Genomic DNA, 110,237 nt, shown 5'->3' on the forward strand with positions numbered 1-110,237 from the left:
TGTGCCGCAGTGGCTGGTTTTCTGTGCTGGAATTTTCCTCCTGCCCGCATTTTTATGGGCGATGGGGGGAGCGGCTTCCTGGGCCTGACACTGGCTACCCTGATGCTACTAGATGCGGGCCAGCAACCGCATTATCTGTGGGCATGGTTGGTGATGTTGGGGATATTTGTGGTGGATGCGACCTGGACCCTGTTCAATCGCTTTCGTCATCACTGTCGTTTAAGTGAGGCACACCGTACCCATGGCTATCAATATGCGGCGAGGCGTATGGGCAGTCACCGAATTGTGACGCTAATCGTGCTTCTTATAAATAGTTTCTGGTTGGCCCCGATAGCAGCCATGATTATTGGTGGCTATCTCGACGGACTCATTGGCTTGGTCATTGCTTACTTGCCTCTGGGCGCCTTGGCTTACCACCTGAATGCAGGAGTACCAGAATGAAGCAGGGCGCATTTCCTGGCAGCAATCAATTAGTCACATGTCTGAGTTCGCTTTCGCGTACCAGCAAGAGGATGGTATCGGTTCTTGTCGATATGCTGCTTATTTCAATCAGCTTCTGGGGGGCATTCTGGATTCGTCTCGAACAGGAGTGGCCAATCACGAGCCCCCATCACTGGACGCTGCTAGCGGCCATCATAGTGGTGAGCATCGCAGTCTTTATTCGTCTAGGACTTTATCGGGCAGTATTACGTTATGTGAGTTTTCGCGTACTCTGGACTATATCGCTTGGTGCTGCCCTTTCGACCTGTTTCTTTGTGGTTTCTGCATTCTATTTCGATCTCTTTCTACCCAGAACCGTCTCTGTTATCTATCTCTCTTTCCTCGTGTTGCAGGTGGGTGGGGTGCGACTGTTTTTCCGCGCACTGCTTAATACGACCCGCCTTGCTCGCACTCAGGTGCTGATCTATGGCGCAGGCGCTTCCGGGCGCCAGTTGCAGGTTGCGCTACATCAAGGCAGTGAGTTTTATCCTGTTGCCTTTGTCGATGATGATCCGGCCAAGCAGGGATGTGTTATCCAGGGGTGTGCCGTATACAGCAGCCGGTTGTTGCCCACCCTAATCCATGAGCATGGGGTACAAAAGATTCTGCTCGCCATGCCGAGCTGTGGCCGTGCTCGTAGACAGGAAGTCATCCAGGGTCTCGAAGAATTGGAATGTGAGGTCCTTTCTATACCCGGGATGGCCGATCTGGTGAATGGATCTGCCACCATCGATCAGCTCAAAGAGGTCTCTATCGAGGATCTGCTGGGCCGAGAGCCAGTCGATCCCGTAAGGCATCTGCTCGAGGCAAATATCAAAGGCAAGATGGTCATGGTGACGGGGGCTGGCGGTTCGATTGGTTCTGAGCTGTGCCGTCAGATCTTGCGCTGTCACCCCACCAGACTGGTGTTGTTTGAGCTGTCGGAGTTTGCGCTGTATCAGCTGCATAAAAACTTGCGCGAGCAGTGCAAAAGAGAGGGGCTCGACACCGAGCTGGTTCCCTTGCTCGGCTCCGTGCAGCGACAGCATCGCCTTAAAACTGTGATGCAGAGTTTTAACATTGATACGGTCTACCACGCTGCGGCCTACAAGCATGTACCACTCGTCGAGTTCAATATCATCGAAGGGGTCCGTAATAACGTATTTGGTACTCTCTATGCGGCTCAGGCGGCCATCGATGCCGGGGTTGAAACCTTTGTATTGATCTCGACTGACAAAGCGGTCCGGCCGACCAATACCATGGGGGCGAGCAAGCGGTTGGCCGAGCTGATTTTACAGGCGCTGACCCGTGAGAAACACAACACCCGTTTCTGCATGGTTCGCTTTGGCAATGTGTTGGGCTCTTCAGGCTCGGTGGTGCCGCTCTTCAGGCAGCAGATCAGGAAGGGGGGGCCAATCACCCTGACTCATCCAGAGATCATCCGTTACTTCATGACCATACCGGAAGCGGCGCAATTGGTGCTGCAAGCGGGCTCCATGGGCTCTGGTGGAGAAGTGTTTGTGCTGGATATGGGGCAGCCGGTCAAAATTATTGAGCTCGCCAAACGGATGATTCGACTCAGTGGCTTGGCCCTGCGTGATGAGCAGCATCCGGATGGGGATATTGCTATTGAAGTGACGGGGTTACGGCCAGGGGAGAAGCTCTACGAAGAGTTACTGATTGGTGATGATGCTCAAGGCACCGAGCACCCCAGGATCATGATGGCGCAAGAGCGCTGGCTCCCCTGGACACTGTTGCGGCCCGTATTGGCAGCATTGGATGATGCCTGCCATGCCTTTGACCATCAACAGGTTCGAGAGCTGCTGATGAATGCTCCTACGGCGTTTGAGCCGACGGATGGTATCTGCGACTTGGTTTGGTTGGCCAAGCAGCAACATCAACACCAGTCGAATAATGTCGTGCAGCTGCCGACACACAACATTCAGTTTCTCCAATCCCGTAATTAGGCGCTGGGTTGATTGAAAACGCGGCAATCACGCCGGCTTCGACGGGGATGGGTCGCAAATTTGTGGGTCCAGTATGGTGTCTGCACATCGGTGCCACTAGGATAAGAGCAGGTTTTTAAAAGGAAAACATGCATGGAACCTTTGCTCAGCCCGCTCGAAGCCCGCATCATTGGCTGCCTGATCGAAAAGGAGGTCTCGACCCCGGATCAATATCCTCTCTCACTCAATGCGCTGGTCAATGCCTGCAATCAGAAGAGCAACCGCGATCCCGTGCTTTCCCTCAGCGAACGAGAGGTACAGTCGGCGCTCGATCTCCTGATTGCTCGCCGTCTGGTGAGCAATGTCGCCAACTTTAGTGCCAGAGTGGCTCGTTATCAGCATCGTTTCTGTAATACCGAGTTTGGTGATCTGAAGTTTTCTCCCCGTGAGCTGGGGGTGGTGTGCGAGCTGCTGCTGCGTGGTGCCCAGACCCCGGGTGAGCTGCGCTCTCGTACGGCGCGTCTGTGCGAGTTTGATGAGGTGACCCAGGTAGAGGCGGTGCTACAGGCGCTGATTGAGCGTGGCCCCTATGTGCAGAAACTGCCGCGTGAACCCGGCAAGCGTGAGTCCCGCTATCAGCATCTCTTCAGCGGGGCGCCGGATGTGGCCGCTGAGCCCGCGACAGATCGCCTGGCCGAGCTGGAGGCAGAGAACGCCACCCTGCGCGAGGAGATCACAAGGTTGCAGCAGGTCATCGCAAATTTTCAATCTCATCAATAAGTTAATAAGCCCCTATTGAGGGGCTTATTTTTTGCCGTCACTGTCATTAATTTGGCGTTGCGCTCTTGTTCAGGCGATCCCGAGCGATTAGACTTCCGGCAGATGTTGTCGTAGCGCTCACCGGAAGGATGAATCAATCATGCTGGACCTTTCTATCTTAATCGTCGACGAGAGCGCCGAGCGCTGTCGTCAGTTGTCCGGTCTGCTCACGTTTATGGGGGTTGCCTGGCAGCAGGTCGACGAGGAGGATCTGGAGGTCGCCATCGAGGCGGCGCCGGTACAGGGGATCATCCTTGGAGAGCTCAAGACCCATACCCTGAGCGCCTTGTTGGAGCGTTACCCCAGGCTGCCGTTTCTTTCGCTCCTGCCGGGGCAGGGGGAGCAGCGCAATTTTATCGGTACCCTGGAGACGCCCTTCGATTACGAGTCGCTGACCCGCGTGCTCCATTTCTTCCAGGCTTTTGCCTCATTTCATCCCAGGGTGCAGCAGCACGATAAGGGGCAGACGCTGCTCCGCTTGCTGGTGGGCAAGGGGAAGGGGATCCAGGAGGTGCGTCGTCTCATCGGCCAGGTGGCCGAGACCGAAGCCAACGTGTTGATCCTCGGTGAGTCGGGCACTGGCAAGGAGGTGGTTGCCCGTGCCATCCACGAGTTGTCTGCGCGCGCCAAGGGACCCTTTGTTCCTATCAACTGTGGCGCCATTCCTGCCGAGCTGCTCGAGAGTGAACTCTTCGGCCACGAGAAGGGGGCCTTTACCGGCGCTATTGCCGCACGTCGCGGCCGCTTCGAGTTGGCTCAGGGGGGGACCCTCTTTCTCGACGAGATAGGGGACATGCCCATGCCGATGCAGGTGAAGCTGCTGCGGGTGTTGCAAGAGCGTCAATACGAGCGCGTGGGTGGAGGTAAGGTGATCGACGCCGACGTGCGGGTAATCGCGGCGACTCACAGGGATCTGGAGGCGATGATCCGCCAACAGGCGTTTCGCGAGGATCTCTATTACCGTCTCAACGTCTTCCCCATCGAAACGCCGCCGCTGCGCGAGCGGGTCGATGACATTCCGTTGCTGTTGCAAGAGCTGCTGGCCCGTCATATCGAGCAGCATAAGGCTTGGATCCGCCTCACTCAGCGCGCCACGGAATCTTTGATGCAATACCATTGGCCCGGCAACGTGCGTGAGCTCTCCAACCTCATCGAGCGGCTGCTGATCCTCTATCCCAATCGCATCGTCGATGTGGCCGATCTACCCTCCCGCTATCGCCTGCTTCCCTGTGACGTGGCGAGCCCTGAGCCGAGCGATTGGGAAGAGAGAGAGGCGTTGGCCTCGGTCTTTCAAGATACTCCCGTGCTCGAGCCGACAGCGGCACCCAATCCGATGCAGCTGCCGCAGGAGGGGATCAATCTCAAGGAGATGCTCGCCGAGCTGGAGATCGAGTTGATCCGCCAGGCGCTGGAGTCACAGGACGGGGTCGTGGCACGGGCTGCCGATATGCTGGGCATGCGTCGTACCACCCTGGTCGAGAAGATGAAGAAATATGGGATGACGAAGGAAGGATAGGGTCAAACTCTTGACAGAACCTTATCAACCTATTGATTTCATTCGAATTGTCTGTTTGGCATGGTAATTGAATAAACCTGCTCATGTTGAATCTTGAGTCAGGTTTATGACCATGCAGACCCACACTGATGTGACCCCGGCCTATCGCCAGCTCGATGCCATCTTTGCCGCCCTGCCGACCGGTGTCTTGGTGCTGGACGCCGGTGGGGTCATTCGTCGTGCCAACCCGGCCGCCGTGGGGCTGTTGGGAGAGCCTCTGGAGGGCGAGCTGTGGCGCCAGGTGATCCTGCGCTGTTTCCAGCCCCAGGAGGACGATGGCCATGAGATCTCCTTGCGCGATGGTCGCCGGGTCCAGCTCTCTACCCAGCCTCTTCAGGATCAACCCGGTCAGCTCATCTTTATTAACGATCTGACCGAAACCCGTCGCCTGCAAGACAGGCTCAACCATATGAAGCGCCTCTCTGCCCTCGGCAATATGGCGGCTTCTCTGGCCCATCAAATCAGAACACCGCTGTCGGCGGCCATGCTCTATGCCGCCAACCTCGGCAATCGCACCCTTAAACCCGAATCACGCAGCCAGTTTCAGCAGAAGTTGATGGATCGACTGCAGGATCTCGAAAAGCAGATCAACGATATCTTGTTGTTTGCGCGCAGTGGTGAGAGCCAGGTCGTGTGCGCATTGTCGCTCGATGAGCTGCTGACCCAGGTGGCGTCGGCGGCCGAGGCGTATTGCGAGCAACACGGCTGTGAGCTGCAGATCCAGGCCCCTCAGGGGGCGCTGATGCTGATGGCAAACAGCAATGCGCTGGTCGGGGCTATTAATAACCTCATCGCCAACGGCCAACAGGCGGGGGCAACCCGGATCCTGGTGACGACGGCGCCGCGTGGCAATCGGTTGGAGCTGCGCATCATCGATAACGGTCGGGGCATTACTGCCGAGCAGCAGGCCCGGATCTTCGAACCCTTTTATACCACCCGCAGCCAGGGAACTGGCCTGGGGCTGGCGGTCGTGCAATCCGTGGTGCGTTCCCATCAGGGCGAGGTGAGCGTCGCGTCGGTTCCCGGTGAGGGGAGTTGTTTTACCCTGTCTTTGCCACTGCATGAGAGTGCAGTCGGTCGTCTTGGAGGTGTGGCATGAGCCAGGCACGCATTTTAGTTGTGGAAGATGATGGAGGCCTGCGCGAGGCGCTGGTGGATACCTTGCTCCTGGGTGGGTATGAATGCCGTGAGGCCGACAGCGGCGAGCAGGCGCTGGTGATGCTCTCGCGTCAATCCTTCGACATGGTGATCTCCGACATTCAGATGGGCGGCATGGATGGGCTCACCCTGTTGCAGACCATCCGTCAGCAATATCCCCAGACGCCGGTGTTACTCATGACGGCTTACGCCAATATCGATGGCGCGGTGCGCGCCATGCGGGAAGGGGCGATCGACTACCTGGCCAAACCATTCTCGCCCGAGGTGCTGCTCAATCAGGTGAGCCGTTACGTTCCGGCCCAGCGCGTCGAGAAACGCACCGTCGTTTGTGGGGATGTGCGCAGTGTCGAGCTCTTTCAGCTTGCCGCTCGAGTGGCGCGCAGCGATGCGACCGTGATGATCTCGGGGCCGAGCGGCGCCGGCAAGGAGGTGCTGGCCCGCTATATCCACGACCAATCCAGCCGCGCCGATCAGCCCTTTATCGCCATCAACTGTGCGGCCATCCCCGAAAATATGCTGGAGGCGACCCTCTTTGGTTATGAGAAGGGGGCCTTTACCGGCGCGGTGCAGGGGTGCCCGGGCAAGTTCGAGCAGGCTCAGGGGGGAACCTTGCTGCTCGACGAAATTACCGAGATGGATCTGGGGCTGCAGGCCAAGTTGCTGCGTGTCTTGCAGGAGAAAGAGGTCGAGCGTCTGGGCAGTCGCAAGGTGATCCCCCTCGACGTGCGGGTGCTCGCCACCAGTAACCGGGATCTTAAACGCGCGGTTCAGGAGGGAACGTTTCGCGAGGATCTCTACTATCGCCTCAATGTCTTCCCGCTGCGCTGGAGCGCCCTGTGCGAGCGTCCCGGCGATATCCTGCCGTTGGCCGAGCACCTGCTCACCCTCTATTCTGCCGAGCAGGGGTTGGCGCTGCCTGCCATCGAGCCTGCCGCCGCCGAGTTACTGCTCGAATATGGTTGGCCCGGCAACGTACGCGAGCTGGCCAATGTGATCCAGCGGGCGTTGATCCTCTGTGATGGCGAGTGGGTCCGCGAAGGGGACCTTATCCTCGAAGAGGAGGAGATGGGCGGTCAGGACGAGTCGTTCAGAGAGCGGCAACCGGGTCTGGAGAAGCTCGGCAATGAGCTCAAGCAGCAGGAGCACCAGATCATTCTCGATACCCTCAACCAGTGTCAAGGGAGCCGTAAAGCGGTGGCCGAGAAACTGGGGATCAGTCCTCGAACCTTGCGCTACAAGTTGGCCAAGATGCGTGATGCCGGGATCGAGTTGCCAGCCTAGCTCCCCCCGTCTCCCTGATTTATCATGGCTCTCTCAATCAAGGGGCTCGGCTGCGGCCGGGCCCGGGGAGTCATGATGATCAGTAACAACAAACTCGAAAACCTCCTTAACCAGCTCCTTGAGGCCCATGCCATCAAGGATTACTGCCCCAATGGGCTGCAAGTTGAGGGGCGTGCACGTATTCGGCGTGTGGTCACCGGGGTGACTGCCTGCCAGGCCCTTATCGATCGCGCCGTCGAGCTGGAGGCCGATGCCATCCTGGTCCACCACGGTTACTTCTGGAGCGGTGAGCCGGCGGTACTCAAGGGGATGAAACAGCGCCGCATCAAGACGCTGCTCACCCACGATATCAATCTCTATGCCTACCACCTTCCCCTCGATATTCATCCCGAACTCGGTAATAACGCCCAGCTGGCCAAGTTGCTCGGGATCACCCTGCGCCGCGGCCTGGAGCCTTGGAACAGCAAGAGTGTGGCCATGGTCGGCAAACTGGAAGAGCCGGTGAGTGGTGAGCGCTTCGCCCGTCGGGTCGAGGCAGCTCTGGGGCGCGGCGTTTTGCATGTGGGCGACAGTGGGCCCGAGCTCATTCGCTCCATCGCAATCTGCACCGGCGGCGGTCAGAGCTATATCGCGCAGGCCGCCGAACAAGGGGTTGATGCGTTTATCACGGGAGAGGCGTCAGAGCAGACGGTGCATACGGCGCGTGAGATGGGAATACACTTCTTCGCGGCGGGGCATCATGCCACCGAGCGTTATGGGATCCAGGCATTGGGCGAGTGGCTTAAGCAGGCCCACGGACTCGATGTTATCTTTGTTGATGTCGATAATCCGGTATAAAAAAATACCAGGGTAGAAATACTACCCTGGTTCTTCGCAGCAGCCATAGAGGCAAAGGGATTACATCAGTTGTTGCGGTGTATGTTATTGAATTGTTTCTTTTGTGTATATGTGTGTTGTGGTTTTCTGGCGAGCCGATGGCATTAGTTTGACCTGGCTCACACTCATGGCAGGGGGGGCGTGAATGGAACTGCTTAATCGCGGGACGCTGCAACAATTAGAGCGGGATATCGGCAGCGATATGCTGCCCGTCGTGATCCGGGTCTTTCTCGACGAGGTTGGCCAGCAGCGTAATCAGCTGGGGCCGCTATTGGCTGCAGAAGAGGTGGTGGCATTGGGGCGTCTGGCGCACAGCATCAAGTCGTCGTGTGGCAGTTATGGCGCCGAGCTCAGCCAGCAGCAGGCAGCGCAGATTGAGCTGCGGTGCCGAAACGGTGAGCCTGCTGCGGCCCTCAAGGGCGATGTCACGGCACTCGAACACTCCCTGGCCGAGGTGTTGGCTCAGTTGTCAGAGATGGCGGCCTGACGGTAACGCCTGTAGCCACTGCTCGAGGGCGACTCTGAGCTTTTCCCTGTCATGGCGATGGGGGAGGGCGCTCTCGCCGAGCTCGGTCTCGATCACAGTGCCGGGCCAGGCGCCACGTCGGCTTCCCGGTGGCGCCAGTACGGCATCGAGACGTCCCCGGCCGAGCTGCGACTCCAGCCAGTGGCACTGGGCTTCCAGATCCAGCTGACCCGCTGGGCCGGCTTCATCGACCAGATTGGTGATAAAAAGCAGCGGTGCACGGCTCCGCTCTATGGCGCCGGCCAGCTCGGGCATCAGCAGGGGTGGCATGATGGAGGTGAAAAAACTCCCGGGGCCAAGCAGGATCAGCTCTGCCCGCTGGATCGCCTCGAGGGCCTCGGCAATGGCGGGCACCGGGGGATGCAGAAATAGGGAGTGAGGAGGGGTGTCGAGTTGATCCACCGATACCTCGCCGATGATGTGGTTGCCACAGGGGGTACGGGCACAGAGATCGGTCGGGTGCTCCGACATGGGGAGTAACTTGGGCTCGATGTGCAGCATGTCGCTGATGAGCTCGATGGCGTCGAGAGGACGCACGCAAAGGTTATCCAGTGCCAGTAGCATCAGGTTGCCCAGGTTGTGTCCGGCCAGCTCCCCGTTACCCGCGAAGCGGTACTCGAAGAGCAGGCTGCCCGTGCTGGGGTTGGTAACCAGTTGGTTGAGACAGTTACGCAGATCTCCCCAGGCGATGCAGGACTGGCTCTTGCGAAGGCGCCCGGTCGAGCCGCCATTGTCAGTGGTGGTGACAATTCCGGTGAGGCGGGGCCCGAGGAAGGAGAGGGCCGAGAGCACACGGCCCATGCCGTGACCCCCACCGAGGGCAACCACCTGTTTAACCTGTGTCAGCGCGTCAATTGGCATCGGACTCCTCTCTGCTCAGGGAGATAAGCGAATAATTGGGTGTACATGGAATAATTCTTGCTAGTTCAAGCGTTTGTGCTTGAGGGGTTTATTGTGGATTATTTTACCGCGCAATCAAATCGAGACTGCTCTATCGCGGCTGCACAGCACCTCATCGAGCAACTTTTGGCCCATAGTGCGGCGATGCCTTCCTTACTGATCCTCTACTTTGCCGAGCGTTATGATGCCGAGGTGCTGCGAAGGACCCTGAACGAGGTCTTTCCCGAGAGCCCGTTGATAGGATGTAGCTCTTGCCAAGCGGTGCGCACCGTCTCACTGGATGAGGTGCCGGTCGCGCTGGCGGCCATCTATGACGAGCAAGGGGCCTACGGGGTTGCCGGAGGCAGTCACACCGAAGGGGATGTGCGGATGTGGCTGCGCCAAGCCATGGCGGCCTGCGATCGCCCCGGCGAGTTGCCCCAGATGGTGCTGCTTCACACGACTCCGGGGGGCGAGGAGGCGCTGCTGGCCGAGCTGGATGAGGAGCTTGGCGGAGCGGTTCCCGTGATCGGTGGCTCTGCGGCGGATGATCACCTGCAGGGTCACTGGCGTCTTTTCTGGCAGCGGCAGACCCTGACCGAAGGGAGTGTGCTGGCGGTGTTTTATCCCAACTGTGAGCTGGTCTTCCAGTTTCATGCCGGCTATCGCCCCACAGAGCACTCCGCCATCGCCACTCGCGTCGAAGGACGCGAGATCATCGCGCTGGACCAGCGTCCAGCCGCCGAGGTGTACGGCGAGTGGGTCGGCAATACCCTACCCGAGGGGCCTGTACTGCATGAGACCACCTTTTTCCCACTGGCTCGGCTCACCGGTAACGTCTACGGCATGCCCTGTTTCAAGCTCTCGCACCCCGAGTCGGTGACGGCGCGGCGCGGCTTGCGCCTCTTTACCGACGTCAGTGAAGGGGAGCGCCTGGTTTTGATGCAGGGGAGCGAATCCGGAGTCCTCGAGCGCAGTCTGTTGGCCGCCCGTATCGAGCCTGAATATGGCATGCCCGAGAAGCTGCATCCTATCGGTGCTCTTATCATCTTCTGTGCCGGTTACCGCTATGCCCTGGCTAGCCGTATAGACGAGATCATCGGTCATTACAATCAGCGCCTCGAAGGAGTACCTTATCTTATCCCCTTTACCTTCGGTGAGCAGGGGCGTATGCCTCAAGGGGAGTTGGTACACGGGAATCTCATGATCTCGAGTGTGATTTTTTGCCGCGGCGCGTGAAACCGAGGAGCGGATGACCCATCACGATTCATTGGAAATGCTGGGGGAGCGATTACAGGCGACCCTGGCTGAGTTGGCACGCACTCAAGAGCGGGAATCCCACTATCGTAGTGAGTCCGATACCCTGCTCAAGGGGGTTGCCGCGCTGGCGGATGCACAAGATCTGGATGCCGTGCTGGCCGGTCTTATCGGAGCCTTGCAGCCTTTCATCGGGTTTGAGGCGGCCACAGTGCTTACTGTGGGGCCGAGCGTCTGCACTCCTATCTTCAGCTCACAGGGTGACCATACGCCAACCTGTTGGCCCTTGGGGCGCGCCTTTGAGCGCGCCTTGGCAGGGGAGACCCTGGTGCTCTATGAACCTGCCCTGCTACCGGATTTCCTTCCCGTTGCGCATGACGCCAGATGGCGCAGTGTCCTGGTGACCGGTCTCACTGTGCCGGGCTTTGAGGGGCTGCTGCTCTGTCGCCACAGCCGCCAGGGGGCGCTCGATCTCAAGAGTAAGGCTGCCTTGCAGCGGTGCCGGCCGCTCATCTCCCAGGCGCTGGTCAATATCGCGTATCGCAGCCGCTTGCAGGATCAGGTCAGGCTAAAAACCCAGGCGTTGCAACTGAGCAAGGCGCGTTTTCGCAGCTTTGCGGGCATGGCGTCGGACTGGTTCTGGGAGTGTGATGCCGAGCATCGGCTGCGCTATATCTCGACCCCGGATCAGAAAGAGGCGGCCTTGAGCCAAAACCTGGTGGGAATGAGTCTGCTGGAGTTGCCCCTGATCCCCCATGAAGGGGAGCCGGATTATCATCAGCTGCTGGGACGTCTCGAGCCGGTGCGTGGCCTGCGGGCCGCCCTGCGGCGCAAAGAGGGGCTGGTCTGGCTGGAGATCAACGCCGCACCGGGTTTCGATGAGGCCGGTCGATTCGTTGGTTATCGAGGAACGGCCAGGGATATCAGTCCCCAGATCCGCCGCGAGCTGGAGCTGGCGGCGGCGCGTGATTCGGCGCAGGCGGCGAGCCTTGCCAAGTCGCGTTTTCTGGCCATGATGACCCACGAGATACGCTCTCCCATGAATGCCGTGCTGGGGATGCTGGACTTGTTGCAAAGCGCCCCTCTGGGGGGGGATCAGCGCGCCTTGTTGGGCCATGCGACCCACTCGGCCAAGTTGCTGCAGACCATCATCGATGATGTCCTCGATCTCTCCAAGATCGAGTCGGGTACCTTACAGATCCACTGTGAGGAGATGGACATTCGAGCCCTTTGCCAGCTCAACCTGGCCTCCTTCTATCGCCAGGGGGAGGAGAAGGGGGTCGCCATTACCCTCACCGTCGCCCCTGCGGTACCAGAGCATCTGTTCGGCGATCCGGTGCGGATCTCCCAACTCATCGGTAACCTGGTGGGTAATGCCCTGAAGTTTACCGAGCGAGGAGAGATTGCTATCACGCTGGATTGGCGCCGTGAGCGCCTCTGTGTGGCGGTGGAAGACAGCGGGATCGGTATCGAGGAGTCGCAAGTCGAGCGACTGTTTGAGCCGTTCGTGCAAGGGGACAACTCGGCCTCACGCAGTTATGCAGGGGCGGGATTGGGGTTGGCCATTTGCAAACGTCTGGTACACCAGATGGGGGGGGAGATCGGTGTGCTGAGTACCCTTGGCCAGGGAAGCCGTTTTTGGTTCGAACTGCCCGGCCTGGCGCTGCCGTGCGAGCATCACGCCAGTGAGCCTGAACCCGACGGGCCGATACGCCCGCTCGATATCCTGGTGGTTGAGGATAATAGGGTTAACCAACTGGTGGTCTCTCTGATGTTGCAGAGACTGGTTGCCGGGGTGCGCCTGTGCGATAGCGGGGTGGCGGCCCTGGAGCAGGTCGCCTTGGTGAGGCCCGATCTCATCTTCATGGATATGCGGATGCCACAGATGGACGGGCTTGAGGCCACACGTCGGCTGCGTCGCTTGGGGTATGACGGCGTCATCGTCGCCCTGACGGCCAATGCCATGTCTGACGACAGGTCCGCCTGCCTTGCCGCCGGTATGGATCATTTCCTGGCCAAACCCATCAGCCTCTCTCAGCTGCGGCACTGTATCGATGCCTACTTTCCCGGCTCAGGCGGATAAAAAAAAGGTCAACCTGAATCAGGTTGACCAATTCTTCAGCATAACTGAAGAGAGCACGGGATAAATCGGGTTGTTCCTACTATATGAAAAAGTCGTGCCAACTTTTTCTCTTGTATTTTCCCGTTGTTTTGTCGTTTTTATGAGCGAATCGTTGCATATTGCGAAATTCTTACGTCGCAAAATGCGATAATTGCATTTTGCATTGCTCGTCAGGGCGTGATGAGCTTGTGCAAGAACTGTCTGGCGGCATCGCTGTTTTGCTTGGCGATGAGTCCCTGTTTCTCTTGCACCGGCATCGGCAGCAGCTCCAACCAGCGCTGGCAAATCCAGGCAGCATCCTCGTAGCGTTTCTCGGGATAGAGTTCATCGAGCTCGGGATACTGGGCAAAGATGTCTTGCAGCCGGGTGACCAAGACCTCGTCGCTGTTATCTGAGGTGAGTCTCGGCCAGTTGGGCAGCGGCTCGACCTGAGCGCGCTTGATCCCACGCTCGTCGGTGTGCAGCTGATGGATGCTAAAGCGCTCCAGTCCAAGCACAGTCACACCGAGCAGGCCATCGTTGAGGGTGTAGAAGTCGATCACCTTCACCCTGGTGCCCACCGGTAAGATGCGACCGGAGAGGCCGGTAGCCGTGTTCTCTTCCATCACTATGCCAAAGCCGCGATCGTCTATCAGAGACTCCTTGAGCATCTCGATATGATTCGGCTCGAACAGCCGCAGCGGAAGTTTCCCCCCCGGCAGTATGTGCGAGGGCAGGGGGAAGAGGGCGATAGATTGTTGTGCCATGATGCGGTCTCCCTGTCTGAAGCTGTGTCAAACAGGACTTTGCAGCTGGCGTGCCAAGAAATAAAAAACGGGCACAAGGCCCGTCTTATCGCTCTGTGAGGGTGCTTATTGGCGCTGCTCGAGATACATTACAGCCGCCTCAACACGGCTCTGGGCCTCGAGTTTCTTCAGGAGACTCTTCACGTGCACCTTGACCGTACCTTCCGAAATGTGGAGGACAGAGGCGACCTGTTTGTTGGAGAGTCCCTTTGCAATTTCGCGAAGGATTTGCATTTCGCGACGCGTCAGGCTCTCCAGTTTCTCCTGCAGGTGGTCAGTCTCATAGAGGTTCTCCAGGTAGGGGCGCAGGGGCTCGCTCAGGATCTGCTTGCCACTCATCACCTCCTCGAGCTGCGCCAGCAGGAGCTCGGGCTCTGTGTCCTTGAGCAGATAGCCGTCGGCACCGGCCTTGAGCAGGGCCACCACATCCTGGCGTGAGTCGGAGACGGTGAGGATCACCACCCGGGAGGTGATCTCTTCGGCACGAAGGGCACGAAGGGTATCGAGACCGGAGAGCCCTTTCATATTGAGATCGAGCAGGATCAGGTCCGGCTCAGATTCACGAGCCATGGCGATGGCGTCGGCGCCGTTGGCCGCCTCGCCGGTCACCTCGAAGTTCTCTTCCAGTGAGAGCAGCTGCACAATCCCTTTGCGCATCAGGGGATGGTCATCTACGACCAGAATGGAATAGTTGAAATCGTCCATCAGGGTTCTCTTGTCTGCAAAACGGGAAAAATAAGGTGCACACAGGTTCCTTGGGGAGTGCGATCACTGATGCTCAGCTGTCCATGCAGCTTGCTAGCCCGCTCGTTCATGATGCTCAGACCGTAGTGATTTACAGCGGATCTGGATGAGCCTATGCCCACTCCGTCATCGGTCACTTGAACCTGGATAGTACCATCGGAGAGGGTTTCGCACCTAACATCAATCACCTGGGCATTGGCGTGTTTGATCGCATTGAGAACTGCCTCACGAATGAGCTGCAATATGTGAATGTGCTGGCCGGCCTCGAGATCGTTGCTCGACAGGCGGTAGTCGAGTTCGATGCGAGCCTGGGTCTGGGGCTTGAGCTGCTCGAGCATCACGGCAATGGCCTCGCCCAGATCCAAATCCCCTATGGTGAGGCGGAAGGTGCCCAGCAGCTCCCGCAGCTGGGTATAGGCGTTGCCGAGCCCCTCATCGATCTGCTGCATCGCCTGCTCGGCCTTCTGGGTCTGCCCCTTGGCAAAAGAGCGCTTGAGCAGAGTGGCCTGGATCTTGAGGTAGGAGAGGGCCTGTGCCAGGGAGTCGTGCAGTTCGCGGGCGATGACGGCGCGCTCCTCCATCAGCAGCAGTCGCTGGTGTTGCAGCAGAGACTGATCCTTGTGCACCACCTGGGCCAATAGCATGGCGAAGTTCTTCATCAGCCGCTGATCGATAGGGAAGTCGCTGATGAGATCGAGCCGACCATACTCCTGCTCGTCCATCTGCAAGAGGAAGTGCTCGACCCCGTCGATATCCCCCGGCCAGCCGGTGCGACCCGTGATGTAGACCGGCATGGCATTGCGCTCGAAACGGGTGAGACGAATATGGGCGATACGCTGGTGGGCGGCGGCCCGGTCCAGTAGCTTGGCCAGGGTGTGGCTGCTCAGGGGCGCCTCGTGCAACTTCTGGGCTGTGCTGTAGAGAAACGAGAGGGTATCGTTGGCCTGTTGCAACTTGGCGGTCTTCTCTTCCACCTTGCCCTCGAGATCCCGATAGAGCTTGTCGAGCTCGCTCGCCATGGTGGCAAAGGCGCCCGACAGCTCGCCCAGCTCGTTGGGCCAGCGTGGTGGCAAGTAGAGGTGGAAGTTGCGCTGCTCTATCTGGCGGGCGCAGGCCACCAACTGGTTGAGGGGCGCCACCACCTGCCTGCGGGTGAAGCGCACCGTGAACCAGGCGATCACTATGATGGCGAGCAGTCCCAGCCCCTCGGCCAGCGCCAGCATCCGCACCTTGAACTCCACGTGATACTGCATCTCGTTGACGAAGTCGTCGATGGCCGAGACAAACCGCTCGGTATTGGCCGAGTAACGCTCAGGGGTGTCATTTTCGATGTGCAGGCGCATCATCTGCCATTCGTCCAGGACGCGGCTGTAGGTGCGGCGCAGCGAGGCCGGCGTTATCCAGCGCTGGGTTTCCTGCAACTCGCCGGCATGCAGGGTCTGTTCAAATTGGGCGAGGCGCGAGTAGACCGGCTGGTCCTTGGAGATCTCATAGGCCATTCGGTAGGCCTGCATGCGCAGGGAGCCCGAGAGGTTGATGGCCTTGGCGTCGGGGACTGAATAGAAGAGGGTGACCATGGCCACGACCGCGATGAGGCTCGCCATGAAGAGGATCAGCAGCATGGAGCGGCCGATGGCGCTGCTCACCGAGCGCACTTCGAACCAGGTTTTCATCGGAAATAGCAACCACATTCAAGAAATACCCCTTTGGTAACGTGGGCATAGTAACCCATCTTGTGCTAGCATCGGCACACTATTGAACTCCGAAGCCGTCTTGCCTAAGTCCTTGTCTGGATAGGGGAGGCCGGCCGAACACCCGGGTTGCCGGCGTGTTAAGGGTCAGGAAAGAAATGCCCTGGTCTCCCGTATTTGGAAAGGTGTTTATGTCGCTGCTTGTGGACGGCCATGCCCGTCGCTTTCACTATTTGCGCCTGTCGGTCACCGAGGTGTGCAACTTCCGTTGCACCTATTGCCTGCCCGACGGTTATCAACCCCAGGGACGCAACCACTTTCTGACCCTCGATGAGATCGGCAGGGTGACCCGTGCCTTCGCGGCCATGGGAACGCGCAAGGTGCGCCTGACCGGGGGAGAGCCCTCTTTGCGTCGTGACTTTACCGATATCATTCGGACGGTGGCGCAGACGCCGGGGATCACCCAGGTCGCCATGACCACCAACGGCTATCGTCTCAAGGAGCGGGTTGCCGAGTGGCGTGAGGCGGGCCTGACCAGCCTCAACGTGAGCGTTGACAGCCTCGATGCCCGTCAGTTTCACCGTATCACGGGGGAAGACAAGCTCGCCGAAGTAATGGCCGGCATCGATGCGGCGTTGGCCGCAGGCTTTGAGCGGGTCAAGGTCAATGCGGTGCTCCTCAAGGGGCTTAACGACAGCGAGCTCACCACCTTCCTCACCTGGATCAAGGATCTACCCATCGAGCTGCGTTTTATCGAGCTGATGCAGACCGGCGAGATGGATGATCTCTTCACCCGTCACCACGCCAGTGGCGAGGTGCTCAAGGGGCAGTTGCTCGACGGAGGCTGGGTGCAGCAGCTGCGGGCTCTCGATGCCGGGCCCGCACAGGTCTTCACTCACCCAGACTACCGGGGCGGTATCGGCCTCATCATGCCCTACAGCAAGGACTTCTGCGCCGGATGCAATCGCCTGCGGGTCTCTTCCCATGGCAAGCTGCATCTGTGCCTGTTCGGCGATGAGGGGGTCGTGCTTCGGGATCTGCTGGCGGCGGATGATCAGCGTGAAGCCCTGATGGCTCGGGTGCAACAGGCACTGGGTCATAAGCTGGCGACACACCGGCTGCATCAAGGTGACAGCGGCACCACACCCCATCTGGCTTCGCTGGGCGGATAAGCCACGCCAAATAGTCATTTATTGGTATTGTCATCGCGGCCCCTCTCTGGGCCGCACAGGTAACTTTTTGATCTAACGCAATAACCACCCGGATTTATCCCCCTGGTGGTATATGTGCTCTTTTCTCGCGCCTGCACTATAGCCACAACAACAAAATGTGCATCTTAAAGCACATTTAGCCATCCTTAGAATGGCGTTCTGGAGCGAGAGAGGAACACGCATGTCACAGGGAGTCGATCCGGCTCGCCGCGCACTGCTGCGCGGTCGATTACGCAAACCGGCGAAGGCGCTACCCCTGCCATGGTCAAGACCATGGAGCGATTTCGTGGCCGGCTGCAGTCGCTGTGGTGACTGCCTCTCTGCCTGTCCCGAGGGGATCATAGTGCAGGGGGACGGCGGCTTTCCCACACTCAACTTCTCCCATGGCGAGTGCACCTTTTGCGGCGCTTGTGCCGATGCCTGCTCTGAGCCCCTGTTTCTTCCCCGTGAGCAAACGCCCTGGCAGCTGGTGGCCCGGATCGGTGAGGGGTGTCTGGCCTTCGGCCAGGTCTTCTGCCAAGCCTGCCAGGACTCTTGCGAACCACGCGCCATCCGTTTCAGCCCCGCCCCGCGAGGCATACCCGTTCCCATCCTGACAACGGCCGACTGCACCGGTTGTGGCGCCTGTGTGAGCGCCTGCCCGGTACAGGCCATCAGGGTGACTGACAGTGAGGACGCATCCCATGAAGCATGAAGAGAGTGGGGAGTACCACGTCTCCAGTCTGCTGGTGTTGACCCAGCCCGCCAAACGCCACGAGGTGGCAGCGGCGGTGGCCTTGATCGAGGGGGCCGAGGTACACGCCGTGAGCGACGAAGGCAAGCTGGTGGTGACCCTGGAGGGGGGCCGGCAGCGCCAGATCATCGAAGCCATTGACCGGATCAATGCCGTACCGTCCGTCATCTCGGCGGCGCTGATCTACCATCAATTCGACGAACAAAAACAATGTGAGGACCTGTCATGAAGCTGAGCCGACGTGACTTTATGAAGGCTAATGCGGTGGCAGCTGCCGCCGCTGCGGCCGGGATCAGTGCCCCCTCTCTGGCGGCCAACCTGATCACCAGTACGCAGAAGACTGCCATTCACTGGGACAAGGCCCCCTGCCGCTTCTGCGGTACCGGCTGCTCTGTACTGGTGGGTACCCAGGAGGGACGCGTGGTGGCGACCCAGGGCGATCCGGATGCCCCGGTTAACCGCGGTCTCAACTGCATCAAGGGTTACTTCCTCTCCAAGATCATGTACGGGGAAGATCGCCTCACTCAACCGCTGCTGCGGATGAAGAACGGCCAGTTCGACAAAGAGGGTGAGTTTGCCCCCATCAGCTGGGATCAGGCCTTCGATATCATGGCCGAGAAGTTCAAGGCGACCCTGAAAGAGAAGGGGCCCACCGCCGTCGGCATGTTTGGCTCCGGCCAGTGGACCGTGTGGGAAGGGTACGCGGCGGCCAAGCTGTTCAAGGCCGGTTTTCGCTCCAACAACATCGATCCGAACGCCCGTCACTGCATGGCCTCGGCCGTGGTCGGCTTCATGCGTACCTTCGGCATGGACGAGCCCATGGGCTGCTACGACGACATCGAGCAGGCCGACGCCTTCGTGCTGTGGGGCTCCAACATGGCCGAGATGCACCCCATCCTCTGGTCGCGTATCTCGGATCGCCGTCTCTCCAAGCCCGATGTTCAGGTCCACGTGCTCTCGACCTTCGAGCACCGCAGCTTCGAGCTGGCCGACAACCCGATGATCTTCACCCCGCAGGCCGATCTGGCGATCCTCAACTACATCGCCAACTACATCATCCAGAACGACAAGGTGAACAAGGCGTTCGTCAGTCAGCACGCCGTATTCAAGAAGGGGGTCACCGACATCGGCTATGGCCTGCGCCCGACCCACCCCTTACAGCAGAAGGCCAAGAACCCCGACAGCGGCGACGCGACCCCCATGACGTTCGAGGAGTTCGCCAAGTTTGTGGCCGACTACGACGCCGAGAAGGTCTCCAAGATCTCCGGCGTGCCGGTGGACAAGCTCGAGAAGCTGGCCCAAGTCTATGCCGATCCTACCAAGAAGGTGGTCTCCTACTGGACCATGGGTTTTAACCAGCACACCCGCGGTGTCTGGGCCAACAACCTCTGCTACAACATCCACCTGCTCACCGGCAAGATCTCCGAGCCGGGCAACGGTCCCTTCTCCCTGACCGGCCAGCCCTCCGCGTGCGGCACCGCCCGTGAAGTCGGTACCTTTGCCCACCGCCTGCCGGCGGACATGGTGGTGACCGATCCCAAGCACCGTGCCGTGACCGAGAAGATCTGGCAGATCCCCGATGGCACCATCCCCGACAAGCCCGGTTTCCATGCCGTGCTGCAAGATCGCATGCTCAAAGACGGCAAGCTCAACGCCTACTGGGTGATGTGCAACAACAACATGCAGGCCGGCCCCAACATCAACGAGGAGCGTCTGCCTGGCTACCGGGATCCGCGCAACTTCGTGGTGGTCTCCGACCCCTATCCGACCGTGACGGCCCAGGCGGCCGACCTCATCCTGCCCACCGCCATGTGGGTCGAGAAAGAGGGGGCCTATGGTAACGCCGAGCGCCGCACCCAGTTCTGGTACCAGCAGGTGAAATCTCCGGAAGGAGCCAAGTCTGACCTGTGGCAGTTGATGGAGTTTTCCAAGCGTTTCACCGTGGAAGAGGTGTGGCCCGCCGATCTCATCGCCAAGATGCCCGAGCTCAAGGGCAAGACCCTGTTCGATGTGCTCTATGCCAACGGTGCCATCAACAAGTTCAAGAAAGAGGAGTGCAAGGGCCCCCTCAACGATGAAGCCGAGCACTTCGGTTTCTACGTCCAGAAGGGGCTGTTTGAAGAGTATGCCAGCTTCGGTCGCGGCCATGGTCACGATCTGGCCCCCTTCGACACCTATCATGAAGCCCGCGGTCTGCGCTGGCCCGTGGTGGATGGCAAAGAGACCCTGTGGCGCTATCGCGAAGGGTTCGACCCCTACGTCAAGGCCGGGGAGGGGGTGCGTTTCTACGGTAAGCCCGACGGCAAGGCGGTGATCTTCGCGCTCCCCTTCGAGCCGGCCGCCGAGGAGCCGGATGCCGAGTTTGATCTGTGGCTCTCCACCGGTCGCGTGCTCGAGCACTGGCACACCGGCACCATGACCCGTCGCGTGCCCGAGCTCTATCGCGCCTTCCCCGATGCGGTGCTCTTCATGCACCCGGACGACGCCAAGGCGCGTAATCTGCGCCGGGGTGACGAGGTGAAGGTAGTCTCTCGTCGCGGTGAGGTGAAGACCCGCGTCGAGACTCGGGGGCGCAACAAGCCGCCCAAGGGACTGGTCTTCATGCCCTTCTTCGATGCCAGCCAACTGGTCAACAAGCTGACCCTGGATGCCACCGATCCCCTCTCGAAAGAGACGGATTTCAAGAAGTGCGCCGTCAAGGTGATGAAGGCCTAAGCCATGAGCAGAGCGGTAACCCGGCGACAGTTTATCGGTGAGATGGCCAAAGGGGCCTGCGGGGTGGGGCTGCTTGGCCTTGGCCTCGGGGCCCTGGCACGCCAGCAGGCCGATGGGTTGCCGGCCCAGGCCCTGCGTCCCCCCGGTGCCCTGGTGGAGGGGGAGTTCCTCGGTGCCTGCGTGCGCTGCGGTCTCTGTGTCGAGGCTTGTCCGTACGACACCCTGAAGCTGGCCCGTTGGTTCGAGCCGGTGACCACGGGCACCCCCTGGTTCTCGGCGCGCCAGGTGCCGTGCGAGATGTGTGACGACATCCCCTGCGTGGTCGCCTGTCCGACCGGGGCGCTCGATCCTGCCCTGACGGAGATTGACGACGCTCGCATGGGGGTGGCCGTGCTCATCGATCACGAGACCTGCCTCAATGCCCTCGGGCTGCGCTGCGACGTCTGTTACCGGGTCTGCCCGCTGATCGACAAGGCGATCACCCTGGATCTGCAGCACAACGCGCGCACTGGCAAGCACGCCATCTTCCTGCCCACTGTGCACAGCAACGCCTGTACCGGCTGCGGCAAGTGTGAACACGCCTGCGTGCTGGAAGAGGCGGCCATCAAGGTGCTGCCGCGCCAGCTTGCCAAGGGAGAGCTGGGGCATCACTACCGGCTCGGCTGGGAAGAGAAGGAGAAGGCCGGCAAGTCCCTCATCGGGGACAAGTTGACCCTTCCCGTGCGCAAACCGGAGGGGCTATGAGCAAGGTGCGTATCCCCGGGCACGAGGCGCGCGAGAAGCTGGGGTGGTGGCATGCCCACCGCTTCCTGCTGCTGCGCCGCCTGACCCAGCTGGGGGTGATCGCCCTGTTTCTGCTGGGGCCACTCGTTGGGCTCTGGGTGCTTAAGGGGAACCTTTCGAGCTCCTTGCTGCTGGATCGGGTGCCGCTCGCCGATCCCCTGGTGTTGCTGCAAAGCCTGACTGCCGGCCACTGGCCGCTGACGGCCTTGTGGCTTGGCAGCGCCATCGTGCTGCTGGGCTACTGGCTGGTCGGGGGGCGGGTGTTCTGCTCCTGGGTCTGCCCGGTCAACCTCATCACAGATGCGGCGGCCTGGCTCAGGATGCGCCTCGGGATTCGCGCCGGCGGTACCCTCTTTCGCTCGGCCCGTTACTGGCTGCTCGCCATGGTGTTGCTGTTGCCGTTGGCGACCGGGCTTTTGGTGTGGGAGTGGGTCAATCCGGTGCCGCTGTCCCTGCGCGCCCTGCTGTTTGGCATGGGCGCGGGGTGGAGTCTCTTGCTGGCCCTCTTCCTGTTTGATCTCTTTGTGGTGGAGCGGGGCTGGTGTGGTCATCTTTGCCCGGTCGGGGCCTTCTGGGCGCTGGTGAACCGGGTCGGGTTTATCAAGATCTCTGCCAGTGGTCGTGACCGCTGCAGCAATTGTATGGACTGTTATGCCGTCTGCCCGGAGCGGCCGATCCTCAAGGGACCGGTGCACGGCGCCAGACGCGGGCACGGGCCGCTCATCTCGGCACAAGAGTGCCTCAACTGTGGCCGCTGCATCGATGTGTGCGCGGAGCAGGTGTTTACCATTTCGGTAGGATTTGCCGTGAAGGCAGACAACATGTCGGAGAAACAACAATGAAAAAGCTGATTGGAGCAATGCTGGCCTGCCTGCTGGCGGGGGGCCTGATGGCCGCCGAAACCCCCGAGTTCAACACGGACACCGGCGGTGTTCGTTCCGAGCGCGGGACCACGGATCTGGGGAGCGAGGCGACCCCGGCTCCCTTCAAGAACTATCGCAAGGACGGCGAGCCGTACGATCGTCAGTACATGCATCAGCCGCCGCTGATCCCGCACGATGTCCGCAACTACGAGGTGGATACCAAGGTCAACAAGTGCCTCTCCTGCCACAGCTTCAAGAATGCGAGCAAGATGAAGGCGCCCAAGATAAGCCCGACCCACTTCGAGACCCGTGACGGCATGACGCTCGGCGAAGTCTCCCCGCGTCGTTACTTCTGTCAGCAGTGCCACGTGCCCCAGGCCGATGCCAAGCCGCTGGTGGAGAACACCTTCAAGCCGGTCGAATCCCTGGAGTAAGGAGCGAGAGATGAAATTACCCGGTTTTATCCAGCGACTCTGGGTCACCTTCAAGTCCCCCTCCAAGGCGGCGCTCTGGGTGATCCTGATGCTCGGCTTCTTCGGTGGCGTCATCTTCTGGGGTGGCTTCAACACCGCCATGGAGGCCTCCAACACCGAAGCCTTCTGTACCGGCTGCCACGAGATGCGTGACAACGTGTTCCAGGAGTACCGCGACACCATCCACTATGCCAACCGCTCCGGTGTGCGTGCCAGCTGCCCTGATTGCCACGTGCCCCACGAGTGGACCTACAAGATCATCCGTAAGGTGCAGGCTTCCAAGGAGCTGTGGGGCAAGATGACGGGCAAGGTGGATACCCGTGAGAAGTTCGAGTCGCACCGGCGTGAGATGGCCGAGCGGGAGTGGAAGCGGATGAAAGACACCGACTCGCGCGAGTGCCGCAACTGCCACAACTTCGAGTACATGGACTTCTCCTTGCAAGGTCAGCGGGCGGCCAAGATGCACTCCACCAACCTGGCGAGCGGCGAGAGCACCTGTATCGATTGTCACAAGGGGATCGCTCACCAGCTCCCCGAGATGTCCGGCGTACCGGGCTTCTGATTACCCAGGCCGGCGCAAGCCGGCCTTCTTCTGTGCGTTGGCCCGTGCCATCGCCTTGTCTCATTAGACCCAGTCAGAACAAGCAGTTGTGTTCCCTATCTGATAGAATACCCCTTTGCTTTGGCCGACCCCTTCCTCGTCAGAAGCGGTGGCCGGTTCTGCCTGATGTCGCCTGCTGTGAGGAACTTCCATGGCCAAGTGTGTCACCCCCTTTCGCCCCCTCGCCATCGCCGTGTTGACGGTGACCGACTCGCGCACCCCCGACGAGGACAGCTCGGGGAGCTATCTGGTGGAGGCCCTGATCCGAGCGGGCCATCGTCTCGCCGCGCGGGCCCTGCTGCCCAATGATCGCTACCGGCTGCGCGCCCAGGTCTCTGCCTGGATCGCCGATCCCGCCATCGAGGTGGTGCTGGTCAACGGGGGCACCGGTTTTTATGGTCACAACTGCACCCCGGAGGCGCTGGCGGTGCTGTTCGATCGTCCCGTCGAGGGGTTTGGCGAGCTGTTTCGCCAGCTCTCCCATGCCGAGCTCGGCTCGGCCAGCCTGCAGAGCCGCGCCCTGGCCGGCCTTGCCAATCGCACCGCCATCTTCTGCCTGCCCGGCTCGACGGGTGCCTGCCGTCTCGGCTGGGAGCAGCTGATCGCCCCCCAGCTCGATGCGACCACCCGACCCTGTAACTTTGTCAGCCATCTTGGCGAGGAGTCCCGATGAGCACCGAACTGACCCACCTCAACGCCCGGGGCGAGGCCCACATGGTGGATGTGACCACCAAGGCCGTCACCGAGCGCGAGGCGCGTGCCGAGGCGTTCATCGCCATGGCCCCCGAGACCCTGGGCTTAATCCTCTCCGGCGCTCACCACAAGGGCGACGTGTTTGCCACCGCCCGCATCGCCGGCATCATGGCGGCCAAGAAGACCGCCGATCTCATCCCCCTGTGTCATCCGCTGGCCCTGACCCGGGTCGAGGTGGAGATCACTCCCGAGACGGCCCTGAGCCGGGTGCGCATCGAGACGGTGTGCAAGCTGTCGGGCAAGACAGGGGTGGAGATGGAAGCCCTGACCGCCGCCTCGGTGGCGGCGCTCACCATCTATGACATGTGCAAGGCGGTGCAAAAGGACATGGTCATCGGTCCGGTGCGCCTCCTTGAGAAGCGTGGTGGCAAGTCGGGCCATTTCCAGGTCGATATGAAGAACGATCAACCCATTGAAGGAGAGCAGCCATGATCCAGGTGCTGTTTTTTGCCCAGGTGCGCGAGCTGGTCGGCTGCGATGCCCTGGCCATGAACGACGAGTTCGCCACCGCCGAGGCGCTGCGTGCGGCGCTCGCCCAGCGCGGCGACAAGTGGGCCCTGGCGCTCGAGCCCGGCAAGCTGCTGGTGGCGGTCAATCAGACCCTGGTGTCCCTCGATACCCCCATCAAGGGCGGCGACGAGGTGGCCTTCTTCCCTCCGGTCACCGGGGGCTGAGATGGAGCCGATGATTCGGGTGCAGCGGGAGGATTTCAGCCTCGCCGCCGAGTATGAACGGCTCTCTGGGGATCCCGCCTGCGGGGCCATCGTGACCTTCGTTGGCAAGGTGCGCGACATGAACCAGGGGGAGCAGGTGGCCGGTCTGTCGCTGGAGCACTATCCGGGCATGACCGAGAAGGCGCTCGCCGCCATCGTGGACGAGGCCAAGACTCGCTGGGCGTTGCAAGGGTGCACCCTGATCCACCGGGTAGGCGATCTGCTGCTCGGGGATCAGATCGTGCTGGTGGCGGTGAGCTCGGCTCATCGGGAGGCGGCCTTCGCCGCCTGCCACTTCATCATGGATTACTTAAAGACCCGGGCCCCCTTTTGGAAGCGCGAGCTCAGCACAGACGGGCGCCGCTACTGGGTCGAGGCCAAAGAGAGTGATAACGAGGCGGCCGCTCGCTGGCACGAGTAGACCGCGTCCCTGGACCCTAGGGTCTGTTTTCAGGCAAGGAGTGTATGGATGAATCGTCAATGGGGATGGGCGTTTGCCCTGATGCTGACCGTGCCGGCCGCGCAGGCCGACGAGGTGCGTGTGGCGGTGGCGGCCAACTTCAAGGGGACCCTCGGCAAGATTGCCGAGGCGTTCAAGGCACAGACGGGGCACTCGGTCACCATCAGCGCGGCGGCGACCGGGGTGCTCTACACCCAGATAAGTCACGGTGCCCCCTTCGATCTCTTCCTGTCAGCCGATGCGGCCACCCCCGAGAAGCTCGAGCGCGAGGGCAAGGGGGAGGGGCGCTTTACCTATGCCATCGGCAAGCTGGGGCTGTGGCATCGGGGTGGTCCTGCCCCCGATGAGGCGTTTTTGCGCAGCTGGCGTGGGCATCTGGCCATCGCCAACCCCCGCACCGCCCCCTATGGTGCCGCCGCCATGGCGACCCTGACCCACCTCAAGCTCGATCCTGCCCAGTATCGCCTCCTGACTGGCACCAACATAGGCCAGACTTGGCAGTTTGTGCACAGCGGCAACGCCGAGCTCGGCTTCGTCGCCTGGGCCAACCTGGTGGAGGCGGGCAAGACGGCCGAGGCCTGGGCCGTGCCGGCCGAGCTCTATCCGCCCATCGAGCAGCAGGGAATCGTGCTCAAATCCGGGGTGGCCACCGAGGCACTGGTCAGTTGGCTGGGCAGTGAGAAGGGGCACGCCATGATTGCCGCCGCCGGTTACGGCCTGCCCAGCGCCGGTTAAACCATGCCGAGCCCTGCCGATCTGTTGGCCATTGGCCTGACCCTCAAGCTCGCCGCCTGCACCACTGGGATCCTGCTGCTGCTCTCGCCGCCGCTTGCCTGGTGGTTGGCCCGCAGCCGTCACTGGCTGCGCCCCGTGGTGGAGGCGCTGGTGGCCTTGCCCCTGGTGCTGCCGCCGACCGTGCTGGGTTTCTACCTGCTCATCGCCTTCTCCCCCGAGACGGCCCTGGGGCAGGGGTGGCGGGCCCTGTTCGATCGCCAGTTGGCGTTCAGCTTCAGCGGCCTGCTGCTTGCCTCGCTCATCTACTCGCTCCCCTTCGTGGTGCAGCCGCTCACCTCGGCCTTCGTCAATCTGGGTAACCGGGAGCTGGAGGCGGCGGCCACCCTGGGGCTGGGGCCGGTCGAGCGCTTCTTTCGCATCGTGCTGCCCATGACGCTGCCAAGCTTCGTGATGGCGGCGGCCCTGGGCTTTGCCCACACTCTGGGCGAGTTCGGTGTGGTGCTGATGATAGGGGGCAACATACCCGGTGAGACCCAGGTGCTCTCGATTGCCCTGTTTGATCACGTGGAGGCCCAGGATTATGCCAACGCCCACCTGCTCGCCGGCGGCCTGCTCGCCTTCGCCATGGTGGTGCTGGTGCTGGTCTACGGGGTGTTGCAGCGCCGTCAGCGGAGGATGTTCGCATGATGACGCTGTCGCTGCGGCGCCTCTATGGCGCCTGGGACCTCGACTGTGATCTGAGCTGGCGGGGGGAGGGGATCTGTGGCCTGTTCGGCCCCTCGGGCAGTGGCAAGAGCACCTTGCTGCGGGCCATCGCCGGGCTCGATCGGGCGCCCGGCGATCGCCTCTGCTGGCAGGGGCGCGAGCTCGCCGCGCTGCCGCCCGAGGGGCGGCGCATCGGCCTGGTGTTTCAGGATGCGCGCCTCTTTGGCCACCTGAGCGTGCAGGGCAACCTGGCGCTTGCGGCCGGCAAGGGGCGGGGGCGCTGGCACCCTCGGGAGCTCGCCGAGCGGCTTGGTTTTGTGGAGCTGCTCGGCCAGCGCGCCTCGGCTCTCTCGGGCGGCCAGCGCCAGCGGGTCGCCCTGGCCCGAGCCCTGCTCGCCGAGCCGAGCCTGCTCCTGCTCGATGAGCCCTTCTCGGCCCTGGATCGGCGCAGCCGCCTGCACCTCATCCACGAGCTGCAAGCCCTGCAGCGGGAGAGCGGCCTGCCCATGCTCTACGTGACCCACGCCATGGAGGAGGTGGGGATGCTCTGTGACGAGTTGATCCTGCTCGAGGGGGGACGGGCCCTGGCCCAGGGGCAACCGGATGCCCTGTTCGCCCGCCTCGATCTGCCGCTCGCCAGCCGGGACGACGCCGGGGTGATCCTCTGCGCCGAGCTGGTGCGTTGGCATGAGGAGGAGCAGATGGCCGAGCTGTATCTGGCCGGCCAGCCCCTGTTTGTCACTATGCCGCTTCCCCCCGACATGCCGGGGCCGGTACGGATCAAGGTGGCGGCCAGGGATGTGGTGGTGGCGACGCGCCCCATCGAGGGCTCCAGCCTCTCCAACTGTCTGGTGACGCGGCTTGAGCAGCAGCAGTCGCCGATGCCGGGCCAGAGTCTGTTGCAGCTGGCGCTCGGTGAGCAGCGCCTGCTCGCCCGCATTACCCGTCGCTCCAGCGCACGGTTGGGATTGACGCAGGGACAGGAACTATTTGCTTATATCAAGGCAGTCAGTCTGCTGGGGGAGGCGTGATGCGCCGAAAACGCAAAGAGAGTCGAGTCAAGGGACTCTATCAACGCAGTGCGGGTGAGGGGCCCTTGCTGCTGTTTCTGCACGGGCTGGGTTCATCGGGTCTCGATTGGCAGTCCCAGCTCGAGTACTTCTCGCCCCACTACCGCTGTGTGGCGCTGGATCTGCGTGGCCACGGGCTGAGCACCCTGGAGGGGCCGCTCAACCTGGGGCAACTGTGCGCCGACGTGGTGGGCTGGCTCGACGAGCAGCCCGGACAGGTCGTGCTGGTGGGCTGGTCGCTCGGGGCCATGGTGGCCCTCGAGGTGGCGCTGGCGCGGCCCGGACGAGTGGAAGGCATGATGCTGATCAACGGCTTTGCCGAGTTTTCTCTCGATAATGAGGCCGATCGCGCCCGCTTCGAGCAGCGGCTCAAGTGGTTGCGCTGGATTGGGATGTGGCCGCTCGCCTGGTGGCTGGGTCGCAGCCTGTTTCCCACACCCGATCAGGGGGCGCTGCGCCACACCTTTCGCCAGCGCTTCGTGCGCAACAGCAAGCGGGCCTACCGCGCCCTGCTCGAGGCCTTGCCCGGCTGGAGTGTGCGCTCTCGCCTGAGCGTCTTGCATCAGCCGGTGGCGCTGGTCTCGAGCGATCAGGATTACCTGCCGCTGGCGCAGCGGGTGGCTCAGTTTGCCTCGTTGCCCGATGGGCGTATCTTCACCCCGAGCGGCCACCATGCCTGGCCGGCCGAGGATCCGGCGGCCTGTAACCGGCTGCTGGAGCTGTTTTTGACCGACATACATTTCTATTAAATTGCGATGGGAGTCGATGATGAACGAACGTCTGCTGCTCGGCGCTCTGGTGCTGACCCTGGGCGCCTGTGCCCAGCAGAGCATTGCCCTGCACCAGCAGGGAGGCTCGAGCCAACTGACCATGAATACGCAGGCGCCGCTGGATCTGAGCGGTCGTTGCGGTGAGGGAGAGACGCTGCATATAGCGAGCCACCAGGGGCCGGTGGAAGGCTTGCTGACCCTGGCCAGCCTGGGCAGCTATCGGCCCGACGCCAGGGTCGACTGCAAACCCTGAGATCCTGCTTGTAACGATGAGCCCGGCAGTGCCGGGCTCATCGTTTCTAGTCTTTGGCGCAGCCGGGGCAGTCGGGGCGCCTCGGCAGGCGCAGGGGCCTAAACTGGCCGGTCAGGCCATCGATAAGCAGCATGCGATGGGTGAGGGGCTCGCCACAGCCGCTCAAGATCTTGATCGCCTCGAGCGCCTGCAGGCTGCCGACGATCCCGACCACGGGCGCCATGATGCCGGCCTCAACACAGGTGAGGGCCTGCTCGCCGAACAGCTGGCTCAGGCACTCGTAGCAGGGCTCCTCCGGATGCCACTGGAAGCTGCACACCTGTCCCTCGAAGCGGATGGCGGCGCCGCTCACCAGCGGCACCCGGTGGGCGCGGGCGCGGCGGTTGAGCAGGTTACGGGTCGGCAGGTTGTCGCTGCAATCGAGCACCAGATCGTGCCGGGGCAGCTCGGCGTCGAGCAGGGCCTCATCCGCCTGGGCCTGGAGGGGGCGTACCTTGAGGTAGGGGTTGAGCTGGCACAGGGCCGTGGCTGCCGAGGCCACCTTGCTCTGGCCGAGGCGGGCATCGCAGTGGAGCACCTGACGCTGCAGGTTGGAGCGCTCGACGCTGTCGAAGTCGACCAGGGTGAGCTGGCCCACCCCGGCCACTGCCAGGTACTGGGCGGCGGCGCAGCCGAGGCCACCGGCCCCGATGATCAGCACCCTGGCCTGCTTGAGCGCCTCCTGCCCCTCGAAGTCGAAGGACTTGAGGATGATCTGGCGGTTATAGCGCAGCAGCTCCTCGTCGCTCAGGATGTCGCTCATTGCAACAGGCTCCCGAAGGGCTCGACGGTGACCGACTCCCCGGCGGCCACCCGGCCCCGCTCGCACTCGAGCACTATGTAGCAGTTGGCCCGGGAGAGGGAGCTAAAGACGCCCGAATCCTGAGAGCCGGTGCTGCGCACCACCAGCCCATCCGGGGTGCTCTCCAGAATGCCGCGCTGAAAGTCGAGACGACCGGGTGCCTTCTTGAGCGCATCTGCGGTGATGGCAGTCAGGCGCAGGGGCGCGCGGTAACGCTCGCCAGCGAGCCTGGCCAGGGCCGGACGCACCAGCTGATCGAAGGTGACCATGGCCGAGACCGGATTGCCGGGCAGGCCGAAGAACCAGGTGTGCGCCAGGCGACCGAAGGCGAAGGGCTTGCCGGGCTTGATGGCCAGCTTCCAGAAGCCGATCTCGCCGAGCTCTTCGAGCAGCTGCTTGGTGTAGTCGGCTTCGCCCACCGAGACGCCGCCCGAGGTGATGAGGGCATCGGCCTCCCGTTGGGCGTGCTCGAAGGCGGCGCGAAGCTGCTCGGGGTCGTCGGGTATGATGCCGAGATCCAGGATCTCCACGTTCAATCGCTCGAGCATGGCGCGCACGCCATAACGGTTGGAGTCGTAGATCTCCCCGTGGGCGAGCGGCGTGCCGACCGCCTTGAGCTCATCACCTGTGCTCAGCAGGGCCACCTTGGGGCGGCGCAGCACCCTGACGCTGGCGATGCCGAGGGAGGCGAGCAGCGGCAGCTCGCGCGCGGTTAGTCGGGTGCCAGCGGCCAGCACCTCGGATCCCCGGGGGATGTCTTCCCCGCGGCGGCGCACGTGCTGACCCGGTTGCGGCGTGGTGGTGAAGGTCACCCGGTTGCCGTCGGCCTGCGCCTCCTCCTGCATGATGACGCAGTCGGCGCCCTCGGGCAGGGCTGCCCCCGTCATGATGCGCACGCAGTGGCCCGCCTCGCAGGTCGAGCCGTAGGCCCCTTCGCACCCCAGGGGATGACCCGCCAGGGCGCGCCCCTGTAACAGCAGGGTCGTACCGGCGGCGAGGTCGGCGCTGCGCAGGGCATAGCCATCCATCGCCGAGTTATCGAAGGGTGGGACATCCATCGGAGAGATGACCGGCTCGGCCAGCACCCGGCCCAGGGCCTGCTCGATGGGCAGGGCGAGGCTCTCGGTCAGCGGGGAAAGGGTGGTGAGCATCTCGTGCAGGGCGTCGTCCAGAGGACGCAGTGCGGGTTGACCCATGGGGCCTCCTTTACATGGCAGGCTGGCAAAATAAGGCACATTATTTCAAAAAAGCGGTCGTATGGGCAGTTTCCCCATATGGGGTAGCGAGGTTTGACTTGCAATGAACTGTACTTACGCATCTACTAGTCAGCTGCGCCTGACCCCGATTGAAGAGAGTGAAGCATGAGTGAGCTGAGCACACACGCCAAACTGGTCCGCGATGCCCTGGTAGCCCAGGGGTTGGAGACCCCCATGGTGCCGAGCACCCTGGACCGCGCCGAGAAGCAGGCCCGCATCGAAGAGCACATGCGTGCCATCATGGGACTGCTCTCCCTGGATCTTGAAGACGACAGCCTGGCCGAGACCCCCCACCGCATCGCCAAGATGTACGTCAATGAGATCTTCGCCGGACTCGACTACAGCACCTTCCCCAAGGTGACGGTGATCGAGAACAAGATGCAGGTCGACGAGATGATAGTGGTGAGGGATATCTCCCTGACCAGCACCTGCGAGCACCACTTCGTCACCATCGATGGCCTGGCCCACGTGGCCTATATCCCTCGTGGCAAGGTGATTGGACTGTCCAAGATCAACCGCATCGTGCAGTTTTTCGCCCGCCGTCCCCAGGTGCAGGAGCGACTCACCCAGCAGGTGCTGCTGGCGCTGCAGACCCTGCTCGGTACCCGGGATGTGGCCATCAGCATCACGGCGACCCACTACTGCGTCAAGGCGCGCGGGGTGATGGATGCCACCTCTGCCACCACCACCACCTCCCTCGGTGGTGTCTTCAAGACCCAGCCCGATACCCGTGCCGAGTTCCTCGGCATGCTGCGAGCCACCCGCTGATGGTTTGCCTCGCCCCGAACCCGCAGCTGGGTTCGGGGCGGCGAAACGATCCTTATCGACCATTACTGTTGTTTTCGTTAACAAACATTTTATTTTCGTGATTGTCATCTCAGCCTGAATAACTGCGCGATTTGTCATTGCGCATGGCGTTTTTCGCTCGGTTATGATAGCGGCTCGAATTCAAACCTTTACGGGTGACATCATGTTTCGTTCCATCAGGCATCAAGTGATGCTCTCGGGTGGCTGCCTCTTGCTGGCCACAGTACTCAGCGTGGTCGGGTACGGCTATCTCTCCCTCTCATCGACACAGGATCAGATCCAGCAGACCATCCGGGCTCAGGCTCGCGAGGAGACGGGACGTTGGCTCGAGGCTCTGGCCAGCCAGCAGGCGGGAGAGGTGGGACGGCGTTTTGAGCAGGCACTCGATACGGCCGCCACCCTAGCGGCCACGCTGGGTGGCAATACCCATCAGGCGCAGCCCATCACCCGGGCACAGGCGACCGCCCTGCTCAAGGATGTGGTCGAGCGCAATCCCGATTTTCTCAGCATCTACAGCGGTTGGGAGGCCGATGCGTTCGATGGTCAGGACGCGGCCTTCACCACAGAGGGGCATCATAGTCAGGCCAGCGGCAATTTTGCCCCTTACTGGAGCAAGACCCAACATGGCTACAACCTGGCGCCGCTCGGGGATTACTACAGCCAGACCCTGAGCCCGACCGGGATCCGCGCCTCCGAGTGGTATCTCTGCCCGATGGAGAGCAAGGCCGCCTGCGCCGTCGATCCTTCCGTCTACACGGTCGATGGTAAGCCGACACTGCTGACCTCCTTCGTGGTGCCTGTGCTGGAGCAGGGGCGTTACCTCGGTCTGGTGGGGGCCGATTATTCCCTCAACTATTTGCAGCAGCTGGCCGAGCGGCTGAGTCAGGCCCTCTATCAGGGGCAGGCCAGGGTCCGCATTCTGAGTCCCAAGGGGATAGTCGCGGCCGACTCTGCCAAGCCGGATCAGATCGGCAAGCGTCTCGACGAGGCGGGACTGATGGCGACCCTGAGCCAGGCCAAGGCGCAGCAATACGAGCACGACGGCCTGCTCGGGGTCTTTGCCCCCATCGAGATCAACCGGGTCACCCAGGCCTGGGGGATCGCCATCGAGATCCCCCTGCAGGCGCTGTTGGCCAACCACGTGAGCGCCGAAGAGGCGAGGGCCCAGCAGTTTGCCGATGGTCTGTGGATGCAGCTTCTGGTGGGGATCCTGATGGCTGTGCTGGGACTCCTGGGGCTGGCCTGGGCTGCCGGCTTCATCTCGCGTCCGGTCGATCAGACGGCCCGCATGGTAGCGCGCTTGTCGGCGGCGGGCGGGGATCTGACCCAGCGGCTCGATGTAAAACGGCGCGATGAGACCGGTAAGCTCGCCGAGGGGATCAACCGTTTCGTTCACTCGGTGCACGAGATCGTCAGCGACACCGCCGCGACCGTGCAGACCCTGCAGGAGCGCGCCTCGGGTGCCGCCGACCAGGCGCAGCAGAGTCTGGAAAATAGTCGGCGTCAGCTGCAAGAGATCGAAATGGTGGCCACCGCGGTGAACCAGATGGCGTCGACGGCGGACTCGGTATCGAGCCATGCCCAGCAGACGGCCGGTGCCGTGGAAGATACCCGTAAGGCCGTGCATCGGGGTCAAGAGGTGGTGGGCGCGGCGGCGGGCGGGATCCGCCACCTGACCGAGCAGTTTGCCGAGGTGGCGAGCCAGATCGCCTCCTTGCAGCAGCAAGGGGTGCAGATCGGCAGCATCCTGGATGTGATCCGTACCATCTCGGAGCAGACCAACCTGCTGGCGCTCAACGCCGCCATCGAGGCGGCCCGGGCCGGTGAGCACGGGCGTGGCTTCGCCGTGGTGGCCGATGAGGTGCGCGGGCTGGCCTCCAAGACCCAGGCGTCGACCAAGGAGATCCAGGCGATGATCGACCGGCTCAGAGAGACCACGGTCGAGGCCGTCGACACCATGGATGAAGGGCGCAGCCTGAGCGAGAAGGTGCTGAGGGATGCCGAGCAGGCCGAGCATGAGCTGGCACAGATAGTGGTCGCCGCCGATCGCATCGGCGATATGGCGACCCAGATCGCCAGCGCGTCGGAAGAGCAATCCCAGGTGACCGCGGAGATCAGCCGTAACGTGAGCAACATTCACGATGGGGCGGCGCGCTCGACGGCACTGGCTCGGGAGCAGGATGAGCAGGGGCGCACCATGGATACTCTGGCCGGAGACGTGATGAACAAGATGGCGCGTTTTCGCTATTAACTAACAAGGCAGGGTTTTCCCAACCAGAAGCGGCGCAAGCCGCTTCTCTTTTTGGTCAAAGTTTATAAAATACACGTCCCTTATGGAGCCGGCTTCGAGCGTGGCCATTCGGGTGACCAGGAGGGTTATGACAGGGCCAGGATGGCGATCCTCGTTTCATCATTCAGGTGCTTGCATGACCACCCACACCATGACCATTGGCAAGAAGCTCACGGCCGCCTTTGCCGTGCTCGGCCTCATAGTAGCCCTCATCGGGAGCTTCTCCCTCTATCAGTTTTCCTACATGAACGGGGCGGCGCTGCGCTTTACCGACAGCATTCTGCCCGCCGTTAACCGCTCCAACGCCATCGGCGAGAGTATCCGCGATCTGCGCCGCTATCAGCTCGGCCTCTTCCTGGTGCTCGATGATGCCGTACGGACCCGGGAATACAGCGCCGAAGCGGAGAAGTATCGTCAGCAGATCGAGCGCCAGCTGGCCGAGCACGACCAGACCATCTGGGCCACGGATCTGGAAGAGCGGCGCGTCTTCGATACGGTCAAGGCCGACTGGCAGCGCTACTCGGCCCTCTATGGCCGGGCGCAGCAGATGGTGGCGCAGCAGCCCCTGGCCGCCAAGGATCTCTTCCTCGATGAGGGGATCCCCCTGTTCCAGGCCTTGGGCGACTCGGTTGCCAAGTTGGTGCAGATCAACCATGGCTATGCCAAGGGGGCCCGTGCTGAGGTGATTGACGCCTATGACTCGGCGCACTGGAGCGTCACCGTGGCCCTCCTGGTGGCCCTGGCGCTGGTGGTGGTGCTCTCTGTCATCCTGACCCGTCAGATCCGCGATCCTCTGATCATGCTGGCCCGCCATACCCAACGCATCGCAACCGGTGAGCTGGGGCGTGGTGAGTTGCAGCTGTGGCTCAAGGAGGGGCGCTTCCAGCGCGACGAGCTGGGCCAGCTGGGCAATGCGGTGGATCGCATGCAGCACTCCCTGGCCGAGCTGGTGAGCGAGATTGCGGGCTCGGTGGCGCAGCTTAGCAGCGCCGTGGAGGAGGTGAGTGCCATCTCCACTCAGTCGGCCAAGGGCATGCAGCTGCAACAGGGAGAGATCTCCCAGGTGGCCACCGCCATGAACGAGATGCAGTCCACCGTCAATGAGGTGGCGCGCAACACGGCCGATGCCATGGCCTCGGCCAAGGGGGCCTCGCAGACCTCTCACAACGGCAACCGGGTCGTGCGCAGCGCCATCGAGAGTATCGAGGCGGTGTCGGATCGGATCGAGCAGGCGGGTGCCGTGGTGCTGCAGCTGGAGCAGGAGAGCGGCAACATCACCATGGTGCTGGACGTGATCCGCGATATCGCGGGGCAGACCAACCTGCTGGCACTCAATGCCGCCATTGAGGCGGCCAGAGCCGGCGAGCAGGGACGCGGCTTTGCCGTGGTGGCCGACGAGGTGCGCTCCCTGGCCCAGCGGACTCAGGACTCCACCGCCGAGATCGGCAAGATGATCGAGCTGCTGCAGAGCCGCGCCGCCGAAGCGGGCAGTGCCATGCAGAGCAGCCGGGAGCAGATGCAGGAGAGCGTGCAGTTGGCCCGGGATGCGGGTCAGAGTATCGACACCATTAACGGCTCAGTGGTGCAGATCACCGACATGAGTACCCTGATCGCGACCGCCACCGAAGAGCAAAACGCGGTTACCGAAGAGCTCAACCGCAGCATCGTCAGCATTCACAACGCCGCTGACGAGAATGCCCTGGGGGCGCAGCAAATTGCGCTGGCTTGTGGCGAGTTGAGCCGGCTGGCGACGTCACTGCATCACCTGGCCCAGCGCTTCACCCTCTGATGGCCACGAGGCCCCGTCCATGACGGGGCCTCGCTCGTTGTGGGGCTAGCTCAGGCCGGTTATCTCGCCTTGCTCGTCGATATCGATGTGGCGATAGGCCGGCAGGCTACCCAGACCCGGCATGGTCATCACAGGACCGCACAGGGCATAGACGAACCCGGCACCGGTACAGGCGGTGAGGGACTCCACCGGCAGGGTGAAGCCGCGCGGTGCCCCCTTGAGGGTGGGATCATGACTGATGGAGAGCGGGGTCTTGGCCATGCACAGGGGCAGGTGGTCGAGCCCCTCTGCCGAGAGGCGCTCGAGCTGGGCGCGGGCGGTGTCGCTCAGAGCCACGCCGGCCGCGCCATAGCCACACTCGGCCAGGGTGGCGAGCTTATCACGAAGTGACATCTCGCTCGGGTAGAGCAGGGTGGGGCTGGCCGGCCGTGCGGCGGCGTGCACCACGGCATCGGCCAGGGCCACGGCGCCTTGGCCACCCAAAGAGAAGGCGTCACTCAGGGCCACGCCGTCGGCACCGCTCTCGGTGACCCGTGCCATGAGCCAGTCGAGCTCGCTCTGCTCATCCTGCGGGAAGCGGTTGATGGCGACCACCACAGGTACCCCGTAGCGGCGGGCGTTCTGGATGTGCCATGCGAGATTGTCAAAGCCTTGTCGGAGCAGGGGCAGTGAGGGCTCGGTCAGCGCCGATGGCAGGGGCTGGCCCGGCGCGAGTCTGATGGCGCCACTGTTGGCCTTGATCCCGCGCAGGGTGGCAACCAGCACGATGCAAGAGGGGAAGAGGCCGCTCTGTCGCCCCTTGATGTTGAAAAACTTCTCCAGTCCCATGTCGGAGCCAAAACCGGCCTCGGTCACCGCATAGTCGCCGTGGCGCAGGGCAATCCGATCGGCGATGACCGAGGAGTTGCCATGGGCGATATTGGCAAAGGGGCCGGCGTGGACCAGTACCGGCGTCTGCTCCGTGGTCTGCATCAGGGTCGGGGCGAGGGCCTCCTTGAGCAGCACCGTCATGGCGCCGGCGACCTCGAGGTCCTCCGCCGTGATGGGATGCCCCTCCTCACTCAGGGCCAGGCGAATGCGCCCGATGCGGGATCGCAGATCGCCCAGACTCGAGGCCAGCGCCAGGACAGCCATCAGCTCGGAGGCGGCGGTGATGACAAAGCCCCCCTCCCGCTCCACCCCGTCGGCGGCCCCGCCCTGGCCGAGGGTGATGTGGCGCAGGGCTCTATCGTTGATGTCCATGGCCCTGGGCCAGAGGATCTGTCCTATGTTCAGGCGTGGCAGGCCGGTGCGCTCGGTGAAGGTCTCCCCGAGGCGCTGCTCGTGATAGAGGCGGGCATCGATGGCGGCGGCCGCAAGATTGTGGGCGGCCGTGACCGCATGAAAGTCGCCGGTCAGGTGCAGGTTCATCTCCTCCATCGGGACGACCTGGGCATGCCCGCCGCCGGCGGCCCCCCCCTTGACCCCGAAGACAGGCCCGAGACTCGGTTGCCTGATGCAGGCGATCGCCCTGTGACCCAGCCGATTGAGCCCCATGGAGAGGCCCAGGGTGGTGACCGTCTTCCCCTCGCCAAAGGGGGTCGGGGTGATGGCGCTGACCAGCACCAGCTTGCCCCTTTGCTCCCCTGCCGTCTGTAGCAGGGCGGGATCGAGCTTGGCCTTGTGGCGACCATAGGGGATGACGAAGTCGGGATGAATGCCGAGATGGCGAGCCAATTCGTCAGCGCACAGCCGGGAAGAGTGGCGAGAGATGAGGATATCGCTTAGCATCGAGCTCCTTAAAGGATCCATGATCCGGTGTGAAACGATTGCGAAGTTCGCGAAGAGTAGAGCGTAACGACTGAGAGTGCCATGACAAAAAACATATTATCCCGTGATGAAGGGGCGTTGACCACGGTCGTCGAGCTCGATCTCAATGCGCTCTACCATCCTGCCAAGGCCAGGCTGACGGCCTCGGGCATCTTCTCGGCCATGGCCCCTCTGTTTGGATTCGGGTGGGCGGCCCTGACCCAGGACCCCGAGAGCCGGTTGCGCGAAGAGCTCAGACGGCGGATCCGCAAGGAGCGCACCGACCTGGCCAACCTCACCCTGATCCTGCAACTGGCCGCCCTGTGCGACTGTCATCATCTGCGTATCAGCCTGCCGATGGAGCCCGATGCCGCGCTCTGTGAGGGGTTGTCGACCCGGTTACCGCACTGGCGGCTGACGGTGGACGACAAGGGGTTGACGGCCTGCCACACCCCCCCCGAGACCGCCTGAGCGAAGGCGCTCTTCATGACGCGCAAGTGTATGATCCGCCACCAAATAGGGGCATTGTTGTCGCCTTGGTCATAATCCCGCTCAATAGCGATTGAGTCAGATAATTCTTTCAGTTAAAAAAGGGATATTATCTGGAACCAGCCCGGCGATGCCGGGTTTGTTGTTCCTGCCATAGTGCGCAAAAGGAGGCTGACATTGCGCAATCAAGGTGTGGAGCGTTACTTCTTCGATCACTTTACTGCCGATGGGCCGCTCCAGGGACTCTGTTTTCTGCTGGTGACGCACCTGCTCCCGGATCGCCCCCGTTTCATCGAGGCGCTCTCTCGTATTGGCCGTGTCGGTGCCATCTTCCCCAAGCCCAAATCCATACATGCGCCTACCCTGGCCTGGGCCGAGGCGCACTATCCCGTCATGGGGCTGGATCGTCACTGGACTCAGGACGCCTGCGAGGTCGTGGCTCGTATCGATGCGCTGCTGGCCTCTGATGAGCGCCTCCTCATTCTCGATATCGGGGGCTATTTCGCCGGCGTGCTCTTGCCCCTGAAGGCCCATTTCGGTGAACGTTTCCTCGGCGTGGTGGAGATGACCGAGAATGGTCATCAGCGCTATGAAGAGGAGACGCTTGCCGTACCCGTTCTGTCGGTGGCGCGCAGCCCCCTCAAGCAGGCGGAAGACGTGCAGATTGGCCTGAGCGTCGTCTACTCTGCCGAGTCGCTGGCGCGCAGCCTCAACCGCACCTTCAACGCCTGCCAGGCCGCCCTGTTTGGCTATGGCAAGGTCGGCCACAGCATCGCGTTCGAGCTGCGTAGCCGCAATCTCTGGCTCGATCTGGTGGAGACCTGTCCACTGCGGCAGATGGAGGCGCTCTCCCACGGTTTTCATCTCACCGATAAGGGCACCGCCCTCGGTCGCGCCGAGCTCATCATCTGCTCGACGGGGAACGGCGTGCTGAGTCGCCAGGATCTGCTGACCTTGCGTGCGGGCGCCATGCTGGCCTCGGTCACCTCGGCCGATGACGAGTTTGCCTTTACCCTGGCCGAGCTGGGCTGGCCCAGTGAGGAGATTTGCCATCGGGTGTTGCAGCTGACGCGACCCGATGGCTCTGTCATCTATCTGCTCAACCGGGGCGAGGCGGTGAACTTTGTCCATGGTGCCGTGATAGGGGAGTATGTCTATCTGGTGCTGGCCGAGATCATCGAAGGGGCGCGGCAGCTGGCGCTGGGCCGGCTGGGGGCCGGGTTGCACGAGCTCTCTCCGACGGTGATGCGCGATATTGCCAGGTTGTGGCTGGCTGATTTTCATGGAGTCGGGGTATGAAACCGAGAATCGAGATACGCTATTGCACCCTCTGCCGCTGGATGCTGCGTGCTGCCTGGTTGGCGCAGGAGCTGCTCTCCACCTTCGATGCCGAGCTGGGCGAGGTGGCGCTGGTACCCGCCAACAAGGGAGAATTCCGGATCCTGGTGGACGGGGTGCAGGTGTGGGAGCGGGTCGCCGATGGCGGTTTTCCCGAGGCCAAGGAGATCAAGCAGAGGGTGCGCGATCTGATAGCGCCGGAGCGCGATCTGGGGCACAGCGATCGGCCCGGTTAGCCGCCTTCTTCTCACCCAAAGAGCGACACAGACTGTCGCTCTTTTCTTTTAAATGAATGAGTTATAAGCAAACAAGCCGTCATCTTGAACCCAGACTGTACCGGATCTCCGCCCAGCCTTGTCTCGCACTCCCCGGGGGATCACACTCGCCGCCCGTGACTGTTTACTGATTGGGAGAAGAGGCGTGTTAAAGGCAAAAAATGTGGCACTGGGTCTGTTGGCCGTGATGGGCATGTCAGGTTGTATGGGGCAGATGGGGCTCTCCAAGATGCTGACCGAGGTCAACCTCAAGACGGTCGATAACCGCTATGGTCGCGCCGGTGTCTATATGCTGCTGAGCCCCGTCTATGCCTTCACGGCGACCGCCGATCTCTTCGTCTTCAACACCGTCGAATTTTGGACCGGTAAAAACCCCATCACCCAGAAGGGACCCGCAGTAGTGGATACGCCCATCGGATCGGTGATCGAGGTCAATCCTCATCTGGGCAGTGAGCTGACCACAGTGCCTCTGGCCAGCCGCAGCCATGTTGAGAAGGTGGACTTGAGCTATCCGCAGCCCGATCGTGCCCGCATGGAGGTGCAATACCGAGACGGTCGCCGCGCCGTGATGGAAGGGGTGCGCCGTGAAAGCCATGTGGATCTCTACCTCGATGGGCGCAAGATGGCCTCACTCACCCAGGATGAGATGCAGCGCTACGCAGGCGAGATAGCGGCGCGGCAGGCCTGAGCACCGCGCCGATGCAACGGCTGTCTTGCTCTCTGCCCCCGCATCCGCGGGGGCGGCGCGAGGTGGGGCGTCGGCGCAAGGATGCCGTATCGGATCCTGGCTTAAGGGGAATGTGCACCATCTTGCAGAAGGGGACCGATGCATCGCGCGCGTTGATCTTGATGCCCGCGTCGATAAGGGTGAACCCCGCCCGTTGATAACAGGCCCGCGCCCGCCGATTGGCGGTGCGCACGTGCAGCGTTATGGGTATCGGCCCGAGCGCACCGCGAACCTCGGCGATGGCCTGGTCGATGGCGGTCCGTCGTAGTACGGCTGCACCGCTCGAACCCGTCGAGGCTTCTCACCCTTCCTCTCGGGCTCAGGGCCAGAAACGAACAAGGGCCCACCTGAGTGGACCCTTGCAAAATTGGCGGTGAGGGAAGGATGATTCGCCGCCAGGGCGGCTCACGCCTTCGGGGCGTCCTTCGGACGTTCGTCGCAGCAAGGCTGCTCCGCTCGAACCCGTCGAGGCTTCTCACCCTCCCTCTCGGGCCCAGGGCCAGAAACGAACAAGGGCCCACCTGAGTAGACCCTTGCAAATTTGGCGGTGAGGGAGGGATTCGAACCCTCGATACGTTGCCGTATACACACTTTCCAGGCGTGCTCCTTCAGCCACTCGGACACCTCACCAAATTTTGTCAGCGTAATGTTTGCTGGCTGTGCGGAGCACGCTCTGCGTGCTTTGCATGTCGACATCATCGACGGGCAGCCACTCGGACATTTCACCAAATTGTCGATTGTTTTTCGTGTGGTCAATCACCACTGCGGTTCACCGCTTAAAGCTGGCGGTGAGGGAGGGATTCGAACCCTCGATACGTTGCCGTATACACACTTTCCAGGCGTGCTCCTTCAGCCACTCGGACACCTCACCGCAAATTGTCGATGGTGGATTAACGTGGCCCATCACCACCGCGCCAGCCTTATCGCTGGAACGGGGCGTAATCTAGGGGAAAGCCGGTGTGGGGTCAACCTTTTTTCCCCTTAATTTTCATGTTCTTCACCGTTTGCACAGGGGTTAGACAAAGGGCGTGCACTTTCTCGCCTTATGGCTGATCCAGCACCACCAGATCGTCCGAGAGCTCGTTGCGATCATGGGTCGGAGGGAAGGCATCGGCCAGGACTTCTCCGGTGCGGCGCACGCACTCCACAAAGCCATCCTCCACCTTGCCACGGCGTACTTCGGCCACAAATTCGTCGATGATCTCTTGCCATACCTGATTGTCGATATGTTGGGCGACCCCGTCGTCCACCAGGATCTCGACATAGTGCTCGGCCACCGAGACGAAGATCAGCACCCCGAGGCGCTCCTGAGTGCGGTGCAGCCCCTGCTCGATAAATTGCAGCCTGGCCATCAGAGAGGCGCGATGGCGCTTCACCGAGGCTGGCGTCAGCCGCATCTTGATCGGGGTCCACTGGAACAGCAGGGTGAGCAGCAGCCAGACCGCCCACTGGACCATCAGGATCTCGTGCCAGGCCATCCAAAAGCCCAGTTCGTGCACCAGCAGGGGGGTGAGCATGGCCAGCAGTGCCGCCCAGAGGGTGGGGATGAAGCGATAGCCATCGCTGGCCGGCGCCAGTACGGTGACCAGCTCGGCGTCGGTGGCCTGCTCGACCTTTTTCACCCGGGCGTTGAGAGTGTGAATAAATTGCTTGGATAACATTGCCGCGTTCCTCGAATTACCAACCACCGGAGGCGCCGCCGCCACCGAAACTACCACCGCCGCCGCGAAAGCCGCCTCCGCCAAATCCGCCGGAGAGGCCGCTGCCGCCGCCAATATAGATGCCACGCCGGCCACCGCGACCACCCCGGCCGCCGCGAAACGCCTGCAACAGGATCATGATGATCACCATGATGACGAACAGCCAGAAGCTGTTATCCTGCTTCTCATCGTCCTGGGCCTGATAGTGGCCGGTCAGGGCCTGCTCGATGGCCGTTACCCCGGCATCGATGCCAGCCGGCATATCCCCCTGGCGAAACAGGGGCAGGATCCGGGTCTGAATGATGTTCGATGCAATGGCATCGGGCAGATCCCCTTCGAGGCCATAGCCCACCTCAATGCGCACCTTGCGATCGCTTGGTGCGATGATCAGCAGCAGGCCGTTGTTTGTGCCCTTCTGGCCTATGCCCCAGTGCCGGCCCAGCTGATAACCGAGATCCTCAATGGGGTAGCCTTGCAGGGAGGGAAGAGTGACCACCACCAGCTGTATGGTGCTCTGGCGCTCGAACTGGGCGAGTCGGTGGCTCAGGCTCTGACGCTGGCCGGGATCCAGCAGATGCGCCTCATCGACCACCCGACCACTCAGGGCCGGGAAGTCGGGGGCTGCATGCAGGTTGAAGGTGAAAAGGAGTAGCAGCAGGAGCCGCCAAGGTCGGGGAACCGCGCTCATTGGAAGCTCACCTTGGGAGCCTCGTCGCTACCCGGTTTGGCGCTAAAGTTGGGCTTGGCGTCAAGATCCGAATAGAGCAGCTTGGACCAGATCACCCCGGGGAAGGTGCGAATTTCGGTGTTGAAACGGCGCACCGACTCGATATAGTCGCGCCGTGCCACGCTGATGCGGTTCTCGGTGCCCTCGAGTTGGGCCTGCAGGGTCATAAACTGCCGATCTGCCTTGAGCTCGGGGTAACGCTCGACCACGACCATGAGGCGAGAGAGAGCACTGGTGAGCTGGTTTTGGGCCTGCTCGAAAGCCTGGAACTGGGCCGGGTCGTTCACTTGCACGCTACCGACCCGGGCACGAGCGTCGGTGACCGCCTTGAGGGTCTCCTGCTCATGCTTGGCGTAGCCCTGCACGGTCGCGACCAGGTTGGGGATCAGATCGGCGCGGCGCTGGTATTGGTTCTCTACCTGGGCCCAGCTCGCCTTGACCTGCTCATCAAGCTCGGGAATGGTGTTGACGCCACAGCCGGTGAGCATCAAGAGCAGTGGCAGCAGGGCCATCATCCGTTGCAGACGGCGCCGTAACGTGCGCTCTATCATCTTGTTCTCCTTAATGATTTGAATCTTACCACCATATCAGGTTGGCATGGCCTTGAACATCATCCACAGCGTGCGGGCAGGCGCGGGCTGGGCCGCTCTCGCGAGACCTTGGGCAACTGGGGCTTGTCTTTGAGCCAGGCGGCCAGCTCCTCGCCGCAGCCATTGCCGGGCGGGATCTGCGCCTGATTGACGCACTCCGGGCTCCCCGCCGGGCAGCGCAGGCGCACATGAAAGTGGCTGAAGTGGCCCACCCAGGGGCGCAGCTTGCCTACCCAGGGGGCGTCAGGGGCGCGGCGGCACACCTCGGCCTTGATGGCCGGGTTGATAAAGATGCGCTCGACTTGAGGGGCTTGGGCCGCCAGGCGCAGCAGGGTTAACTGCTGCTGACCAAAGCGGCCCGGTAGCAGGCGGTAGCTGGGCTCGTCGATGAGGGGCCACTCACGGGGCGCATCGCGCTCGGCGGCACCGATCGGCCGGTTGCTCATCCGAAACCAGATATCGGCGTCGAGACCGGTCTGGTGGCTGCTGTGTCCGCTGCGAAACGGTCCGCCGTGGGCCATGGCCAGATCTGCGATATACAGGTTGGGCAGTCCGGCCTGACGGGTCTGGCGCGCCAGCCGCTCCAGGTAGTCGATAAGGTCGGGATGGCCATAGTAGCGCAGCCGCTTGGCGCGGATCACCTGGTAGCCTGGGCCCGAGAGCGGGAGCGCCTCAGCCCCCTTCAGGCAGCCGGCGGCATAGCTGCCAATGGCCTCGGCCTGCAGGGTGGCGGCGAGTAGTAAAGCGGTGAGCATGAGACCCGTTCCTCGCAGGGAAAATGATGAAAACACTGGCGCTGAGCATATCAATAAACTATCCGGACGGGCACGCCCTTGTCAGCGGCCTTGCCTGTGGCCACAATGAGCTCCTGCTACAGGAGCCCCCATGTCTTTACTCACCGTTACCGAATTGAGCCGGCGCCCCGCCACGACTCTGCTGATGCCGCCGGCACTGCGCTATCGTCTCGTCATCTCGCTGCTGCTCGCCCTTGCCGTCGTCGCAGCCCTCTGGGGCGCGAGTGGGTGGGGGGCCATGGATGCCGCCCGTTGGGCTGCGCTGGTGTTGGGCGCCCTGGTGGCCCTGATGCTACTGCTCCCCCGCAGCTGGCAGCCCTGGCGCCTGGCCGAGCTGGCGTGGGACGAGGGGCACCTCTATCTGCTCTGCCCCAGCCGGGACAAGGCGCAGGCGCTCCCCCGCACCACACTCCATGCCCTGAGTCTGGAGCGTCAGGTGGGCCATCAAGGGGAGTGGCTGGGCTTTGCCCTGGATCTCGCCCTCGACGAGCGTCAGCTGGATGAGGCCCTGGGCTTGCTTCAGCTTGCTCGGGAGCAGGCCTATGAGGTGAGCCCGGGTGTCTATCGCTTCGCTTTTCGCCGGGCTTGGCACAGCCAGGCGGCGTTGAGACGCAGGCTGCAACCCCTGCAGGAAGGCTGACTAATTTCTCGACAATTCAGTATAAAGACCGGATACTGCCCAAGGAGTGACTTGCCTGTTTTGCTGCGGTTTGGCTGTGACAGGGAAGGCCGGGGGAGTCCCGGCAAACAGCCCGGGGGGTTGTGCCCTTACCGTCGGGTGGTGAATGCACAGTGAAGGCACCTGAATCGAGAGTGGATGGCATGAAGATTTATGTAGGAAATCTGTCGTACCGGATGACCAATGACGAGCTGGAACGGATTTTTTCTCAGTTTGGTCAGGTCGAGAAGGCTGACATCATCATGGATCGTGAAACCGGCAAGTCCAAAGGTTTCGGGTTTATCGAGATGCCGGTTGGAAGCGAAGCCGAGGCGGCGATCAAGGGGTTGCATGGCACCGAAGTGGGTGGCCGTACCCTGACCGTTAACCAGGCCAAGCCCAAGACGGATGCTCCGCGCCGTCCACCGCGCTCACCGCGCCACTAAGACCAGAGAAGGCACCCTAGGGTGCCTTCTTCATTTTGGGCTTCGTCTGGCATGCTTGAGCGCCATCCATCCACGCTCAAGGCACGTCGACACCGAGCGCCGCCTTGCGGATGCGGAACCACTGCTGGCGTGAGAGGCTGATCTCGGTGGCGCGGGCCGCCTGGGCGATGCGCTCGCGTTTGCCCGAACCGATGATGGGCAGCGGCCTTGAGGGGAGCATCAGCACCCAGGCGTAGACCAGCTGCTCAATGCTTTCACTACCCACCTCGGCGGCAATGGTCTCGAGCTCCTGGCGCAGTGGCGCATACTCCGGGGCGTGGAAGAGGCGCCCGCCGCCAAGACAGGACCAGGCCATCGGGCGTATGCCCAACTGTTGGCACTGATCCAGGGTACCGTCCAGGGTCGCACTCTGGTTGAGCGGGGAGATCTCCACCTGGTTGGTCACCAGGGGGAAGGGGAGGCGCGACTGGAGCAGAGCAAATTGACTCGGGGTGAAGTTGGAGACCCCGGCATGGCGGATTTTTCCCGCCTCGTTGAGGCACACGAAGGCCTCGGCCACCTCGTCGGCGTCCATCAGGGGATCGGGGCGGTGGATGAGCAGCAGATCCAGGCTGTCCACGGCGAGGTTGCTCAGGGAGCGCTCGGCGCTGGCGATGATGTGTTCGCGGCTGGTGTTGTAGTGGTTGAGCCGGTGAGCCGGGTTGGCGGTCAGGGCGATACCGCACTTGCTCACCACCTCCATGCGATCGCGCAGGGAGGGCTCGAGGCGCAGGGCGGCGCCGAAGGCCGCCTCACATTGATACCCCCCATAGATGTCGGCGTGGTCAATGGTGGTGATGCCGAGATCGAGGTGAAACTTGACAAGATCGAGCAGCCCGGCCGGGGTGAGCTGCCACTCCATCAGGCGCCAGTAGCCCATGATGAGGCGGGAGAAGTCGGGCCCTTGCGGGTGCAAAGAGAGGCGTTGCATGGTCAAAGCTCCGTGATGAGAAGTCCCCCATCTTGGCCAAGGGGGGTGGCCGTGGCAAGATGAGGGTCCGTTTCAATTCGAACCATGGTACGAAGATGTCCGGATTCGCCGAACGCCTGACCCAGCTCATCGGGGAGGGCAGTGTCAGCGCTTTCGCCCGTAAGGTGGGCCTCTCCGAGGCCTTGCTGCGCAAATACCTCAAGGGGGCCGAGCCGAGCCTGGCCAAGGCCAACCAGATCGCCATGGGGGCCAACTGCTCGTTGGAGTGGCTTGCCACCGGTTGCGGTTACCTCTACCGTCAGGCCGAGGTGGTCGACCGTGAGGCCCTGCAAGGGGCCCTCTCCCTCGTTGCCGAGCAGGCGCCCCTGCCGGCGGTCGACCCCGAGCAGCTGGTCAGGCTACTCGCTTATTACCAGTTTCTGCGTACCCACAAGAAGGGCGACGGCTTTCTCGATCTGGCCATGGCGCGCGAGTTTGGCCGTCGCCTGGGCGACGCTTAAGCTTTCGCATCATAGCTTGGCGAAGTAGTCGATAAGGCGGACGAACTTGTCGCGGCTGTAGCTCTTCCCCTCTTCGAGCAGGCCTGTGTTGACCGACTCGAGCAGGTTGCCCTGTTTGTCCAGCACATAGAAGTGGGGCACCCCCTGAAACTCGGGGTAGTGACTGAGGAATGCCTTGTTCTTGTTCTCGTCGCTCACGTTGACCTTGACCACCACGAAGGTGTCGGTGAAGGCCTTGCCGAGGGAGGCATCGGCGTCGAGGAAGCGGTTCATCTCCTTGCACCAGCTGCACCATTGGCCGCCGACAAACAGCAGGATCTTCTTCTTTTCCACCGCCGCCCTGAGACGGGCCGAGGCGAGATCGTCGAGGGGGTTGCGGGCGGGGTCGTACTCCTGGCTATAACCGGGTTGCCCCTCTGCCCAGCCGGAGGCGAGGGTGGGAAGGGGGAGCAGGGCGCAAGCCAGTAGCAGCGCGAAGAGGCGTATCATCGTCACATCCTTGTCGTTGAGAGAGGGGGGTCAGGCTAACGGGGCGGCGCACAAACAACAACCCCCGCCTGGGCGGGGGTTGTTGTTCATCAGTAGGACTGCTGGTGCACGTCGAGCACGGCGCGGCCCGATGGGTCGGCCATCTCCTTGAACTTGGCATCCCACTCCAGCGCGGTCGGGGTGGAGCAGGCGACCGACTTGCCGTAGGGTACGGTGCGGGCGGCGGACTCCAGCGGGAAGTGCTCCTCGAAGATGGCGCGGTAGTAGTAGGCCTCCTTGGTCAGCGGGGTGTTGACCGGGAAGCGATAGGCCGCGGCCTCGAACATCTGATCCGTCACCTCTTTTTCCACCATAGCTTTGAGGCTGTCGATCCACGAATAGCCTACGCCATCGGAGAACTGCTCCTTCTGGCGCCACGCTACTTCATGCGGCAGCAGATCCTCGAACGCTTCGCGCAGGATGTGTTTCTCGATCTTGCCCTTGCCGCACATCTTATCGGCGGGGTTGAGGCGCATCGCCACGTCCATGAACTCCTTGTCGAGGAAGGGCACGCGACCCTCGACACCCCAGGCGGCCATGGACTTGTTGGCCCGCAGGCAGTCATAGAGGTGCAAAGAGGCGAGCTTGCGCACCGTCTCCTCGTGGAACTCTCGGGCGTTGGGCGCCTTGTGGAAGTAGAGGTAGCCGCCAAACAGCTCGTCGGAGCCCTCGCCCGAGAGCACCATCTTGATCCCCATCGCCTTGATGTAGCGGGCCATCAGGTACATCGGCGTGGAGGCGCGGATGGTAGTGACGTCATAGGTCTCGAGGTGATAGATGACGTCCCGCAGGGCATCGAGGCCTTCCTGCACCGTGAAGTGGATCTGGTGGTGGATGGTGCCGAGGTGATCGGCGACCTTCTGGGCCGCGGTCAGATCCGGCGAGCCTTCCAGGCCGACGGCAAACGAGTGCAGCTGCGGCCACCAGGCCTCGCTCTTGCCATCGTCCTCGATGCGGCGCGCCGCATAGAGCTTGGTGATGGCGGAGATGACGGAGGAATCCAGCCCGCCGGAGAGCAGCACGCCGTAGGGCACGTCGCACATCAGCTGGCGCTTGACCGCCGCTTCCAGGGCGGCTTTGAGCTCGGCCTTGTCGCTGACGTTGTGCTCGACCGCGCCGTACTCCATCCAGTCGCGTTGGTACCAAGTTTTAAGCTCGCCATCCTTGCTCCACAGGTAGTGTCCCGGCGGGAAGGTTTCGACGCTCTTGCAGACCGGTACCAGCGCCTTCATCTCGGAGGCGACGTAGAAGTTGCCGTGCTCGTCGCGGCCGGTGTAGAGGGGGATGATCCCCATGTGGTCGCGACCAATCAGGTAGGCATCCTGCTCGGCGTCATAGAGGATGAAGGCGAAGATGCCGTTGAGATCGTCCAAAAAGGCGGGGCCCTTCTCCTTGTAGAGGGCCAGCAGCACCTCGCAGTCGGAGTGGGTCTGGAACTGGAAGTCGACCTTGAGGTTCTTCTCCAGCTCCTTGTGGTTGTAAATCTCGCCGTTGACGGCCAGCACATGGGTGCGCTCGGGATTGTACAGGGGTTGGGCGCCGTTGCCCGGATCGACGATGGCCAGGCGCTCGTGCACCAGAATGGCTTTGTCGGTGCTGTAGACGCCGGACCAGTCGGGCCCGCGGTGGCGCAATCGCTTGGACATCTCCAGCGCCGATTTGCGCAGGGCGGCCGCGTCAGACTTGATGTCCAGAATACCGAAGATGGAGCACATCGATGTAAATCCTCTTTATTTTTGTTGGGCCCCCCACGTTTGGGCCCGAAAGTCCGTTTACATTCCTCGCCTTTCACAATGCCAGAGCGCCGCCCGTTTGCAAACAGAAAAGCCGGAGAATCTCCGGCTTCTGCTGTGGTTATTTATGCATCCTTCAAGGCTGCTCTCTAGGCTCGAAGATGACGTAGATCTTGCGGCAGGTCTCGAGGGTCTCCCAGGTGCCGCGAAACCCGGCCGGGATGACGAACTGATCCCCGGCAACCAGGGTCATGCTGTTGCCCTCCTGATCCGAGAGACGCACCCTACCCTCGATCAGGTGGCAAAATTCGTGCTCGGTGTAGCGTACCTCCCATGCCCCCGGCTCTCCCTGCCAAACACCGGCGTGAAACTGGGCGCTCGGATCCGAGTAGTGGTTCCACAGCAACTGCTTGGGATCGCCGGCGATGAGGCGCTCCTTGGCCGGGTAGAGGGGATTGGGGGTGATGGACTCGGAGAAGAGCACGAGGTCGGTGATGAGAGGGGAAGACATGAAACCTCCTTGGCAGCGAATGAAGGGGGCATCATGCCCCCGTTTAGTATTCTAATCGCCTTAGACCTTAGCCACCTTGTCGTCGCTTGCCAAGGGGTCATGCTGCTCGAAGGGGCGCAGCTCACGCATCACATGACGGGCGAAACCACTGCCCGCCTCGTTATAGACGTTGAATACCGCATCGATCCCTTGCTCGAGCAGGGACGGAATGTCGTCCTCGAAGCGGACGATGGCGGCGATCCGTCCCTTGAAGTTGTGGCTGTGCAGTTTGTCGATGGCATAGAGGTTACCCGAGTGGTGCGGCATGGCGAGCAGCACCAGAGAGACCTGGTTGGAGAGCAATACCTTGTCCCAGAAGTCGGTATCGGTGGCATCCCCTTCAATGACGTTAAAGCCGCGCTCGCGTAAGGTCGGCAGCTTGCTGTTGTCATTCTCGACACCGAGCACCACTGGGCCATGGCGCCGCTCCAGCTCGGCATAGGCCCCCTGGCCGATGCGCCCCATACCGAGCACGATCACCTGGGCATCACCCAACTCGATGGGTCTGTCTTCCGGGTGCAGCATGCTGGTCTGCCAGCGCCGCAGGCGGTCACCATAGCGATGGTAGAGGCGCTCCCCGAGGCCATTGAGGGGGGCCGAGACCATGAAGCTGGCGGCCAGCACGAGGGAGATGGCGACCAGCCACTCGGTGGGCAACCAGCCTGCCTTGGTGGCGATAGCGCCCACGATAAGCCCGAACTCGGAGAAGTTGGAGAGGGCCAGGGTGGAGAGCAGGGCGGTGCGCACCCGCAGGCGGGCACTGCAGTAGACCACGTAGTAGAGCAGGCTCTTGAGCGGTAGAACCAGCAGCAGTATGGCCGCCATCAGCAGGGTATCCGAGGTGGGGAGCCCGTGCAGACCGATGGAGACGAAGAAGCAGACCAGGAAGAGATCTTTGAGGTTGAAGAGCGACTTGGCTAGGCCGCTGGCGGACGGGTGGCTGGCCAGCAGCATCCCCATGACCAGGGCGCCGAGATCGGGTTTGAGCCCCACCAGTTCGAAGCCACCGGCGCCGACCACCAGGGCGAGGAAGATCCCCATCAGCAGTTGCAGCTCGCCGTGACCGGCACGCTCGAGCAGCAAGAAGAGCAGAGGACGCAGCAGCGGAAGCGCCAGTACCCAGAGCGCCCACAGACTCGGCAGCTTACCGCTCGATGCGGTGAGGAAGGCCACCGCAAAGAGGTCTTGCAGCACCAGCACGCCGATGGCGAGGCGGCCGTAAAGGGCATTCATATCGCTGCGCTCCTCGAGCACCTTGACCGCGAAGACGGTACTCGAGAAGGAGAGGGCAAAGGCGAGCAGCATGGCCAGCTGCCAGTTTAGTCCCTCGGCAAGGGGGACGCCGAGCCCCTTGCAGGCGAGCAGGACCAGGGTGAAGAGCAGGGACGAGAGCAGCATGTGCAGGCTGGTGGTGCCCCACACCTCCCGCTTGAGCAGGGTCTTGACCTCCAGCTTGAGGCCAATGGTGAAGAGCAGCAGGGTCACCCCGAGGTCGGCCAGGGTGATCAGCGTCTCACTGTGGGAGAACCCCATCCCCTTGAGGGCGAAGCCGGCCGCCAGATAGCCGAGCAGGGGAGGGAGTCTGAGCAGATTGGCCAGCATGCCGCAGCCAAAGGCCACGGCGATGATCATCAAGTCCATGGTGTAACGGGTTCCTAAACGATGTCGATCTCGTTGACAGTGGCGAAGATGTGATTAGGGCGGAAGGGGACCTGATCGATGTCCTCAGCCCGGCAGACGCCGGAGAGCACCAGTATGGTCTCGAGGCCCGCCTGGAAACCGGCCAGAATATCGGTGCGCAGGTTGTCGCCGATGATGATGGTGCTCTCGGAGTGCGCCTCCATCCGGTTGAGCGCCGCGCGGATGATCCAGGCGCTCGGTTTGCCGACGTAGAAGGGCTTCTTGCCGGTCATGCGCTCGATGGGGGCGCAGAGGGCACCGCAGGCCGGGTACATATGGGGTCCATGGGTATCGGGGTTGGTGGCGATGAAGCGGGCACCCTGGGCCACGAACTTGGCCCCCAGCTGCATCATGGACCAGTTGTAGTTGCGGGTCTCGCCCACCACCACAAAGTCGGGGTCGATGTCGGTGATGGTGAACCCCGCCTTGTAGAGCTCGTGGGTCAGGGCTCCCTCGCCGATCACATAGGCCTTCTTGCCATCCTGGCGACGCAGGAAGTCGGCGGTCCCCATGGCGGAGGTGTAGAAGCACTCTTCCGGTACCTCGATGCCGGCGGAGCGGAAGCGATTTTGCAGATCTTTCTGGGTCTGGGCCGGATAGTTGGTCAGAAACAGCAGTTTGTTGCCCTGCTCGAGGAGGCGGTGGACAAAGCGATCGGCGCCCGGGATCAGATCGTTGTTGTGCAAAATGACGCCGTCGATGTCACAAATCACACTTTTCTTCATATAGCCTCCTTGCGTGGCATGCGAGGTTGGAACAACCTACTCTATCAATTAGTTAGCTTATTTAACGCGGGGATTATAAGCCCGTTTGGCAACAGGGTTACAGCCGTTTTCTTGTGGAGGTAATGATGATGGAGACATTGATTGCCGAACTACCCAAGGTAGAGCTGCATCTGCATATCGAGGGCACATTGGAGCCTGAGCTGGTCTTTGCGCTGGCCAGGCGTAACCGTATCGCGCTGCCGTGGGGGTCGGTTGAGGCGCTTCGCTCGGCCTATCAATTCACCGATCTGCAATCGTTTCTTGATCTCTATTATCAAAACGCTGCCGTACTCTGCACCGCCCAAGACTTTTATGATCTGACCCTGGCCTATCTGGAGCGCTGCCATCAGGAGCGTATCGTCCATACCGAGATCTTCTTCGATCCCCAAACCCACACGGCGCGCGGGATCCCATTCTCGGTCGTGATGGAGGGGTTGATGGGGGCGCTTGAGGAGGGACTGCGTCGTTGGCAGATCAGCTCGCGCCTCATCCTCTGTTTCCTGCGCCATCTGAGCGAAGAGTCCGCCTGGCAAACGCTGGCAGAAGCCGAGCCTTGGCTCGATCGATTACACGGCGTCGGGTTGGATTCGGGCGAGCGGGGTAACCCACCCGAGAAATTTGCCCGTGTCTTCGAACGAGTGCGGGAAATCGGGCTGCCCGTGGTGGCCCACGCGGGGGAGGAAGGGCCTGCCGACTACATCTGGCAGTCGATGGAGTTGCTCAAGGTGCGGCGTATCGATCACGGGGTGCGCGCCATCGACGATCCTGCCTTGCTGGAGGTGCTGGCTCGCACCCGGCTGCCCCTGACCGTCTGCCCCCTCTCCAACCTCAGGCTGCAGGTGGTCAAACAGATGAGCGATCACCCCATGAGAGAGCTGCTGGAGCGGGGGCTCTGCGTCACGGTCAACTCCGACGATCCGGCCTACTTCGGCGGTTATCTCACGGCCAACTATCGGGCTTTGGTTGAGGGGCTCTCCCTGAGAGCGGAGCAGGTGGTTCAGCTGGCGCTTAACGGGGTCGAGGCGAGCTGGATGAGCGATGAGCAAAAGCGCCGCTGGAGCGAGCAGATCCTGAACGTCGCCCGCACCCATGGTGTCGGTAATCTTTGAGCCTGGGGGGGGATGGGCTAAAATGCCCCCCTCGTTCTATCGACCCTCTGGAATACCATGAGCCAGTTAGATCCTGTGTTCGATCACTCTTTTCGCCGTGAGCTGCTTCACCCCAAACACTGGGGGGCCTGGCTCGGTGTCGGCGTCCTGCGTCTGATGGGCTATCTGCCCCCCCGTGTGCGAGACCTTCTCGGTGATGCCTTGGCCCCGCTTCTGGTGCGTCTGTCGAAGAAGCAGTGCTACATCGCCCGTACCAACCTCGAGATCTGTTTTCCTCAGCTAAGCGTCGACGAGCGTGAGGCGTTGCTGCACAAGAGCGTGCGGGTCGGCATCAAGACGTTTGCGGGTTTTGGCGAGCTGAGTGTGCGCTCCCCTGGGTATCTCGAGTCACGTACCCGGGTTGTTGGCTGGGAGCACGTGGAAAGAGCCAAAGAGGCGGGTCAGTCGGTGATCTTCGTGGTGCCTCACACCTGGGCCATCGATTTCTGTGGGCGTATTATCGATAACCGCCATCTCCTCTCCATGAGCACCATGATGAAGAGCGCCAAGAGTGCGGTGTTTGATCGCTATATCAACCGCGAGCGGGGACGTAACGGGGCCAAGATCTACGAGCGAAGCGCCGGGCTCAAGCCCATCATCAAGCATCTCAAGCAGCCCGGGTGCGGCTTTTATTACCTGCCTGATCAGGATCACGGGCGTGAGGCGAGCCTGTTCGTTCCCTTCTTTGGCATGGATAAGGCCACCTTGCCGGCCCTGCCGCGTCTGTGCAAGCTGACTGGCGCCCGCCCGTTGATGCTATTGGCCGCCTACGACGAGGTGAGCCGCCATTACCAGTTGGTGATTGAGCCGCTCCCCGAGCCTTATCCGAGCGAGGATGTGGCCCATGATACGCTCGTCATGAATCAGGCGGTGGAGTCGCTATTGACCCGTTATCCGGAGCAGTACATGTGGTTTCTTAAGATTTTCCACACGCGCCCCGACACGGACGAAGGATTCTATGAGGCGGTGATCCACCGTATGCGCGGTTACATCAAGGATTGACCGGCCCCCCTTGCCCCCGGGCGGGCAAGGGGTCTCTGCTCCCTGCCTTGCCTGCCGATTTGAGTGTGGCATCCAGCTGTCTTAAGATGGCCCACCATCGCAATCCGGGCCCCTCTTCCCATGCCTTCTCTCTGGTTTCTGTTTCCCGTGTCGTGTATCGCGATCTGGGCGGGTAATGGCATCGTCAGCAAGCTGGCGGTGCAGCTGATGTCGCCCTCGGCACTCGCCTGGTCACGCTGGCTGGTGGCTGCCGTGGTGCTGACTCCCTGGCTGGGTCATCGGGCCTGGTTGCTTCGTCATCGCCTGCTGCGTTGTGCCCCCAGGCTTGCGGTATTAGCCCTGCTGGGCATGGTGCTCAACCAAACCTTTGGCTATTACGCAGCGACCACGCTGGGGGCGACCGAGATCAGCCTCATCATGGGGTTGACGCCGTTGATGACGGTGGCGCTGAGCAGCCTGTTGCTGCGTGAGCGCCCCACTTGGGGGGCTTTACTCGGTGGCCTGGTGTCGCTCGGCGGATTGATGATACTGCTGGGGCAGGGGGATCCGATGGCGCTGCTGGTTCACGGGGTGTCGGTCGGGTATGTCTATATGTTGCTCTCGGCCTTGACCTACGCCCTCTACAGCGTGTTGCTGCGCCGTTGGCGCCTGGGTATCGATAACTGGATGATGCTCTATGGCCAAGTGCTGATGAGCCTGCTGTTTCTCACCCCCTTCTTTTTCCTGGTGGATGGCCGTCTGCCGGGGTGGGAGAGCCTCTGGTTTGTGCTCTACGCCGGCATTCCTACCTCGGCGCTCTCTCCGTGGCTCTGGATGCAGGCGATCACCCTGCTCGGTCCAAGTAGAACGGCTATCTATATGAACCTGTTGCCGGTGATGACAGCGGTGCTGGCGGTGACGCTGCTCGATGAGCGGCTCACCTGGAGCCACATGGTGGGGGGAGGATTGACCCTGCTCGGCGTGGTGCTTGCGCAGCTGCGACGTGGGAGCGACAGAAACAAAACCGCCTCCCGGGGGAGGCGTGGCGACAAATCTGCTCGTGCTGCTTGTGATTAAATACTTTGTGCTTCTTTGGGCACAATGACGGATGCGTGGTTTCCTTTGGGGCCTTTCTGCAGTTCAAATTGGACAGACTGGCCGGCCTTGAGTGTCTTGTAGCCATCCATCTGGATGGTCGAGTAGTGGGCAAAAATATCTTCCCCACCCCCTTCCGGGCAGATGAAACCAAATCCTTTGGCGTTGTTGAACCATTTGACTGTTCCGGTTGCCATACATCTACATCCTTTTATTGATTACCCTAAAGTCGTTGAGTAACCTGCGCCCGCTCCATGTAAACTAGAAATATCTGGCCTCATCTGGGGGCAGATTAGCAAGTAACCAATCTAGTCCAAGAATTCATCGAGTCAAGAAGTTGTTAACAAACTAGCGTGATCGAGTTAACAAAATCTATTGACAAGTGCTTTTCTATTGATAGTAATCTTAAGGTGCCAGAGAAAGATGGCTAAACAGAAAGAACTCTTTGTAAATGAAGAGGTTGCTCAAGATTCTCGGGTTGATGTGCAACCTCCCCCCATGTACAAGGTGGTATTGAACAACGATGACTATACCCCCATGGACTTTGTGGTAGAGGTTTTGCAAAGGTTCTTCAGTATGGACTTGGACAAAGCGACTCAGGTGATGCTGAGTGTGCATTATAGTGGTAAGGGGATCTGTGGCGTGTTTACGGCCGAGATTGCCGAGACCAAGGTGGTTCAGGTCAATACTTATGCTCGAAAAAACGAACATCCGCTGCTTTGTACCATGGAAAAGGCCTGATAAATGATCTGAATGACACCACGTTAAGCTGTTGTATTAGGGGAGGTGCCTATGCTGAACAAGGATCTGGAAAGGACGCTGAATGAGGCATTCAAGTATGCCCGGGATGAGCGCCACGAATTTATGACCGTTGAGCACCTGCTCTTGGCCTTGTTGGATAATGCTTCCGCCAAGGAGGCCCTGCTCTCCTGTGGTGCCGATATCGACAACATGCGGCAGGAAATTGCCGCCTTCATCAACCAGACGACCCCTCTGCTCCCCCGCGATGACGAAGACCGGGAAACCCAACCCACCCTTGGATTCCAACGGGTATTACAACGCGCCGTGTTTCACGTCCAGTCTTCTGGCAATACCGAGGTGAGTGGCGCCAATGTGCTGGTGGCCATCTTCAGTGAGCAGGAGTCGCAGGCGGTCTATTTCCTGAAAAAATCGGATATCAGTCGCCTCGACCTGGTTAACTTTCTCTCTCATGGTGTGCGCAAAGAGAGTAAACCCGAGCAAGGTGGGCAACCAGCGCCGGAGGGGGAGGATGATCTCTCCTCTGCCCAGATTGAGAGTTTTGCCACCAACCTCAACCAACTCGTGCTCGAGGGGCGCATTGACCCTCTGATCGGTCGCGACCAGGAGCTCAACCGCACTATTCAGGTGCTCTGCCGTCGTCGCAAGAACAACCCGCTGTTGGTGGGGGAGGCCGGTGTCGGCAAAACCGCTATCGCAGAAGGACTTGCATATCGCATCGTCAAGGGTGATGTGCCCGAGGTGATTGCCGGTAGCACCATCTATTCCCTGGACATGGGGTCACTGTTGGCGGGCACCAAGTACCGCGGGGATTTCGAGAAGCGTCTCAAGGTACTGCTCAAGCAGCTGGAGCGTCAGGAGGGGGCCATCCTCTTTATCGACGAGATCCACACCATCATTGGGGCCGGCGCCGCCTCGGGTGGGCAGCTTGATGCGGCCAACCTTATCAAGCCGCTGCTCTCCAATGGTCTGCTGCGTTGTATCGGGTCGACCACCTATCAGGAGTACTCCCAGATCTTCGAGAAAGAGCATGCGTTGGCGCGCCGCTTCCAGAAGATCGATATTGTCGAACCGAGCGTGGATGACACAACTCGAATCCTGATGGGTCTCAAGAGCCGCTATGAGCAGCATCACAATGTGCGTTATACCGCCAAGGCGATGCGTGCCGCGGCCGAGCTGGCGGCCAAATACATCAATGATCGCCATCTGCCTGACAAGGCCATTGATGTCATCGACGAGGCGGGTGCCAGCCAGCGTATGTTACCCGTGAGCAAGCGCAAGAAGGTGATCAATGTGCCCGAGATCGAGGCGATCGTGGCCAAGATAGCCAGGATCCCCGAGAAGTCGGTTTCGGCATCCGATAAAGAGGTCCTGAAAAACCTGGAGCGCAATCTGAAAATGGTGGTGTTTGGTCAGGACAGGGCCATTGAGGTGCTGACCGATGCTATCCGCCTGGCGCGCTCCGGGCTGGGTAATGAGCGTCGCCCTGTGGGTTGCTTCCTGTTTGCCGGTCCCACCGGGGTGGGAAAGACAGAGGTGACTCAGCAGCTTGGCAAGGCGTTGGGCGTTGAGATGCTGCGCTTTGACATGTCCGAGTACATGGAGCGGCATACTGTCTCGCGTCTCATCGGTGCCCCTCCTGGCTATGTCGGCTTCGAGCAGGGCGGCCTGTTGACCGATGCGGTGATCAAGCATCCCCACTCTGTGGTACTGCTTGATGAGATAGAGAAGGCTCATCCGGATGTCTTCAATCTGCTGCTGCAGGTGATGGACAACGGAACCCTGACCGATAACAACGGGCGCAAGGCCGATTTTCGCAACGTGATCCTGGTGATGACCACCAACGCCGGCGTGCAGGAGACCCAGCGCAAGTCCATCGGTTTCCAGCAGCAGGATATGAGCCACGACGCCATGTCGGTGATCAACAAGACGTTTACGCCGGAGTTTCGTAACCGTCTCGATCACATCATCTGGTTCAACCACCTCGACATGGAGGTGATCTATCAGGTGGTGGACAAGTTCATCGTCGAGTTGCAGGTTCAGCTGGATGCGAAGGGGGTGTCGCTCGAGATCACAGATGCAGCCCGGCACTGGCTGGCAGAGAAGGGATACGACAGGACCATGGGGGCTCGTCCCATGGGACGGGTTATCCAGGAGCAGCTCAAAAAGCCGCTGGCCAACGAGATCCTGTTTGGCTCGCTGGTGGACGGTGGGGCGGTCAGGGTGGATCTGGGCAAGGAGGGATTGACCTTCAACTTCCAGACCCAGCCTCTGACCATGCAACACTAAACCAACAACAAAAACCCCAACCGACTGGTTGGGGTTTTTGTATGAATTCCTGGCTTAGCGAGAGCGGAAAACGATGCGACCCTTGGAGAGATCGTAGGGGGTCAGGGCAACGGTTACCTTGTCACCGGTCAGGATACGGATGTAGTTCTTGCGCATCTTGCCGGAGATATGGGCGATCACCACGTGACCGTTCTCAAGTTCCACCCGGAACATGGTATTGGGCAGAGTCTCCAGAATGGTGCCCTGCATCTCAATACTGTCTTCTTTAGCCATTGAATCCTCTTGATAAGCCACAACAAAAATCGGCGAGATCATGCCGGATTTAAGGCTATGTGTAAAGTTTACTCGGGGATTGAGGGCACTTTTTTCCACTCTTTGCCGATGAGAAGCTCATGAGGGCGGTACTGGCTCTTGTAACTCATCTTCTGACAGTGCTCGACCAGATAACCCAGATAGACCCAGCTTCGTCCCGTTCTGGCGGCTAGATCCAACTGGCTCATGATGGCGAAGACCCCCAGCGAACGGTTCGCCTCATCAGGGTCGAAGAAGGTATACATGGCGCTCAGGGAGTGGGGCATCAGATCGGTGACCGCCACGGCCAACAGGCGCGTGCCCTGGCGAAACTCCATGTAGAGGGGAGGCATCCAGGTACAGTGGAGAAACCCCTGATATTGACTGCGACTGGGGGGATACATGGTGCCATCGGCGTGTCTGCCGCGGATATAGCGTTCGTACAGCTCGTAGTACTCGGGCTTGTCTTGATAGCTCAAGACGACCTCTACGTTGCGATTTTGCTGGCGGATGCGCTTCTGACGTTTGCTGGGGACAAACTCCTGGCTGTGGATGCGAAGCGATTGGCAGGCCGAGCAAGTGGGACAGTGGGGACGATAAATATCGTTGCCGCTGCGGCGAAAGCCGGCACTGAGCAGCCGTTCATAACCGTTGGGGCTGAGAAGACTATGATCCATCAGCACCAGCAACTGTTCCTGCCGATCACCCAAATAGCTGCAAGTGTGTTGTGGGGTCAGGCCGACCCTGAGTATTACCTCTTCAGTCATAGTTGACCTGCCTGCGCGTCCAGCAGCCTGCGAGAAGTGGCTCCTGCTGAAGATGAGCCAGGGCATCGAGAAAGCGCCGTCTCGGCCATTCCTCGACGCCCATGGTGGCCAGAAACGGGTTCTGCATCTGGGTATCGATCAGAGCGCCGCCATAGGCTCTAACGTGGCGGCAAAGGGCCATCAATGCCAAGCGAGCACCACCATCGATACGCGAGAAGATAGATTCGCCGCAGAAGACGCGACCCAGACTGAGGCCGTAGAGTCCGGCGACGGGCTCTCCTGCCTGCCAGATCTCGATACTGTGGGCGTCGCCTTGCTCGTGAAGTCTCTTGTAGGCGGTGATCATCTCGCTGCTAATCCAGGTTGAGTCTGCTGTGCGGCGAGGTGCCGCGCACGCTTCGATGATCCTATTAAAGTCGCGATTGATCCAAATATCGAATTGTCCGCGGCGCCAGAGTTTGCGTGCGGTGCGCCCTTCATGGAGTCGCTCCGGGAGCAGCACTCCGCGGGGATCCGGCGACCACCAGAGGATGGGCCTGTGTGGTTCATACCAGGGAAAAATCCCTTGTCGGTAGGCGGCAAGCAGGCGGGAAGGATTGAGATCGCCGCCGATCGCGAGCAGGCCGTTGGGCTCTGCGAGGGCGTGCTCTACGGAGGGAAAATACAGTGAGCGGGTATCCAGCTGGGTGAGATACATCGACATCCAAAGGCACCGGTTACGAGCTATAGAGAGATAGTATCCACCCGGCTTGGCTTTGTCACGGTAGCGGGTCGATGGCATCTGCACGGGCACGTTTTCTGCCGGCGCGCGTTGAGAAAGGTTCCGCCAGGCGGGTCCAACAGCCTGATCCCCGATGCGGCGGCGCCGTGGGTGGGGCTGGGGGATAAGGGTGTCCCTGTGGTCGCCACATGTCTTGCGTCATCGTGCGTGTGTTGGAAATGAAAAAGGCATGCCGGTTGGCATGCCTTTGGTCAGCGTCGTGGGCTCATTGGCTGTCGAGGAAACGCTCGGCATCCAGGGCCGCCATGCAGCCGGTACCGGCAGAGGTGATGGCCTGGCGGTAGTTGTGATCTGCCACGTCGCCGGCGGCGAACACCCCCTCTATGCTGGTCTGGGTGGCAAAGCCATCGAGGCCGCCACGCACCTTGAGGTAGCCGTTTTGCATCTCGAGTTGGCCGTCGAAGATCTGGGTGTTGGGCTGGTGGCCGATGGCGATGAAGACGCCCATCAGTGCCAGCTCGCGGGTGCTCTGGTCGCGAACGTCGCGCAAGCGCACGCCGGTCACGCCCATGTCGTCGCCCAGTACTTCATCCAGGGTCTGGTGGGTGTGCAGTTCGATGTTGCCGCTGGCCACCTTGTCGTGCAGGCGCTTGATCAGGATCTTCTCGGCGCGGAACTCGTCGCGGCGGTGAATGAGGTGCACCTTCTTGGCGATGTTGGCCAGATACAGAGCCTCTTCCACGGCGGTGTTGCCGCCGCCGACCACAGCCACTTCCTGGTTGCGGTAGAAGAAGCCGTCACAGGTGGCACAGGCGGAGACGCCGCGGCCCTTGAAGGCCTCTTCCGACGGCATGCCCAGGTACTTGGCAGAGGCGCCGGTGGCGATGATCAGCGCATCACAGGTGTACTCGCCGCTGTCGCCCTTGAGACGGAAGGGGCGTGCGGTAAGGGTCACCTCGTTGATGTGATCAAACTGGATGCGGGTCTCAAACTTCTCGGCGTGAGCCTTCATGCGCTCCATCAGGGCCGGGCCGGTGAGGCCTTCCGGGTCCCCGGGCCAGTTCTCCACCTCTGTGGTGGTGGTGAGCTGGCCGCCTTGCTGCAACCCGGTGATCAGCAGGGGATTGAGGTTGGCGCGAGCCGCGTACACGGCGGCGGTGTAGCCGGCCGGGCCTGAGCCCAGGATGATCAGCTTGCTGTGGATGACTTCGCTCATGTTAGTTGTCCTGCTCGGTTATTTGGGCCGGATTTTAGGGAATTGTGGATCCGTGGTCAAAGCTGTCCGCTCGATAGACCTCATCGAGGCGATGCTAGGGCTCGATGCAACCACCAGTGTGCCCCCAGGATGGCGGTCGCGGAGCCGAGTAGTGCGCTGGCCAGCAGGTCTCCCGCCCAGTGCATGCCCAGCAAGAGGCGCGAGATGGCCACACCCAAGGCCCAGAGCGGTAGCAGCCAGGCGCCGCGTGGGGCGCGAGCCAGCCAGATCAGGCCAAAGAACTGGGCCAGAGTGATGGTGACTATGGTGTGGCCAGAGGGGAAGGCATAGTTGACGCCCTGTTGCCAGTGGCCTGCCAGCCAGTCGGGTAGCCCCAGCAGTTGACCCGCGGCACGGATCTGCTCGATACGCTGAGCGTTTGGCTCGCCGTAGAATTGCTCGAGGGAGGGGAGGATCCCCTGCTCGACCAGCCACACCAGATAGGGGCGGGGCTCCTGGGTCAGGTGTTTGATGATGGCCTTGATCCCCCAGTCGGCCGCCATCAGGGCGACCAGCACGGCGAGCAGTAGCAGCCATTCGCGCCGCCCCGGTCGCAGCTTGAGGTGGCTCAGTAGCAGCAGCAGGGTCAACGTCACCAGCAGGCCCGGCAGGCCGACCGTACCCGAGAGCAGATAAGCCAGATAGAGTCCGGGTTGGTTCAGGTCGTGAGTCAGAAATGGGGTCCAGCCCGACAGAGCCAGCAGGAGAAGAGGCAGGATCAAGGTCGCACTGAAACGAAGAACTTGGGCATTGGTCAGCATAGGGGCTCCAGGTGGCGAGGTGCGTCATTTTGCCTTTCTGGGGAGTCGGGTCAAGCAACGGACATGAAATCGAACGCCGCTTTGGGCTAGAATGCGCCCCTTGCCGTTTCCTTACCAGTGTGTGCCGTGGAGGTGCCAGTGCTGAAGATCGTTGCCGATGAGAACATGCCCCATGTCGAGGCCCTGTTTGGCGAGCTGGGGGAGGTCACCCTGCTGCCGGGACGGGAGATGCAGCCGGCGCAGCTGAGCGACGCCGACGTGTTGCTGGTGCGCTCGGTAACCCGGGTCAATGGGGATCTGCTGGCCCAGGCGAAGCGGTTGCAATTTGTCGGCACTGCCACCATCGGTACCGATCACGTGGACCAGATTCTGCTTGCAGAGCGCGGCATTGCCTTTAACAGTGCTCCGGGCTGCAACCGCATCTCGGTCGGCGACTATGTGCTGAGCGCCTTGCTGGTGCTGGCCGAGCGGCATGGGTTGACGTTGGCGGGGATGAGCCTTGCCGTCGTGGGTGCGGGCAATACGGGCAGTGCGGTCGCTACCCGGGCAACCGCGCTCGGTATGCGGCTGCTGCGTTGTGATCCCCCTCGGGCCCGGCGTGAGGGGGCGACAGGGTTCGTCACGCTGGATGAGGCGCTCTCGGCCGATGTGGTGAGTTTTCATGTGCCGCTGACGCGCACTGGCGAGGATGCAACCCACCATCTGCTCGATGCAACGCGCATTGCCCGTCTGCAGCCGGGCCAGTTTCTCATCAACGCCTCGCGCGGCGAGGTGTGGGATAACCAGGCGCTGCTGGCGCGTCAGCGAGGGGATGGCCCACTGCATCTGGTGATGGACGTGTGGGAGCATGAACCAGATCTGTTGCACGATCTGGTTCCCTTCGTCGAGATCGCCACCCCCCACATCGCCGGTTATAGCCTGGAGGGCAAGGCTCGCGGCACCTGGATGCTCTATCACGCCCTGTGCGAGCGGCTTGGCCGGCCGGCGCGCCAGGATCTGACCGCCCTGCTACCGACACCCGAGGTGATCTCCTTGCAACTCGGTCAGGAGCCGGATCAGGCCGTGATCGGCCGACTGGTGCACCTGGTCTATGACGTCCGCCGGGACGACGCCCGTTTTCGCCGCGAGTTGGTCCAGCCCGGCAGCTTCGATCGCCAACGCAAACGCTATCCCGAGCGGCGTGAGCTCTCGGCACTGCGTCTGACGGGGACGACACACCCCCTATTGGCCGAGCTTGGGTTTACCCTTTCCTGACTATCGATTATTTCGGGTTCGCCTCACGGCGGGCCCATCCTCTCAAGGAGTGTTTTACATGACTGCGCAATTTAGCGTCGCTGTATTGGGGGCCGGCACCGCCGCCGGCCAACTGGTGCTGGAACTGATCGAAGAGCGCGGCCTGCCGGTCGACGCCATCATCCCCCTTGGCAGCGCCGATGAGGTGGGCGACACGGTACGTGCCCTCGGCCGTAATCTCGACGTGCGTGATGTGGCCGACTTCGATTGGAGTGAGGCTCGACTCGCCCTGTTTGTCGGGGACGCCAGCGACAGCCTGCGCTGGGCCGATGTGGCCGCCGAGCAGGGCTGCCTGGTGCTCGACGCCAGCGGCGCCTTCGTCAACGATGATGACGTCCCCTTGGTCTGCATGGAGGCCAATCCCGAAGCCCTCGGCGATTATCGTCAGCGCAATGTGGTTGCGCTGGCCTCCGGCGTCACCAGTGAATTGCTGGCGGTGCTCAAGCCCTTGCATGCAGAAGTGGGCGTGGCGCGGGTCAATGTGGGCGGGTATCTGTCGGTCTCCGGTGTCGGCAAGGCCGGGGTCGATGAGCTGGCTGGCCAGACGGCCGCCCTGCTTAATGCCCGTCCGGTTGAGCCGGCCTGCTTCCCGGCCCAGATCGCCTTCAACCTGCTGGGCCACTGCGGTGAGCTGCAGGATAACGGCTACAGCCGCGATGAGTGGCAGCTGATCCTCGAGACCCAGAAGGTGTTGGGACAAGAGGTGGCCATCAACCCGACCCTGGCACGGGTGCCGGTCTTCTATGGCGATGCGCTGGCGGTGCACCTGGAGCTGCTCCAGCCTCTCGATGCCGAGCAGGTCAAAGAGGTGCTGCGGGGCGCGGCTGGCGTGGCGCTGTTCGAAGATGACCAAGTGCCGTCACCGGTATGTGATGCCAACGGGCGCGACGAGGTGTTGGTAGCCCGGGTTCGTCAGGATTTTTCCCACCCTCAGGGTGTGGATCTCTGGCTGGTCGCCGATAACCTCAGGAGAGGGGCGGCGCTGGGGGTGGTGCAAGCAGCAGAGTATGTGCTGCGCGACTATTTCTAACGATGAGGCCACCTTGGGTGGCCTTATTTTTTTGCGCGGGATCACTCTGCCAGGGGCAAAGAGGACAAAAATGAGTCGATGGGTTAGTGATAACTGGTTTGACAGCGTCGGCTGAATTATAGTGATTCGATAAAACGGGTTAACTATCTAAACTTTTCAATGTGATAGAGCCGTCACACGAAGGAACGAATATGGGACACTCCCGCATAGCATTGGCTACGCTGCTGGTTTTGGGGTTGCTGACTCCTGTTCATGCAGAGCAGCGTGAACCCTTCTTTGTCGAGTTAAAGGGCCCGGATGCGCCGGCCCAGCCTTCCCAGCCGGTTCAGGCTACTCCCTCTGCCGCGCCCCAGCGGGCCCAGGCTCCGGTGGCACCGACGCCACGTTTACCGACGGCGACCAATGCCACGGTCGGCCGCTATGGGCCAATTCAGCGCACCGATACCCTCTGGAGCCTGGCCAATCGCTATCGTCCCAGCACTCGGGTGAGTGTCTATCAGACCATGGTGGCCATCTACGAGAAGAACCCGCGCAGTTTTGCCGATGGCAACATCAATCACATTCTGGTGGGCTCGACTATCGCCCTGCCGAACGAGCAAGAGGCGAGTCGCATCTCCGATGAGCAGGCACGCGCCCGTTTCCGTAGTGACAACGCCAGCTGGAAGGGGATCAGCACCCGTTACACCGCCGAGGTGAAGAAGGTTGCTGTCCCGCCCAAACCGGCGGTCAAACCAGCCGGTGAGAGCAAGCCGCACGTCACCACCAAGCCCGGCGAGACGGAAGTGGCACCGCAGCCTCAGGTCGTGGCCAAGGTCGAGGAGAAGGCGCCGGCACCACTGCCCAAACCGACCGAGCCGGCTACGCCTGCCAAGGTCGACGATAAGCCGCAGGCCAAACCAGAGGCCGAGGCACCCAAGCCGCTGCCGCCCGAGACCCAGACCGAGCAACCCAGCAGCGTGACCGAGATGAAGCTGGCTCTCGATGATGCGACCAACCAGCTGTCGCAGGTGAGCGAGACCAATCATCGTCTCAAGCTGAGAGTCGAGTCGCTGACTCAGGAGCTCGAGACCCTCAAGGCTCAGTTGCAAGATCAGGAGTCTTTGCAGAAACAGGTCGCCGAGCTCAAGGCGGGGATGCAGACCCCGGTGGCGGCGAGTGAGGAGCCCGCCAAACCGGATGAGAAGAACTGGTTACTCGATCTGCTCTCGTCACCGCTCAACCTGGCCATGATCATTCTGTTGCCCGTGCTGCTGGTGCTGGCGCTGGTCACTCTCTGGCTGCGGGCCCGAGCTCGCCGTGAGCTGGAAGAGCAGGAGAAGAGCCTCTCCGAGTCCACCGCCGCCTTCATGGAAGAAGAGAGCAATGAGTTTGATGATCTGCTCTCGCCCGAATTGGCCGCGCTGGATCTGGCCGCCGATCAGAAGCTGGAGCCAGAGATGGCGCCCATGATGGCGCCTGAGCCCGATTATCAGCTCGAAGAGTCGAAGGAAGAAGAGCTCTTCTTCCATGACGACCATGAGGCCGAGGCGCCTGTCCATGCACCGGCGGATCCCGATCTGGTTCCCGAGCCCGCTGAGTCGCCTGAGGCCTTCATGGCCGATGCCGACCTGCTGCCCGGTGACGATAGCCACGAATTGGATCAAGACTCTTACGAGGAGTTTGATCTCAGTGAGCTGGATGCCGAGCTCGACAAGATGCTGGCCGAGTCGGATGACAGCAGTGTCTCCCTCTCGCCGATCGACGAGGCGTTGGAGTTGACGCTGAACGAGCCTCTTGCCGAGCCCAGGGGAGAGGATCCTAACGAGTTGGCCTTGGCCGATTTCGAGGATGCCTTCAAGCAGGCTGAGCAAGCCGAGCTGGCTGCCGTGCCGGATCGCGACGCCGCTGCCGATAACCACTACGTGGAGATCGATACCCTGCTGGCCGAAGCCGATGCCGCGGCTCAGGGGGAAGAGCCCTATCAGAATGCGACCCTGGATGTGGGTCTCGATGGGTTCCCTGAGGTGCTACCCGATCGCAGTGAGTTTGACATCGATGCCGATGACGGTGGTGTGGGCGCCAAGCTCGATCTGGCGCGCGCCTATCTCGAGATTGACGACAAAGACAGTGCTCGCGAGCTGCTCGAAGAGGCGGCAGCCCAGGGCAGCGACAGCCAGCGCAAGGAAGCAGAGAAGCTGCTCAAGCGACTCGGCTGACGGGATCTCATCATGGTGTATAAACAGGGCGGCCGCGGGCCGCCCTTCTTTTTGACGCCCCATTGCGTATAATTCGCCGCGTTTTTATTGCATTCAGGTGTCCCATGCGTATAGCCCTCGGAATCGAATATGACGGCAGCCGCTACTTCGGCTGGCAGCGTCAACGGGAAGTGATCAGCATTCAGGAGGAGCTGGAGCGGGCGCTCGGCAAGATTGCCAATCACCCCGTCGAGATCCAGTGCGCCGGTCGCACCGACGCCGGCGTTCACGGCACCGGCCAGGTGATCCATTTCGACACGGATGCCGTGCGCAAGGAGTCGGCCTGGACCCTCGGCCTCAACTCCAACCTGCCGGGCGACATCGCCGTGCGCTGGGCCAAGGTGGTACCAGACGATTTCCATGCCCGCTTCAGCGCCACCGCCCGCCGCTATCGCTATGTGATCTACAACCACAACTACCGTCCTGCCATTCTGGGGCGCGGGGTGAGTCACTATCACGATCGGCTCGATGCGGATCTGATGCACGCGGCGGGGCAGTGCCTGATTGGCGAGCAGGATTTTAGCTCGTTTCGCGCCATCCAGTGCCAGTCCAACACCCCCTGGCGCAACGTGACGCATCTGTGCGTCAGCCGCTCCGGTCCCTACATAGTGCTCGACATCAAGGCCAATGCCTTCCTGCACCACATGGTTCGCAACATCACCGGCTCCCTGATAGAGGTTGGCAAGGGGGAGAAGCCGGTGGAGTGGGTGGCCGAGGTGTTGGCGGCGCGCGATCGCAACGTGGCGGGCCCCACCGCCAAGGCGGGCGGACTCTATCTGGTGGAGGTGGACTACCCGGCCGAATTCGCCCTGCCGCGCGTTCCGATGGGCCCCTTGTGGCTGCCGGACTCGGCACCGGGTACGACCAGTTTTTTGTAACTGCCCCCAAAAAAGTGTGCTTTAATGGCAGGCCACATGTCCCTGCAATACCGTCAAGTCATTGAACAATCACGGTGTTGTTGTGTTTTCAAGCATTAAAAAGCATTAAGGAATTCCATGAGCTGGCTTGAGAAGATTCTTCCCAAGAGCAAGATCACTGCACCGCGTCGCCACAACATCCCGGAAGGGGTGTGGTCCAAGTGCAGCGCTTGCGAACAGGTGTTGTACCGGGCTGAGCTGGAGCGCAACCTGGAAGTCTGCCCCAAGTGTGACCACCACATGCGTATCAGTGCTCGCGATCGTCTCGAGCGTTTCCTCGACGAGCAGGGACGTGCCGAGGTAGCGCTCGAGCTGGAGCCGCAGGATATCCTCAAATTCAAGGATGCCAAGCGCTACAAGGAGCGCCTGGCCACCGCCCAGAAGGCGACCGGCGAGAAAGATGCGCTGGTCGTGATGAAGGGGACCCTTAAGGGCGTGCCGGTCGTGGCGTGCTCCTTCGAGTTCGCCTTCATCGGTGGCTCCATGGGGTCCGTGGTCGGTGCCCGCTTCGTGCGCGCCGTCGACGAGTGTCTGAAAGAAGGGCGCGGTCTTATCTGCTTCTCCACTTCAGGTGGTGCACGCATGCAGGAGTCGCTCTTCTCCCTGATGCAGATGGCCAAGACCAGTGCGGCGCTCGATCGCCTCTCCAAGGCCGGTCTGCCCTTCATCTCCGTGCTAACCGACCCGACCCTGGGCGGCGTTTCCGCCAGTCTGGCGATGCTAGGCGACATCAATGTCGGTGAGCCCAAGGCGCTGATCGGTTTCGCCGGTCCGCGCGTCATCGAGCAGACCGTACGCGAGAAGCTGCCGGAAGGGTTCCAGCGCTCCGAGTTCCTGCTCGAGAAGGGCGCCATCGATCTCATCATCGATCGCCGCGAGATGCGTGATCGCCTGGCCGGCCTCATGGCCAAACTGATGAACACGACCGTCGACGCCGAGTAAGCATGACCTCTTCATCTCAGAATCAAAGCCGGTCGCTGGTCGACTGGCTTTCTTATTTGGAAGCCATTCATCCCGCCAACATCGACATGGGGCTGACCCGGGTCGGTGAGGTGGCTCGTCGCCTGGGGGTGACCACACTGCCGTGCAAGGTGATCACCGTCGGTGGCACCAACGGTAAAGGGACCTCCTGCGCCATGGCCGCCAGCATATTGATGGCCCAGGGCTACCGGGTGGGGGTCTACTCCTCGCCACATCTGCTGCGCTTTACCGAGCGGGTTCGGGTCAACGGGACCGAGCTGGCCGACCAGGCCCACTGTGAGGCCTTCGCGGCGGTTGAAACCGCCCGTGGGGACATCTCCCTTACCTTCTTCGAGTTCGCCACTCTGGCGGCGCTCTGGCAGTTTGCCCGTGCCAACCTGGATGTGTTGCTGCTCGAAGTGGGGCTGGGAGGGCGACTCGATGCCACCAATGTGGTGGAGTCCGACGTGGCGGTGACCACCTCGATTGCGCTCGATCACTGCGACTGGCTCGGGGATACCCGTGAGCGGGTGGCGGTGGAGAAGGCGGGGATCTATCGCGCCGGCAAGCCCGCCATCAGCGGTGAGCCTGAGCCACCGGCGACCATTGCGAGTGAAGCGATGCGGATCGGCGCTCATCTTCGCCAGGTCGGTCATGATTTTCGCGGTGAGACGCGGGAGCTGGGATGGGATTACCATGGCTTGAACACCTATCTGAACTTGCCGCTGCCGAGCCTGCCCCTGATGAATGCCGTCACCGTGCTGGCGGCCCTGGAATCGCTTGATCTGCCCCTTGGTGAGGCCGCAATCCGCGAGGGGTTGGCGAGCGCGACCCTGGCAGGCCGCCTGCAACTGTTGCAGCAGAGCCCGACCGTCTATGTGGATGTGGCGCACAACCCTCACTCCGCCGCCTATCTGGCCAAGCGGCTGCGCCAGATGCCGTGCGCCGGAGTACGCCGTGCCGTGGTTGGCATGCTCAAGGACAAGGACATGGCCGGGTCGCTGGCCGAACTCAAGGGACTGATCGGGCAGTGGCACCTGGCCACGCTGGGCGGTCCGCGCGGCGCCAGTGCCAGCCAGCTACAGCTGGCCCTGGGGGAAGAGGCGACCTGTCATGACAGCGTGATGGAGGCCTATCGGCTTGCCCTTGCTCAATCGGACCCCCTTGATATGGTTATCGTTTTTGGCTCGTTTTATACTGTCGCGGACGTATTGGCCGGGCACGAGCAAAAGGAGTCATAGTGGCCTCGCAGTTTCAGAATCGTTTAGTGGGCACCGTCATTCTGGTTGCCCTGGTGGTCATCTTCCTGCCGGACCTGCTCGACGGTAACAAGCAGCAGGAGGTGGAGGACGCGGCCTTTGCCAAGATCCCCCTGCGCCCCGAGCTCGAGCCGGCCAAGCCGGCGCTGCAGGTTTCGGGGGCGGCCGATCTTCAGGCCACTCATGAAACGGCGCAGGTGACGGCGGCCCAGCCCCCGGAAGCGACGGCGGGGGCGAACAGCTGGCAGGTTGAGCCCATCGCCGAGCCGGTCACGGTGCAGAGCGCGTCGGCACAGCCGAGCGTCGCCCAGCCCAAACCAGAGCCGCCGGCGCAACCCAAGCCCAAGCCCGCCGAGGTCGCGCAGACGAAACCCAAGCCCGCAGAGGTCAAACCCAAGGTGGTTGAGAGCAAACCGGTCGATAAGCCCAAGCTGGTCGATCCCCTCGGCGAGCTGGTCTCCAGCCTCGATAAGTCCAAGCCGGCCTCGCCGAGTCAGGGCTCCTGGATCATCCAGCTGGGGGCGTTCAAGAATGTGGAGAGCGTCAACAGCATAGTCGCCAAGCTGCGCGCCGCCGGCTATCCGGCGCACACCATACCCCGTACGCCCCGTCAGGGAGAGCTCAACCGGGTGGTGGTGGGGCCTGACGTCTCCCGCGACAAGCTGCAGGGGATGTTGCCACGGCTCAATCAGCTGACGGCCCTGAGTGGGTCAGTTGTGGCCTATAGTCCCTAACCTCGCTTTCATTAACAAAACACCGCGCCTTGGCGCGGTGTTTTTTCAGATGCATTTGACCGGTTTGGGAAGGCCGCCGATCTTGGTCGCCTGCTTGGCGGGACCCTTGGGGAAGAGCTTGTAGAGATAGCGGCTGTTGCCCTTCTCGGGACCGTAGTGTTTCTCCATCGCCTTGACCAGGGCGCGGATCGCCGGCGAGGTGTTGAACTCCAGATAGAAGTTGCGCACGAAACGCACCACCTCCCAGTGGGGCTCCTCCATCACTATCCCCTCCTGCTCGGCCAAGAGCAGTGCCAGCTGCTCGCTCCAGTCGTGGATGTCGCACAGATACCCCTGGGCATCGGTGGCGATGGCCCGCCCGTTGAAAATCAGTTCTGCCATGGATGACTCCTGTGATGAGGCGGGCATGGTAGCGCCTCACCCCGGTGTGAGCAACCGGGTCTGGTGGGCCAGGGCCAGCAGCTCTTCGGCCTGCTGGCTGATGAGGTTGAGCTGCTGAGTCAGCATCTGCTGCTCCTCGCTCTGATCGTGGGTGAGCAGAGGGCAGTGTCCATGGGGCGGCAGGGGAGGCTGGCCGGTGACCTGCTGGGCGGCGCTGTGCAGAGTCTGCTCCAGGTAGCGCCCTATCTCGTCGAGTCCCTCTATGCTCTCCAGCTTGTCCCTGTGGGCCCCGAGGGCCGAGATGTAGGAGAGCAGGGCATGGTTGTGCCAGGTGAGCGAGAAGCAGAGATCGAGAAAGCGGCGCCGCTTCTGGGGCTCGACCAGCATGCTCTGCCAGGCCAGGGCCAGCTCGCTGTCGGCCTGATGGGCCCGCTTGCGGGCGATGCGATAGTCGAGGGATTCAGTGCGCCCCTGGGTCAAGGACGCGAGCACGACGTCGAGGTAGCTGGCGTTGGCCGACAGGGAGCGGGCAATCAGGGCAGGCAGACGCTTGTATTGCCAGTCGGGCCACAGCCAGGCTACCAGGGCATAGGCGAGCAGGCAGCCGAGGGCGGTATCGAGCAGGCGTGGGGCGACGATGGCCAATCCGATGTTGTCGAGCAGGTTAAAGGCCATCAACACATAGAGGGTGATGAAACAGACGGCGGCGCTGTAGTTGTTGCGCACCTGGGTGAAGAAGAGAAACGCCGCCAGCCCCATCACCACCAGTTGGGCGTGGATGTCGGGGAAGAGCAGCAGCACGGGAACGCCGAGCAGGATCCCGGCGAAGGTGCCGAGCATGCGTTGCACCAGGCGGCGCCGGGTGGCGCTGTAACTGGGCTGGCAGACGAACAGCAGGGTCAGCAGGATCCAGTACCCCTTGTCGAGGGAGAAGGCCTGCAGTACGCCATAGCCCAGCACCAGGCCGAGGGAGATACGGATGGCGTGGCGCAGCAGCATAGAGTCGAGGGTGAGATGCTGGCGCAGACTCTGCCAGCCGATCCGGGCCGGCCGTGCCAGGGGTGGCAACTCCCCTTGTGGCTCGGGCAGATCGGCGGCGCTCTGCAGCAGGGCATTGATGCTGGCCAGGTTACGGCGCAAAAACTTCATGGGGGTGAAGAGGCTGCTCGGGTAGTGCTGCTTGAGATGGGTGAACTCGAGCTGATCTCCCAACGCCTCCAGGGTCCAGTGGATCCGGCGTGAATGATGATAGGGCGTGTGCACCAGTATGCTATAGCCCAGACGCTGGCACGCCTCTGCCAGTTGCAGCAACACCTCCTGGAATCCTTCCAACACTATGCCCTGTTTGAGGTCCTGCTCGAGACGACTGTAGGGGTAGTGGCTCGAGGTCGCCCGCTCGTGGATCTCCTGCGCCAGCAGATAGAGCTGCAGCAGGCGAGCCAGCTCTGGGGTGTTGCGCTGGCCCAGGCGGCTGTTGAGGCTGGCCTTGGCCAGATTCATCGCCTGCACCACCTCTATGTTGAGCAGGGCGAGGTTGTGGCGGATCGCCTGGCTGCCGTGCTCGTCGGCCGGAAAGAAGCGGGACTTTTCCAGCAGGTAACGCCCGAGGGCGAAATAGCCCTGGGCCAGCTGCTCGTGCAGGGTCTTGTAGGGGAGCAGCCAGAGCCAGATGAGCGACACCACTCCATACCAGAGGGCGCCGGCCGACAGCAGCAGGGGCTGATAGAAGAGAGAGGGAGTGCTGGCGGCCCCCAGCATGGTGTAGATGGCGATGAGCAGGGAGCCGAAGCTGATGGTGGCGTAGCGCTGCCCCAGGGCACCGACCATTACAAACAGAAAGCTCGAGCCCGCCAGCCCCAGTGCAAAGAGCCAGGGCCAGGGGAAGAGAAACTGGACGCAGACGCTGGCAAAGAGGAAACAGGCCAGCGTCATGGCCAGGTTCTTGATACGGCCCCAGAGGTGATCATCGGTCTCGGCGATGGCACCGGCCACGACTCCGAGGGAGAGGAGCACGGCCATGCGCAGCTCACCGGTGACAAGGGCGAAGGCGAGGATCCCCAGTATGGTGATGAGCACCTTGAGGGCAAAGTAGACGTGGCTGTCGGTAACGAGGCGGCGCAGGGGGCCAAGGATATCCATCGGCATGGGAGAGGTGACACATCCGAAGCGGTAACGAGACCCCGATAGTAGCGCAAACGGGGTTGGTGCATCCTGATCCAAATCAGGGGGTAATAAAAACCCCCGCCGAAGCGGGGGTCATGCAGCCATCAGGCTTAGTTACGGTTGCCGCCGAGCAGGCTCAGCAGGCTGACAAAGATGTTATAGATGGAGATATAGAGGGTGATGGTGGCCGAGATGTAGTTGGTCTCGCCGCCGCGCACGATCTGCTGGGTTGTCAGCAGGATGGCGCCGGAGGAGAAGAGCATGAACATGGCAGAGAGCGCCATGTGCAGGGCCGACATCTGCAGGAAAATGTTGGCGATGGTGGCCACCAGCAGAACCCAGAAGCCGACAAACAGCATGCCACCGATGAAGGAGAGATCACGCTTGGTGGTCAGGGCATAGGCGGAGAGGGCGAAGAAGGTCAGCGCCGTGCCGCCGATGGCGGTCAGTACGATATCGCCACCGCCGTTGTTCATAAACAGGTTGATGATGGGGCCCAGGGTGTAGCCCATGAAGCCGGTAAACAGGAAGGTGAAGACCAGCCCCATGCTGTTGTTGCGGTTCTTCTCGGTCAGGAACATCAGGCCATAGGCGCCAATGAGGAAGACGGCCCAGTGGGGGGCCGGCAACGCCAGCATGGCGGTCGTTCCGGCCACCAGGGCGGAGAAGCCCAGCGTCATGGAGAGCAGCAGGTAAGTGTTGCGCAGCACCTTGTTGGTGTCGCGGGCGGTGCTCTGTACACCGGTAAAGACAGAACGGGTTTCCATCTTGTCAGTCCTCTAATGATGAATGGGCCGGTAGTGGTCCGCTAACCCCTCCAAGATGGGGACTCAAGCGCAGGTTCACAACCTTTGGCGTCGATTATTACTCAGTTGTATGTACTTGTCATGAACAACCCCCTCGAGTGGCGCGGCGCCGCTGGCGACGTACCGCTCGAACCCACAGCCAGGAGATGGTGCTTGCCCCCAGGGCGGCACTGATGCCGGCCAACAGCAGGGCACCGAGCAGCAGTGCTGGGCCTACGGTTGCGAAAGCGCTCACCAGCCAGTGCCAGGAGAGCTCCATGTGAAAGGGCTGAGGCTCAGCGCCGATGAGCGCGACACCCAGCGTGTAGGCCCCATAGAACATGGGCATCAGGGTGATGGGATTATTGAGCCAGACCAGCGCCACCGAGAGCGGCAGGTTGGCCCCAAGCACCAGGGCTCCCGCTACCGCGATCCCCATCTGAAACGGTACGGGTAGCCAGGCACAGAAGAGGCCGACGGCGAAGGCGCGTGTCGCCGTGCGCCGGCTGAGGTGCCACAGAAAGGGGGTGTCGAGCCAGCGGCCAAACAGCCGCAGTCTGGGGTGGTGGCGCAACTGGGCCGGGTTGGGCATCCAGCGGTTGAGCCGGCGCTTGAGCTGCATGGCGTTAGCTCCTTGAGTCGCAAAAGGCGGGAGTGTAAACCCGCGTCGACCGCTTGGCACGGACAAACTCAGCGCCGCCGTTGCCACAGGGCAAGGGCGCCTGCCAGCAGCAGGTAGCCGAGGGCCGCGCTCAGCAGCCCCAACAGCAGGGAGCCGAGCAGGAAGGGGGGAAGCACGGTCAATGCCTCCTGCTCGAGCCAACCCAGACGCCACACCAGATGAAACTGCTCGGCCGGGACCCCGAGCAGGCGGCAGCCGGTCTCGTAGGCGGCCAGATACATGAAGGGCAGGGTCAGGGGGTTGTTAAACCAGACCGCAAGCAGTGCCAGGGGGAGATTGAGCCCGAGCCACAGCGCCAGCACCACGGCGATCAGAGAGTGCATGGGTATTGGGATCCAGCTGGCAAAGAGGCCGGCGGCGAGGGCCCCCCCCAGGGCAACAGGGGTGGTGCGCCAGAGGCGGGGAACGAGCAGGCGCTCCCCGAAGAGGGTAAACCAGCGTTGCTGGCGCAGAGCCTCAGGGGTTAACCCCAGGCGGGACATCAGGCGATGGTTCACGGTGGCTTGGCTCGTGATGAACGAAGGCCCAGTTTATCGACTCCGGACGGGGTGGCCAAGTTGGCGAAGCGTGCGTGCCATACGAATACTCAATGCCATGGACCGTCACCTTATGGGTTTTTGCCTGGGCGGGGCATCGGCCCTGCTCTGGCCCTTCATCCCCGACTGGCCGTGGGCACTGCTGCCCCTGGCCGGCCTGTTATTGTCCCTCTGGCGCGGGCCGCGGCCCCTGTTGGTGGGGCTCTGCCTCGGCCTGCTCTGGCTGCAGCTGAGCCTGCACCTTAGACTCGCCTGGCTCGAGGTGCTGCCTGCCCAGCAGCGGGTCTCCCTGGTCGGGACGCTGGAGCGCTGGGAGCGCGGCGACGAGCGCTTCAGTCGCTGGTGGGTGCGCGCAGGCAAGCTGGACGGTGAAACCCTCTGGCCCGCACCTCTGGTTCAGCTTAATCTCTACCGCCCCTTGCCTCCGCCAGCGGTGGGGTCGCGTGTCTCGCTGACGGCCCGGCTCAAGCCGGCCCATGGCCTCGGTAACGCCGCCGGATGGGATGGACGCCGAACTCTGCTTGGCAAGGGGGTGACGGCGACCGGTACCCTGGATACGGTGGTGGTGCTGGCGTCTCGCCCTGCCGGGCTGCGTGAACGCTGGCTGACCCGCGCCGATGCCCTCTGGCATCCCCTTGCCCAGGCGCCGCTACTGCGAGCGCTCACCTTTGGTGAGCAGGGGGAGATAAGCCGCCGTCAGTGGGAACTCTTTCGTGGGGGCGGATTGACCCACGTCATCGCCATCTCGGGTCAACACATCGCCATCGTCGCGCTGCTCGGCTGGTGGCTTGGCCGCCTCTGGGGAGAGCGCCCCGCCATTATCCTCTCTTCGCTACTCGCTCTCATCTACGCCTATCTGGCCGGTTTCGGGGTGTCGGTTGAGCGGGCGCTGCTCATGGTGCTGGTATGGGGAGGGCTTCGCTGGTGGCGCCGCGCCTGGCCGCCCTGGCGGGTGTGGCTCTGGGCCTTTGCCCTCCTGCTGCTGTGGGATCCCCTCTCGCTTTGTTCGGCGGGCTTTTGGCTCTCGTTCGTGGCGGTGGCCCTTTTGATGGTGGCAGGGCTACTCTGGCAGCGCCCTTCCCTCTGGCGGCTGCAACTCTGGATGCTGCTGGGGCTGCTCCCCCTGCAAGTCACCCTCTTTGGCGGAGTGGCGCCCCTGGCCTTTGCCACCAACCTGTTGCTCTTGCCCCTCTTTGGCCTTGTCATCATCCCGGCGGCCCTGATCGGCGTGCTGCTGATGCCGCTTGGTGCCCCGCTCGCCTATCCACTGCTGTGGCTCTCCAATGAGGCGTTGGTGGGAGTGATCTGGCTGCTCGAGTGGCTGGCAGGCCAGCTCTCGCTCTGGTGGCCCTTAGGTCGTGAGTGGGGTCTGGTGGCGGGTATTGGCCTGATCGCGCTCACGGCGTTGCCACTCGCGGGAGGGCGCTGGCTGCTACTACCTGCGCTGACCCTGTGCTTGCTGGTGGTGGGGTGGCCGCGCGATGGGCTCAGGGTCAGCGTGCTCGATGTGGGGCAGGGGCTCAGTGTCGTCATTAGCCGGGGAGGGCGGGCGCTGGTGTATGACACCGGGGACAGCTATCCCGGTGGTTACAGCATGGCCGACGCGGCCTTGCTGCCTCATCTGCACGAGCGCGGGATCACCCGGGTCGATACCCTGGTGATCAGCCACAAGGACAGGGACCACTCGGGAGGGCGACGCCGTCTCCTGCGTCAGATGGCGGTGGGCCGCGAGATCTCTTCCTACCCCTTCGCAGGCAGCACCGAGCCTTGTCAGGCCGGACAGCAGTGGCGTTGGCAGGAGGTTCAGGTACGGGTGCTCTGGCCCGAGTCGGGGCACAGGGCGGATAACAGCCGCAACAACGGCAGCTGTGTGCTGCGTCTGGACGGTGAGGGGTGGAGCCTGCTGCTGCCCGGTGACATCGAAAAAGAGGCCGAGGCAGCCCTGGTGGCGCGCTGGGGCTCTGCGCTTAGAAGCGATCTGCTGGTGGTGCCCCACCACGGCAGTCGTACCTCATCCACCCCGGCCTTCGTGGCGGCGGTGGCTCCTCGCTTCGTGGTCTACGGGGCTGGGCTCTACAATCGCTGGCGCTTTCCCCGGGCCGAGGTGGTGGCGCGCTATCAGGGGCTCGGGGCCCATCAATGGGTCACTGGCTTGCACGGAGAGGTGGTGATGGAGCTCGGCCCAGAGGGGCCGGAGGTCAGTGCCGAGCGAGCGCATGGCCCCTGGTACCGGCGTCACGGCGCTTGGTGGAAGCCGGCGCTTTGGCTAGAATGACGCGTCTTTTCAATTAACAAGCAGCAGTTCAATGCAAGATACTCATGATCAACCGAGCTGGCCCGTGTTCAAACGCCTGCTCGGTTATGTGCGCGATCGCAAGCTGGGCCTCATCGGCGGCATCATCGGCATGCTGGGCTACGCCGCCGTCGACACCACCTTCGTCTACTCCATCAAGCCGCTGATCGATCAGGGGATCAACGGCAGCGACCCGAGCGTGCTCAAGTGGATGCCCTTCTTCGTGCTCGGCATCGTCGCCCTGCGCGGGGTGGCCAACTTCCTCTCCAACTACTGCATGGCCTGGGTCGGCAACCACGTGGTGATGCGCCTGCAGCAGCAGGTCTTCAACCACATGGTGGCCATGCCGATGAGCTTCTTCGATCGGCAAAACACCGGTCATCTGCTCTCCAAGGTGACCTATGATGCGAGCCAGGTCTCCTCGGCCGCCAGCACCACGCTAGTGACTCTGGTGCGGGAAGGGGCGACCGTGGTGGGCCTGCTCGGCCTGATGTTCTATCACTCCTGGCAGCTGTCGGTGATCTTCCTGGTGGTCGGTCCCCTGGTCGGCATCATCATCGGCCTCATCAGCCGCCGTTTTCGCAAGATAAGCCGCCACATTCAGCATGCGGTGGGCAATATCACCACCTCTACCGAGCAGATGCTCAAGGGGCATAAAGAGGTGCTGATGTTTGGCGGCCAGAAGGTCGAGGAGCAGCGCTTCTATCAGGTCAGCAACAACATGCGTCAGCAGACCATGAAGATGGTGGCGGCCGATGCCATCGGCAGCCCGGTGGTGCAGATGGTGGCCTCCATCGCCCTGGCCGCCTTCCTCTATGTGGCGACCATCGACAGCGTGCGCAGCACCCTGACCGCCGGTACTTTCACCGTCATGGTTACCTCCATGATGATGCTGCTCAAGCCGCTCAAAAGCCTGACCGACGTCAACAACCAGTTCCAGCGCGCCATCACCGCCTGCCACAGCCTGTTTGGTCTGCTCGACACCGAGCCCGAGCAGGATACCGGCACCCAGACGCTGGAGCGCGCCCGCGGCGAGATTGAATTCCGCAACGTCACCTTCACCTACCCGACCAAGGAGACGCCGGCCCTGTATGGTGTCAGCTTCAAGGTCGAGGCCGGCAAGTCGGTGGCCCTGGTGGGACGCTCGGGCTCGGGCAAGAGCACCATCGCCAGCCTCATCACCCGCTTCTATGACATCGATGAGGGGGAGATCCTGCTCGATGGGGTCAACATTCGCGACTATCGCCTGAGTGAGCTGCGCAAACAGTTCGCCCTGGTCTCCCAGCAGGTGCACCTGTTTAACGACTCGGTGGCCAATAACATCGCTTACGCCGCCGAGGATCGCTACAGCCGTGACGAGGTGGTTCAGGCGGCCCGCATCGCCCACGCCGACGAGTTCGTGAGCAAGATGCCTCAGGGTTATGACACCGTGGTTGGCGAAAATGGCGCGTCGCTCTCGGGTGGTCAGCGCCAGCGTCTGGCCATTGCGCGTGCCCTGCTGCGCGATGCCCCCGTGCTGCTGCTCGATGAGGCCACCTCGGCGCTGGATACCGAGTCTGAGCGCCACATCCAGGCGGCCATTGACGAGCTGTGCAAGCAGCGCACCTCCCTGGTCATCGCCCACCGCCTCTCTACCATCGAGAAGGCCGACGAGATCCTGGTGATCGACGAGGGTCGAATCGTCGAGCGTGGCAATCACGCCGAGCTGATGGGGAAAGCCGGCACCTATGCCCAGCTGCGCGCCATCCAGTTTGGTGACAAAGCCTGATGCTTGACGCCATCTGGTATCAAAACAGCCCCCTGCGCTGGGGGCTCTTACCCCTGGCCGCCCTGTTTGCCGCCGTGAGCCGTGCTCGCCGCGCGACTTACCGGCTGGGGCTGTGCAAGGCCTATCGCTCGTCTCTGCCGGTGGTGGTGGTGGGCAACCTCTCGGTGGGAGGAAACGGCAAGACCCCCGTGGTGGTCTGGCTGGTGGAGGCCTTGCGCGCCCAGGGGCTGCGCCCCGGGGTGGTGAGCCGTGGCTACGGTGGCAAGGCATCGCACTATCCGTTGCGCCTCGCGGCGGACACCACCACCGCCGAGGCGGGGGATGAGCCTGTGCTGATCCACCGTCGCTGCGGCTGCCCGGTGGCCGTCTCTCCCCGGCGCGCCGATGCGGTGCGGCTGCTCGAGCAGAGCGGCGAGGTGGACATCATCATCACCGATGACGGCCTGCAGCACTACGCCCTGGCCCGGGACGTGGAAATCGTGGTGGTCGACGGGATGCGCCGCTTCGGCAACGGCTGCCTGCTGCCCATGGGACCCCTGCGTGAGCCCCTCGCGCGCCTTGGCTCGGTGGATGCCATCATCTGCAACGGTGGCGAGCCTGCGCCGGGTGAGTGGGCCATGCGCCTGGTCCCGGATGCACCGCGCCGGGTGCTGGATGATCTCCCCGCCGGGGGGGCGCTCGGTCCCAAGGTGGACGCCCTGGCCGGCATCGGCCATCCCCCCCGCTTTTTTGCCACCCTGCGCGAGCTGGGCTATGACCTGGTCCAGGCGCAGGGTTACCCCGATCACCACGGCTTCGATGAGGCCGAGCTGACCGCCCGCTTTGGCGAGCGGCCGCTGCTGATGACCGAGAAGGACGCGGTGAAGTGCCGCGCCTTCGCCCGGCCCAACTGGTGGTATATTCCCGTGCGTGCCGAGTTGCCGGAAGGGCTGCTCGGTACCCTAATGACATCGTTAAAGGAGTGACGCAGTGGCTCTCGATCCGAAACTGCTGGATATCGTGGCCTGCCCCCTGTGCAAGGGCAAGCTGAACTATGACAAGAGCAAGCAGGAGCTGGTGTGCCGGTTTGACCGGCTCGCCTACCCGCTGGAGGAGGGGATCCCGGTGCTGTTGGAAAACCGCGCCCGTCACCTCTCGTTGGAAGAGCTCAACCCATGAGTTTCGTCGTCATCATTCCTGCCCGTTACGCCTCGACCCGGCTGCCGGGCAAGCCTCTTGCCGATATCCACGGCAAGCCCATGGTGCAGCACGTGGTGGAAAAGGCCCTGCTCTCTGGCGCCGAGCGGGTGATCGTCGCCACCGACGACGAGCGGGTTCGTCAGGCGTTGGCGCCCACCGGGGTTGAGGTGTGCATGACCTCACCGGATCACCAGTCCGGCACCGAGCGTCTCGCCGAGGTATGCCGCCACTACGGGTTTGCTGCCGAGACCATAGTCGTGAATGTGCAGGGGGATGAGCCCCTCATTCCGCCCGCCATCATCCGTCAGGTGGCGGACAACCTGGCCGGCGCCAGTGCCCCCATGGCGACCCTGAGCGTGCCCATTCATGCGGCCGCCGAGGCCTTCAACCCCAACGCGGTGAAGGTGGTGACCGACAAGGATGGCTACGCCCTCTATTTCAGCCGTGCCCCCATCCCCTGGGAGCGGGACCGTTTCGCCGCCAGCCGCGAGGCCATCGGCCCCTGGTTCCAGCGCCACATCGGCATCTATGCCTATCGCGCCGGTTTTATCGAACGCTACGTCTCCTGGGCGCCGAGTCAGCTTGAGCAAGTTGAGGCCCTCGAGCAGCTGCGGGTGCTCTGGTACGGGGAGAAGATCCACGTGGCCGAGGCGATCGAGGCGCCGCCGGTCGGGGTCGACACCCCGGACGATCTGGAGACGGTGCGCCGGGTGCTGGCCGGTTAAGCGGGAGACTCACTTTTCCTGTTTCTTGGATAAAGCGACACTCAGTGTCGCTTTTTTATTCACTATTGCTGTCTAATTTGTTGATTTTAGTGAGGATGTTCGCGATTTTTTGCCTCGGACTTGCCCTGGATTGCCAAATCGGGCAGTTTGGTTATGATGCAAGAATTGTGGTTCGCCCGAGTAAGGGCAAAAAAGTGATAAAAATGGGGTGTCCGGGTGATTAATGTATTTCTGGTCGATGACCATGAGCTGGTGCGTACCGGGATAAGACGAATTCTGGAAGATGTGCGCGGGATCAAGGTGGTCGGTGAGGCCCAAAGTGGTGAAGCCGCCGTCACCTATTGCCGTCAGAGCCATCCCGATGTGATCCTGATGGACATGAATATGCCCGGGATCGGTGGACTCGAGGCGACCCGCAAGATCCTGCGTATCTGCCCCGATGTGCGCATCATAGTGCTCACCATTCACTCCGAAAACCCGTTCCCGACCAAGGTGATGCAAGCTGGCGCCGCCGGTTATCTCACCAAGGGGGCGGCCCCCGAGGAGATGATCCAGGCGATCCGCCTGGTCCACTCCGGGCAGCGCTACCTCTCCCCGGAGATCGCCCAGCAGATGGCCCTGAGCCAGTTTGCCTCTGGCGACGAGAACCCCTTTAAGTCCCTCTCCGAGCGCGAGCTGCAGATCATGATGATGATCACCAAGGGGCAGAAGGTGAACGAGATCTCCGAGCAGCTCAACCTGAGCCCCAAGACGGTCAACAGTTACCGTTATCGCCTCTTCAGCAAGCTCGGGATCAACGGTGACGTGGAGCTGACCCACCTCGCCATCCGTTACGGCATGCTGGATGCCGACACCCTCTGAGCCCCGGGCTCTCGTTTGTCAAAGGCGGCCGTGGCCGCCTTTTCCCTTGATGGAGCACCATGAGCGAGCAGTTTGACAGCAAGGCCTTCCTCAAGGTCGTGACCCACCAGAGCGGCGTCTATCGCATGTATGACGCAGGCGGCAGCGTCATCTACGTGGGCAAGGCCAAGGATCTTAAAAAAAGGCTCTCCTCCTATTTTCGCAAGCAGGTCGACAGCGCCAAGACCCGCGCCCTGGTGAGCCAGATAGCCGACATTCAGGTGGTGGTGACCCACACCGAGACCGAGGCGCTGATCCTCGAGCACAACTTCATCAAGCAGTACCAGCCGCGCTATAACGTGCTGCTACGGGACGACAAGTCCTATCCCTGGATCATCATCACCGACCAGCGCCACCCGCGCATCGGGGTACACCGCGGCGCGCGCAAGGTGAAGGGGGAGTACTTCGGGCCTTACCCCTCTGGTGGTGCGGTGCGCGAGAGCCTGCACCTGATGCAGAAGATCTTCCCGGTGCGTCAGTGCGAGGACGCCGTCTATGCCAACCGCTCGCGCCCCTGTCTCATGTACCAGCTCAAGCGCTGCGCCGGCCCCTGTGTGGCTGGACTGGTGAGTGACGAGGAATACAGTCGCCAGGTCGAGCTGGCGCGCCTCTTCCTGGCCGGCAAGAACCAGGAGGTGATAGGCCGGCTGGTGGCGCGGATGGAGGCGGCGAGTCTGGAGCTACGTTTCGAGGAGGCGGCCCGTTTTCGCGATCAGATCCTGGCCCTGCGCCGGGTGACCGAGCAGCAGTCGGTGAGCGGCAATGTGCTGGACGATCTCGACGTGGTGGGGGTGGCGCAGGAGCAGGGCACAGCCTGTGTGCACGTGCTCTTTATTCGCCAGGGCAAGGTGCTCGGCTCGCGCAGCTATTTTCCCAAGGTGCCGAGTGACACGCCTCTGGACGAGGTGGTGCAATCTTTCCTGTTGCAGTTCTATCTCTCGGGCCAGTCCGGGCGGCAGATCCCGAGCGAGGTATTGCTCGATGTGGCCCTCGAGGACGAATCGATCATCGCCGACACTCTGGCGCAGACCGCCGGCTACAAGGTGCGGGTGGTGAGCCGCACCCGCGCCGAGCGCGCCCGTTTCATCAAGCTCGCCAGTACCAATGCGCTCACCGCGCTGCAATCGCGTCTGGCTCACAAGAGCACCATGGGCGAGCGGCTGCGCCAGCTCGAGGAGTTGCTCGAGCTGGAGGCGCCGATCGCACGCATGGAGTGTTTCGATATCTCTCACACCATGGGGGAGCGAACCGTGGCTTCTTGCGTGGTGTTTGGCCGTGAGGGGCCGGTGGGCAGCGAATATCGCCGCTTCAACATCGAGGGGATCACCGGCGGCGATGACTACGCGGCCATGGAGCAGGCGCTGGAGCGCCGTTTTGGCAAGCAGCAGGATCCGGACAAGGTGCCGGACGTGCTGTTTATCGATGGTGGCCTCGGCCAACTGCGCCGGGCCGAGGAGATCCTCGCCAGCCATCAGGATCGCCTCGGCGGCAAGCAGCCTCTGCTTATCGGGGTGGCCAAGGGGGTGACCCGCAAGGCGGGCCTCGAGACACTGATCATCGGCGACAGCCACGAGGAGCTGCATCTGCCGGTAGACATGCCGGCGCTGCACCTCATCCAGCACATCCGCGACGAGTCCCACCGCTTCGCCATCACCGGCCACCGGGCGCGGCGCGCCAAGGCGCGGGTATCGAGTTCGCTAGAGGAGATCCCGGGGGTTGGCCCCAAGCGCCGGCAGGCGCTGCTCAAGTACCTGGGGGGCCTGCAAGAGGTCAAGCGCGCCGGGGTGCAGGAGCTGGCCAAGGTGCCCGGGATCAGCGAGGCGCTGGCAGAGGCGATCCACGCCGCGTTTCACGGTGCAAACGGGTGACGCACAGACGGTGGGGTGACATAATGACGGCGCCTGTCAGACAGGTACTATCAGGCGGCGCCGCCGCCTCTCGCTCGCACAGATGAAGTGGCTGACAATAATGACCAATATTCCCAACCTCCTGACCTACTTCCGGATCCTGCTGATCCCCTTCTTCATCGTTCTCTTCTATCTCCCTTACGAGTGGTCCTATCTGGCGGCGGCCATCGTCTTCATCCTGGCGGCGGTCACCGACTGGTTCGATGGCTATCTGGCGCGCAAGCTCAACCAGTCCACCGCGTTTGGCGCCTTCCTCGACCCGGTGGCCGACAAGATCATGGTGGCGGCCGCCCTGGTGGTCATCGTCGAGCACTACAACACCGTCTGGGTCACCATTCCGGCGCTGACCATGATTGGCCGCGAGATCCTCATCTCGGCCCTGCGCGAGTGGATGGCCGAGATCGGCAAACGATCCGCGGTTGCCGTGGGTTGGATTGGCAAGTGGAAGACCACCATCCAGATGATTTCGCTCACCGGCCTCATCTGGCAGTACAACATCTGGATGGTGTGGCTCGCCTATGTGCTGCTCTACGTGGCGACCGTGCTCACCTTCTGGTCCATGTTCCAGTACCTCAAGGCGGCCTGGGCCGATCTCAGCTATCACTCTCGTTTTTGAGTGTCACGAAGACGCACCTGCATATCAATCAAGCCCGTGTGCACGGCAGTCCCCTGATGGGGGCCGCCGTCGCTAGCGCCGCTCTTTTCGGCAAACGGCGCAAAAAATGCCCGAACGATCAGGCAATTAACTTTTTTGGGTTGACTCATTGGCACAAGCCGATAGAATGCGGCCTCACAGTCAGGGCGAAAGCCGAGACAGGCGGGAATAGCTCAGTTGGTAGAGCACGACCTTGCCAAGGTCGGGGTCGCGAGTTCGAGTCTCGTTTCCCGCTCCAAACTCTCATCGAGAGTCTGGCGCGTTAACAAAGCGGTTATGTAGCGGATTGCAAATCCGCCTAGTCCGGTTCGACTCCGGAACGCGCCTCCATATTCCAGGGCCCGCAGTGCGGGCCCTAATACAATCAGTTATCGCCCGGATGGTGAAATCGGTAGACACAAGGGATTTAAAATCCCTCGACCTTTGGTTGTGCGGGTTCGAGTCCCGCTCCGGGCACCACTTAAATTGATTGTAAAAACATAGACTTACGAAAGGCCACTCCCACGAGTGGCCTTTTTCGTTTGTGCACCTCACCTGCAAAGTGGCGACAAAGTGGCGACAGAATTTTAGAGGGTGGGAGCTAGGAAGGAGTAGGGGAGGGACGATCCCTGTGGGATTGAAGTCTTGATAAAGGTGTTCTTCTCACCCGACACTCGTTTCCTCTTTTCAGTTTCTTGTTTGATGGCTATAGGGCCGCAGCCCTTGCCGCGTATAGATCACCCCTAGGGGAAGAATCGCTTGTAAAGGGGTTGGTACTGCTCGCTGGCCAGTACCTTGGTCAGCGCCTGCTGAAACTGGTTGACCGTCTCGTCGTTGACGGACTGGTTGAAGGCGTAGCAGAGGGTCTCGGCGCTCAGGGTATAGGCGCGGTGGAACAGGGTCGGATCTACTTTTAGCTCTTGCATGGCCTGCTGGGCAGCCAGTGCTCCGGCGGCCACCAGATCAACTCGACCGGAAAGCAGCATGCGCAGCGCCTGGGAGAGACGGTTGGCGGGCATGATGCGGGTATCGTCCAAGCCGCGATTGAGCAGCAACTGTTCGGATACATCGAAGCGCACGGCGGAGTAGGTATAGGCATGCAGGGTGCTTTCGTCGGTCAGGGTGAGATTTCGTTTGGCCAGGGCAAGCAGGACTATCTCCGAATAGCCGATGGGGCAGGCCCACTTGAATAGCGGATCGCGCACCGCTGTGCGGGCGGTCGAGAAGAGCACCACATTGGGCTTCTGGGTCAGAAGATAATAGCCGCGGGCCCAGGGGACGACCCGGATCGGTTGCTCCGGAGTGCCGCTTTGTTGCCACACCAGCTTGAGGATCTCGACGGCGAGGCCTGCCGCTTTGCCCTCTTCCTGATAGTTATAGGGGGGGTAGTGCTCGGTCAAGTATTCAAGCTGACTCAAATCAGCCAGCAGGGGGAGGGGGCAGAGCAGCAGCCAGATGGCCAACAGTGTCTTCATCTATGCCCCTCACTGCTTGGTCGGAAAGTATTTGTCCCGGATCGGACCATAGTCATTGCTGGCCAGCACCTGGTTGAGGCCAGTCTGGAAGCGTTTGATCAGATCATCGCTCACCTGATAACTGAAGGCGTAACAGAACTGCTCGGAGCTCAACACCCAGGCGACGGTGAACTGGTCGGGGTTGAGCCGTTGGTTATGAATCAGCTCCATTACGGTAGTGCGATTGGTCGAGAGCAGGGTCGCCCGCCCCGAGGTCAGCATCTTGAGCGCCTGCTGCAATCGGTTGGCACCGAGGATCTTCCCCTCGTCAAAGCCTTTGTTGAGCAGCAATTGCTCCCCCACATCGGCACGCACCGCCGCGATGGGGTACTGCTTGGCATCGTCCAGACTCTTTAGCGCCGGCCCCTTATCCTTGATGGCGAGGAGCACTATCTCTGCGTAGCCGATGGGGCAGGCCCATTTGAACAGAGGTTCGCGCGCAGCGGTACGGGCGGTGGCAAAGAGCACCACGTTAGGCTTTTGAGTCAACAGATAGTAGCCGCGCGCCCAAGGCATGATAGTAATACGCTGGGGTGGGGTATTGGTCCTCTTCCACACCGCCTGAAGCAACTCCACCGACATGCCAGTCGGTTGGCCCTGCTCGTCGCTGAAGTTGTAGGGGCGATACTCTTCGCTTAAGTACTGCAAATCGCTCAGTTCGCTGGCCTGGGCACAACCCAGAGCGAGCAGCAGAAGGAACCAGCGCTTCATAGGCTCTCCTTGCAGATGAAGGGTCTGGCCTAAGTGTTGACACACAATGGCCGGATCACAACCCGCTCACCAGCGCGGGCGCTGTTTCCCCAGAGGGTGCCCCTCTTCATCGGCCAGCCCAACTAGCAGTAACACATCCCGGTGGAGGCGAAACTCGCCATAACGGGCTCGGGTTAGCGCCTCACCGTCACCCTCCTCGAAGAAATAGGCGTCGGGACCTATCCGCCCCTGTTTCGGGAAGAGCCGCCGCTCGTTCGGGGCGAGGCGTTCGGGCTTCCCCTGTGCTCGCCAGCGGGCCACCCCCCTGGCATCGAGGGTGACGACGAGAGGGGCGCCGGGTCGCCATTGGCGAGCCAGCTCGTAGTCAAGGCGCATATAGTCCCCCTGCATCAGTGAGCGGGGATCGACCGGCGCCAGGGGCAGCAGTATTCGCTCCCCCCGGCTCAGGATGTACTCCCGCCAGAGGGTGACGCCCCCGAGCAGGAGCAGCACCAGCAGACCGTAGAGGGGGATCAGGCGAGTGCGACTCATGAGTTCCTCCCGCCGCGCAGCATATGGCGCGTGACGAGCAGCAGCAGGCCGAGTAGCCCAAGCAGCAGGGATTTGGTCATCAGGGTCAGGTTCAGGTCGTAATAGTAGAGGCCGATGCTCGCTATCAAGAGCAGCAGGCCCAGGCTCCAGAGCCCTCGGTGGCCGCCGTGAAAGCCTATCAGGAGCAGCAGAGCGGCTCCCCCGAGCCAGGGGATGACGGCCGCAGCCGCCATCAGGGGTAGCACCAGATGCCAGGGAATGGCGGCGCGCCGGGCCAATAGCCCAAGCAGGGGGAGGCTAAGTAGCGGCGCCAGCCAATGAGGCAGACGCGATGCCACAAACCAGCCGAGGGGATCGAGGCTCGCCTCGCCGATCACGCCGGCCAGGGTCAGGGTAAGCAGTGCCAGGGCGATGCCGAGTTGCTGGCTCTCCCAGAGGGAATAGTGGCGCGGTTGTTGCCCACTTGCGTACCAGAGCAGCAGCAAGGCGAGCAATAGTAAGGGTTGGGCCAGCGCCTGTAGCCCCAGACAGGCGAGCGCCAGACTCAGCAGCAGGGCACAGGCAAAGCCATGAAAGAGGCGCAGTAGCCAGTGGGCGAAGAGCAGGGCAATTACAAGTGCCCCCAGAGCCGCCGTCAGCCAGAGGCGCGCCGATTGCGGATCTCCTTCATCCAGCAGGGCATAGAACAACCAGCCATCGCCGGTCAGGGCCAGTGCCAATACCAGCTGCGCCACCAATTCGCGCCGCCCCTGCCACACAAGCAGCAGGCGGGCGGTGAGCAGCAGGGCGCTGCCGAGCGCCAGGGCGTGGCGGGGCTCGAGCAGCGTCTCGCCGAGAGACAGATGCAGGGCGATCAGCAAGAAGAGGGCGGCCAGCCAGCCACAGGCGCCGAGCAGCAGGCGGCTGCTCCAGTGCGGGGTGACCGGCTGCTCGCCCTTGACCAGGCCGGCCTGATGCAGTCGTTGCCAGAGCGATTCACTCATGACGCGCCTCCCAAGCCAGCCAGCGCACGGCGCCGACAGAGAGCGCAATGGCGAGCAGGGCCAGCAGCAGGGCACCCAGGGCATCCACCTCTATCTGGCGGGCGACGAGGGCGAGCAGGATGGTGATCATCGAGAGGGCCATCAGCGCCAGCCCGGTCAGAAACCGGCCTCGCCACCCCAGATAGGCACAGCCGAGCCAGCCGAGCCAGAGGGGCCAGGCAAGGGGCGAGGCGATCTCTGTGATGGCCAGCAGCACCAGCAGGGTGCTGCCGAGACCGGCGGCGAGCGCCGGCAGGGCCTCGGGCAACCAGCCAGTGGGCAGGGTGCGAACTATCCCCCAGAGCAGCCCGTTGCCGAGGGTGAGTCCCCAGGCCAGCCCCTCCTCATCGAGCCAGCCTAGATCGGCGCGGGCCACCTGCCAGTAACGCAGCAGCGCCACCTGCGCCAGCAACCAGCACAGGGCCCAGAGGGTCGCAGAGCGTCCGAGCCAGGCGAGTGGCAGCAGGAGCAGGGCCCAGAAGGCAAAAAGCTCATAAGGGTCGGCGCCACTCTGGTAGGTCTGCCCCATCAGGGCCAGCAGTGCCCCCAGGTTGAGGGCCGCGAGCAGCATCACGCCCTCCCGGGTTGGTGCTGAAAGCCTGGGATGGCCGAACAGCTGCAACAGGGGAAGCAGGGGGGCGGCGACCAGCAACAGGCGGGGCAATCGGCCGAGGGCGTGCCAGTTGAAGGCGACAAAGAAGATGATCCCGCTCCCCAGTGCCAACACACCGAGCCAAAGTAGCAGGCGATCGAGCAGCCAGTGCCAGGCCGCAGGCGAGGGCGGAGGACACAGCGCCTTGGCCTCCTCCAGGTGCTCCTGGCTGAGGTGACCACTGCGAAGCCACTCGAAGAGGGGGGCGCGAGAGGGTGGAAACATGGCGGCTCCTGATATCGGGAGCCGCCATTATCCCACGAATTGACGTTTTGAGGATCAGGCCATCAACAGGGTGCTGATCCCAAGCAGGGCGAAGAGCAGGGCGCAGCCAATACGGATCCATTTCAGTGGCAGCCGGTCGGCGCCGAGCTTGCCGATCAGCACTACAGGCACGTTGGCCAGCATCATGCCGATCGTGGTGCCGGCGATCACCTGGAAGAAGGCGTCATATTTGGCCGCCAGCAGGACGGTGGCGATCTGGGTCTTGTCACCAATTTCGGCGATGAAGAAGAGGATGAAGGTGGCGAGGAAGGGGCCGAAGCGATCGAGTGGGCTCTCCTCGTCGTCCATCTTGTCGGGCACCAGGATCCACAGAGCCATGGCGATGAAGGCGCCGGCCACCAGATAGGTGAGGGTCTTGGGATCGATCCAGCGGCTGATTAACTCGCCAACCCAGGCGGCACCGGCGTGATTGAGCAGGGTCGCGGCCAGTATGCCGGCAATGATGGGCCAGGGTTTCTTGAAGCGGCAGATGAGCAGCAGGGCAAGTAATTGGGTCTTGTCGCCAATTTCGGCGATGGCCACGCTGAGCGTGGAGGTGAGCAGAGCTTCCATGAATAAGAACCGGGGGACGGGGTTGTTATCAACCAAAGACCGGCAGGTGACCCCCGTCCCCGGTTTAGGTCCCCCGCCCGTCAAAGGTCTTGTCAACAGCCGTCGGCTGCATCCTGACCATGGTGATTTGGCACCAAGTGTGTTGATCAGGATCACCCCCTGCATGGCGTCAGGTGGCGAGACTACTCCCCCTCGATGGGAGGCTGCATTCTAGTGAAAAGGGTTGCCTGCGGCAAGGGTTTTACCCCCCCACCAACTTGACCGTGAAGCCGGCCTTCTCCAGCTCGCTCTTGATAAGCTCCCGCTTGTCTCCCTGGATCTCGATCACCCCCTCCTTGAGGGAGCCCCCGGTGCCGCACTTCTTCTTCAAGGTGGTGGCGATCGCCTTCTGCTGCCCGGAGGGGATCCCATACACAGTGATGACGCCGGCGCCCTTACGTCCCTTGGTTTCACGGCGAATGCGCACCACCCCGTCGTCGGGGAAGGGAGAGGCCGCAGGGGTGAGGGTAGGCTGGTCAATGGGGCCGCGATCGGTGGAGTAGACCAGGCGGCTATTGGCATCGTGTGACATGAATCGTTCCTGAATTTGCTGAACAGAGTTTGATTTTACGCAAAATAAAGTTGGAATCACGGCTTATAATGGCGATCATAAAAACGAATTATTCTTGTTTGAAGTTAGGAGTCGGCCATGGATCTCGCAGATCTGGCGCCGGGACAGCGTGCCCGTATCGTCAACATGAACAGATTAAACCATCAGGTTCGTCGAAAACTGATGGTGATGGGGCTGCTACCCAGCAGCCAGGTGCAGTTCTTGCGTGCCGCCCCGTTGGGGGATCCCCTGCAGATCCAGTGTGACGGGATCTGCCTCTCCATGCAGAAGAGTCTGGCCCGACTGATCGAGGTGGAAGCAGTATGAAGTTGAACGTGGTGACTGTGGGTAACCCCAACAGTGGCAAGACCTCCCTCTTTAACGCCCTGACCGGTGCACGCCAGCAGGTGGGGAACTGGTCCGGGGTGACAGTAGAGAAGAAGAGCGGCCGTTTCGAGCATCGCGGTTTCGAGGTGGAGCTGATGGATTTGCCCGGTATCTATGGGCTGGGCAACCAGCACGATACCATCGATGAGCAGATCGCCAGTCGCTACATTCAGAGCCAGCGTCCCGACCTCTTCCTCAACGTCATCGATGCCGCCAGTCTCGAGCGCTCCCTCTACCTGACCCTGCAGCTGCGTGAGCTGGGATTACCTGTGCTGGTGGTACTCAACAAGATGGATCTGCTGGAGAAGCGCCGCATCGAGATCGACACCCGCGCCCTCTCGTCGGCGCTCGGTTGCCCCGTGATTGCGTTGTCGACGCGCAAACCGCGCCAGATTAGCGCCCTCAAGGATGCCCTCCTGACCTTTACCGGCGATCAGTCGCCTCTGCGCCTCGATTACGGCAGCGAGTTCGAGGCGGCCATCGAGGAGCTCTCCACCTGCATTGGTGATGAGCATCATACCGTGGCCCGGGGCCGCGCCTTGCGTCTGCTGGAGGGGGATAGCAGTTTCCTCGGTGGGCTCGAGGCAGAGCGCCAGGCCAGCGTGCGCGCGCTTATCGAGCGGATGCAGCAGGGGCACGACGTGGATCTGCAACTGGCCGACGTGCGTTACGGCCACATCCATGCCCTCTGCCAGGCCTATCGCCATCAGAAGGGCAAGCTCTCTGCGGCCGGTAGTGAGTTGCTCGATCGGGTGTTGCTCAACCGCTGGGTGGGGATCCCCTTCTTCCTGATGGTGATGTATCTGATGTTCCTGTTTGCCATCAACGTGGGCAGCGCCTTCATCGACTTCTTCGACATCATGGGCGGTGCCCTGTTTGTCGATGGTGTCAAACACCTGCTGGAAATGGTCTCGGCCCCGGAGTGGGTGAGCGCCATCCTGGCCGATGGATTCGGGGCTGGTCTGCAGACGGTGGCGACCTTTATCCCGGTGATCGCCTGTCTCTATCTCTTCCTCGCCGTGCTCGAGAGCTCGGGCTATCTGGCCCGTGCAGCCTTCGTGGTGGATGCCCTGATGCGCCGCCTCGGTCTGCCGGGCAAGGCGTTCGTCCCAATGTTGATGGGGTTTGGCTGCTCGGTGCCGGCCGTGATGGCTGCCCGCACCCTGGGGGCCGAGCGCGAACGGCTGATGACCTCGGCCATGGCGCCCTTCATGTCCTGCGGGGCCCGCCTGCCGGTCTACGCCCTGTTTGCGGTCGCCTTCTTCCCTCATAACGGGCAAGATCTGGTGTTCGCCCTCTATCTGTTGGGGATTTTGGTCGCAGTGCTTACCGGTCTGTTGCTGCGCAGCACTCTGCTGCCGGGCAAGAGCGAGAGCCTGCTGATGGAGATGCCGGATTACGAACTGCCGCGGCTCAATCATGTGCTGCTCAAGACCTGGCAGAAGCTCAAGACCTTCATCTTCGGGGCGGGCAAGACCATAGTGCTGGTGGTGGCGATCCTCAGCATCTTTAACAACCTCGGCACCGATGGCCGCTTCGATCATGCCGGTGGCGAGAAGTCCATCCTGGCGACCGTGAGCAAGGCGATCACTCCCGTCCTGCACCCCCTGGGGATCCGCGATGACAACTGGCAGGCAACGGTCGGAATTGTCACCGGTATCTTCGCCAAGGAGGCGGTAGTGGGTACCCTCAACAGCCTCTATGCCGGCAGTGCCGATGATGAGGCGGGTGAGTACAGCCTGCTCGGCAGCCTCAAGGAGGCGCTGGCCACCATCCCCGCCAACCTCGAGGCCATCGATCCGCGCGATCCCATCGGGATTTCGGTCGGTGAGGTGGAAGACCAGGCCGTGGCGGCCGAGGAGCAAGAGGTCGATGTGGCCACCTATGGCAACATGCAACAGCACTTCGACGGGGCGGCCGGTGCGCTCTCCTATCTGGTCTTCGTGCTGCTCTACATGCCCTGCGCCGCCGCCATGGGGGCCCTGGTGCGTGAAACCGGCCGTGGCTGGGCTACCTTCACCGCCCTGTGGTGCAACTACACCGCCTTCATGGGGGGCACCCTCTGCTATCAGTTGATGACCTTCGAGCGTCACCCTCAGCAGAGCCTGCTCTGGATCCTCTTCTACCTGATGATGAGCGTGCTGCTCTGGGTAGCGATGCGCCGCCATGGGGACCTGATGGCACGCAAGGCGGTGGTGCTGTGATCCTGCGTGACCTGGGTCACTATCTGGCCGCGCAGGGGCGCGCTTCCCGGCGGGATCTGGCTCGCCACTTCGCCACCTCAGAGGATGCGGTGGAGGCGATGCTGGGGATCTGGATGCGTAAGGGAAGGGTTCGCAAGTGCGCCACGGGCGGCTGCAGTGGCAGCTGCTGCGGCAAGCAGTCGGAGGTGCTCTTCGAGTGGCTACCGGAAGGACAAATAGGCGTGGTACAACAAGCCTGAATGGAGGGCCCGCAGATGCGGGCCCTCGTTATTGGGGGTCAGTGATCCCCCATGTCGATGGCCCAGCCGGAGGAGTCGCCACTGCTTGCAATCTGCCCCTTCTCTCGCCACAGCTTGATCTTGAGACGCAGGTTGTTGGCCGAGTCGGCGTTTTTCACGGCCTCTTCCTCTTCAATGCAGCCCTCGACCACCAGCTCGAAGAGCGCCTGATCGAAGGTGACCATGCCGAGCGCACGGGATTTTTCCATCACCTCCTTAAGGCCGCCAAACTCATTGCGTTTGACCATGTCGCGCACCGTGTGGGTGCCGAGCATCACCTCGACGGCGGCACGGCGCCCACCCTCCTTGGTCTTGACCAGCCGCTGGGAGATGAAGGCCTTGAGGTTGTTGCCGAGATCCTGCAGCAGCTGCGGCCGCCGCTCCTCGGGAAAGAAGTTGATGATGCGATCGAGGGCCTGGTTGGCGTTGTTGGCGTGCAGCGTCGAGATGGCCAGGTGGCCGGTCTCGGCGAAGGCGAGGGCGTGCTCCATGGTCTCTTGGTCCCGGATTTCACCGATGAGGATCACGTCGGGTGCCTGACGCAGCGTGTTTTTCAGCGCCGCATGGAAGCTGCGGGTATCGACCCCCACCTCGCGCTGATTGATGATGCAGCGCTGGTGCTGATGGACGTATTCGACCGGGTCCTCAATCGTGATGATGTGGCCGCCGCTGTTACGGTTGCGGTGATCGATGAGGGCCGCGAGCGAGGTGGATTTACCCGAGCCGGTGCCGCCGACAAACAGCACCAGGCCACGTTTCTCCATGATGGTCTCGAGTAGAACCTCGGGTAGCTTGAGATCCTCGAAGCGGGGGATATCGGTCTTGATGTTACGCGCGACGATAGAGATCTCGTTGCGCTGCTTGAAAATATTGATACGGAAACGACCCACCTTGGGGATGGAGATGGCCAGGTTCATCTCCAGCTCCTTGGCAAAGGCGATGCGCTGCTCCTCGTCCATGATGCTCTCGGCGATACGCGCCGTCTCGCCGGGGGGGAGGGGATCGCTGCCCAGCGGCTTGAGCACGCCCTGAAACTTGGCGCTGGGGGGGGCACCGGTGGAGAGGTAGAGATCAGATCCATCCTGGTGGGCCAGGATCTGCAGCAGGGGTTGCAATTCCATGGTGGTTCCTCGATATCGCGATGTGTTGAGTATAACTGCAAGGGGCCCAGACCGGCTCAGCTAACCAGCTTCTCCCGGAAGACGAAGAAGACTGCCCCCATCATGCACAGGGCCGCCCATAGGTAGTCGAGCTTGATCTCCTCCTTGAGGTAGAAGACCGAGAAGGGGACAAAGACGGTCAGGGTGATCACCTCTTGCAGGATCTTCAACTGCGCCACCGTCAGCACCTGATGGCCGATCCGGTTGGCGGGGACCTGCAACAGGTACTCGAACAGTGCGATCCCCCAGCTCACCAGGGCTGCGATGATCCAGGGCTTGTGGCTCATGTTCTTGAGATGGGCATACCAGGCGAAGGTCATGAAGACGTTGCTGCACAGCAACAGGCCTATGCTGGTGGTGACGGGGTTCATGATTTGTGTCCAAAGCAAAGCGGGTGCTCTTTATAGCTTGAGTCGCTTGTGGGATAAAGAGGGAACACGGAAGTGAGTCGTCGTGGCAAGGATGGTGTAATGAAGTGGTGGTATTGGGCTTTGCTCTGGTTGGCGCCCTCGGTATGGGGCGCACCTCTGGTGGTGGCCATGGATGAGTGGCCCCCCTTTCGAATGGAGCAAGAGGGGCGTTTTCATGGCCTGGATGTGGATATTCTGGAGGCGATGGCCAAGCGCGCCGGGGTCGAGGTGGAAGTCCGGCGTTATCCCTGGGGGCGAGCCCTCTCGTTTATGCAAAGTGGTAAGGTCGATCTGATGATGGGGCTGGCCCGCACCGCCGAGCGAGAGCGTTATATCGACTATCTGGCCCCCTCCTATTACGAGTGTCACCCGGCCTTCTACGGCCGCGCCGAGGTAGCAAACCGAGTCCATCGTTATGATGATCTGTACGCCCTCGAGCTGGGCTACGTGCTCAAGTCAGCCTATTTCGAACCCTTTGACTCCGATCCCAAGTTGCGTCGTCATGGGGTGCCTACCGAGCAGCAATTGCTTGGCATGGTGGTGCGCGGCCACCTGGACCTCTTGGTTGGGACCGACTGCCAGGTCGACTATGCGCTGGCCAAGGATGCGCACCACCTGATCAAGACCCCCTGGCAACCCGATGCCAGGGTTAACCTCTATGTGGGCGTGAGTAAGCAGTCGGCCGGCAAGGAGCAGGCTCACCTGCTGGAGCAAGCCTTGGCGAGCATGATCAAAGATGGCACTATCGAGCGCCTCGCTACCGCCTATCGCCCCCGGGTTAAGGAGCTCCACTGAATCACCCTCTCCTCGCGTTGCAGGTACGCCAGCGCCATCGTCACCGACTGCTGCTGGGGACATTGCTGCTGGTGCTGCTGGCCATGGCGCTGCTCTCCCTCTCTCTCGGTGCCTATGGGCTCTGGCCCTGGCAGGAGCTGGATCCCATCGGGCGTCAGATCCTCTGGCAGCTGCGTCTGCCGCGCACCCTGCTCGCCATGGCGGTGGGGGCGGCGCTGGCCATGAGCGGTGCCACCTTGCAGGTGCTGCTCTACAACCCGGTGGCCGAGCCCGGGCTGCTCGGCATCTCCAGTGGTGCCGGTCTGTGTGCCATGGTGGCGATGACGCTGGCCAATGCGGGGGGGTGGATACTCCCCGCCTGGGCCCTGGCCCTGGCGAGTTTCGTCGGGGCTCTGTTGGTGACCGCGCTCCTGGTGGGGATGTCGCGTCGGCGGCGCCTCGATACCGGGCGTTTGCTGCTCTTCGGCGTGGCCATCGGCATCCTGGCCAATGCCGCCGTCACCTGGTTACTCTACCTGGCCGACGACGCCTCTCTGCGTCAGTTTATGTTCTGGCTCATGGGGAGTCTCGCCTTCGGGGGAGGCCAGCTCTTCTGGAGTCTGCCCTTGCTGCTCGCCGGCCCCCTGATGTTGGGCCTGCGTGGCCGTGCCATGCAACTGCTGCTATTGGGCGAAGATCAGGCGCGTCTGATGGGGCTCGATGTGGTGCGAGAGCGCACCTGGCTTATCCTGCTGGTGTGTCTGCTCACCGCGTTGGCCGTTTCCCTGGCCGGGGTCATCGGTTTCGTTGGGTTGGTGGTGCCACACCTGCTGCGGCTTGCCGGAGTGACCCATCCGCGCCATCTGCTGCCTGCCTCGGCGCTCGGCGGGGCCCTGTTGCTGCTGATGGCGGATCTGCTGGCCCGCACCACCCTCACCAGCGGTGAACTTCCCATCGGTGTGGTGACCGCGACCCTGGGAGCCCCCCTCTTTATCGCCCTGCTGATGAGGCGCCATGCTGCAACTTGAACGATTGACTCTGGCCGGCCGACTCGACGGTCTCTCGCTCTCGCTGGCGCATCCCGAGGCCGTGGCATTGGTTGGCCCCAACGGTAGCGGCAAATCGAGCCTGCTCGGCGCCATGGCAGGGCTGTTGGCCCCGAGCGCAGGGCGGATCAGCCTCGATGAGCGCCCCTTGGCTGAGTATGACTGGCCGTCGCTTGCCAAACGTCGCGCATTGCTGACGCAACGGGTTCAGCCGGGCCTGGCCATGCCGGTCTTCGAGTTGCTTACCCTGGGGGTAGCGCCCGAGCGTGTCGAAGCGGGTCTCGATACCCTGATGCAGACGCTGGAGTTGGTCCCGCTGCTGGGGCGCGATGTGACCACCCTGTCGGGAGGCGAGCTGCAGCGGGTGGTGATCGCCCGCACCCTGCTTCAGGTTTGGCCCACAGAGAGTGCCGGCCTCTTGCTGCTCGACGAGCCTCTGGCTGGACTCGATCTGCATCACCAGCACGCTCTGCTGGGATTATTGCGCCATCTGGTGGGGCAGGGGATGGTGGTGGTGCTCTCCATTCATGACCTCAATCTGGCCCTGCACTGGGCCGATCGTCTGCTCTGTCTCGAACAGGGCCAGCTGGTCTTTGATGGCACACCGGACCGGCTGGAACTGTCCCTCATCGAGCGGGTCTTCAAAATCAAAACCGGCCGCGTGGAGGCGGCCGGTCGTCACTGGATCTTGCCTGTCGGCCAGGGTTAACGCGGCTGGCTGCTCATGCGGGCTTGGCTCGCTTCGGCCAGCATGGCCACCAGACGCTCGCTCGTCTCCCAGCAGAGGCAGGCGTCCGTGATGCTCTGGCCAAAGGTGGCGGCGCGACCGTCGACCACCTCTTGGCGACCTTCGACCAGGAAGCTCTCGGCCATGATGCCGGCAATGCCGCTGCGGCCGCGGCGCAGTTGATCGCAGATATCCTCGGCCACCAGCATCTGGCGACGATGATCCTTCATGCTGTTGCCATGGCTGAAGTCCACCACCAGTCGCTCGGGCAGTGCCACCGCCGCCAGGGCCTCGCACGCCTCGTCGATGCTGGCGGTGTCGTAGTTGGGCCTGTGGCCCCCACGCAGGATCACGTGGCCGTGTGGGTTGCCGGCGGTGCGGTAGATAGTCATCTTCCCCTCTTTATCGGGGGAGTAGAAGATGTGGCTGTGGCGGGCGGCGCGCACCGCATCGATGGCGATGCGCAGGTTGCCGTCGGTACCATTTTTAAAGCCCACCGGGCAGGAGAGGGCAGAGGCCATCTCTCTGTGTACCTGAGACTCAGTGGTTCGTGCCCCGATGGCACCCCAGGTGATGAGGTCGGCGTAATACTGGCCGGTGACCATGTCGAGAAATTCGGTGGCAGTGGGCATGCCGAGTTGATTGATCTCGAGCAGCAGCTTGCGAGCCAGGCAGAGTCCTTGATTGACGTCGAAGCTGCCATCCAGATGGGGGTCGTTGATGAGCCCCTTCCAGCCGATGATGGTGCGTGGCTTCTCGAAATAGGCACGCATCACTATGCACAGGCTCGCACTGTAGCGCTCACGCAAGACCACCAGACGACGGGCATACTCCAGGGCCGCAGCCGGATCGTGAATGGAGCAGGGCCCGATGATCACCAGCAGGCGCTTGTCTTCACCCTGCAAGATAGCCTCGACTTCCCGACGCGCGTTCAGCAGATGGTGGGCCGTCTCGTCGTCGATGGGAAAGGAGTGGGCCAGCTCGCGCGGGGTGATGAGATCGCCAATGCGCCGTGTTCTCAATTCGTCAGTGTGAATGGACATATACAACTCGGGTCAAATGGCCGCCAGGGCCCATGAAAGCGAGGGCTTACCATAATGCAAAAGCCGCTTGATTGAAACCGCGGGACGCTCTGGTACTATCGTGCCCTCTGTTCTGCACTGCTTGCACATAGTCGAGGTGTCATGTGGGAAAACCTGGGGCAACCGGCCTGACCCGGATCATTCACGCCACCGGATATAGCATCAAGGGGCTCAAGGCTGCCTGGTGTAATGAGGCGGCCTTTCGTCAGGAGCTGATGCTCATCCTGTTTCTGATGCCGCTGGCGTTTTGGGTGGGGGATACTCTCGAGCAGATCCTGCTGCTGGTCTGCGTCAGCTGGCTGGTGGTGATCGTCGAGGTGCTCAACTCGGCGCTCGAGGCCGTGGTCGATCGGATCGGGGCCGAACGCCACGAGCTGTCGGGACGGGCCAAGGATATGGGATCGGCTGCCGTCTTTTTGGCATTGGCACTGACCCTGTTCGTCTGGGGGGCCATCGCCGGTCGTAACTTGCTTGGATGGTGGTAGTGGTCGCACAAGCGGCGTTCTCTGCTGGCTTTTTGCCCGCTTGAGAGAAAAAAAGGCAAAAAGCCTTGAATTATTCCCTTCGGGTCGCCACCTTCGGCTCCGGTCGTGCGCCAAATCGCGTGCTGGTGCACAGAATCGTACGGCGCTGCGGCTCGACTCGACCAAACCGCACCGCTATAATGCCGCGTCTGATTTTCATTTGAGCAAAGACACCCTGTTGTCTTTGAATACCAGGAAGACCCCGGGGAGACCCTTGGGGAGATAAAGGGTCAGCACCGAGTGCTGAGTTGAACGAGGTAAAAGAATGCAAGTTTCTGTAGAAACAACCCAGGGTCTGGAACGTCGCCTGACTATCACTGTTCCGGCTGCCGCCGTGGATGCCGCCGTCAAGAAAGAACTGAACGGTCTGGCCAAGTCCCGTCGTATCGACGGTTTCCGTCCGGGCAAGGCACCTGTTTCCATCATCAAGAAGATGTTTGGCGCCCTGGCCCACGCCCGCGTTGCCGACGAAATGATGCAGACCAACTTCATCAAGGCCATCATCGATAACAAGCTGAGCCCGGCCGGTGCCCCGACCATGGATCCGCAAGAGATCAAAGAAGGTCAGGATTTCGTCTTCTCCGCCACTTTCGAAGTCTATCCCGAGTTCGAAGTAGCCGGTCTGGACGCCATCAAGGTCGAGAAGCCGGTTGCTGCCGTGACCGACGCCGACCTGGACAAGATGATCGACACCCTGCGCAAGCAGCACGCCACCTGGTCTGAGGCCGATGCGGCCGCTGCCGATGGCATGCGTGTCACCATGGACTTCGTCGGCTCTATCGACGGTGAAGAGTTTGACGGTGGCAAGGCGGAAGGCTTCAACCTGGTACTGGGTGCCGGTCGTATGATCCCGGGCTTCGAAGACGCCATCATGGGCAAGAAGGCTGGCGACGAGTTCACCATCGAGGTGACTTTCCCGGCTGACTACCACGCCGAAAACCTCAAGGGTAAGGCGGCCAAGTTTGCCTCCAAGCTGAACAAGGTTGAAGAGCAGATCCTGCCGGAGCTGACCGAAGAGTTCGTCAAGCGCTTCGGTATCGAGAGCGGTGCCGTTGAAGAGCTGAAGGCCGAAGTTCGCAAGAACATGGAGCGCGAGCTCTCCCAGGCACTGAAGAACGCCGTCAAGGAGCAGGTGCTGAACGGTCTGGTTGAAACCAACGCCATCGATCTGCCGAAGGCTGCCGTTGAGCAAGAGATCGACGCCATGCGTAAGCAAGCTCTGCAGCGCTTCGGCGGCTTCCAGGGTGGCAACGTTCCCGAGCTGCCGGCCGAACTGTTCAAGGACCAGGCCGAGCGCCGCGTTCGCATCGGTCTGCTGCTGGGCGAAGTGATCCGCACCAACGAGATCAAGGCCGATGACGCTCGCGTTGAGTCCATCATCGAGTCCATGGCCACCGCCTACGAAGATCCGAAGGAAGTGGTTGAGTACTACAAGCAGAACGAGCAGGCCCTGAACGGCGTGCGCAATCTGGCCATCGAAGATCAGGCTATCGACCTCATCCTCTCCAAGGCTCAGGTGACCGAGAAAGCCGTGAGCTTTGACGAGGTCATCAACAAGTCTGGTGCCGGTGCCTAAGAACATTTGACTTAAGGTCAAGAGTGTTACGTATAATGGCCCGTGTGTTACTCACTCGGGCCATTTTATTTTAGGGACAATGCCTTATGTTCAAAAATTACAACGATGTGACCGACTCCCCCAGCAATGCCCTGGTCCCCATCGTGGTAGAGCAGACCGCCAAGGGTGAGCGCTCCTACGATATCTACTCTCGCCTGCTCAAAGAGCGGGTGATCTTCCTGACCGGTCAGGTGGAAGATCAGATGGCCAACCTGGTGGTGGCACAGCTGCTGTTCCTCGAGTCGGAGAATCCGGACAAGGACATCTACATCTATATCAACTCACCGGGTGGCTCGGTCACTGCGGGCATGTCCATCTATGACACCATGCAGTTCATCAAGCCGGACGTGAGCACCGTTTGCATGGGGCAGGCCTGCTCCATGGGTGCCTTCCTGCTGGCCGGTGGTGCCAAGGGCAAGCGTTTCTGCCTGCCTAACGCCCGGGTGATGATCCACCAGCCGCTGGGCGGCTTCCAGGGTCAGGCATCGGACATTCAGATCCACGCCCAGGAGATCCTCAAGATCAAGAACACCCTGAACGAGCGCCTGGCGTTCCACACCGGCCAGGACATGGCGACCATCGAGCGCGACACCGACCGTGACAACTTCATGTCGGCCGAGCAGGCGGTAGCCTATGGTCTGGTCGATGGTGTGCTGACTCATCGCTCCTGAGCACTCGGGCGCGGCCTGTAGTACACTGACCAAGAGAGTGCGCAACGACCGCGCCATCACGATAGAGGTTTCTTAATGACAGACAAACGCAAGGGTGAGGGCGAAAAGCTGCTCTACTGCTCTTTTTGCGGCAAGAGCCAGCATGAAGTGCGCAAGCTGATCGCTGGCCCTTCCGTCTATATTTGCGACGAGTGTGTCGAGCTGTGCAACGACATCATTCGCGAAGAGATCCGCGACATCTCTCCCAAACGGGAAGGTGCCGAGCTGCCGACTCCGCACAAGATCCGTGCTCATCTCGATGACTATGTCATCGGGCAGGAGCACGCGAAGAAGGTGCTGGCGGTGGCCGTCTACAACCACTACAAGCGTCTGCGCTCGAGCGGTGTCGACACCAACGGGGTCGAGCTTGGCAAGTCCAACATCCTGCTGATAGGTCCTACCGGCAGCGGTAAGACCCTGCTGGCCGAGACCCTGGCGCGCCTGCTGGATGTGCCCTTCACCATGGCCGATGCCACCACTCTGACCGAAGCCGGTTACGTGGGTGAGGACGTGGAGAACATCATCCAGAAGCTGCTGCAAAAGTGTGACTACGACGTGGAGAAGGCCCAGCGCGGTATCGTCTATATCGACGAGATCGACAAGATCTCCCGCAAGTCAGACAACCCCTCCATCACCCGTGACGTATCGGGCGAAGGGGTGCAGCAGGCGCTGCTCAAGCTGATCGAGGGGACCATCGCCTCGGTTCCGCCGCAAGGGGGGCGCAAGCACCCGCAACAGGAGTTCTTGCAGGTTGATACCTCCAAGATCCTGTTCATCTGTGGCGGTGCCTTCGCCGGTCTCGACAAGGTGATCGAGCAACGCTCCGTCAAGGGGACCGGCATCGGTTTTGGCGCCGAGGTCAAATCCAAGGATGCCAAGGCGACCTTGAGCGAGACCTTTGCCAAGGTCGAGCCCGAGGATCTCATCAAGTACGGTCTCATCCCCGAGTTCATCGGTCGTCTGCCGGTGGTCGCGACCTTGAGCGAGCTTGACGAGGCGGCCCTGATCCAGATCCTGCAAGAGCCCAAGAACGCGCTGACCAAGCAGTATGCTGCCCTGTTCGATCTCGAAGGGGTGGAGCTGGAGTTCCGTGAGGACGCTCTGGTCGCCATCGCCAAGAAGGCGATGGAACGCAAGACTGGTGCTCGTGGTCTGCGCTCCATCGTGGAGGCTGTCCTGCTCGATACCATGTATGACCTGCCTTCTCTGGAAGACGTCAGCAAGGTGGTCATCGACGAGGGCGTCATCAAGGGTGATACTCCGCCCTTGATGATCTATGAGCGTCCCGAGACTCAGGCCGCGGCTTCTGAATAAGTGACTGTGTTTTAATCAAATGAAAGGGGCAAATTGCCCCTTTCATGCTTTTTGGCTCCTTATTCGTTGAATCCCCCCGATCAGCCCCCATATACTCAGCCAAGCGCTAGCCAACGGTATAACAAGCCGAGAGGACATATATGAACCTAGAGCGTTCAGAACGCATCGAGATTCCCGTCCTGCCTCTTCGTGACGTGGTGGTTTATCCCCACATGGTCATTCCACTCTTCGTGGGGCGGGAAAAATCCATCCGGTGTCTGGAAGCGGCAATGGAGCACGACAAGAAGGTCTTGCTCATTGCCCAGAAGGATGCCTCCACAGATGATCCGACCGTCGAGGAGATGTTCACGGTCGGTACTGTGGCCAACATTCTCCAGATGCTCAAACTGCCCGATGGCACCGTCAAGGTGCTGGTCGAAGGCGGCCAGCGGGCACGCCTGGAGCGGATGGTCGATGATCGTGCCTATTACGTGGGCGAGGCGAGCTACCTTGCCTCCGAGGGGCTCCCCGAGCGGGAAGCCGAAGTGCTGGTGCGCTCCGCCATCGGCCAGTTCGAAGGCTACATCAAGCTCAACAAGAAGATCCCGCCCGAGGTGCTCACCTCCATTGCGGCGATCGATGATGCGGCTCGTCTGGCCGATACCATGGCTGCCCACATGCCGCTCAAGCTCGAGGACAAGCAGAAGGTGTTGGAGTTTGCCTCCGTCGCCGAGCGCATCGAGTTCCTGATGGCGATGATGGAGTCCGAGATCGATCTGCTGCAGGTCGAGAAGCGTATCCGTTCTCGCGTCAAGAAGCAGATGGAGAAGAGCCAGCGGGAGTACTACCTCAACGAGCAGATGAAGGCGATTCAGAAAGAGCTTGGTGAGCTGGAAGACAGCCCCGACGAGTTCGAAGCCCTCAACCGCAAGATTGAAGAGTCCGGCATGCCCGAGGAGGCGCGCGAGAAGGCCTTCTCCGAGCTCTCCAAACTCAAGATGATGTCCCCCATGTCGGCCGAGGCGACCGTGGTGCGCGGCTACATCGACTGGTTGGTACAGGTGCCCTGGAAGGCTCGTACCAAGGTCAAGAAGGATATCGCCAAGGCTCAGGCCATCCTCGACGCGGATCACTATGGTCTCGAGAAGGTGAAAGATCGCATTCTCGAGTATCTGGCGGTGCAGGCTCGCGTCAATAAGCTCAAGGGGCCCATCCTCTGTCTGGTTGGCCCTCCCGGTGTCGGCAAGACCTCTCTGGGTCAGTCAATTGCCAAGGCGACCGGGCGCAAATACGTGCGCATGGCCCTCGGTGGGGTGCGTGACGAGGCCGAGATCCGTGGTCACCGTCGTACCTACATCGGCTCAATGCCGGGCAAACTCATCCAGAAGATGGCCAAGGTCGGGGTGAAAAACCCGCTGTTCCTGCTCGACGAAATCGACAAGATGAGTTCGGACATGCGCGGCGATCCCGCCTCTGCCCTGCTGGAGGTGCTGGATCCGGAGCAGAACAACAGCTTCAGCGATCACTACCTCGAGGTGGACTACGACCTCTCGGATGTGATGTTTGTCGCCACCTCCAACTCCATGAATATCCCGGGCCCGCTGCTCGATCGTATGGAGGTGATCCGTCTGTCCGGTTACACCGAGGACGAGAAGCTCAACATCGCCAAGCAGCACCTGGTGGCCAAGCAGGTACAGCGCAATGGCCTTAAAGAGACCGAGATCACCATCGAAGACTCCGCCATTCTCGGGGTGATCCGTTACTACACCCGTGAGGCCGGGGTGCGTAGCCTGGAGCGGGAGATCTCCAAGATTTGTCGCAAGGCGGTCAAGAAGATCCTGCTCGACAAGAACATCAAGCACGTCACCGTGAATCAGGAGAACCTCAAGGAGTTCCTCGGGGTTCAGCGCTTCGACTACGGCAAGGCCGAGGATCACAACCAGGTGGGTCAGGTGTGTGGCCTGGCCTGGACCGAGGTGGGGGGCGATCTGCTCACCATCGAGGCGACCTCTGTGCCCGGCAAGGGCAAGCTCACCTTCACCGGTTCGCTCGGTGACGTGATGCAGGAGTCCATCCAGGCCGCTATGACGGTGGTGCGTGCCCGTGCCGAGAAGCTGCGGATCAACGCCGACTTCTACGAGAAGCGCGACATCCACGTGCACGTCCCGGAAGGGGCAACCCCGAAGGATGGTCCGAGTGCCGGCATCGCCATGTGTACCGCTCTGGTCTCCAGCCTCACCGGCAATCCGGTGCGGGCCGATGTGGCCATGACCGGCGAGATCACCTTGCGCGGCGAAGTGCTGCCCATCGGTGGCCTCAAGGAGAAGCTGCTGGCCGCTCACCGTGGTGGTATCAAGCGGGTGCTGATCCCGAAAGAGAACGAACGCGATCTGGAAGAGATCCCGGCCAACGTCAAGGCGGATCTCGAAATCCATCCGGTACGCTGGATCGATCAGGTGCTAGAGCTGGCCCTGGCCGAGAATCCGCAGGGTTTCGAGGTCGTTTCTGACGTCAAAGCATGATGTACCGCAAATTTGGTGCATGAGGGCGGGGGAGAAGGGTTGCAAGGTCTCATTAAGGGCAGTAGCCTTGTCCCCCGACCGGGAACTCATGATGAGTCGCAAGGCGTGATGTGGCGCGGGTTTGCGCCAGATTGTCACTTGCAACTGATCAGGAGGCTTGTTATAAAACCTCCACTTGTTGCGGCCAGGGAAATCAGCGCCGTAGCGATGTTCGATAAAAGGGGAATTAAGAGTGAATAAATCTCAACTGATTGACAAGATTGCCGATGGCGCTGATATCTCCAAGGCCGCTGCCGGTCGTGCGCTGGATGCCTTCATCGATGCCGTTACCGACTCTCTGAAAGAGGGTGACCAGGTTGCTCTGGTTGGTTTCGGTACCTTCGCCGTTCGCGAGCGCGCTGCCCGCTCCGGTCGTAACCCGCAGACTGGTGCCACCATCGAGATCGCTGCCGGTAAAGTACCTGCCTTCAAAGCCGGCAAGGCCCTGAAAGACGCAGTCAACTAAGCCGCCTCGGCTTCCGGTTCGATTCGTCGAAGCGAAGATGTGAGAGGGCTTCCCTCATACTGATTGACCTAGGCGCATCGCATTCGGTGCGCCTTTTTATTGTTTTTGCCTGGAGCAACAGTAAAAACATGATGATGGATAAACTTCGCGAAGGGGCGCAGGGCAAGGTGGCCAAGGTCATCTTGGGCCTGATCATCCTCTCCTTCGCACTGGCCGGTGTGGGTAGTTATCTGAACCGCCCCGCTAACACCGCCGTCGCCGCCGTCAACGGCAATGAGATCTCCCCCCAGGCGCTGGAAACTGCCTACCGCAACGAGCGCGCTCGCCTCGAGGCGCAGATGGGTGAAGAGTTCAATCGCCTCGCCGAGAATCCCCAATATCTGAAGCAGCTGCGTCGCAGCGTACTGGATCGCCTGATCGAACAGGCGCTGGTCGATGCCAAGGCGCACGAGCTCGGGCTGCGGATCGGTGACGAGCAGATCAAACAGGCGATCGTTGCCATGCCCGAATTCCAGAATAAGGGCAAGTTCGACAACGAGCGCTACCTGCAGCTGATCCAGCGTGCCGGCATGTCTCCCGAGATGTTCAGCGAGAACGTTCGTCAGGACATGGTGCGTCAGCAACTGATCGGTGGCCTGCTCGGCAGCGAATTCGTGCTCAACGGTGAAGCGGGTAGTCTCGAGAAGCTCTATCAGCAGGGCCGTGATGTGCGCCTGGTGCGTCTGGCGGCCGAGCGCTACCTCAATGACGTTCAGGTGAGCGACGAAGAGATCAAGCAGTACTTCGATGCCAACCAGGGCCGCTTCATGAACGACGAGCAGGTCAAGGTTGACTATTTGCTGCTCGACGCCGCCAATCTGGCTCAGGACATCCAGGTCAGCGATCAGGATGTGCGTGACTACTACGACCAGCACCAGGATCAGTTCCAGCGCAACGAACGTCGTCGCGTGGCGCATATCCTGATCCCCTTCGGTAAAGATGAGAAAGCGGCGCTGAAGAAGGCCGAGGACGTCTTGGCTGCCCTCAAGGGCGGTAGCGATTTTGCCGAGCTGGCCAAGCGTGACTCTGCCGATACCTTCTCTGCCAAGAAGGGTGGCGAGCTGGATTGGTTTGACAAGGGCGTGATGGATCCGGCGTTCGAGAAGGCCGCGTTCGAGCTTGCCAAGGTCGGTGATCTCTCCGCCGTGGTGAAGAGCCAGTTCGGTTTCCACATCATCAAGCTGAGTGGGGTCGAGCCGGCCACCGTGCGTCCCTTCGAGCAGGTGCAGGTCGAGACCAAGGATCGTCTGCAGAAAGAGAAGGCGCGTGAGCGTTACTTCGCCGAGCAGCAGAAGCTGGCCGATGCGAGCTTCGAGAATCCGGATTCACTGGACGCCGCCGCCAAGGCGGTGGGTCTGAAGGTGATCTCCAGCGACTACTTCACCCAGGGCAGTGCACCGGCTCCGCTCAACGATGGCAAGGTGCTCTCCGCGGCGTTCTCCGAAATGTTGCGTGAGGAAAACACCAACTCCGACGTCATCGAAATTGGTGATGGCAAGGCGCTGGTGCTGCACGTGATGGACCACAAGGTCAAGGCGCCCAAGCCGCTGGATGAGGTGCGCGATCAGGTGGTTGCTGCCATCAAGCACAGCAAGGCCAGTGAAGTGGCGCGCAGTAAGGGCCAGGAGCTGATGGCCAAGTTCAAGTCCGGTGCTGCCGGCGAGAAGGACCTGGCTGCCCTCGGCCTCAAGCTTGAGAGCGAGAAGGGCGTCACCCGTTTTGCTCAGGGACTGGATCAGAGCCTGGTGGCCGAGATCTTCCGGATGCCGCATCCTGGCAAGGATCAACCTACGGTCGAGTTGATTGCCCAGAGCAATGGTGATCAGGTGATCGTCGCCCTGGATACCGTCCAGGTGCCCGAGAAGGCGACCCAGATGGCCGAGCTCATCAAGGGTCAACTGGGGCAGGTGAAGGCACAGGCCGATTACAAGGCACTGATCAACAGCCTGCGTAAAGCCGCCAAGATCGAATACTTTGATACTCAGGAAGCGGTCGTCGAATAAGGCTCGCTTCAGACAAAAAACCCGCCACATGTGGCGGGTTTTTTTATGAGCTGGCTGAGCCGGTGGGCCCTCGCCGTCGTCAGGGGGAGTTGAAGCCCTCAGGCAAGGCCGTTCGCCTTGCCTGAGGGAGGTCACGCCTCGTCGTCGGCGCTGCGCTGCTCATGCTCGGCAACACGCTGATCCCAACGCTCTCTGGCCTTGGCCTGGGCACGTTGTTCGAACTCCTGGCGCATCTGCACCACCTCTTCATGAATCGACTCTTCCATAAGAGGACTCCTTTGCTGGGTGAATGGAGCCCAAACCGTACCATCGTTTTATGAACGTAAAGTGAATAAAAAATGGGTTGGACTCATACGGTTAAGAAAAAAGGGGAAGCGTTGCGCTTCCCCTCCTCACTCACTGCGCCGTGAGGTAGATCTCGCGGCTGTAGACCACGTCCTGCGGGTTCTGATAGGGGTAGCCCTTGACGAAGGGTTTGAGCAGGCGAGACTTCACCGAGAAGTAGATAGGGGCGATGGGCGCCTCCTTGTCCATCACGGCCTCGGCCTGTTGGTAGAGGCGGGTACGCTCGGCGGCATCCATGGAGTCGTGCGCCTTGGCCAGCAGGGCATCATACTCTGCGTTCTTCCATTGACCGCTGTTGGCGCTGCTGGAGCTGGTCATGATGTCGAGGAAGGTGGAGGCGTCGTTGTAGTCGCCATTCCAGCCGTAGCGGCTGACGTTGAAGTCACCCTCGTTGAGGGTGGAGACCATGGTCTTCCACTCCATGTTGTTGAGCACGGCATTGACGCCGAGATTCTGCTTCCACATGGAGGATACCGCCAGGGCGATGCGCTTGTGCCCCTCGTTGGTGTTGTAGAGGATGTCGACGCTCAGCGGCTTACCCGGACCGTAGCCGGCCTCGGTCAGCAGTGCCTTGGCCTTGGCGATACGCTCTGCCTTGGTCATCAGCTGGCTTTCGGGTTTCTTGAGCTCGAAGCCATCGACGATGGGGGGAGTGAAGCTGTAGGCGGCGATCTGGCCCTGGCCCAGGATCTTGTCGGTGATCACCTCACGGTCGATGGCCAGCGACAGCGCGCGGCGCACCCGCACATCGTCGAAGGGTTTGCGCTTGGTGTTGAAGACGTAGTAGTAGCTGGCGAGGATGGGCACATTGACCAGCTCGTTGGGGCTCTCCTGCCTGATCTTGCGATACTGCTCGAGGGGGTAGGTGGTGTAGTGCACCTCGCCGGAGCGATAGCGGTTGAAGCCGGCCGTCTCGGAGGCGATCTCCAGGTAGATCACCTTGTTGATGACGGTCTTGGCGTCATTCCAGTAGGTGGGATTGCGCTCGGCGATGAGGCGCTCGTTGGGAGTCCACTCCTTGAGCACATAGGCGCCGTTGGAGACGATGTTGCTCGGCTTGACCCACTCCTGTCCGAATTTCTCTATGGTGGCCCTGTGGGCCGGGAAGGTGGTGTAGTGGGCCAGGGTCTTGAGGAAGAAAGAGGTGGGGCTCTTGAGAGTCACCTGCAGGGTGTGATCATCGAGCGCCTTGACCCCAAGATCCGAGAGCGGTCGTTTACCTTGCAGCACATCACCGGCGTTTTTAAGCCCCATCAGCTCGATAAACCAGGAGTATTGGGACGCGGTCTTGGGATCGGCGGCGCGCTGCCAGCCATAGACATAGTCGCCGGCGGTGACCGGATCCCCGTTGGACCACTTGGCCTCGGGTCTGAGCTTGAAGGTGTACACGGTGCCGCTCTGATCGACCTCGTAGCTCACTGCACCGGCCGGCACCAGCTTGCCTTCACCATCAAGGCTGAAGAGGCCTTCGAAGAGATCGTTGACCACCTCGCTACCGGCGCTTTCCTCGACCAGTTGAGGATCGATTGAGGCTGGCTCTGTGTTGATGTTGCGAACGAACACCTGCTGGTCGGTGGGGAGCAGCTGGGTGCCGGGTGGCACATCTGCTGCGAAGGTGGGGAGGGAGAACAGCGCAGCCAGCGAGGCCGCGATCAGGGTCTTCTTCATGAAAATATCCTTGTTATGTTTGCTTCCGAGCAACCGGCAGTGTGCGTGAAGCCGTGCGCCGAGACAAGGCGGTGAGATAAACTCGCAGTAAAAATAAAGTCATCTCACCGAACCGGATCGCCCCGGTCAATGCGTGCAATGTGACGGTAGCAGGGCGGTACTATGGGAGGCGGGAGGGGGGATTCAGGCGAGTTAATTCGCTGCAAAAAGCAAAAAAAGGCGTTACATTCGGTTACACAGCGCTGTCACCCAAGAACAGCGATTTTTTTGCGCTCACTTGCAAACGTTTTCAACGCCAACGGTTCACGTTAAGGACATACGATGAAAAACATGGTCACACTCGGTGAATTTATCGTCAAGAAGCAAGCCGAGTATCCCAGCGCCACCGGTGAGCTCAGCTCCTTGCTCAGCTCTATCCGACTCGCGGCCAAGGTGGTCAACCGGGAGATCAACAAGGCGGGACTGG

At 61.7% G+C, this 110,237-nt stretch carries 111 protein-coding genes, 5 tRNA genes, 1 other RNA gene and 1 riboswitch (2 of these 118 running past the window's edge); of the genes, 74 read left to right on the forward strand and 43 right to left on the reverse strand.

The features are described 5' to 3' along the window. From BN1121_RS17955 to BN1121_RS17990, 8 genes are all read left to right on the forward strand, one after another. Nucleotides 1–441, forward strand: partial view of an MraY family glycosyltransferase gene (locus BN1121_RS17955; RefSeq protein WP_043157258.1) — the 3' end only. The gene continues 585 nt to the left of window position 1, outside the view; 441 of the gene's 1,026 nt are visible here — the last part of the coding sequence; its start codon lies beyond the left edge, outside the window; its stop codon occupies nt 439–441. After that, the gene (locus tag BN1121_RS17960; protein WP_005349878.1) at nt 438–2,426 is read left to right on the forward strand and encodes a polysaccharide biosynthesis protein; all 1,989 of its coding nucleotides are present in this window, start codon (nt 438–440) and stop codon (nt 2,424–2,426) included. The genes BN1121_RS17955 and BN1121_RS17960 overlap by 4 nt, the downstream gene beginning before the upstream one ends. Before the next feature lie 132 nt (nt 2,427–2,558). After that, the gene (locus BN1121_RS17965) at nt 2,559–3,185 is read left to right on the forward strand and encodes a YceH family protein (RefSeq protein ID WP_005349876.1); all 627 of its coding nucleotides are present in this window, start codon (nt 2,559–2,561) and stop codon (nt 3,183–3,185) included. Nucleotides 3,186–3,324: 139 nt separating this feature from the next. Next, nucleotides 3,325–4,740 carry a sigma-54 dependent transcriptional regulator gene (locus BN1121_RS17970; RefSeq protein ID WP_005349870.1) on the forward strand — a complete coding sequence of 472 codons (1,416 nt, stop codon included), beginning with the start codon at nt 3,325–3,327 and terminating at the stop codon, nt 4,738–4,740. Nucleotides 4,741–4,846: 106 nt separating this feature from the next. Then, the gene (locus BN1121_RS17975; protein WP_005349867.1) at nt 4,847–5,878 is read left to right on the forward strand and encodes a sensor histidine kinase; all 1,032 of its coding nucleotides are present in this window, start codon (nt 4,847–4,849) and stop codon (nt 5,876–5,878) included. Continuing rightward, nucleotides 5,875–7,218: a sigma-54-dependent transcriptional regulator gene (locus BN1121_RS17980; RefSeq protein ID WP_043598169.1), complete on the forward strand. Its 1,344-nt coding sequence runs from the start codon at nt 5,875–5,877 to the stop codon at nt 7,216–7,218. Before BN1121_RS17975 ends, BN1121_RS17980 begins: the two co-directional genes overlap by 4 nt. Nucleotides 7,219–7,293: 75 nt before the next feature. Next, a complete protein-coding gene (locus tag BN1121_RS17985) occupies nt 7,294–8,055 on the forward strand; it encodes a Nif3-like dinuclear metal center hexameric protein (protein ID WP_005349857.1) in 762 nt (253 codons plus the stop codon). Nucleotides 8,056–8,239: 184 nt separating this feature from the next. After that, nucleotides 8,240–8,581 carry an Hpt domain-containing protein gene (locus BN1121_RS17990; RefSeq protein WP_005349856.1) on the forward strand — a complete coding sequence of 114 codons (342 nt, stop codon included), beginning with the start codon at nt 8,240–8,242 and terminating at the stop codon, nt 8,579–8,581. Here the strand turns inward: BN1121_RS17990 and BN1121_RS17995 are convergent. Beyond that, nucleotides 8,564–9,481, reverse strand: coding sequence for a gluconeogenesis factor YvcK family protein (locus BN1121_RS17995; protein WP_005349855.1), 918 nt, complete (start codon nt 9,479–9,481; stop codon nt 8,564–8,566). The two genes, BN1121_RS17990 and BN1121_RS17995, sit on opposite strands and share 18 nt — an antisense overlap. Nucleotides 9,482–9,664: 183 nt before the next feature. Between BN1121_RS17995 and BN1121_RS18000 the strand changes: the two genes are divergently transcribed. Beyond that, nucleotides 9,665–10,738 (forward strand): FIST signal transduction protein, encoded by a 1,074-nt coding sequence (locus tag BN1121_RS18000; protein ID WP_005349854.1) that lies wholly within the window; start codon nt 9,665–9,667, stop codon nt 10,736–10,738. A 13-nt stretch (nt 10,739–10,751) separates the two neighbouring features. Continuing rightward, entirely contained in the window at nt 10,752–12,839 is a 2,088-nt protein-coding gene (locus tag BN1121_RS18005) for a hybrid sensor histidine kinase/response regulator (protein WP_043598171.1), read from the forward strand. Between the two features lie 209 nt (nt 12,840–13,048). Here the strand turns inward: BN1121_RS18005 and BN1121_RS18010 are convergent, their stop codons facing one another. From BN1121_RS18010 to narQ, 3 genes are all read right to left on the reverse strand, one after another. Continuing rightward, nucleotides 13,049–13,624, reverse strand: a complete 576-nt coding sequence (locus BN1121_RS18010; RefSeq protein ID WP_005349853.1) for an LON peptidase substrate-binding domain-containing protein — start codon at nt 13,622–13,624, stop codon at nt 13,049–13,051. 105 nt (nt 13,625–13,729) lie between these two features. Beyond that, the gene (gene narL / locus BN1121_RS18015) at nt 13,730–14,368 is read right to left on the reverse strand and encodes a two-component system response regulator NarL (protein WP_005362809.1); all 639 of its coding nucleotides are present in this window, start codon (nt 14,366–14,368) and stop codon (nt 13,730–13,732) included. Next, the gene (gene narQ, locus BN1121_RS18020) at nt 14,368–16,080 is read right to left on the reverse strand and encodes a nitrate/nitrite two-component system sensor histidine kinase NarQ (RefSeq protein ID WP_005362807.1); all 1,713 of its coding nucleotides are present in this window, start codon (nt 16,078–16,080) and stop codon (nt 14,368–14,370) included. The genes narL and narQ overlap by 1 nt, the downstream gene beginning before the upstream one ends. A gap of 76 nt (nt 16,081–16,156) precedes the next feature. Further along, nucleotides 16,157–16,302, forward strand: a riboswitch (molybdenum cofactor riboswitch). Between narQ and moaA the strand changes: the two genes are divergently transcribed. The 17 genes from moaA to BN1121_RS18105 all read left to right on the forward strand — a co-directional run bounded on the left by moaA (nt 16,290) and on the right by BN1121_RS18105 (nt 28,936). Continuing rightward, complete coding sequence (gene moaA, locus BN1121_RS18025) at nt 16,290–17,270, forward strand: GTP 3',8-cyclase MoaA (RefSeq protein WP_005362805.1); 981 nt, start codon at nt 16,290–16,292, stop codon at nt 17,268–17,270. Its footprint overlaps the riboswitch before it by 13 nt. A 220-nt stretch (nt 17,271–17,490) precedes the next feature. Next, nucleotides 17,491–18,003, forward strand: coding sequence for a ferredoxin-type protein NapF (napF, locus tag BN1121_RS18030; protein ID WP_043158295.1), 513 nt, complete (start codon nt 17,491–17,493; stop codon nt 18,001–18,003). Next, the gene (locus BN1121_RS18035; protein WP_005362801.1) at nt 17,993–18,271 is read left to right on the forward strand and encodes a chaperone NapD; all 279 of its coding nucleotides are present in this window, start codon (nt 17,993–17,995) and stop codon (nt 18,269–18,271) included. The genes napF and BN1121_RS18035 overlap by 11 nt, the downstream gene beginning before the upstream one ends. After that, entirely contained in the window at nt 18,268–20,757 is a 2,490-nt protein-coding gene (gene napA, locus BN1121_RS18040; protein WP_005362799.1) for a nitrate reductase catalytic subunit NapA, read from the forward strand. The genes BN1121_RS18035 and napA overlap by 4 nt, the downstream gene beginning before the upstream one ends. A gap of 3 nt (nt 20,758–20,760) precedes the next feature. Then, complete coding sequence (napG, locus tag BN1121_RS18045; RefSeq protein WP_005359395.1) at nt 20,761–21,501, forward strand: ferredoxin-type protein NapG; 741 nt, start codon at nt 20,761–20,763, stop codon at nt 21,499–21,501. Then, nucleotides 21,498–22,382, forward strand: coding sequence for a quinol dehydrogenase ferredoxin subunit NapH (gene napH, locus BN1121_RS18050; protein WP_043598173.1), 885 nt, complete (start codon nt 21,498–21,500; stop codon nt 22,380–22,382). The genes napG and napH overlap by 4 nt, the downstream gene beginning before the upstream one ends. Continuing rightward, nucleotides 22,379–22,837 (forward strand): nitrate reductase cytochrome c-type subunit, encoded by a 459-nt coding sequence (locus BN1121_RS18055; RefSeq protein ID WP_005359397.1) that lies wholly within the window; start codon nt 22,379–22,381, stop codon nt 22,835–22,837. The genes napH and BN1121_RS18055 overlap by 4 nt, the downstream gene beginning before the upstream one ends. 10 nt (nt 22,838–22,847) lie before the next feature. Beyond that, complete coding sequence (locus tag BN1121_RS18060) at nt 22,848–23,438, forward strand: cytochrome c3 family protein (protein ID WP_005359398.1); 591 nt, start codon at nt 22,848–22,850, stop codon at nt 23,436–23,438. Nucleotides 23,439–23,628: 190 nt separating this feature from the next. Then, on the forward strand, nt 23,629–24,150 hold the full coding sequence (gene moaB, locus BN1121_RS18065) for a molybdenum cofactor biosynthesis protein B (RefSeq protein ID WP_005359400.1): 522 nt from the start codon (nt 23,629–23,631) through the stop codon (nt 24,148–24,150). Further along, complete coding sequence (moaC, locus tag BN1121_RS18070; RefSeq protein WP_005359401.1) at nt 24,147–24,662, forward strand: cyclic pyranopterin monophosphate synthase MoaC; 516 nt, start codon at nt 24,147–24,149, stop codon at nt 24,660–24,662. Before moaB ends, moaC begins: the two co-directional genes overlap by 4 nt. Continuing rightward, entirely contained in the window at nt 24,659–24,904 is a 246-nt protein-coding gene (moaD, locus tag BN1121_RS18075) for a molybdopterin synthase sulfur carrier subunit (RefSeq protein ID WP_005359403.1), read from the forward strand. The genes moaC and moaD overlap by 4 nt, the downstream gene beginning before the upstream one ends. Nucleotide 24,905: 1 nt before the next feature. Continuing rightward, nucleotides 24,906–25,364, forward strand: coding sequence for a molybdopterin synthase catalytic subunit MoaE (moaE, locus tag BN1121_RS18080; protein ID WP_043158084.1), 459 nt, complete (start codon nt 24,906–24,908; stop codon nt 25,362–25,364). 48 nt (nt 25,365–25,412) lie between these two features. Next, nucleotides 25,413–26,138, forward strand: coding sequence for a molybdate ABC transporter substrate-binding protein (modA, locus tag BN1121_RS18085; RefSeq protein ID WP_005359419.1), 726 nt, complete (start codon nt 25,413–25,415; stop codon nt 26,136–26,138). 3 nt (nt 26,139–26,141) lie between these two features. Next, complete coding sequence (gene modB / locus BN1121_RS18090; RefSeq protein ID WP_005359422.1) at nt 26,142–26,825, forward strand: molybdate ABC transporter permease subunit; 684 nt, start codon at nt 26,142–26,144, stop codon at nt 26,823–26,825. Then, entirely contained in the window at nt 26,822–27,874 is a 1,053-nt protein-coding gene (gene modC, locus BN1121_RS18095) for a molybdenum ABC transporter ATP-binding protein (RefSeq protein ID WP_005359425.1), read from the forward strand. Before modB ends, modC begins: the two co-directional genes overlap by 4 nt. Next, nucleotides 27,874–28,662 (forward strand): alpha/beta fold hydrolase, encoded by a 789-nt coding sequence (locus BN1121_RS18100; RefSeq protein WP_005359428.1) that lies wholly within the window; start codon nt 27,874–27,876, stop codon nt 28,660–28,662. The genes modC and BN1121_RS18100 overlap by 1 nt, the downstream gene beginning before the upstream one ends. Nucleotides 28,663–28,681: 19 nt before the next feature. After that, nucleotides 28,682–28,936 carry a hypothetical protein gene (locus BN1121_RS18105; protein ID WP_005359431.1) on the forward strand — a complete coding sequence of 85 codons (255 nt, stop codon included), beginning with the start codon at nt 28,682–28,684 and terminating at the stop codon, nt 28,934–28,936. Between the two features lie 46 nt (nt 28,937–28,982). On the opposite strand, the gene BN1121_RS18110 is transcribed toward BN1121_RS18105, so the two are convergent. Together BN1121_RS18110 and moeA are read right to left on the reverse strand one after the other, a co-directional pair. Then, on the reverse strand, nt 28,983–29,738 hold the full coding sequence (locus BN1121_RS18110; protein ID WP_005359434.1) for a molybdopterin-synthase adenylyltransferase MoeB: 756 nt from the start codon (nt 29,736–29,738) through the stop codon (nt 28,983–28,985). Continuing rightward, on the reverse strand, nt 29,735–30,973 hold the full coding sequence (gene moeA / locus BN1121_RS18115) for a molybdopterin molybdotransferase MoeA (RefSeq protein WP_005359436.1): 1,239 nt from the start codon (nt 30,971–30,973) through the stop codon (nt 29,735–29,737). The genes BN1121_RS18110 and moeA overlap by 4 nt, the downstream gene beginning before the upstream one ends. Nucleotides 30,974–31,138: 165 nt before the next feature. Here moeA and folE point away from each other — a divergent pair, with 165 nt between their 5' ends. The 3 genes from folE to BN1121_RS18130 all read left to right on the forward strand — a co-directional run bounded on the left by folE (nt 31,139) and on the right by BN1121_RS18130 (nt 35,919). Next, nucleotides 31,139–31,801, forward strand: coding sequence for a GTP cyclohydrolase I FolE (folE, locus tag BN1121_RS18120; protein ID WP_005359439.1), 663 nt, complete (start codon nt 31,139–31,141; stop codon nt 31,799–31,801). A 202-nt stretch (nt 31,802–32,003) separates the two neighbouring features. Then, nucleotides 32,004–34,091, forward strand: a complete 2,088-nt coding sequence (locus BN1121_RS18125) for a methyl-accepting chemotaxis protein (protein WP_043158087.1) — start codon at nt 32,004–32,006, stop codon at nt 34,089–34,091. A gap of 175 nt (nt 34,092–34,266) precedes the next feature. Next, nucleotides 34,267–35,919 (forward strand): methyl-accepting chemotaxis protein, encoded by a 1,653-nt coding sequence (locus tag BN1121_RS18130; RefSeq protein WP_005359443.1) that lies wholly within the window; start codon nt 34,267–34,269, stop codon nt 35,917–35,919. A gap of 45 nt (nt 35,920–35,964) precedes the next feature. Here the strand turns inward: BN1121_RS18130 and BN1121_RS18135 are convergent, their stop codons facing one another. Then, complete coding sequence (locus tag BN1121_RS18135) at nt 35,965–37,689, reverse strand: formate--tetrahydrofolate ligase (protein ID WP_043598175.1); 1,725 nt, start codon at nt 37,687–37,689, stop codon at nt 35,965–35,967. 81 nt (nt 37,690–37,770) lie between these two features. Between BN1121_RS18135 and BN1121_RS18140 the strand changes: the two genes are divergently transcribed. The 4 genes from BN1121_RS18140 to BN1121_RS18155 all read left to right on the forward strand — a co-directional run bounded on the left by BN1121_RS18140 (nt 37,771) and on the right by BN1121_RS18155 (nt 40,497). Next, a complete protein-coding gene (locus BN1121_RS18140) occupies nt 37,771–38,178 on the forward strand; it encodes a hypothetical protein (RefSeq protein ID WP_043598177.1) in 408 nt (135 codons plus the stop codon). Nucleotides 38,179–38,373: 195 nt separating this feature from the next. Further along, complete coding sequence (locus tag BN1121_RS18145) at nt 38,374–39,495, forward strand: adenosylhomocysteinase (protein ID WP_005359449.1); 1,122 nt, start codon at nt 38,374–38,376, stop codon at nt 39,493–39,495. Further along, on the forward strand, nt 39,492–39,770 hold the full coding sequence (locus BN1121_RS18150; RefSeq protein ID WP_005359455.1) for an Rdx family protein: 279 nt from the start codon (nt 39,492–39,494) through the stop codon (nt 39,768–39,770). Before BN1121_RS18145 ends, BN1121_RS18150 begins: the two co-directional genes overlap by 4 nt. 184 nt (nt 39,771–39,954) lie before the next feature. Then, on the forward strand, nt 39,955–40,497 hold the full coding sequence (locus tag BN1121_RS18155; RefSeq protein WP_043158089.1) for a DUF3332 domain-containing protein: 543 nt from the start codon (nt 39,955–39,957) through the stop codon (nt 40,495–40,497). A gap of 407 nt (nt 40,498–40,904) precedes the next feature. On the opposite strand, the gene BN1121_RS19610 is transcribed toward BN1121_RS18155, so the two are convergent. From BN1121_RS19610 to mepA, 7 genes are all read right to left on the reverse strand, one after another. Next, a non-coding RNA gene (locus BN1121_RS19610) (RtT sRNA) lies at nt 40,905–41,035 on the reverse strand. A gap of 43 nt (nt 41,036–41,078) precedes the next feature. After that, nucleotides 41,079–41,166: transfer RNA gene (locus BN1121_RS18160), tRNA-Ser, on the reverse strand. 153 nt (nt 41,167–41,319) lie between these two features. Continuing rightward, nucleotides 41,320–41,407 (reverse strand) — tRNA-Ser (locus tag BN1121_RS18165). A 172-nt stretch (nt 41,408–41,579) separates the two neighbouring features. Continuing rightward, complete coding sequence (locus tag BN1121_RS18170) at nt 41,580–42,197, reverse strand: TPM domain-containing protein (protein ID WP_005360625.1); 618 nt, start codon at nt 42,195–42,197, stop codon at nt 41,580–41,582. Nucleotides 42,198–42,213: 16 nt separating this feature from the next. Then, the gene (locus tag BN1121_RS18175; protein WP_005360624.1) at nt 42,214–42,924 is read right to left on the reverse strand and encodes a TPM domain-containing protein; all 711 of its coding nucleotides are present in this window, start codon (nt 42,922–42,924) and stop codon (nt 42,214–42,216) included. Beyond that, on the reverse strand, nt 42,921–43,514 hold the full coding sequence (locus BN1121_RS18180; protein ID WP_005360622.1) for a LemA family protein: 594 nt from the start codon (nt 43,512–43,514) through the stop codon (nt 42,921–42,923). The genes BN1121_RS18175 and BN1121_RS18180 overlap by 4 nt, the downstream gene beginning before the upstream one ends. A gap of 59 nt (nt 43,515–43,573) precedes the next feature. Then, a complete protein-coding gene (mepA, locus tag BN1121_RS18185) occupies nt 43,574–44,308 on the reverse strand; it encodes a penicillin-insensitive murein endopeptidase (RefSeq protein ID WP_005360620.1) in 735 nt (244 codons plus the stop codon). A 130-nt stretch (nt 44,309–44,438) separates the two neighbouring features. Here mepA and BN1121_RS18190 point away from each other — a divergent pair, with 130 nt between their 5' ends. Both BN1121_RS18190 and rbp read left to right on the forward strand, forming a co-directional pair. Then, entirely contained in the window at nt 44,439–44,987 is a 549-nt protein-coding gene (locus tag BN1121_RS18190; protein ID WP_005360618.1) for a hypothetical protein, read from the forward strand. Nucleotides 44,988–45,169: 182 nt separating this feature from the next. Further along, nucleotides 45,170–45,451, forward strand: coding sequence for an RNA-binding regulator (gene rbp, locus BN1121_RS18195; protein ID WP_081606482.1), 282 nt, complete (start codon nt 45,170–45,172; stop codon nt 45,449–45,451). A gap of 76 nt (nt 45,452–45,527) precedes the next feature. Here rbp and BN1121_RS18200 read toward each other — a convergent pair whose 3' ends face one another. Continuing rightward, complete coding sequence (locus tag BN1121_RS18200; RefSeq protein WP_081606481.1) at nt 45,528–46,427, reverse strand: aldo/keto reductase; 900 nt, start codon at nt 46,425–46,427, stop codon at nt 45,528–45,530. Between the two features lie 89 nt (nt 46,428–46,516). Here BN1121_RS18200 and BN1121_RS18205 point away from each other — a divergent pair, with 89 nt between their 5' ends. Next, on the forward strand, nt 46,517–46,921 hold the full coding sequence (locus BN1121_RS18205) for a helix-turn-helix domain-containing protein (protein ID WP_005360611.1): 405 nt from the start codon (nt 46,517–46,519) through the stop codon (nt 46,919–46,921). Between the two features lie 9 nt (nt 46,922–46,930). On the opposite strand, the gene BN1121_RS18210 is transcribed toward BN1121_RS18205, so the two are convergent. From BN1121_RS18210 to BN1121_RS18230, 5 genes are all read right to left on the reverse strand, one after another. Then, nucleotides 46,931–47,410: a thioredoxin family protein gene (locus BN1121_RS18210; RefSeq protein WP_005360610.1), complete on the reverse strand. Its 480-nt coding sequence runs from the start codon at nt 47,408–47,410 to the stop codon at nt 46,931–46,933. An 89-nt stretch (nt 47,411–47,499) separates the two neighbouring features. Then, a complete protein-coding gene (gene asnB / locus BN1121_RS18215; RefSeq protein WP_005360609.1) occupies nt 47,500–49,164 on the reverse strand; it encodes an asparagine synthase B in 1,665 nt (554 codons plus the stop codon). Between the two features lie 154 nt (nt 49,165–49,318). After that, the gene (locus BN1121_RS18220) at nt 49,319–49,693 is read right to left on the reverse strand and encodes a cupin domain-containing protein (RefSeq protein ID WP_005360608.1); all 375 of its coding nucleotides are present in this window, start codon (nt 49,691–49,693) and stop codon (nt 49,319–49,321) included. A gap of 60 nt (nt 49,694–49,753) precedes the next feature. Next, nucleotides 49,754–51,373: a cation:proton antiporter domain-containing protein gene (locus tag BN1121_RS18225; protein ID WP_005360607.1), complete on the reverse strand. Its 1,620-nt coding sequence runs from the start codon at nt 51,371–51,373 to the stop codon at nt 49,754–49,756. A 14-nt stretch (nt 51,374–51,387) separates the two neighbouring features. Further along, nucleotides 51,388–52,137, reverse strand: a complete 750-nt coding sequence (locus BN1121_RS18230; RefSeq protein ID WP_005360605.1) for an HAD-IIA family hydrolase — start codon at nt 52,135–52,137, stop codon at nt 51,388–51,390. Nucleotides 52,138–52,265: 128 nt separating this feature from the next. On the opposite strand from BN1121_RS18230, the gene BN1121_RS18235 reads away from it, so the two are divergent. From BN1121_RS18235 to BN1121_RS18245, 3 genes are all read left to right on the forward strand, one after another. Then, nucleotides 52,266–53,285, forward strand: a complete 1,020-nt coding sequence (locus BN1121_RS18235) for an adenosine deaminase (protein WP_043158148.1) — start codon at nt 52,266–52,268, stop codon at nt 53,283–53,285. A gap of 57 nt (nt 53,286–53,342) precedes the next feature. Beyond that, nucleotides 53,343–54,326: an LpxL/LpxP family acyltransferase gene (locus BN1121_RS18240; RefSeq protein WP_005360598.1), complete on the forward strand. Its 984-nt coding sequence runs from the start codon at nt 53,343–53,345 to the stop codon at nt 54,324–54,326. A gap of 120 nt (nt 54,327–54,446) precedes the next feature. Next, the gene (locus tag BN1121_RS18245) at nt 54,447–55,382 is read left to right on the forward strand and encodes a DMT family transporter (RefSeq protein ID WP_005360595.1); all 936 of its coding nucleotides are present in this window, start codon (nt 54,447–54,449) and stop codon (nt 55,380–55,382) included. On the opposite strand, the gene cspD is transcribed toward BN1121_RS18245, so the two are convergent. Then, nucleotides 55,379–55,597 carry a cold shock-like protein CspD gene (gene cspD / locus BN1121_RS18250; protein ID WP_005360586.1) on the reverse strand — a complete coding sequence of 73 codons (219 nt, stop codon included), beginning with the start codon at nt 55,595–55,597 and terminating at the stop codon, nt 55,379–55,381. The genes BN1121_RS18245 and cspD overlap by 4 nt on opposite strands. A 226-nt stretch (nt 55,598–55,823) precedes the next feature. Here cspD and clpS point away from each other — a divergent pair, with 226 nt between their 5' ends. Beyond that, entirely contained in the window at nt 55,824–56,141 is a 318-nt protein-coding gene (gene clpS, locus BN1121_RS18255; RefSeq protein ID WP_005360584.1) for an ATP-dependent Clp protease adapter ClpS, read from the forward strand. 51 nt (nt 56,142–56,192) lie between these two features. Next, nucleotides 56,193–58,448, forward strand: a complete 2,256-nt coding sequence (gene clpA, locus BN1121_RS18260; protein ID WP_005360582.1) for an ATP-dependent Clp protease ATP-binding subunit ClpA — start codon at nt 56,193–56,195, stop codon at nt 58,446–58,448. A gap of 54 nt (nt 58,449–58,502) precedes the next feature. Here clpA and infA read toward each other — a convergent pair whose 3' ends face one another. From infA to BN1121_RS18285, 5 genes are all read right to left on the reverse strand, one after another. Further along, a complete protein-coding gene (gene infA / locus BN1121_RS18265; RefSeq protein ID WP_005300033.1) occupies nt 58,503–58,721 on the reverse strand; it encodes a translation initiation factor IF-1 in 219 nt (72 codons plus the stop codon). Nucleotides 58,722–58,789: 68 nt separating this feature from the next. Beyond that, nucleotides 58,790–59,506 (reverse strand): arginyltransferase, encoded by a 717-nt coding sequence (locus BN1121_RS18270; protein WP_043157637.1) that lies wholly within the window; start codon nt 59,504–59,506, stop codon nt 58,790–58,792. Continuing rightward, complete coding sequence (gene aat / locus BN1121_RS18275; protein WP_043157635.1) at nt 59,499–60,209, reverse strand: leucyl/phenylalanyl-tRNA--protein transferase; 711 nt, start codon at nt 60,207–60,209, stop codon at nt 59,499–59,501. The genes BN1121_RS18270 and aat overlap by 8 nt, the downstream gene beginning before the upstream one ends. A 283-nt stretch (nt 60,210–60,492) precedes the next feature. Continuing rightward, nucleotides 60,493–61,443 (reverse strand): thioredoxin-disulfide reductase, encoded by a 951-nt coding sequence (trxB, locus tag BN1121_RS18280; protein WP_005354162.1) that lies wholly within the window; start codon nt 61,441–61,443, stop codon nt 60,493–60,495. An 80-nt stretch (nt 61,444–61,523) separates the two neighbouring features. Beyond that, nucleotides 61,524–62,243: a phosphatase PAP2 family protein gene (locus tag BN1121_RS18285; RefSeq protein ID WP_005354160.1), complete on the reverse strand. Its 720-nt coding sequence runs from the start codon at nt 62,241–62,243 to the stop codon at nt 61,524–61,526. Between the two features lie 141 nt (nt 62,244–62,384). Here BN1121_RS18285 and BN1121_RS18290 point away from each other — a divergent pair, with 141 nt between their 5' ends. The 7 genes from BN1121_RS18290 to dedD all read left to right on the forward strand — a co-directional run bounded on the left by BN1121_RS18290 (nt 62,385) and on the right by dedD (nt 70,670). Further along, entirely contained in the window at nt 62,385–63,497 is a 1,113-nt protein-coding gene (locus BN1121_RS18290; RefSeq protein ID WP_043157641.1) for a 4-phosphoerythronate dehydrogenase, read from the forward strand. Nucleotides 63,498–63,555: 58 nt separating this feature from the next. After that, nucleotides 63,556–64,566 carry an aspartate-semialdehyde dehydrogenase gene (locus tag BN1121_RS18295; RefSeq protein WP_005354154.1) on the forward strand — a complete coding sequence of 337 codons (1,011 nt, stop codon included), beginning with the start codon at nt 63,556–63,558 and terminating at the stop codon, nt 64,564–64,566. Between the two features lie 191 nt (nt 64,567–64,757). Continuing rightward, nucleotides 64,758–66,761, forward strand: a complete 2,004-nt coding sequence (locus tag BN1121_RS18300; protein WP_005354151.1) for a FimV/HubP family polar landmark protein — start codon at nt 64,758–64,760, stop codon at nt 66,759–66,761. Between the two features lie 104 nt (nt 66,762–66,865). Further along, nucleotides 66,866–67,678 carry a tRNA pseudouridine(38-40) synthase TruA gene (gene truA, locus BN1121_RS18305; RefSeq protein ID WP_005354148.1) on the forward strand — a complete coding sequence of 271 codons (813 nt, stop codon included), beginning with the start codon at nt 66,866–66,868 and terminating at the stop codon, nt 67,676–67,678. 117 nt (nt 67,679–67,795) lie between these two features. Then, nucleotides 67,796–68,659, forward strand: coding sequence for an acetyl-CoA carboxylase, carboxyltransferase subunit beta (gene accD / locus BN1121_RS18310; RefSeq protein ID WP_005354145.1), 864 nt, complete (start codon nt 67,796–67,798; stop codon nt 68,657–68,659). Between the two features lie 2 nt (nt 68,660–68,661). Then, nucleotides 68,662–69,918 carry a bifunctional tetrahydrofolate synthase/dihydrofolate synthase gene (gene folC, locus BN1121_RS18315; protein WP_043157632.1) on the forward strand — a complete coding sequence of 419 codons (1,257 nt, stop codon included), beginning with the start codon at nt 68,662–68,664 and terminating at the stop codon, nt 69,916–69,918. Next, on the forward strand, nt 69,918–70,670 hold the full coding sequence (gene dedD / locus BN1121_RS18320) for a cell division protein DedD (protein ID WP_005354143.1): 753 nt from the start codon (nt 69,918–69,920) through the stop codon (nt 70,668–70,670). The genes folC and dedD overlap by 1 nt, the downstream gene beginning before the upstream one ends. A gap of 45 nt (nt 70,671–70,715) precedes the next feature. On the opposite strand, the gene BN1121_RS18325 is transcribed toward dedD, so the two are convergent. The 5 genes from BN1121_RS18325 to BN1121_RS18345 form a co-directional block, all read right to left on the reverse strand. Then, nucleotides 70,716–71,051 (reverse strand): TusE/DsrC/DsvC family sulfur relay protein, encoded by a 336-nt coding sequence (locus BN1121_RS18325; protein WP_005354142.1) that lies wholly within the window; start codon nt 71,049–71,051, stop codon nt 70,716–70,718. Between the two features lie 36 nt (nt 71,052–71,087). Then, the gene (yccS, locus tag BN1121_RS18330) at nt 71,088–73,196 is read right to left on the reverse strand and encodes a YccS family putative transporter (RefSeq protein ID WP_043157630.1); all 2,109 of its coding nucleotides are present in this window, start codon (nt 73,194–73,196) and stop codon (nt 71,088–71,090) included. A 128-nt stretch (nt 73,197–73,324) separates the two neighbouring features. Continuing rightward, entirely contained in the window at nt 73,325–73,981 is a 657-nt protein-coding gene (locus tag BN1121_RS18335; protein WP_005354137.1) for a Bax inhibitor-1/YccA family protein, read from the reverse strand. Nucleotides 73,982–74,099: 118 nt separating this feature from the next. Continuing rightward, nucleotides 74,100–74,621: a DUF2062 domain-containing protein gene (locus tag BN1121_RS18340; RefSeq protein WP_005354134.1), complete on the reverse strand. Its 522-nt coding sequence runs from the start codon at nt 74,619–74,621 to the stop codon at nt 74,100–74,102. Nucleotides 74,622–74,689: 68 nt separating this feature from the next. Continuing rightward, nucleotides 74,690–75,178, reverse strand: coding sequence for a DUF2062 domain-containing protein (locus tag BN1121_RS18345; RefSeq protein ID WP_005354132.1), 489 nt, complete (start codon nt 75,176–75,178; stop codon nt 74,690–74,692). A gap of 97 nt (nt 75,179–75,275) precedes the next feature. On the opposite strand from BN1121_RS18345, the gene BN1121_RS18350 reads away from it, so the two are divergent. The 11 genes from BN1121_RS18350 (at nt 75,276) to BN1121_RS18400 (ending at nt 85,103) form a co-directional block, all read left to right on the forward strand. Further along, nucleotides 75,276–77,492, forward strand: a complete 2,217-nt coding sequence (locus BN1121_RS18350; protein ID WP_043157628.1) for a DNA internalization-related competence protein ComEC/Rec2 — start codon at nt 75,276–75,278, stop codon at nt 77,490–77,492. Between the two features lie 31 nt (nt 77,493–77,523). Further along, on the forward strand, nt 77,524–79,278 hold the full coding sequence (gene msbA / locus BN1121_RS18355; protein ID WP_005354126.1) for a lipid A ABC transporter ATP-binding protein/permease MsbA: 1,755 nt from the start codon (nt 77,524–77,526) through the stop codon (nt 79,276–79,278). Continuing rightward, nucleotides 79,278–80,243, forward strand: coding sequence for a tetraacyldisaccharide 4'-kinase (gene lpxK, locus BN1121_RS18360; protein WP_005354123.1), 966 nt, complete (start codon nt 79,278–79,280; stop codon nt 80,241–80,243). The genes msbA and lpxK overlap by 1 nt, the downstream gene beginning before the upstream one ends. A gap of 4 nt (nt 80,244–80,247) precedes the next feature. Next, nucleotides 80,248–80,436, forward strand: a complete 189-nt coding sequence (locus BN1121_RS18365) for a Trm112 family protein (RefSeq protein WP_005354121.1) — start codon at nt 80,248–80,250, stop codon at nt 80,434–80,436. Continuing rightward, nucleotides 80,433–81,182 (forward strand): 3-deoxy-manno-octulosonate cytidylyltransferase, encoded by a 750-nt coding sequence (kdsB, locus tag BN1121_RS18370; protein WP_005354114.1) that lies wholly within the window; start codon nt 80,433–80,435, stop codon nt 81,180–81,182. The genes BN1121_RS18365 and kdsB overlap by 4 nt, the downstream gene beginning before the upstream one ends. A 216-nt stretch (nt 81,183–81,398) precedes the next feature. Next, on the forward strand, nt 81,399–82,043 hold the full coding sequence (gene uvrY / locus BN1121_RS18375; protein WP_005354112.1) for a UvrY/SirA/GacA family response regulator transcription factor: 645 nt from the start codon (nt 81,399–81,401) through the stop codon (nt 82,041–82,043). A gap of 59 nt (nt 82,044–82,102) precedes the next feature. Beyond that, nucleotides 82,103–83,950, forward strand: coding sequence for an excinuclease ABC subunit UvrC (gene uvrC, locus BN1121_RS18380; RefSeq protein ID WP_005354109.1), 1,848 nt, complete (start codon nt 82,103–82,105; stop codon nt 83,948–83,950). A 100-nt stretch (nt 83,951–84,050) separates the two neighbouring features. After that, complete coding sequence (gene pgsA / locus BN1121_RS18385) at nt 84,051–84,605, forward strand: CDP-diacylglycerol--glycerol-3-phosphate 3-phosphatidyltransferase (protein WP_005354108.1); 555 nt, start codon at nt 84,051–84,053, stop codon at nt 84,603–84,605. A gap of 201 nt (nt 84,606–84,806) precedes the next feature. Continuing rightward, nucleotides 84,807–84,882 (forward strand) — tRNA-Gly (locus BN1121_RS18390). A gap of 18 nt (nt 84,883–84,900) precedes the next feature. Further along, a tRNA-Cys gene (locus BN1121_RS18395) sits at nt 84,901–84,974 on the forward strand. A gap of 43 nt (nt 84,975–85,017) precedes the next feature. Further along, a tRNA-Leu gene (locus BN1121_RS18400) sits at nt 85,018–85,103 on the forward strand. Nucleotides 85,104–85,366: 263 nt separating this feature from the next. Here BN1121_RS18400 and BN1121_RS18405 read toward each other — a convergent pair. The 7 genes from BN1121_RS18405 to BN1121_RS18435 all read right to left on the reverse strand — a co-directional run bounded on the left by BN1121_RS18405 (nt 85,367) and on the right by BN1121_RS18435 (nt 90,461). Next, nucleotides 85,367–86,098: a substrate-binding periplasmic protein gene (locus tag BN1121_RS18405; RefSeq protein WP_005354106.1), complete on the reverse strand. Its 732-nt coding sequence runs from the start codon at nt 86,096–86,098 to the stop codon at nt 85,367–85,369. Between the two features lie 9 nt (nt 86,099–86,107). Beyond that, the gene (locus tag BN1121_RS18410) at nt 86,108–86,848 is read right to left on the reverse strand and encodes a substrate-binding periplasmic protein (protein WP_005354104.1); all 741 of its coding nucleotides are present in this window, start codon (nt 86,846–86,848) and stop codon (nt 86,108–86,110) included. A gap of 66 nt (nt 86,849–86,914) precedes the next feature. Further along, entirely contained in the window at nt 86,915–87,379 is a 465-nt protein-coding gene (locus BN1121_RS18415) for a GDYXXLXY domain-containing protein (protein WP_005354102.1), read from the reverse strand. After that, nucleotides 87,376–88,362, reverse strand: a complete 987-nt coding sequence (locus tag BN1121_RS18420) for a DUF4401 domain-containing protein (RefSeq protein WP_005354100.1) — start codon at nt 88,360–88,362, stop codon at nt 87,376–87,378. Before BN1121_RS18420 ends, BN1121_RS18415 begins: the two co-directional genes overlap by 4 nt. Next, nucleotides 88,355–89,278 carry a DUF2157 domain-containing protein gene (locus BN1121_RS18425; RefSeq protein WP_005354099.1) on the reverse strand — a complete coding sequence of 308 codons (924 nt, stop codon included), beginning with the start codon at nt 89,276–89,278 and terminating at the stop codon, nt 88,355–88,357. The genes BN1121_RS18420 and BN1121_RS18425 overlap by 8 nt, the downstream gene beginning before the upstream one ends. A 54-nt stretch (nt 89,279–89,332) precedes the next feature. Further along, nucleotides 89,333–89,890: a TMEM165/GDT1 family protein gene (locus tag BN1121_RS18430; RefSeq protein WP_005354097.1), complete on the reverse strand. Its 558-nt coding sequence runs from the start codon at nt 89,888–89,890 to the stop codon at nt 89,333–89,335. Between the two features lie 241 nt (nt 89,891–90,131). Then, nucleotides 90,132–90,461, reverse strand: coding sequence for a translation initiation factor (locus BN1121_RS18435; RefSeq protein WP_005354096.1), 330 nt, complete (start codon nt 90,459–90,461; stop codon nt 90,132–90,134). A 117-nt stretch (nt 90,462–90,578) separates the two neighbouring features. Between BN1121_RS18435 and BN1121_RS18440 the strand changes: the two genes are divergently transcribed. Genes BN1121_RS18440 through BN1121_RS18450 form a run of 3 tightly spaced genes read left to right on the forward strand, consistent with a single transcriptional unit; the run spans nt 90,579 to nt 93,309 of the window. Next, complete coding sequence (locus BN1121_RS18440; RefSeq protein WP_005354093.1) at nt 90,579–90,806, forward strand: FeoA family protein; 228 nt, start codon at nt 90,579–90,581, stop codon at nt 90,804–90,806. Next, nucleotides 90,803–93,070: a Fe(2+) transporter permease subunit FeoB gene (gene feoB, locus BN1121_RS18445; RefSeq protein ID WP_005354090.1), complete on the forward strand. Its 2,268-nt coding sequence runs from the start codon at nt 90,803–90,805 to the stop codon at nt 93,068–93,070. The genes BN1121_RS18440 and feoB overlap by 4 nt, the downstream gene beginning before the upstream one ends. After that, nucleotides 93,067–93,309, forward strand: a complete 243-nt coding sequence (locus BN1121_RS18450) for a FeoC-like transcriptional regulator (RefSeq protein ID WP_005354087.1) — start codon at nt 93,067–93,069, stop codon at nt 93,307–93,309. Before feoB ends, BN1121_RS18450 begins: the two co-directional genes overlap by 4 nt. A 38-nt stretch (nt 93,310–93,347) precedes the next feature. On the opposite strand, the gene BN1121_RS18455 is transcribed toward BN1121_RS18450, so the two are convergent. Both BN1121_RS18455 and BN1121_RS18460 read right to left on the reverse strand, forming a co-directional pair. Further along, nucleotides 93,348–94,469: a PilT/PilU family type 4a pilus ATPase gene (locus BN1121_RS18455; protein ID WP_005354085.1), complete on the reverse strand. Its 1,122-nt coding sequence runs from the start codon at nt 94,467–94,469 to the stop codon at nt 93,348–93,350. 56 nt (nt 94,470–94,525) lie between these two features. Continuing rightward, on the reverse strand, nt 94,526–94,879 hold the full coding sequence (locus BN1121_RS18460; RefSeq protein WP_005354083.1) for a DMT family protein: 354 nt from the start codon (nt 94,877–94,879) through the stop codon (nt 94,526–94,528). A gap of 99 nt (nt 94,880–94,978) precedes the next feature. On the opposite strand from BN1121_RS18460, the gene BN1121_RS18465 reads away from it, so the two are divergent. From BN1121_RS18465 to BN1121_RS18475, 3 genes are read left to right on the forward strand one after another with little or no spacing between them, the layout of a single operon-like run. After that, the gene (locus tag BN1121_RS18465; protein WP_005354081.1) at nt 94,979–95,713 is read left to right on the forward strand and encodes a substrate-binding periplasmic protein; all 735 of its coding nucleotides are present in this window, start codon (nt 94,979–94,981) and stop codon (nt 95,711–95,713) included. 17 nt (nt 95,714–95,730) lie between these two features. Next, the gene (gene btuC, locus BN1121_RS18470) at nt 95,731–96,720 is read left to right on the forward strand and encodes a vitamin B12 ABC transporter permease BtuC (protein ID WP_005354078.1); all 990 of its coding nucleotides are present in this window, start codon (nt 95,731–95,733) and stop codon (nt 96,718–96,720) included. Continuing rightward, nucleotides 96,707–97,447 (forward strand): ATP-binding cassette domain-containing protein, encoded by a 741-nt coding sequence (locus tag BN1121_RS18475; protein WP_005354076.1) that lies wholly within the window; start codon nt 96,707–96,709, stop codon nt 97,445–97,447. Before btuC ends, BN1121_RS18475 begins: the two co-directional genes overlap by 14 nt. On the opposite strand, the gene BN1121_RS18480 is transcribed toward BN1121_RS18475, so the two are convergent. Next, complete coding sequence (locus BN1121_RS18480) at nt 97,444–98,508, reverse strand: 3-deoxy-7-phosphoheptulonate synthase (protein WP_005354073.1); 1,065 nt, start codon at nt 98,506–98,508, stop codon at nt 97,444–97,446. The genes BN1121_RS18475 and BN1121_RS18480 overlap by 4 nt on opposite strands. A gap of 143 nt (nt 98,509–98,651) precedes the next feature. Between BN1121_RS18480 and BN1121_RS18485 the strand changes: the two genes are divergently transcribed. From BN1121_RS18485 to ppiD, 7 genes are all read left to right on the forward strand, one after another. After that, nucleotides 98,652–99,032 (forward strand): diacylglycerol kinase, encoded by a 381-nt coding sequence (locus tag BN1121_RS18485; protein WP_005354071.1) that lies wholly within the window; start codon nt 98,652–98,654, stop codon nt 99,030–99,032. A 304-nt stretch (nt 99,033–99,336) separates the two neighbouring features. After that, a complete protein-coding gene (gene tig, locus BN1121_RS18490) occupies nt 99,337–100,647 on the forward strand; it encodes a trigger factor (protein ID WP_005354068.1) in 1,311 nt (436 codons plus the stop codon). An 86-nt stretch (nt 100,648–100,733) separates the two neighbouring features. Then, nucleotides 100,734–101,357: an ATP-dependent Clp endopeptidase proteolytic subunit ClpP gene (clpP, locus tag BN1121_RS18495; RefSeq protein ID WP_005354052.1), complete on the forward strand. Its 624-nt coding sequence runs from the start codon at nt 100,734–100,736 to the stop codon at nt 101,355–101,357. A 75-nt stretch (nt 101,358–101,432) separates the two neighbouring features. Continuing rightward, a complete protein-coding gene (clpX, locus tag BN1121_RS18500) occupies nt 101,433–102,710 on the forward strand; it encodes an ATP-dependent protease ATP-binding subunit ClpX (protein WP_005354050.1) in 1,278 nt (425 codons plus the stop codon). A gap of 140 nt (nt 102,711–102,850) precedes the next feature. Then, nucleotides 102,851–105,211 carry an endopeptidase La gene (gene lon, locus BN1121_RS18505; RefSeq protein ID WP_005354048.1) on the forward strand — a complete coding sequence of 787 codons (2,361 nt, stop codon included), beginning with the start codon at nt 102,851–102,853 and terminating at the stop codon, nt 105,209–105,211. Between the two features lie 232 nt (nt 105,212–105,443). Then, nucleotides 105,444–105,716: a nucleoid-associated protein HU-beta gene (hupB, locus tag BN1121_RS18510; protein ID WP_005354046.1), complete on the forward strand. Its 273-nt coding sequence runs from the start codon at nt 105,444–105,446 to the stop codon at nt 105,714–105,716. A gap of 128 nt (nt 105,717–105,844) precedes the next feature. Next, nucleotides 105,845–107,758, forward strand: coding sequence for a peptidylprolyl isomerase (gene ppiD / locus BN1121_RS18515; protein ID WP_043598182.1), 1,914 nt, complete (start codon nt 105,845–105,847; stop codon nt 107,756–107,758). Between the two features lie 131 nt (nt 107,759–107,889). On the opposite strand, the gene BN1121_RS20280 is transcribed toward ppiD, so the two are convergent. Both BN1121_RS20280 and BN1121_RS18520 read right to left on the reverse strand, forming a co-directional pair. After that, nucleotides 107,890–108,024 carry a hypothetical protein gene (locus BN1121_RS20280; RefSeq protein ID WP_268744120.1) on the reverse strand — a complete coding sequence of 45 codons (135 nt, stop codon included), beginning with the start codon at nt 108,022–108,024 and terminating at the stop codon, nt 107,890–107,892. A 130-nt stretch (nt 108,025–108,154) separates the two neighbouring features. Further along, nucleotides 108,155–109,771 carry a peptide ABC transporter substrate-binding protein gene (locus tag BN1121_RS18520; protein ID WP_005354044.1) on the reverse strand — a complete coding sequence of 539 codons (1,617 nt, stop codon included), beginning with the start codon at nt 109,769–109,771 and terminating at the stop codon, nt 108,155–108,157. Nucleotides 109,772–110,092: 321 nt separating this feature from the next. Between BN1121_RS18520 and fbp the strand changes: the two genes are divergently transcribed. After that, nucleotides 110,093–110,237 carry the start of a class 1 fructose-bisphosphatase gene (gene fbp / locus BN1121_RS18525; RefSeq protein ID WP_043157620.1) on the forward strand. 884 nt of this gene lie beyond the right edge of the window, so 145 of the gene's 1,029 nt are visible here — the first part of the coding sequence; it begins with the start codon at nt 110,093–110,095; the stop codon falls past the right edge of the window.

The organism is Aeromonas diversa CDC 2478-85 (genome assembly GCF_000819805.1).
In the GTDB taxonomy this organism is placed as follows: domain Bacteria; phylum Pseudomonadota; class Gammaproteobacteria; order Enterobacterales; family Aeromonadaceae; genus Aeromonas; species Aeromonas diversa.

Excerpts from the sequence above, each read along its gene's own strand:
- BN1121_RS17960 (WP_005349878.1), top strand. The coding sequence starts at position 438 with ATGAAGCAGGGCGCATTTCCTGGCAGCAATCAATTAGTCACATGTCTG.
- BN1121_RS17965 (WP_005349876.1), top strand. The coding sequence starts at position 2,559 with ATGGAACCTTTGCTCAGCCCGCTCGAAGCCCGCATCATTGGCTGCCTG.
- BN1121_RS17970 (WP_005349870.1), top strand. The coding sequence starts at position 3,325 with ATGCTGGACCTTTCTATCTTAATCGTCGACGAGAGCGCCGAGCGCTGT.
- BN1121_RS17975 (WP_005349867.1), top strand. The coding sequence starts at position 4,847 with ATGACCATGCAGACCCACACTGATGTGACCCCGGCCTATCGCCAGCTC.
- BN1121_RS17980 (WP_043598169.1), top strand. The coding sequence starts at position 5,875 with ATGAGCCAGGCACGCATTTTAGTTGTGGAAGATGATGGAGGCCTGCGC.
- BN1121_RS17985 (WP_005349857.1), top strand. The coding sequence starts at position 7,294 with ATGATCAGTAACAACAAACTCGAAAACCTCCTTAACCAGCTCCTTGAG.
- BN1121_RS17990 (WP_005349856.1), top strand. The coding sequence starts at position 8,240 with ATGGAACTGCTTAATCGCGGGACGCTGCAACAATTAGAGCGGGATATC.
- BN1121_RS17995 (WP_005349855.1), bottom strand. The coding sequence starts at position 9,481 with ATGCCAATTGACGCGCTGACACAGGTTAAACAGGTGGTTGCCCTCGGT.
- BN1121_RS18000 (WP_005349854.1), top strand. The coding sequence starts at position 9,665 with ATGCCTTCCTTACTGATCCTCTACTTTGCCGAGCGTTATGATGCCGAG.
- BN1121_RS18005 (WP_043598171.1), top strand. The coding sequence starts at position 10,752 with ATGACCCATCACGATTCATTGGAAATGCTGGGGGAGCGATTACAGGCG.
- BN1121_RS18010 (WP_005349853.1), bottom strand. The coding sequence starts at position 13,624 with ATGGCACAACAATCTATCGCCCTCTTCCCCCTGCCCTCGCACATACTG.
- narL (WP_005362809.1), bottom strand. The coding sequence starts at position 14,368 with ATGGACGATTTCAACTATTCCATTCTGGTCGTAGATGACCATCCCCTG.
- narQ (WP_005362807.1), bottom strand. The coding sequence starts at position 16,080 with ATGAAAACCTGGTTCGAAGTGCGCTCGGTGAGCAGCGCCATCGGCCGC.
- moaA (WP_005362805.1), top strand. The coding sequence starts at position 16,290 with ATGTCGCTGCTTGTGGACGGCCATGCCCGTCGCTTTCACTATTTGCGC.
- napF (WP_043158295.1), top strand. The coding sequence starts at position 17,491 with ATGTCACAGGGAGTCGATCCGGCTCGCCGCGCACTGCTGCGCGGTCGA.
- BN1121_RS18035 (WP_005362801.1), top strand. The coding sequence starts at position 17,993 with ATGAAGCATGAAGAGAGTGGGGAGTACCACGTCTCCAGTCTGCTGGTG.
- napA (WP_005362799.1), top strand. The coding sequence starts at position 18,268 with ATGAAGCTGAGCCGACGTGACTTTATGAAGGCTAATGCGGTGGCAGCT.
- napG (WP_005359395.1), top strand. The coding sequence starts at position 20,761 with ATGAGCAGAGCGGTAACCCGGCGACAGTTTATCGGTGAGATGGCCAAA.
- napH (WP_043598173.1), top strand. The coding sequence starts at position 21,498 with ATGAGCAAGGTGCGTATCCCCGGGCACGAGGCGCGCGAGAAGCTGGGG.
- BN1121_RS18055 (WP_005359397.1), top strand. The coding sequence starts at position 22,379 with ATGAAAAAGCTGATTGGAGCAATGCTGGCCTGCCTGCTGGCGGGGGGC.
- BN1121_RS18060 (WP_005359398.1), top strand. The coding sequence starts at position 22,848 with ATGAAATTACCCGGTTTTATCCAGCGACTCTGGGTCACCTTCAAGTCC.
- moaB (WP_005359400.1), top strand. The coding sequence starts at position 23,629 with ATGGCCAAGTGTGTCACCCCCTTTCGCCCCCTCGCCATCGCCGTGTTG.
- moaC (WP_005359401.1), top strand. The coding sequence starts at position 24,147 with ATGAGCACCGAACTGACCCACCTCAACGCCCGGGGCGAGGCCCACATG.
- moaD (WP_005359403.1), top strand. The coding sequence starts at position 24,659 with ATGATCCAGGTGCTGTTTTTTGCCCAGGTGCGCGAGCTGGTCGGCTGC.
- moaE (WP_043158084.1), top strand. The coding sequence starts at position 24,906 with ATGGAGCCGATGATTCGGGTGCAGCGGGAGGATTTCAGCCTCGCCGCC.
- modA (WP_005359419.1), top strand. The coding sequence starts at position 25,413 with ATGAATCGTCAATGGGGATGGGCGTTTGCCCTGATGCTGACCGTGCCG.
- modB (WP_005359422.1), top strand. The coding sequence starts at position 26,142 with ATGCCGAGCCCTGCCGATCTGTTGGCCATTGGCCTGACCCTCAAGCTC.
- modC (WP_005359425.1), top strand. The coding sequence starts at position 26,822 with ATGATGACGCTGTCGCTGCGGCGCCTCTATGGCGCCTGGGACCTCGAC.
- BN1121_RS18100 (WP_005359428.1), top strand. The coding sequence starts at position 27,874 with ATGCGCCGAAAACGCAAAGAGAGTCGAGTCAAGGGACTCTATCAACGC.
- BN1121_RS18105 (WP_005359431.1), top strand. The coding sequence starts at position 28,682 with ATGAACGAACGTCTGCTGCTCGGCGCTCTGGTGCTGACCCTGGGCGCC.
- BN1121_RS18110 (WP_005359434.1), bottom strand. The coding sequence starts at position 29,738 with ATGAGCGACATCCTGAGCGACGAGGAGCTGCTGCGCTATAACCGCCAG.
- moeA (WP_005359436.1), bottom strand. The coding sequence starts at position 30,973 with ATGGGTCAACCCGCACTGCGTCCTCTGGACGACGCCCTGCACGAGATG.
- folE (WP_005359439.1), top strand. The coding sequence starts at position 31,139 with ATGAGTGAGCTGAGCACACACGCCAAACTGGTCCGCGATGCCCTGGTA.
- BN1121_RS18125 (WP_043158087.1), top strand. The coding sequence starts at position 32,004 with ATGTTTCGTTCCATCAGGCATCAAGTGATGCTCTCGGGTGGCTGCCTC.
- BN1121_RS18130 (WP_005359443.1), top strand. The coding sequence starts at position 34,267 with ATGACCACCCACACCATGACCATTGGCAAGAAGCTCACGGCCGCCTTT.
- BN1121_RS18135 (WP_043598175.1), bottom strand. The coding sequence starts at position 37,689 with ATGCTAAGCGATATCCTCATCTCTCGCCACTCTTCCCGGCTGTGCGCT.
- BN1121_RS18140 (WP_043598177.1), top strand. The coding sequence starts at position 37,771 with ATGACAAAAAACATATTATCCCGTGATGAAGGGGCGTTGACCACGGTC.
- BN1121_RS18150 (WP_005359455.1), top strand. The coding sequence starts at position 39,492 with ATGAAACCGAGAATCGAGATACGCTATTGCACCCTCTGCCGCTGGATG.
- BN1121_RS18170 (WP_005360625.1), bottom strand. The coding sequence starts at position 42,197 with ATGTTATCCAAGCAATTTATTCACACTCTCAACGCCCGGGTGAAAAAG.
- BN1121_RS18175 (WP_005360624.1), bottom strand. The coding sequence starts at position 42,924 with ATGAGCGCGGTTCCCCGACCTTGGCGGCTCCTGCTGCTACTCCTTTTC.
- BN1121_RS18180 (WP_005360622.1), bottom strand. The coding sequence starts at position 43,514 with ATGATAGAGCGCACGTTACGGCGCCGTCTGCAACGGATGATGGCCCTG.
- mepA (WP_005360620.1), bottom strand. The coding sequence starts at position 44,308 with ATGCTCACCGCTTTACTACTCGCCGCCACCCTGCAGGCCGAGGCCATT.
- BN1121_RS18190 (WP_005360618.1), top strand. The coding sequence starts at position 44,439 with ATGTCTTTACTCACCGTTACCGAATTGAGCCGGCGCCCCGCCACGACT.
- rbp (WP_081606482.1), top strand. The coding sequence starts at position 45,170 with ATGAAGATTTATGTAGGAAATCTGTCGTACCGGATGACCAATGACGAG.
- BN1121_RS18205 (WP_005360611.1), top strand. The coding sequence starts at position 46,517 with ATGTCCGGATTCGCCGAACGCCTGACCCAGCTCATCGGGGAGGGCAGT.
- BN1121_RS18210 (WP_005360610.1), bottom strand. The coding sequence starts at position 47,410 with ATGATACGCCTCTTCGCGCTGCTACTGGCTTGCGCCCTGCTCCCCCTT.
- asnB (WP_005360609.1), bottom strand. The coding sequence starts at position 49,164 with ATGTGCTCCATCTTCGGTATTCTGGACATCAAGTCTGACGCGGCCGCC.
- BN1121_RS18220 (WP_005360608.1), bottom strand. The coding sequence starts at position 49,693 with ATGTCTTCCCCTCTCATCACCGACCTCGTGCTCTTCTCCGAGTCCATC.
- BN1121_RS18225 (WP_005360607.1), bottom strand. The coding sequence starts at position 51,373 with ATGGACTTGATGATCATCGCCGTGGCCTTTGGCTGCGGCATGCTGGCC.
- BN1121_RS18230 (WP_005360605.1), bottom strand. The coding sequence starts at position 52,137 with ATGAAGAAAAGTGTGATTTGTGACATCGACGGCGTCATTTTGCACAAC.
- BN1121_RS18235 (WP_043158148.1), top strand. The coding sequence starts at position 52,266 with ATGGAGACATTGATTGCCGAACTACCCAAGGTAGAGCTGCATCTGCAT.
- BN1121_RS18240 (WP_005360598.1), top strand. The coding sequence starts at position 53,343 with ATGAGCCAGTTAGATCCTGTGTTCGATCACTCTTTTCGCCGTGAGCTG.
- BN1121_RS18245 (WP_005360595.1), top strand. The coding sequence starts at position 54,447 with ATGCCTTCTCTCTGGTTTCTGTTTCCCGTGTCGTGTATCGCGATCTGG.
- cspD (WP_005360586.1), bottom strand. The coding sequence starts at position 55,597 with ATGGCAACCGGAACAGTCAAATGGTTCAACAACGCCAAAGGATTTGGT.
- clpS (WP_005360584.1), top strand. The coding sequence starts at position 55,824 with ATGGCTAAACAGAAAGAACTCTTTGTAAATGAAGAGGTTGCTCAAGAT.
- clpA (WP_005360582.1), top strand. The coding sequence starts at position 56,193 with ATGCTGAACAAGGATCTGGAAAGGACGCTGAATGAGGCATTCAAGTAT.
- infA (WP_005300033.1), bottom strand. The coding sequence starts at position 58,721 with ATGGCTAAAGAAGACAGTATTGAGATGCAGGGCACCATTCTGGAGACT.
- BN1121_RS18270 (WP_043157637.1), bottom strand. The coding sequence starts at position 59,506 with ATGACTGAAGAGGTAATACTCAGGGTCGGCCTGACCCCACAACACACT.
- aat (WP_043157635.1), bottom strand. The coding sequence starts at position 60,209 with ATGTCGATGTATCTCACCCAGCTGGATACCCGCTCACTGTATTTTCCC.
- trxB (WP_005354162.1), bottom strand. The coding sequence starts at position 61,443 with ATGAGCGAAGTCATCCACAGCAAGCTGATCATCCTGGGCTCAGGCCCG.
- BN1121_RS18285 (WP_005354160.1), bottom strand. The coding sequence starts at position 62,243 with ATGCTGACCAATGCCCAAGTTCTTCGTTTCAGTGCGACCTTGATCCTG.
- BN1121_RS18295 (WP_005354154.1), top strand. The coding sequence starts at position 63,556 with ATGACTGCGCAATTTAGCGTCGCTGTATTGGGGGCCGGCACCGCCGCC.
- BN1121_RS18300 (WP_005354151.1), top strand. The coding sequence starts at position 64,758 with ATGGGACACTCCCGCATAGCATTGGCTACGCTGCTGGTTTTGGGGTTG.
- truA (WP_005354148.1), top strand. The coding sequence starts at position 66,866 with ATGCGTATAGCCCTCGGAATCGAATATGACGGCAGCCGCTACTTCGGC.
- accD (WP_005354145.1), top strand. The coding sequence starts at position 67,796 with ATGAGCTGGCTTGAGAAGATTCTTCCCAAGAGCAAGATCACTGCACCG.
- folC (WP_043157632.1), top strand. The coding sequence starts at position 68,662 with ATGACCTCTTCATCTCAGAATCAAAGCCGGTCGCTGGTCGACTGGCTT.
- BN1121_RS18325 (WP_005354142.1), bottom strand. The coding sequence starts at position 71,051 with ATGGCAGAACTGATTTTCAACGGGCGGGCCATCGCCACCGATGCCCAG.
- yccS (WP_043157630.1), bottom strand. The coding sequence starts at position 73,196 with ATGCCGATGGATATCCTTGGCCCCCTGCGCCGCCTCGTTACCGACAGC.
- BN1121_RS18335 (WP_005354137.1), bottom strand. The coding sequence starts at position 73,981 with ATGGAAACCCGTTCTGTCTTTACCGGTGTACAGAGCACCGCCCGCGAC.
- BN1121_RS18340 (WP_005354134.1), bottom strand. The coding sequence starts at position 74,621 with ATGCAGCTCAAGCGCCGGCTCAACCGCTGGATGCCCAACCCGGCCCAG.
- BN1121_RS18350 (WP_043157628.1), top strand. The coding sequence starts at position 75,276 with ATGGACCGTCACCTTATGGGTTTTTGCCTGGGCGGGGCATCGGCCCTG.
- msbA (WP_005354126.1), top strand. The coding sequence starts at position 77,524 with ATGCAAGATACTCATGATCAACCGAGCTGGCCCGTGTTCAAACGCCTG.
- lpxK (WP_005354123.1), top strand. The coding sequence starts at position 79,278 with ATGCTTGACGCCATCTGGTATCAAAACAGCCCCCTGCGCTGGGGGCTC.
- kdsB (WP_005354114.1), top strand. The coding sequence starts at position 80,433 with ATGAGTTTCGTCGTCATCATTCCTGCCCGTTACGCCTCGACCCGGCTG.
- uvrC (WP_005354109.1), top strand. The coding sequence starts at position 82,103 with ATGAGCGAGCAGTTTGACAGCAAGGCCTTCCTCAAGGTCGTGACCCAC.
- pgsA (WP_005354108.1), top strand. The coding sequence starts at position 84,051 with ATGACCAATATTCCCAACCTCCTGACCTACTTCCGGATCCTGCTGATC.
- BN1121_RS18405 (WP_005354106.1), bottom strand. The coding sequence starts at position 86,098 with ATGAAGACACTGTTGGCCATCTGGCTGCTGCTCTGCCCCCTCCCCCTG.
- BN1121_RS18410 (WP_005354104.1), bottom strand. The coding sequence starts at position 86,848 with ATGAAGCGCTGGTTCCTTCTGCTGCTCGCTCTGGGTTGTGCCCAGGCC.
- BN1121_RS18415 (WP_005354102.1), bottom strand. The coding sequence starts at position 87,379 with ATGAGTCGCACTCGCCTGATCCCCCTCTACGGTCTGCTGGTGCTGCTC.
- BN1121_RS18420 (WP_005354100.1), bottom strand. The coding sequence starts at position 88,362 with ATGAGTGAATCGCTCTGGCAACGACTGCATCAGGCCGGCCTGGTCAAG.
- BN1121_RS18425 (WP_005354099.1), bottom strand. The coding sequence starts at position 89,278 with ATGTTTCCACCCTCTCGCGCCCCCCTCTTCGAGTGGCTTCGCAGTGGT.
- BN1121_RS18430 (WP_005354097.1), bottom strand. The coding sequence starts at position 89,890 with ATGGAAGCTCTGCTCACCTCCACGCTCAGCGTGGCCATCGCCGAAATT.
- BN1121_RS18435 (WP_005354096.1), bottom strand. The coding sequence starts at position 90,461 with ATGTCACACGATGCCAATAGCCGCCTGGTCTACTCCACCGATCGCGGC.
- BN1121_RS18440 (WP_005354093.1), top strand. The coding sequence starts at position 90,579 with ATGGATCTCGCAGATCTGGCGCCGGGACAGCGTGCCCGTATCGTCAAC.
- feoB (WP_005354090.1), top strand. The coding sequence starts at position 90,803 with ATGAAGTTGAACGTGGTGACTGTGGGTAACCCCAACAGTGGCAAGACC.
- BN1121_RS18455 (WP_005354085.1), bottom strand. The coding sequence starts at position 94,469 with ATGGAATTGCAACCCCTGCTGCAGATCCTGGCCCACCAGGATGGATCT.
- BN1121_RS18460 (WP_005354083.1), bottom strand. The coding sequence starts at position 94,879 with ATGAACCCCGTCACCACCAGCATAGGCCTGTTGCTGTGCAGCAACGTC.
- BN1121_RS18465 (WP_005354081.1), top strand. The coding sequence starts at position 94,979 with ATGAAGTGGTGGTATTGGGCTTTGCTCTGGTTGGCGCCCTCGGTATGG.
- BN1121_RS18475 (WP_005354076.1), top strand. The coding sequence starts at position 96,707 with ATGCTGCAACTTGAACGATTGACTCTGGCCGGCCGACTCGACGGTCTC.
- BN1121_RS18480 (WP_005354073.1), bottom strand. The coding sequence starts at position 98,508 with ATGTCCATTCACACTGACGAATTGAGAACACGGCGCATTGGCGATCTC.
- tig (WP_005354068.1), top strand. The coding sequence starts at position 99,337 with ATGCAAGTTTCTGTAGAAACAACCCAGGGTCTGGAACGTCGCCTGACT.
- clpP (WP_005354052.1), top strand. The coding sequence starts at position 100,734 with ATGTTCAAAAATTACAACGATGTGACCGACTCCCCCAGCAATGCCCTG.
- clpX (WP_005354050.1), top strand. The coding sequence starts at position 101,433 with ATGACAGACAAACGCAAGGGTGAGGGCGAAAAGCTGCTCTACTGCTCT.
- lon (WP_005354048.1), top strand. The coding sequence starts at position 102,851 with ATGAACCTAGAGCGTTCAGAACGCATCGAGATTCCCGTCCTGCCTCTT.
- ppiD (WP_043598182.1), top strand. The coding sequence starts at position 105,845 with ATGATGATGGATAAACTTCGCGAAGGGGCGCAGGGCAAGGTGGCCAAG.
- BN1121_RS20280 (WP_268744120.1), bottom strand. The coding sequence starts at position 108,024 with ATGGAAGAGTCGATTCATGAAGAGGTGGTGCAGATGCGCCAGGAGTTC.
- BN1121_RS18520 (WP_005354044.1), bottom strand. The coding sequence starts at position 109,771 with ATGAAGAAGACCCTGATCGCGGCCTCGCTGGCTGCGCTGTTCTCCCTC.